Annotated in this window: 95 protein-coding genes (1 of these 95 cut by a window edge); 36 read left to right on the forward strand and 59 right to left on the reverse strand. The window is 66.6% G+C overall.

The features are described from left to right. The 4 genes from AC1Q6V_RS16590 to AC1Q6V_RS16605 all read left to right on the forward strand — a co-directional run. On the forward strand, nt 1–203 hold a 203-nt coding region (locus AC1Q6V_RS16590; protein WP_492350768.1), incomplete at its 5' end, for a hypothetical protein. 121 nt (nt 204–324) lie between these two features. Continuing rightward, nucleotides 325–684 carry a hypothetical protein gene (locus AC1Q6V_RS16595; protein ID WP_143010648.1) on the forward strand — a complete coding sequence of 120 codons (360 nt, stop codon included), beginning with the start codon at nt 325–327 and terminating at the stop codon, nt 682–684. A gap of 49 nt (nt 685–733) precedes the next feature. Beyond that, a complete protein-coding gene (locus AC1Q6V_RS16600) occupies nt 734–10954 on the forward strand; it encodes a Tc toxin subunit A-related protein (RefSeq protein ID WP_454749260.1) in 10221 nt (3406 codons plus the stop codon). Nucleotides 10955–10992: 38 nt separating this feature from the next. Beyond that, the gene (locus AC1Q6V_RS16605; protein WP_011617180.1) at nt 10993–11310 is read left to right on the forward strand and encodes a hypothetical protein; all 318 of its coding nucleotides are present in this window, start codon (nt 10993–10995) and stop codon (nt 11308–11310) included. A 31-nt stretch (nt 11311–11341) separates the two neighbouring features. On the opposite strand, the gene AC1Q6V_RS16610 is transcribed toward AC1Q6V_RS16605, so the two are convergent. The 9 genes from AC1Q6V_RS16610 to paaA form a co-directional block, all read right to left on the reverse strand. Continuing rightward, on the reverse strand, nt 11342–13006 hold the full coding sequence (locus AC1Q6V_RS16610) for a cation acetate symporter (protein WP_010809328.1): 1665 nt from the start codon (nt 13004–13006) through the stop codon (nt 11342–11344). Continuing rightward, on the reverse strand, nt 13003–13311 hold the full coding sequence (locus tag AC1Q6V_RS16615) for a DUF485 domain-containing protein (RefSeq protein ID WP_010809327.1): 309 nt from the start codon (nt 13309–13311) through the stop codon (nt 13003–13005). The genes AC1Q6V_RS16610 and AC1Q6V_RS16615 overlap by 4 nt, the downstream gene beginning before the upstream one ends. Nucleotides 13312–13466: 155 nt before the next feature. Then, nucleotides 13467–14816, reverse strand: a complete 1350-nt coding sequence (paaK, locus tag AC1Q6V_RS16620) for a phenylacetate--CoA ligase PaaK (RefSeq protein WP_010809326.1) — start codon at nt 14814–14816, stop codon at nt 13467–13469. 70 nt (nt 14817–14886) lie between these two features. Beyond that, the gene (gene paaN, locus AC1Q6V_RS16625) at nt 14887–16551 is read right to left on the reverse strand and encodes a phenylacetic acid degradation protein PaaN (RefSeq protein ID WP_010809325.1); all 1665 of its coding nucleotides are present in this window, start codon (nt 16549–16551) and stop codon (nt 14887–14889) included. A gap of 71 nt (nt 16552–16622) precedes the next feature. Further along, complete coding sequence (gene paaE / locus AC1Q6V_RS16630) at nt 16623–17699, reverse strand: 1,2-phenylacetyl-CoA epoxidase subunit PaaE (RefSeq protein WP_010809324.1); 1077 nt, start codon at nt 17697–17699, stop codon at nt 16623–16625. 19 nt (nt 17700–17718) lie between these two features. After that, nucleotides 17719–18234, reverse strand: a complete 516-nt coding sequence (gene paaD, locus AC1Q6V_RS16635; RefSeq protein WP_439669084.1) for a 1,2-phenylacetyl-CoA epoxidase subunit PaaD — start codon at nt 18232–18234, stop codon at nt 17719–17721. Between the two features lie 5 nt (nt 18235–18239). Beyond that, nucleotides 18240–18995, reverse strand: a complete 756-nt coding sequence (gene paaC, locus AC1Q6V_RS16640) for a 1,2-phenylacetyl-CoA epoxidase subunit PaaC (protein WP_454749261.1) — start codon at nt 18993–18995, stop codon at nt 18240–18242. 10 nt (nt 18996–19005) lie between these two features. Further along, a complete protein-coding gene (gene paaB, locus AC1Q6V_RS16645) occupies nt 19006–19287 on the reverse strand; it encodes a 1,2-phenylacetyl-CoA epoxidase subunit PaaB (RefSeq protein WP_010809321.1) in 282 nt (93 codons plus the stop codon). A 54-nt stretch (nt 19288–19341) separates the two neighbouring features. Next, nucleotides 19342–20328 carry a 1,2-phenylacetyl-CoA epoxidase subunit PaaA gene (paaA, locus tag AC1Q6V_RS16650; RefSeq protein ID WP_010809320.1) on the reverse strand — a complete coding sequence of 329 codons (987 nt, stop codon included), beginning with the start codon at nt 20326–20328 and terminating at the stop codon, nt 19342–19344. 131 nt (nt 20329–20459) lie between these two features. Here paaA and paaX point away from each other — a divergent pair, with 131 nt between their 5' ends. Beyond that, nucleotides 20460–21398, forward strand: coding sequence for a phenylacetic acid degradation operon negative regulatory protein PaaX (gene paaX, locus AC1Q6V_RS16655; RefSeq protein ID WP_037025427.1), 939 nt, complete (start codon nt 20460–20462; stop codon nt 21396–21398). A gap of 42 nt (nt 21399–21440) precedes the next feature. Here paaX and AC1Q6V_RS16660 read toward each other — a convergent pair whose 3' ends face one another. Then, nucleotides 21441–22457: a 1-aminocyclopropane-1-carboxylate deaminase gene (locus tag AC1Q6V_RS16660; protein WP_454749262.1), complete on the reverse strand. Its 1017-nt coding sequence runs from the start codon at nt 22455–22457 to the stop codon at nt 21441–21443. 192 nt (nt 22458–22649) lie between these two features. On the opposite strand from AC1Q6V_RS16660, the gene AC1Q6V_RS16665 reads away from it, so the two are divergent. Continuing rightward, complete coding sequence (locus AC1Q6V_RS16665; RefSeq protein ID WP_081050152.1) at nt 22650–23165, forward strand: Lrp/AsnC family transcriptional regulator; 516 nt, start codon at nt 22650–22652, stop codon at nt 23163–23165. Between the two features lie 149 nt (nt 23166–23314). Here AC1Q6V_RS16665 and AC1Q6V_RS16670 read toward each other — a convergent pair whose 3' ends face one another. After that, nucleotides 23315–24481 carry an acyl-CoA dehydrogenase family protein gene (locus AC1Q6V_RS16670; RefSeq protein ID WP_010809316.1) on the reverse strand — a complete coding sequence of 389 codons (1167 nt, stop codon included), beginning with the start codon at nt 24479–24481 and terminating at the stop codon, nt 23315–23317. Nucleotides 24482–24736: 255 nt separating this feature from the next. Here AC1Q6V_RS16670 and AC1Q6V_RS16675 point away from each other — a divergent pair, with 255 nt between their 5' ends. From AC1Q6V_RS16675 to AC1Q6V_RS16700, 6 genes are all read left to right on the forward strand, one after another. After that, nucleotides 24737–26041 carry an acetyl-CoA hydrolase/transferase family protein gene (locus tag AC1Q6V_RS16675; RefSeq protein ID WP_454749263.1) on the forward strand — a complete coding sequence of 435 codons (1305 nt, stop codon included), beginning with the start codon at nt 24737–24739 and terminating at the stop codon, nt 26039–26041. A gap of 41 nt (nt 26042–26082) precedes the next feature. Continuing rightward, a complete protein-coding gene (locus AC1Q6V_RS16680; protein ID WP_010809314.1) occupies nt 26083–27291 on the forward strand; it encodes an acetyl-CoA C-acetyltransferase in 1209 nt (402 codons plus the stop codon). 119 nt (nt 27292–27410) lie between these two features. Continuing rightward, the gene (locus tag AC1Q6V_RS16685; protein WP_011617188.1) at nt 27411–28397 is read left to right on the forward strand and encodes a Bug family tripartite tricarboxylate transporter substrate binding protein; all 987 of its coding nucleotides are present in this window, start codon (nt 27411–27413) and stop codon (nt 28395–28397) included. Between the two features lie 51 nt (nt 28398–28448). Beyond that, a complete protein-coding gene (locus AC1Q6V_RS16690) occupies nt 28449–29606 on the forward strand; it encodes an acyl-CoA dehydrogenase family protein (protein WP_058696754.1) in 1158 nt (385 codons plus the stop codon). 96 nt (nt 29607–29702) lie between these two features. Beyond that, nucleotides 29703–31001: a CaiB/BaiF CoA transferase family protein gene (locus AC1Q6V_RS16695; RefSeq protein ID WP_011617190.1), complete on the forward strand. Its 1299-nt coding sequence runs from the start codon at nt 29703–29705 to the stop codon at nt 30999–31001. Nucleotides 31002–31143: 142 nt separating this feature from the next. Beyond that, the gene (locus AC1Q6V_RS16700; protein WP_454749264.1) at nt 31144–32676 is read left to right on the forward strand and encodes a class I adenylate-forming enzyme family protein; all 1533 of its coding nucleotides are present in this window, start codon (nt 31144–31146) and stop codon (nt 32674–32676) included. Nucleotides 32677–32690: 14 nt separating this feature from the next. On the opposite strand, the gene AC1Q6V_RS16705 is transcribed toward AC1Q6V_RS16700, so the two are convergent. From AC1Q6V_RS16705 to AC1Q6V_RS16725, 5 genes are all read right to left on the reverse strand, one after another. Then, nucleotides 32691–33593, reverse strand: coding sequence for a LysR family transcriptional regulator (locus tag AC1Q6V_RS16705; RefSeq protein ID WP_011617192.1), 903 nt, complete (start codon nt 33591–33593; stop codon nt 32691–32693). Between the two features lie 149 nt (nt 33594–33742). Beyond that, nucleotides 33743–34339 carry a helix-turn-helix transcriptional regulator gene (locus tag AC1Q6V_RS16710; RefSeq protein WP_011617193.1) on the reverse strand — a complete coding sequence of 199 codons (597 nt, stop codon included), beginning with the start codon at nt 34337–34339 and terminating at the stop codon, nt 33743–33745. 635 nt (nt 34340–34974) lie between these two features. Beyond that, on the reverse strand, nt 34975–37149 hold the full coding sequence (locus tag AC1Q6V_RS16715) for a xanthine dehydrogenase family protein molybdopterin-binding subunit (RefSeq protein WP_454749265.1): 2175 nt from the start codon (nt 37147–37149) through the stop codon (nt 34975–34977). Nucleotides 37150–37158: 9 nt separating this feature from the next. After that, complete coding sequence (locus AC1Q6V_RS16720) at nt 37159–37617, reverse strand: (2Fe-2S)-binding protein (RefSeq protein WP_011617196.1); 459 nt, start codon at nt 37615–37617, stop codon at nt 37159–37161. Then, nucleotides 37614–38384, reverse strand: coding sequence for a hypothetical protein (locus tag AC1Q6V_RS16725; protein WP_011617197.1), 771 nt, complete (start codon nt 38382–38384; stop codon nt 37614–37616). The genes AC1Q6V_RS16720 and AC1Q6V_RS16725 overlap by 4 nt, the downstream gene beginning before the upstream one ends. A 237-nt stretch (nt 38385–38621) precedes the next feature. Here AC1Q6V_RS16725 and AC1Q6V_RS16730 point away from each other — a divergent pair, with 237 nt between their 5' ends. Next, nucleotides 38622–39527 carry an adenylate/guanylate cyclase domain-containing protein gene (locus AC1Q6V_RS16730; protein WP_011617198.1) on the forward strand — a complete coding sequence of 302 codons (906 nt, stop codon included), beginning with the start codon at nt 38622–38624 and terminating at the stop codon, nt 39525–39527. Nucleotides 39528–39592: 65 nt separating this feature from the next. Here AC1Q6V_RS16730 and AC1Q6V_RS16735 read toward each other — a convergent pair whose 3' ends face one another. The 15 genes from AC1Q6V_RS16735 to AC1Q6V_RS16805 all read right to left on the reverse strand — a co-directional run bounded on the left by AC1Q6V_RS16735 (nt 39593) and on the right by AC1Q6V_RS16805 (nt 57891). After that, nucleotides 39593–39790 (reverse strand): hypothetical protein, encoded by a 198-nt coding sequence (locus tag AC1Q6V_RS16735; RefSeq protein WP_010809303.1) that lies wholly within the window; start codon nt 39788–39790, stop codon nt 39593–39595. A 44-nt stretch (nt 39791–39834) separates the two neighbouring features. Next, nucleotides 39835–42609, reverse strand: a complete 2775-nt coding sequence (locus tag AC1Q6V_RS16740) for an ATP-dependent Clp protease ATP-binding subunit (RefSeq protein WP_454749266.1) — start codon at nt 42607–42609, stop codon at nt 39835–39837. A 129-nt stretch (nt 42610–42738) separates the two neighbouring features. Continuing rightward, nucleotides 42739–45012, reverse strand: a complete 2274-nt coding sequence (locus AC1Q6V_RS16745) for an FdhF/YdeP family oxidoreductase (protein WP_010809301.1) — start codon at nt 45010–45012, stop codon at nt 42739–42741. 140 nt (nt 45013–45152) lie between these two features. Continuing rightward, nucleotides 45153–46190 carry a class II fructose-bisphosphate aldolase gene (gene fba, locus AC1Q6V_RS16750; protein WP_010809300.1) on the reverse strand — a complete coding sequence of 346 codons (1038 nt, stop codon included), beginning with the start codon at nt 46188–46190 and terminating at the stop codon, nt 45153–45155. 42 nt (nt 46191–46232) lie between these two features. Continuing rightward, nucleotides 46233–47474, reverse strand: coding sequence for a phosphoglycerate kinase (locus tag AC1Q6V_RS16755; protein WP_492316314.1), 1242 nt, complete (start codon nt 47472–47474; stop codon nt 46233–46235). A gap of 9 nt (nt 47475–47483) precedes the next feature. Continuing rightward, nucleotides 47484–48494, reverse strand: a complete 1011-nt coding sequence (gene gap, locus AC1Q6V_RS16760; protein ID WP_010809298.1) for a type I glyceraldehyde-3-phosphate dehydrogenase — start codon at nt 48492–48494, stop codon at nt 47484–47486. A 59-nt stretch (nt 48495–48553) separates the two neighbouring features. Next, nucleotides 48554–49249: a phosphoglycolate phosphatase gene (gene gph / locus AC1Q6V_RS16765; protein ID WP_454749085.1), complete on the reverse strand. Its 696-nt coding sequence runs from the start codon at nt 49247–49249 to the stop codon at nt 48554–48556. Next, nucleotides 49249–51261 (reverse strand): transketolase, encoded by a 2013-nt coding sequence (gene tkt, locus AC1Q6V_RS16770; RefSeq protein WP_010809296.1) that lies wholly within the window; start codon nt 51259–51261, stop codon nt 49249–49251. The genes gph and tkt overlap by 1 nt, the downstream gene beginning before the upstream one ends. Before the next feature lie 40 nt (nt 51262–51301). Continuing rightward, nucleotides 51302–52180, reverse strand: coding sequence for a phosphoribulokinase (locus AC1Q6V_RS16775; RefSeq protein ID WP_010809295.1), 879 nt, complete (start codon nt 52178–52180; stop codon nt 51302–51304). 11 nt (nt 52181–52191) lie between these two features. Continuing rightward, nucleotides 52192–53286, reverse strand: coding sequence for a class 1 fructose-bisphosphatase (locus AC1Q6V_RS16780; protein ID WP_011617202.1), 1095 nt, complete (start codon nt 53284–53286; stop codon nt 52192–52194). Nucleotides 53287–53342: 56 nt separating this feature from the next. Beyond that, complete coding sequence (gene rpe, locus AC1Q6V_RS16785) at nt 53343–54068, reverse strand: ribulose-phosphate 3-epimerase (RefSeq protein WP_010809293.1); 726 nt, start codon at nt 54066–54068, stop codon at nt 53343–53345. A gap of 1 nt (nt 54069) precedes the next feature. Further along, nucleotides 54070–54834, reverse strand: coding sequence for an HAD family hydrolase (locus AC1Q6V_RS16790; RefSeq protein ID WP_058696761.1), 765 nt, complete (start codon nt 54832–54834; stop codon nt 54070–54072). A 3-nt stretch (nt 54835–54837) separates the two neighbouring features. Beyond that, nucleotides 54838–55791 carry a CbbX protein gene (gene cbbX / locus AC1Q6V_RS16795; protein WP_454749084.1) on the reverse strand — a complete coding sequence of 318 codons (954 nt, stop codon included), beginning with the start codon at nt 55789–55791 and terminating at the stop codon, nt 54838–54840. A 162-nt stretch (nt 55792–55953) separates the two neighbouring features. After that, complete coding sequence (locus AC1Q6V_RS16800; RefSeq protein ID WP_010809290.1) at nt 55954–56373, reverse strand: ribulose bisphosphate carboxylase small subunit; 420 nt, start codon at nt 56371–56373, stop codon at nt 55954–55956. Nucleotides 56374–56430: 57 nt separating this feature from the next. Continuing rightward, nucleotides 56431–57891, reverse strand: a complete 1461-nt coding sequence (locus AC1Q6V_RS16805; RefSeq protein ID WP_010809289.1) for a form I ribulose bisphosphate carboxylase large subunit — start codon at nt 57889–57891, stop codon at nt 56431–56433. Nucleotides 57892–58058: 167 nt separating this feature from the next. Between AC1Q6V_RS16805 and AC1Q6V_RS16810 the strand changes: the two genes are divergently transcribed. Then, the gene (locus AC1Q6V_RS16810) at nt 58059–59012 is read left to right on the forward strand and encodes a LysR family transcriptional regulator (RefSeq protein WP_010809288.1); all 954 of its coding nucleotides are present in this window, start codon (nt 58059–58061) and stop codon (nt 59010–59012) included. Between the two features lie 447 nt (nt 59013–59459). Here AC1Q6V_RS16810 and AC1Q6V_RS16815 read toward each other — a convergent pair whose 3' ends face one another. Together AC1Q6V_RS16815 and AC1Q6V_RS16820 are read right to left on the reverse strand one after the other, a co-directional pair. After that, nucleotides 59460–60077: an NADPH-dependent F420 reductase gene (locus AC1Q6V_RS16815; RefSeq protein WP_058696763.1), complete on the reverse strand. Its 618-nt coding sequence runs from the start codon at nt 60075–60077 to the stop codon at nt 59460–59462. 14 nt (nt 60078–60091) lie between these two features. Continuing rightward, nucleotides 60092–60823: an SDR family oxidoreductase gene (locus AC1Q6V_RS16820; protein WP_439669092.1), complete on the reverse strand. Its 732-nt coding sequence runs from the start codon at nt 60821–60823 to the stop codon at nt 60092–60094. A gap of 138 nt (nt 60824–60961) precedes the next feature. Here AC1Q6V_RS16820 and AC1Q6V_RS16825 point away from each other — a divergent pair, with 138 nt between their 5' ends. Beyond that, a complete protein-coding gene (locus tag AC1Q6V_RS16825; protein ID WP_058696765.1) occupies nt 60962–61894 on the forward strand; it encodes a LysR family transcriptional regulator in 933 nt (310 codons plus the stop codon). Nucleotides 61895–61941: 47 nt separating this feature from the next. Further along, entirely contained in the window at nt 61942–62277 is a 336-nt protein-coding gene (locus AC1Q6V_RS16830) for a LysR substrate-binding domain-containing protein (RefSeq protein WP_492316317.1), read from the forward strand. Between the two features lie 19 nt (nt 62278–62296). On the opposite strand, the gene AC1Q6V_RS16835 is transcribed toward AC1Q6V_RS16830, so the two are convergent. Together AC1Q6V_RS16835 and AC1Q6V_RS16840 are read right to left on the reverse strand one after the other, a co-directional pair. Then, on the reverse strand, nt 62297–63139 hold the full coding sequence (locus AC1Q6V_RS16835; RefSeq protein ID WP_454749082.1) for a universal stress protein: 843 nt from the start codon (nt 63137–63139) through the stop codon (nt 62297–62299). Nucleotides 63140–63171: 32 nt separating this feature from the next. Then, nucleotides 63172–64008 carry a universal stress protein gene (locus AC1Q6V_RS16840; RefSeq protein ID WP_439669093.1) on the reverse strand — a complete coding sequence of 279 codons (837 nt, stop codon included), beginning with the start codon at nt 64006–64008 and terminating at the stop codon, nt 63172–63174. A 304-nt stretch (nt 64009–64312) separates the two neighbouring features. On the opposite strand from AC1Q6V_RS16840, the gene AC1Q6V_RS16845 reads away from it, so the two are divergent. The 3 genes from AC1Q6V_RS16845 to AC1Q6V_RS16855 are packed head-to-tail and all read left to right on the forward strand — an operon-like array spanning nt 64313 to nt 67131. Then, on the forward strand, nt 64313–64768 hold the full coding sequence (locus AC1Q6V_RS16845; RefSeq protein ID WP_439671848.1) for a universal stress protein: 456 nt from the start codon (nt 64313–64315) through the stop codon (nt 64766–64768). A gap of 7 nt (nt 64769–64775) precedes the next feature. Beyond that, nucleotides 64776–65789 (forward strand): zinc-dependent alcohol dehydrogenase family protein, encoded by a 1014-nt coding sequence (locus AC1Q6V_RS16850; protein ID WP_011617238.1) that lies wholly within the window; start codon nt 64776–64778, stop codon nt 65787–65789. Nucleotides 65790–65808: 19 nt separating this feature from the next. After that, the gene (locus AC1Q6V_RS16855; RefSeq protein WP_010809282.1) at nt 65809–67131 is read left to right on the forward strand and encodes a phosphoribosyltransferase; all 1323 of its coding nucleotides are present in this window, start codon (nt 65809–65811) and stop codon (nt 67129–67131) included. 143 nt (nt 67132–67274) lie between these two features. Here AC1Q6V_RS16855 and AC1Q6V_RS16860 read toward each other — a convergent pair whose 3' ends face one another. The 11 genes from AC1Q6V_RS16860 to AC1Q6V_RS16910 form a co-directional block, all read right to left on the reverse strand. After that, nucleotides 67275–68078 (reverse strand): IclR family transcriptional regulator, encoded by an 804-nt coding sequence (locus AC1Q6V_RS16860; protein ID WP_010809281.1) that lies wholly within the window; start codon nt 68076–68078, stop codon nt 67275–67277. 168 nt (nt 68079–68246) lie between these two features. After that, nucleotides 68247–69581: an MmgE/PrpD family protein gene (locus AC1Q6V_RS16865; protein WP_454749081.1), complete on the reverse strand. Its 1335-nt coding sequence runs from the start codon at nt 69579–69581 to the stop codon at nt 68247–68249. A 12-nt stretch (nt 69582–69593) separates the two neighbouring features. After that, a complete protein-coding gene (locus tag AC1Q6V_RS16870) occupies nt 69594–70442 on the reverse strand; it encodes an alpha/beta fold hydrolase (RefSeq protein WP_454749080.1) in 849 nt (282 codons plus the stop codon). A gap of 12 nt (nt 70443–70454) precedes the next feature. After that, nucleotides 70455–72557 (reverse strand): acetate--CoA ligase family protein, encoded by a 2103-nt coding sequence (locus tag AC1Q6V_RS16875; RefSeq protein ID WP_454749079.1) that lies wholly within the window; start codon nt 72555–72557, stop codon nt 70455–70457. A gap of 4 nt (nt 72558–72561) precedes the next feature. Continuing rightward, nucleotides 72562–73356 carry an enoyl-CoA hydratase/isomerase family protein gene (locus AC1Q6V_RS16880; RefSeq protein WP_010809277.1) on the reverse strand — a complete coding sequence of 265 codons (795 nt, stop codon included), beginning with the start codon at nt 73354–73356 and terminating at the stop codon, nt 72562–72564. A gap of 50 nt (nt 73357–73406) precedes the next feature. Continuing rightward, a complete protein-coding gene (locus tag AC1Q6V_RS16885; RefSeq protein ID WP_011617244.1) occupies nt 73407–74402 on the reverse strand; it encodes a tripartite tricarboxylate transporter substrate binding protein in 996 nt (331 codons plus the stop codon). Nucleotides 74403–74719: 317 nt separating this feature from the next. Then, the gene (locus AC1Q6V_RS16890; protein WP_010809275.1) at nt 74720–75679 is read right to left on the reverse strand and encodes an SMP-30/gluconolactonase/LRE family protein; all 960 of its coding nucleotides are present in this window, start codon (nt 75677–75679) and stop codon (nt 74720–74722) included. 144 nt (nt 75680–75823) lie between these two features. Further along, nucleotides 75824–76624 carry an SDR family NAD(P)-dependent oxidoreductase gene (locus AC1Q6V_RS16895; RefSeq protein ID WP_454749078.1) on the reverse strand — a complete coding sequence of 267 codons (801 nt, stop codon included), beginning with the start codon at nt 76622–76624 and terminating at the stop codon, nt 75824–75826. Between the two features lie 42 nt (nt 76625–76666). Next, a complete protein-coding gene (locus tag AC1Q6V_RS16900; RefSeq protein WP_010809273.1) occupies nt 76667–77221 on the reverse strand; it encodes a carboxymuconolactone decarboxylase family protein in 555 nt (184 codons plus the stop codon). Between the two features lie 140 nt (nt 77222–77361). Next, a complete protein-coding gene (locus AC1Q6V_RS16905; RefSeq protein WP_454749077.1) occupies nt 77362–78747 on the reverse strand; it encodes an MmgE/PrpD family protein in 1386 nt (461 codons plus the stop codon). Nucleotides 78748–78776: 29 nt separating this feature from the next. Beyond that, complete coding sequence (locus tag AC1Q6V_RS16910; protein ID WP_011617246.1) at nt 78777–79781, reverse strand: Bug family tripartite tricarboxylate transporter substrate binding protein; 1005 nt, start codon at nt 79779–79781, stop codon at nt 78777–78779. Between the two features lie 215 nt (nt 79782–79996). On the opposite strand from AC1Q6V_RS16910, the gene AC1Q6V_RS16915 reads away from it, so the two are divergent. After that, nucleotides 79997–80884: a LysR family transcriptional regulator gene (locus AC1Q6V_RS16915; RefSeq protein WP_010809270.1), complete on the forward strand. Its 888-nt coding sequence runs from the start codon at nt 79997–79999 to the stop codon at nt 80882–80884. Between the two features lie 28 nt (nt 80885–80912). Here the strand turns inward: AC1Q6V_RS16915 and AC1Q6V_RS16920 are convergent, their stop codons facing one another. The 3 genes from AC1Q6V_RS16920 to AC1Q6V_RS16930 form a co-directional block, all read right to left on the reverse strand. Beyond that, nucleotides 80913–81797, reverse strand: a complete 885-nt coding sequence (locus AC1Q6V_RS16920) for an alpha/beta fold hydrolase (protein ID WP_010809269.1) — start codon at nt 81795–81797, stop codon at nt 80913–80915. Between the two features lie 296 nt (nt 81798–82093). Further along, nucleotides 82094–83071, reverse strand: a complete 978-nt coding sequence (locus AC1Q6V_RS16925) for a Bug family tripartite tricarboxylate transporter substrate binding protein (protein ID WP_041688106.1) — start codon at nt 83069–83071, stop codon at nt 82094–82096. 121 nt (nt 83072–83192) lie between these two features. Continuing rightward, nucleotides 83193–84440, reverse strand: a complete 1248-nt coding sequence (locus AC1Q6V_RS16930; protein ID WP_010809267.1) for a CaiB/BaiF CoA transferase family protein — start codon at nt 84438–84440, stop codon at nt 83193–83195. A 453-nt stretch (nt 84441–84893) separates the two neighbouring features. Between AC1Q6V_RS16930 and AC1Q6V_RS16935 the strand changes: the two genes are divergently transcribed. Further along, entirely contained in the window at nt 84894–85853 is a 960-nt protein-coding gene (locus AC1Q6V_RS16935; RefSeq protein WP_454749076.1) for a Bug family tripartite tricarboxylate transporter substrate binding protein, read from the forward strand. 69 nt (nt 85854–85922) lie between these two features. Here the strand turns inward: AC1Q6V_RS16935 and AC1Q6V_RS16940 are convergent, their stop codons facing one another. Further along, nucleotides 85923–86249 carry a hypothetical protein gene (locus AC1Q6V_RS16940; protein ID WP_010809265.1) on the reverse strand — a complete coding sequence of 109 codons (327 nt, stop codon included), beginning with the start codon at nt 86247–86249 and terminating at the stop codon, nt 85923–85925. Between the two features lie 610 nt (nt 86250–86859). Between AC1Q6V_RS16940 and fdnG the strand changes: the two genes are divergently transcribed. Genes fdnG through fdhE form a run of 4 tightly spaced genes read left to right on the forward strand, consistent with a single transcriptional unit; the run spans nt 86860 to nt 92375 of the window. After that, nucleotides 86860–89949: a formate dehydrogenase-N subunit alpha gene (fdnG, locus tag AC1Q6V_RS16945; RefSeq protein ID WP_454749075.1), complete on the forward strand. Its 3090-nt coding sequence runs from the start codon at nt 86860–86862 to the stop codon at nt 89947–89949. After that, nucleotides 89946–90836: a formate dehydrogenase subunit beta gene (gene fdxH / locus AC1Q6V_RS16950; RefSeq protein WP_010809263.1), complete on the forward strand. Its 891-nt coding sequence runs from the start codon at nt 89946–89948 to the stop codon at nt 90834–90836. The genes fdnG and fdxH overlap by 4 nt, the downstream gene beginning before the upstream one ends. A 13-nt stretch (nt 90837–90849) precedes the next feature. Beyond that, nucleotides 90850–91515, forward strand: a complete 666-nt coding sequence (locus AC1Q6V_RS16955) for a formate dehydrogenase subunit gamma (RefSeq protein ID WP_010809262.1) — start codon at nt 90850–90852, stop codon at nt 91513–91515. Then, nucleotides 91512–92375: a formate dehydrogenase accessory protein FdhE gene (gene fdhE, locus AC1Q6V_RS16960; protein ID WP_010809261.1), complete on the forward strand. Its 864-nt coding sequence runs from the start codon at nt 91512–91514 to the stop codon at nt 92373–92375. The genes AC1Q6V_RS16955 and fdhE overlap by 4 nt, the downstream gene beginning before the upstream one ends. 41 nt (nt 92376–92416) lie before the next feature. Here fdhE and AC1Q6V_RS16965 read toward each other — a convergent pair whose 3' ends face one another. Further along, entirely contained in the window at nt 92417–92995 is a 579-nt protein-coding gene (locus AC1Q6V_RS16965) for an NnrU family protein (protein WP_454749074.1), read from the reverse strand. Between the two features lie 76 nt (nt 92996–93071). On the opposite strand from AC1Q6V_RS16965, the gene AC1Q6V_RS16970 reads away from it, so the two are divergent. After that, nucleotides 93072–93476, forward strand: a complete 405-nt coding sequence (locus AC1Q6V_RS16970) for a VOC family protein (RefSeq protein WP_439671855.1) — start codon at nt 93072–93074, stop codon at nt 93474–93476. A 102-nt stretch (nt 93477–93578) separates the two neighbouring features. On the opposite strand, the gene AC1Q6V_RS16975 is transcribed toward AC1Q6V_RS16970, so the two are convergent. Next, the gene (locus tag AC1Q6V_RS16975) at nt 93579–95645 is read right to left on the reverse strand and encodes a sensor histidine kinase (protein ID WP_454749073.1); all 2067 of its coding nucleotides are present in this window, start codon (nt 95643–95645) and stop codon (nt 93579–93581) included. Continuing rightward, nucleotides 95618–97021 (reverse strand): sigma-54-dependent transcriptional regulator, encoded by a 1404-nt coding sequence (locus tag AC1Q6V_RS16980; protein ID WP_010809257.1) that lies wholly within the window; start codon nt 97019–97021, stop codon nt 95618–95620. The genes AC1Q6V_RS16975 and AC1Q6V_RS16980 overlap by 28 nt, the downstream gene beginning before the upstream one ends. Nucleotides 97022–97309: 288 nt before the next feature. Between AC1Q6V_RS16980 and AC1Q6V_RS16985 the strand changes: the two genes are divergently transcribed. The 9 genes from AC1Q6V_RS16985 (at nt 97310) to moaA (ending at nt 106235) form a co-directional block, all read left to right on the forward strand. Further along, nucleotides 97310–98740: an L-lactate MFS transporter gene (locus AC1Q6V_RS16985; RefSeq protein ID WP_010809256.1), complete on the forward strand. Its 1431-nt coding sequence runs from the start codon at nt 97310–97312 to the stop codon at nt 98738–98740. Between the two features lie 43 nt (nt 98741–98783). Beyond that, nucleotides 98784–98906, forward strand: coding sequence for an MFS transporter small subunit (locus AC1Q6V_RS16990; protein WP_010809255.1), 123 nt, complete (start codon nt 98784–98786; stop codon nt 98904–98906). A gap of 364 nt (nt 98907–99270) precedes the next feature. Further along, the gene (locus AC1Q6V_RS16995; protein ID WP_492316315.1) at nt 99271–100710 is read left to right on the forward strand and encodes a cytochrome ubiquinol oxidase subunit I; all 1440 of its coding nucleotides are present in this window, start codon (nt 99271–99273) and stop codon (nt 100708–100710) included. 13 nt (nt 100711–100723) lie between these two features. Then, nucleotides 100724–101731: a cytochrome d ubiquinol oxidase subunit II gene (gene cydB, locus AC1Q6V_RS17000; RefSeq protein WP_010809253.1), complete on the forward strand. Its 1008-nt coding sequence runs from the start codon at nt 100724–100726 to the stop codon at nt 101729–101731. Beyond that, nucleotides 101731–101868 carry a DUF2474 family protein gene (locus tag AC1Q6V_RS17005; protein ID WP_010809252.1) on the forward strand — a complete coding sequence of 46 codons (138 nt, stop codon included), beginning with the start codon at nt 101731–101733 and terminating at the stop codon, nt 101866–101868. Before cydB ends, AC1Q6V_RS17005 begins: the two co-directional genes overlap by 1 nt. Before the next feature lie 4 nt (nt 101869–101872). Continuing rightward, a complete protein-coding gene (locus AC1Q6V_RS17010; protein ID WP_439672738.1) occupies nt 101873–103966 on the forward strand; it encodes an FUSC family protein in 2094 nt (697 codons plus the stop codon). Beyond that, nucleotides 103953–104165: a DUF1656 domain-containing protein gene (locus AC1Q6V_RS17015; protein WP_010814449.1), complete on the forward strand. Its 213-nt coding sequence runs from the start codon at nt 103953–103955 to the stop codon at nt 104163–104165. Before AC1Q6V_RS17010 ends, AC1Q6V_RS17015 begins: the two co-directional genes overlap by 14 nt. Then, nucleotides 104162–104986, forward strand: a complete 825-nt coding sequence (locus tag AC1Q6V_RS17020) for an HlyD family secretion protein (RefSeq protein WP_058696775.1) — start codon at nt 104162–104164, stop codon at nt 104984–104986. The genes AC1Q6V_RS17015 and AC1Q6V_RS17020 overlap by 4 nt, the downstream gene beginning before the upstream one ends. 148 nt (nt 104987–105134) lie before the next feature. Continuing rightward, nucleotides 105135–106235, forward strand: a complete 1101-nt coding sequence (gene moaA, locus AC1Q6V_RS17025; RefSeq protein WP_041688108.1) for a GTP 3',8-cyclase MoaA — start codon at nt 105135–105137, stop codon at nt 106233–106235. A 24-nt stretch (nt 106236–106259) separates the two neighbouring features. On the opposite strand, the gene AC1Q6V_RS17030 is transcribed toward moaA, so the two are convergent. From AC1Q6V_RS17030 to AC1Q6V_RS17055, 6 genes are all read right to left on the reverse strand, one after another. Next, the gene (locus AC1Q6V_RS17030) at nt 106260–106526 is read right to left on the reverse strand and encodes a helix-turn-helix domain-containing protein (RefSeq protein ID WP_010814452.1); all 267 of its coding nucleotides are present in this window, start codon (nt 106524–106526) and stop codon (nt 106260–106262) included. Continuing rightward, nucleotides 106513–107967 carry an aminotransferase-like domain-containing protein gene (locus AC1Q6V_RS17035; protein ID WP_011617257.1) on the reverse strand — a complete coding sequence of 485 codons (1455 nt, stop codon included), beginning with the start codon at nt 107965–107967 and terminating at the stop codon, nt 106513–106515. Before AC1Q6V_RS17035 ends, AC1Q6V_RS17030 begins: the two co-directional genes overlap by 14 nt. A gap of 69 nt (nt 107968–108036) precedes the next feature. Beyond that, complete coding sequence (locus tag AC1Q6V_RS17040; protein WP_454750046.1) at nt 108037–109248, reverse strand: molybdopterin molybdotransferase MoeA; 1212 nt, start codon at nt 109246–109248, stop codon at nt 108037–108039. Beyond that, on the reverse strand, nt 109242–110087 hold the full coding sequence (fdhD, locus tag AC1Q6V_RS17045) for a formate dehydrogenase accessory sulfurtransferase FdhD (protein ID WP_010814455.1): 846 nt from the start codon (nt 110085–110087) through the stop codon (nt 109242–109244). The genes AC1Q6V_RS17040 and fdhD overlap by 7 nt, the downstream gene beginning before the upstream one ends. A gap of 134 nt (nt 110088–110221) precedes the next feature. Further along, nucleotides 110222–112549, reverse strand: a complete 2328-nt coding sequence (locus tag AC1Q6V_RS17050; RefSeq protein ID WP_010814456.1) for an FdhF/YdeP family oxidoreductase — start codon at nt 112547–112549, stop codon at nt 110222–110224. A gap of 149 nt (nt 112550–112698) precedes the next feature. Then, a complete protein-coding gene (locus tag AC1Q6V_RS17055; protein ID WP_010814457.1) occupies nt 112699–113607 on the reverse strand; it encodes a LysR family transcriptional regulator in 909 nt (302 codons plus the stop codon). Between the two features lie 152 nt (nt 113608–113759). On the opposite strand from AC1Q6V_RS17055, the gene AC1Q6V_RS17060 reads away from it, so the two are divergent. Continuing rightward, nucleotides 113760–114436 carry the 5' portion of a M20 aminoacylase family protein gene (locus tag AC1Q6V_RS17060; RefSeq protein ID WP_439671860.1) on the forward strand. It continues 505 nt past the right edge of the window, so only the first 677 of its 1182 coding nucleotides appear in the window; it begins with the start codon at nt 113760–113762; its stop codon lies off the right edge, out of view.

A 114436-nucleotide genomic window follows, 5' to 3' on the forward strand; every position in this document is an offset into this window, starting at 1 on the left:
ACTCCAAGATAACAGTGGTGGGCTTGTTGGCCCTTTTTGTTTCTAAACGGTCACGCAGATCGGCGATGAACCAAAAATTACTGGCCTTGAAGTCTTCGGCAGCGAAGGTGTTTCCTCATACGGCGACGACAAGCGAACGTCGACGCCATTGCGCCGTAGCGACATTGGCTGGCATCGATTCACGCAACAGAACAACACCATAAAAACGGAGAGCTTGAAAGGAAAATATTTGAATGTCGTGACTCGCAAAACGAGCGAGAAGCCGTAATGAAATTCCGACTATTGCTCGCATCCTAATCTATACAGATTTGTGAACGGAAATGTATGAAACCAGTTCCTCGCGAGTTCTTTATCGGCCCGATGGACTTTTTCTCCATCCTGCTGCCGGGCGCGCTGCTCACCTGGCTGCCCGAGGGGACAGGCATCGGCATAGGACCGGGCAAGACTTTCATTGGTTCTGAACCGGGCAACATCCCCAAGGCAGGCCTCGTTGATCCGTTTGCTGGACCATCAAACGAACTGCCGGACTTTAGTCTGGGTCCGGCGATAGCGGTCTGGCCTCCCCCTCCAAGCCCACTACATCAACTCAGGGCCCTTGCTGAGCGCCTTGCTGTGCCTCTGGTCGACCGCGCTTGGCAAATGCTGTGGGGCTCCGGGCCCCAAACGAATACGGCTTCGCCGTGACGTTCTGCGGAACACGCGGATCGGTGAAGTGTTATAGGGGGAATGCGTCATGCCACAAGTCATCCTCGTCCGCCTCGTGCCAATGAAGCCGACCAGCGGCGCCAGTTTCACGAGCTATCTCAACAACCTGACGATCCGTGCGTTCGACCTGTCGTTCGGCAACTCCGCCGATGGCACGCTGGTCGGGCAGGCACAGGGCGCCTGGATCCCGAATACGGGCATCAATGCGGTTGGCCCGGCATTCAATCCCGCCAACCAGCGGATCGTGCAGCACTTCTCCGTATATCCGGTGCAGGTGAACCCATTGCCCGCCCCGCCATTCCCGGACGTACGCCTTGAAGCAGTGGCGACGGCGATCATCGAGCTGAACCCGCCCGCGGCGGAGTTCAACACGACCGATCTGCGCCTCGAGATCAAGCAGGGCACGCAACTCGTTGCCTACGAGCGGCTCGACTTCAACGTGAAGGTCGAGCCCAACGCACCGATCTCCAGCAATCCGCTGACCTACATCGGTGTCGCCCCCCCCGCAGTCGTGCTGACGCTGCCGGACCCCGCGGTCGCGCTCGATCCGAATGCCGCCTTCGTTGAGCTGCCGCCCGACGGCACGCCGCCCAAGTTCGTGCCGCTGCGCAATGCGATCAACAAGGTGCTGGCGCAGGACCCGGGCGGCGGCGCCACGCTCGCCAACCGGAGCCCGCTGACCGCGGCGCAGTCGCGCCAGGTCTCGCGCGAGATCATCTGGAACCGCCAGATCGCGCCTCCGCCTGAGCGGCCGAACAACCGCCGGCTCGAGGACATGTATACGCGCCCGCCGACCGACACGTCGTGGAGCGCCGACGAGCGCGACAAGGCGGACATGGACCGGAAGCAGTATGAAGCCAGCCTGCTCGGGTATTACGCACTACAGAACGCCAACGCGGATCGCCTGGCGCAGTACGTCTTCGCCGCGTCAGCCGCGGTGTGGTCCGGACAGCAGAGCGCGAACCCCGGACGCGTTGGCCTGCGCTTCCCGGTGGAACCCGGCCCTCCGCCGGCCCCGGGCGCAACGTTCCGTCGGGCAGACGTCGTGATCGTGAACGATGGCGGGCTGGTCCTGGATTTCCAGGTTCCTGCCGAATACTTCTATGCGCTCTCGGCGGTCCTGGCGACGAACGTCACCGCCCAGGAGCGCTACCGGATGGCCACCGACGATGACGAATCGCGCATCGTTGCGTCCATCAAGGCCGCGCTTGACGCCAATATCATCGCCGCCCCGGCCACGACGCCCGAAAACGCGGCGCGCCGGCTCGCCGCAATCGGCCGGGGCCGCGTGCAGCGCGCCCCGCTCTGTCCGCTCAACGCCAACGTGAACGCGCTGGTCACGGCATGGCTGGCCCAGATGGTGCCGTCGATCGACCCGTTCTGGCAACCGAGCCCGTTCCCGGCCGCGCTGGTACCCGGGCACCTCGACCTGGTGCTCGCCGTCATCACGCAGCAGACTGCGGTCACGCCGGCATCGGCCGCGCTGATCGCCGCGATCAAGGGCATCCCGGTCGCCAACGTGGCCCAGCTCAAGGCACGCACGGTCCAGCAGTGGCACGCCTTCTTCCTCCCCGCCAACGTTGGCCTGCTTCCGGACTTCACCAACCCTGGCACGCCCGCGGAGCGGGTCGAGGCGTTCATCCGCCAGTTGCGGAAGTATTTTGAAGTGCTGTCGATCGCGCCGGCGCCGCCTGTGGGCGCGATCGCAAACGCGCTGTCGATTCCGATCGCCGCCGGCGATCCCTTCGCTGCGTTCCTCGCGGCCGCCCCCGGCTTTGCATTTCCGGTGACGAACTGGGGCGCGCCCGCCATCGTGAACGCGCTGCAGGCCGTGTTCCCCAGCGATGCGGCCGCGCAGGCGTGGCTGCTTGACGCGCTCAAGACCATCGACGAGCTGCTGCGCGCGACCACCGGTGTCGGGCCGGCGGCGCTGCAGTTCTCCTTGCTCGAAGCGCTCTACGCGCGCGGATTCACCTCGCGGGCACAAATCCAGGCGCTGTCGGCCGCCGAGTTCGAGTACGCGCTGACAGGAACGGTGGCCTATCCGTTTGCCGCGGCAATCCAGGCCGCGGCCGGCGGCGCGACGGGCGCTGCACCGCCGGCGGTTCCCGGTCCGTTCACGCCAGTCAATCCGGACGGATCGCTCATCAACTGCATCCCGCCATGGCACCTGTCGCCGCTCGGGCCGGTGACGTATCTGCAGGATCTGCTCGCGACCGGCATCGGCGCCACATGCGAGCATCCGGCGGCAACCGGCGCCACGCTCGCCGACCTGGTCGCGCCGCGCCGTGGTGCGCTCGGCAGCCTTCACGCCACCGCCGCAAACGTCCACACCACGCTGCCGCTGATCGATATCGTCAATGAGAACCTCGAGGACCTCGCCGACAACGGCGCTCCTGGCGTCGTCTATGACACCAGCGCCACGACGCTGGGCGGGCACGCGCTAAGACCCGCCGACGCGGACGACGGCACCGGGCACGCGCCGAATACCCTGTTCGCCGCGCTGCCGGAGCATTCGACGCCGGCAACGCCAGTGAAGAAGCCCGGCGCCTATGTGAAGCTCGCCGGCGATTTTTCCTCGCCGCTGCTGCCCTACTCGCAGCCGCTCGACATTTCGCGCACGTACCTGTGCGGCATGGGAACGTCGCGGTTCGCGACCATGCGCGCGTTCCGCGAAGAGATCACCGAGTTCGCGATCGACGCGAAGCAGGAGGCGGCGGACTTCCAGAAGCATCTGTGGCGGTATCCGGTGCGGATCGAGCTGGCAATCGAGTACCTGCGCCTGTCCCCGGACGAGTACCAGACGCTGTACGTCGATCCAATCGGCCCGGCCGACCTGCTCAAGATGTACGGCTTCCCGTCGGCCACGATCAACGGGGTCGACTGGAAGTCGATCGTCGTGCATGTGCCGGAGTTCCTCAGGCGCACAGGGCTGGATTACTGCGAGTTCCTCGAGCTTTGGAAAGCCAGGTTTGTCGAGTTTGAACGGCAACCGGCCGCGTCAGGGACCGCTGCCGGGCGGACCACGGGCGCCACGGGGACGACGCCGAATGCGGGATTCCCGGATTGCGAACCGTGCTGCCCGGAAGATCTCGTCATCCAGTTCGTCAATCCGCAGGCGCCTGAAGATGCGCTGCGGCGGCTGATCGTCTTCATCCGCCTGTGGCGATCGCTCAGGTGCCTGCCCGGCGCGGGCTACAGCTTTGCGGATCTGCGCGACATCAGTCTGGTGCTCGGCCTGTTCCAGGGTGCGAACGTCAACCCGGTGTTCATCCGCCAGCTGGCCGCCTTCCAGATCCTGCGAGACGACTGGCGGCTCGCGCTGGGCACCGACCCGGACGCGGCACCGGACGCAACCGGATCGGCTCGCACACGCCTGCTTGGCCTGTGGGCCGCCGCGCCCGCCGCGTCGTTCGACTGGGCCGTGGACCATCTGCTCGGGCGTATCGAGGACCGCGCCGAGCGCGAGCACGCGCCCGGCCGGCGTCCGGGCAGCCACCGCCGCCATCGTCCGCCCGAGTTCATCAAGATCCTGCGCGACAACCTCGACACGCTGTCGCTGCTGAGCGGCTTCGATCCGGTCGCGAGGCCGTGGAATGCACAACCGTCGGGCACCCTGCGCTTCACGGAAATCCTGGCCAAGGTCTATGGCTCGTGGTTCACCACCGGCGAGCTGCTGTACCTGTTCTCGGTCGACCAGCATCTCGACGGCGACGATCCCTTCTGCCAGCAGGACAAGAACGAAGCGCTCGATCAGCCGTTCGACTTCCCGGAGGAAGGGCATCCGCACGACCTGTGGTGCCTGCGGCGCAAGCTGCTGGACGTCCACGCAACGGAAGAGGAAATCGCCGCGCTGACCTGGACCGCTCTCGTCACCGCGATGCGGACCGACTTCGGGTACGAGCCTGCGCCGGGCACCGATCCGCTGCGCGAGCTTGGGGAGCATTTCTTCCCAGGAATGCTTGCTGACGCGGGATTTCCGGTCAGTCCGCAGGCGCGCCAGTATCGCTCAGCCCTCGGGGCCACCGTCGCGAGCATGTGGAACCACCCGCATCCCGGACCGTTCCAGTACGATGCCGTCGCCAAGGAATTGGCGACGTCCCTGCCGCTCCTCGACCAGGACGTGCTGTTCAAGCTCAATGCGATCGAACAGTTGACGGACGCCGAGCGCAAGGCGGTGCAACAATTGTACTTCGCCCCGCGTGCCGAGCTCGCGCGGTTCTCGTTCCTGTTCCCCAGCCTCGCCGCCGCTGAACAAGCGCTGGTCCAGGAAGCGGATGAGACCCGGCGCTGGGAATACTTCCGCTGCGCGTTCGTGGAGTTCTCACGCCGCGCGCACATCGTCGCGGAGCACCTTGCCGCACATGTGGGCTACGCCTCCGACGGCACCGACGCGGAAGCCGATCTGGCGTGGCTGATCCTCCGCCGCCTGCTCGGCGACGAGAACAAGGTAGCGTCGGCGTGGGAGCAGGATAACGGCAAGCCGCCCGCCAGCTTCTCATGGCCGTTGCCAGCGGGCGGTGCCTTTGCCGCCCTGACCGGCCTTACCGGCACCGGACTGCTCGGTGAGGTGAAAGGCGCGAGCGGGAGTTCATGGCCCGAACTGCGCGGACCGATGACGGCGTTCTCGCGGGCGGGCAACGCCTGGAATGCGCCGCTTCCCGGGGTCGTGCCGGACCTGGATTTCACGCTGCCGCCGGCGGCACTGAAGTTCGCCGTATTGCGCAACGGCCTGGCGATCCGCGAGTCAGACGGGCAGCCGCTGGCGGGCGCCGAAGGCTACACCGCACGCTGGACCGGCGTGCTCATCGTCGAGACATCGGGCACGTACACATTCTTCGCCGGCGCACCGGCACCGGACTGCGATGCGCCCGATTTCGAGGCGTGCAGCCACAACAAATGGCGCGTCAATCTGCGGCGCGGCCAGAAGACGTTCCGACTGCTGAACTACGGTTGGGCGGACGAGCCGGCGGCGGACCGTGCGTCCGGCCCGCTGCATCTGAAGCGCGGCGCCTACTTCATCGATATCGACTTCGAGGAATCGCCACCCGAGTTCGACGAGAAGCAGGAGCTGGCGTGCGCCCGCACCGGCTTCACGGTGAAGTACCAGGGCCCGGACACCGATGACTGCATTGCGGAGCTGCCGGCCGAGCGCCTGTATCGCGACGTCTCACCGGGTGAGCTGACCAGCGCGCAGGCGGCGGTGCCGTCGGCAAAGGCGTATCTGGCCCTGCAGTACACCAGCAGCCTGCGCGACATCCGCCGCACCTACCAGCGCGCATTCAAGGCGCTGCTGTTCTGCCACCGGCTGCGACTGTCGGCACGCCTGGTGGCGCGGGCAAACGTTTCCGAGGCCGAGTACATGCTGTCGTCGCCAGGCCTGTTTGCCGGCTTCACCTACGTTCCCGGCACCCCGTATACATCGCACCGCGCGTATCTGGACTTCAATTTCCTGCCAGTTGGCGACACCTACAATGGCGATCCGGAGCGCAAGCCACCGGCGCCGCTCGACCAGCGCGCGACGCCGTCGGTCAAGCGCCGGCAGGCGCTCTTCGACTGGTTCGAGCGCGTCCATGACTACACGGTGATGCGGCGGGCGGTCCAGCAACGGGCTGAGCGCCTCGCGTGGCTCTGCTTCGTCGAGGCGTCGAACCAGCAGCCCGCCGATCCCGTGCCGCTGCTGATGGACCTTGGCGTCGACATGGATCATGCCGCGCTTGTCCTCGAATTCCACGACGGCGTATCCGTCGATTGGGCCAGGCTGTCGGACGATCGCTGGGCAATCCGCGTCTGGCACGCCGCGTCGTGGGTGAGGCGGCTGCTGAAGGCGTTCGTTCCGCGCGACCTCGCCCAGGCACAGCCCGATGCCTGGGCAGCGAGCGCGCCGGCGGCAATGGCCAGCGGCAACGCGAACCTGACAAGGTTCTACCGCGACGGCATGATCGAGCGCGGCAACCCGCTGCGTTACGCCGACATCGAGCACCTCAACAACCTGCTGCGCGAGCGGGGACGCACCGCGCTGGTCGCGTATCTCACCGGAATGAACCGGGTCCCGCTTCCGTTTGTGCCAGGCGGGTTCGCGACGTCGGCGAAGGATCTCAGCGCGTTGTTGCTGGTCGACGTCGATGCTGGCATTTGCCAGAAGATCAGCCGCATTGAAGAGGCGGTTACGGCGGTGCAGTCGTTCGTGGAACGCGCACGCCTGGCGCAGGAGCCGACCTTCGTGGTGACCCCGGCGTTTGCCTCGGCATGGGACAAGCTTTTTGTGACCTTCCACATCTGGCAGGCCTGCCGCCGCCGCACGCTGTACCAGGAGAACTACGTCGAGTGGACCGAGCACGAACGCGCGCTCCAGGCCGAAGCGTTCCGCTTCCTCGAATCCGAATTGCGGCGCGCCACCTTGACTGCGCCGCAACCCGGCGGCATGGAGTACTGGCCCGGACCCTACTGGCCGGCCCATCCGTCACTGACCGCGCTGCAACATCGCGACCCGTCGCATCTGAAGCAGGTGCCGCAGCCCGAGAACCTCGGGCTGATGGGGCGGCCCGAGCGCCACGCGAGACCCAGCTGGCTGGCGCCGTCGCAGCTCCAGCTGTCTGCCGGCCCGACCCCGGGCACGACGAACAATGTCCCGGGGGCCGCTCGCGGCATGCTCGCCGCTCCGGTGCCTGCCAACGCGTCCACAGGAACACCGCCCGGCGCCGAGTCTCCGCAGCTTCCGCTCTGGCTGCAGGCGGCGGTCCGCCTCGGCACGCGGTTCCTGCGCATTGCCGCTGCCGGGGAGCCGCCCGCCACGTCGGCGTTCATGCTGCCGGAGACGTCGGGCTCGGTGTGCTGTGCCGAGTGCGGACGCGTGCATGCGCCGGTCATGGACGAGTACTACTTCTGGCTGGTGAACTCCGAGTACTACGATCCGGGTGTTCTGAATCCCGCCGATCCATCCTTGTTCCAGGACCCGGACTGGGGTGTCGTGCCGCCCGACATGACCTCGGACTGGCATCGCCGTGACCGCCTGCCGCAGCTGCTGGCCTGGCCGCCGCGGCCGATGGTGAAGCTCGCATGGTGCCGCGTGCATAACGGAGAATTCCAGACCCCGCGCATCACCGACGACGGCGCGCATGTCAATCCTGCCGGCGGCGAGCCACAGCTCGAATTCCTGGGCCGCGAGGTTGACTCCCTTCGGTTCCGGATCACGAACGCGGCAGCGCTCCCGCCGGGCCATACGGACCCGTCGCCGTGGGGCTTCCGCTACGACATTACGCCGGATACCGCCGTCGTAACGCCCGAGGTGATCGCGACGCCCCTGGCGCCGGCACCGCTCGCTCCATTGCTGCAGGCATATCCGTTCTTCGTCTATTTCACCTCCGGCGCCCCGCTTGAGCCTTCGCTCTACTCGACCGCGATGACGGTCGCCGGAACGCTGCGCGCCCACTGCCGCTTCGAGGCAGCCCTGAAATGGTACGAGCTCTACTTCGCGCCTGGCGACAAGGACCTGCGCTGGGCGACCTGCCGCACGCCGCAGCCGCCGTCGACCGGGACGATCCCCGGGACCAACGTTCCCGGTGGCTCGAACGAGCCAAATCCGAATACCCCGGCCAATCCCCCACAGCCCGCTGGCCGCGGCATTGCCGCAGCATCGACCCCGCGCGCGGCGGCGTCGACGCGCGGTCGCATGCGCACCGGCCAGGATCCGTGCTGCGACACACTGGTGAGGACGGAGCTTGCGTCCCGGCAGCGAAGCGTCGTCCTGGCGTATCTCGAGACGCTGCTTCAGCATGCGCAGGCGGCAATGTGCCGGCATTCCCCCGAGGGCTACGCCATGGCGCGGCTGCGCCTCGACACGCTCTCGAGATTCCTCGGCGAGCGGCCGCGCACGATCTTCGGCCAGGATGATGGCGCCAAAGCGCAGACGGTAACCGCGTTTATCCCGCGGTTCGCCCCGCTCAACCCGCGCCTGATGGAGATCTACGACCGCGTCGCCGACCAGCTGGACGCCCTGCACCGCTGCCTGACGAAGGCGCGGCTGGCGGGCGGCGTCCCCAATCTGGATACCTCATATTGGGGCGACAATCCGGTGCGGCGCGGATGGAAGACCGCGGCCGCGAACTGCCTTGACGACGACGGCTGCTGCTGTCCGCCCAGCCCGTACCGCTTCCCCTTCCTCATCCAGCGCGCGGTGGAGACGGCGAACGAGGTCCGCACGTTTGGCGCCGAGCTGCAGGCCGCATTCGAGAAAGGGGATGCCGAGTTCCTCGCGGCCATGCGTGCCGCGCACGAACGCCAGCTCCTCAACCTGACCGAGGAGATCCGCCGCATGGAATTCCGCGAAGCGGACTGGCAGGTGCAGGCACTGCAGAAGACCAAGCAGGGGGCGCAGGCGCGGCGGCAATATTACAGCGACCTGATCGCGAATGGGTTGATCCCGAAGGAGCAGGCCTACCAGAACCTGACCGGCGTTTCCATGACCACGCGCGCCGCCGGCAACATCGTGGAAGGTGTCGGCCAGGTCATGAACCTGATTCCGGACAATACGACCGGCGTTGCCGGGATCGCGTCCACCCCGGTGTCGGTGTTCCAGATGCCGATCGGCACCAAGCTGGCCCACGCGTTCGCCGCGGCCGCCAGGATTCTCTACACGGTTGCCGATATCAACGGCACGCAGGCCGGCCTGGCACTGACCGAGGGTGGATGGGACCGTCGCGAGGCGGACTGGATCCTCCAGGTCACGGTGCTCGATATCGAGATCCAGCAGATCGAGCGGCAGATCCTTGGCGCCGAGCGGCGCCGCGGCGTGGCGCTGCGCCAGTTGAACAACCTGGTGCAGCAGAAGCAGCAGGCGGCGGAGCTGCAGGACTTCCTGCGCGACAAGTTCACCAATCACGCGCTCTACCTGTTCCTGCAGCAGGAGACAGCGGCGCTGCACCACCAGATGTTCGAGATCGCCTGGTGCTGGGCACGCCAGGCACAACGCGCGTTCCAGCTGGAACGCGAGCTGACCACGCAGACGCAACTGCCACCGGATATCTGGGACGGTCTGCACGAAGGCCTGCTGGCCGGCGAGCGGCTGTCGACGTCGCTGCGCGCAATGGAAAAGGCGTACTACGACCAGAACCGGCGCGAGCAGGAGCTGGTGACGCGGCTGTCGCTGCGGATTGATTTTCCGCTCGCGTTCCTGCAGCTGAAGGCGACAGGCATGTGCGAGATCGAGATTCCCGAATGGCGCCTCGACCGCGAATACCCCGGACACTACCTGCGCCGCGTCAAGAGCGTCAGCCTGACCATCCCCTCTGTCGTGGGCCCTTACACGGGCGTGCACTGCAAGCTGACGCTGCTGAGCAGCGCGACCCGCATCGAGCCCACGCTGCTCGACGTCGAAGACTGCTGCCCTGGCGAATGCACCTGCGGCTGCTGCGAGCGCCGGCGCTACGAGGCGACCAGGGATGATCCGCGCATCGTGAAGCGCTATGGCGCAACCGAAGCGATCGCAACTTCCACCGGGCAGAACGACTCGGGGCTGTTCGAGCTCAATTTCCGCGACGAGCGCTACCTGCCGTTCGAATACGCCGGGGCGGTCAGCCGCTGGCGCATCGAGCTGCCCATCGAGACCAACGCGTTCGACATTGACACGGTAAGCGACCTGATCGTCCAGTTGAGCTACACCGCTCGCGAAGGCGGAGCGCTGCTGCGCAAGGCAAGCTGGGCCGCCGCGTCCTGCCTGCTGCCCGGCGCGGGGCTGCGCTTCTTTGACTGGAAGCAGGACTTCGCCGATGCGTGGCAGCGGTTCAAGGCAGCCGTGCCGGCGGCAGGAATGCCCGGCTGCACGCGTGCGCTCACGCTGCGCATGAGCCGCGGCATGTTCCCGTACCTGCCGGGCCAGCGGCCGGTGCGCATGCGCCGCGTCGAACTGTGGTTCGAGGCCCAAGGCTGCAGCGGCGCGCGCAACCATGAGATCGAGTTCGTGCCAGATCGCGACTGCGCATGCGAGGACGACGGCGAAGCGTGCTGCGACCGCTTCTTCCTGACCTGCGTGGCCAGCGAGGATTGGCCGTGCCTCTTCCATGGTGTGATCGAGTACCCGTTCCCGTACCTGAGCGACGAGCGACCGGTCGTGATCGGCGACTTCCTGTTCCCGGAAGACGCCGGTGTGGTACACCGTGCCTATCTGGTGTGCTCGTACGAGGCCGGTCCGCCGGAACGCTGCTTGCCGAAGCTGCCGGCTTGCGACGGCGACTGCATGACGGTCTGTTGAAGTAATGCCCGTGCCCGGGCCATAGCAGGAGTTGGCAAATGGAGAAGAAGCCCCCACCTGATGAAAACACGGACCTCCCACGCCGAGGGCACGGCTCCGCTGCGCGAGCGGCGAAGACTCCGCCGCCTCAGCAGAGCATGCCCGGGCATCTTATCGAGCTGAGGCCGGGCTTCTTTCTCAACCCCGACCACATTATCAGCGTGCGGGTGTTGCCGGAGGAGGAAGGCGACGTCTATGCAGTCCTGCACCTGTCGAATGGCGACAAGCAGAACCTTACCCGCGGCGAGTTCACCGCCATTACCGGGGAAGAGCCGCGCCCGCCGGCGCGGCTGCCGCAGAAACCACTGACCGAATAGCGTTGCTGCTACGCGGCCCTGCCCCCCCGGATCAATGCTGGCTCGCCCCGGCAGCCCCGATCCCGGTCATCGCACGCACGAACTGCGCACCATAGCGCTGGCGCTCGGTGCTGGCCTGGGTGGAGCGGTCCAGCACCGACGCCAGCCAGGCGCTGGCGAAGGCCAGCGTCATCGAGAACAGCGCCGGGTTGGCATACGGGAAGATCGCCTTGTCATGATGCAGGATGCCCACCCAGACCGTCGGGCCCAGCACCAGCAGCGCCACCGCTGACACCAGCCCGGCCAGGCTGCCGGCCACGGCGCCGCGCGTGGTCAGGCCTTTCCAGAACATCGACAGGAACAGCACCGGGAAGTTGACCGAGGCCGCGATCGCCAGCACCAGGCCGGACAGGAAGGCGATGTTCTGCTTCTCGAACATCACGCCCAGCACCATGGCCAGCACGCCGATCACCAGGGTGGCCGCCTTGGACACCCGGATCTCGTCCTTCTCGTTGGCCTGCCCGCGGCGGAACACGTTGGCGTACAGGTCATGCGAGACTGCGGAAGCGCCCGACAGGGCCAGGCCCGCCACCACCGCGAGGATGGTCGCGAACGCCACCGCCGAGATAAAGCCCAGGAAGAGATCGCCGCCGATCGCGTGCGACAGGTGCACCGCCACCATATTGCTGCCGCCGATGATCTTGCCGGCCGCGTCGCGGTAGGCCGGATCCGCGCCCACCATCACGATCGCACCGAAGCCCACCACCAGGATCAGCACGTAGAAGTAGCCGATGAAGCCGGTGGCGTAGAGCACGGACTTGCGCGCCTCGCGGGCGTCTGCCACCGTGAAGAAGCGCATCAGGATGTGCGGCAGGCCCGCGGTGCCGAACATCATGCCCACCCCCAGCGAGATCGCATCGATGGGATTGGACACCAGCCCGCCCGGAGACAGGATCGCCAGCCCCTTGTCATGCACCTTCGCCGCGCCGGCGAACATGGCTTCCGGGCTGAAGCCGAAGTACGCCAGCACCATCACCGCCATGAAGGTCACGCCGCCCAGCAGCAGCGCGGCCTTGATGATCTGCACCCAGGTGGTGGCCAGCATGCCGCCGAACATCACATACAGCACCATCAACAGGCCGACGATCACCACGGCGGACTCATAGCTGGTGCCGAACAGCAGCTCGATCAGCTTGCCGGCGCCGACCATCTGCGCCACCAGGTACATGATCACCACCGTCAGCGTGCCGCAGGCGGCGGTGATCCGCACCGGCTTCTGCGCCAGCCGGTATGACACCACGTCGGCAAAGGTATAGCGGCCAAGGTTGCGCAGCCGTTCGGCGACGATGAACAGGATGATCGGCCAGCCCGCCACCACGCCCAGCGCGTAGATCAGTCCGTCATAGCCCTTGTCGAACATCATCGCGGAGATGCCGAGGAAGGAGGCAGCCGAGACCATGTCGCCGGCGATGGCCAGGCCGTTCTGGAAGCCGCTCAGCCCGCCTCCGGCGGCATAGAAGTCGGATGCCGAGCGCGTGCGGCGCGCGGCCCATCGGGTAATGCCGAGCGTGAACAGCACGAACAGCAGGAACATCACGATGGCGCTCCAGTTCAGCGGCCGCGGCGCGGCATCGCCCTGGATGGCGGGGGCCGCCGCGGCGGCCATGCTGGCAAGCCCGAGCAGGGCCGCGCACAGGTAACGGTTGGCGGGTTTCATGCCCGGCACTCCTTGCGCACGCGTTCGTTGAGCGGATCCAGGTCGCGGTTGGCCCGGTACACGTAGATCCCGGTCAGCAGCACGGCCGAGACGATCACCGCCACGCCGACGGGAATGCCCACCGTCATCACACCCGCGCCGAGCGGTGTGCCGAGCGTGGCCGGCGAGAACGCCAGCAGCAGGATAAAGCCGAAGTAGATCGCCAGCATGACCAGCGTCAGCGACCAGCCCAGGCGGGTCCGCCCGTTGGTCAGCCGGATGAAATCGGGGTGGTTCTGGATGGTTTCCAGTTGTCGCGCGTCCATGGTGGTCTCCTTTGGCGCAGGGGGCACGGCGCCTCTGGGTGGGCGCCATCGTTGAGTGGTTCGTTGAGACTTGAACTCTTGCGGCGGTGTGCTCCCTCTCCCCGCATGGGGAGAGGGAGCACACATGCAATGGCTTGTCAGTTCATGCGATACGTTCAGATCGCCCCGACCGGCTGCTCGTGCGTGAACTTCGGCCGCATATCGAGCACCCGCCGTGCCTTGCCGACCGTGGTGCGCTCGATGCCGTCCGCATCCACCACCTGCACGCGCGTGGTCACGCCCACGTAGGTCTTGATCTGGTCCTTCAGCTCGCGCTCCAGCATCGCGCGGTCGTCCGCGCAGAGGGGTGCCGAACCTCCGGGCCGCGCTTCGACGCGCACTTCCAGCTTGTCCAGGTGGCCGTCGCGGGTCACCACCAGCTGGTACTGCGGCGCCAGCGCCGGCGTCTTCAGGATCAGCTCCTCGATCTGCGACGGGAACACATTGACGCCGCGGATGATCAGCATGTCGTCCGAGCGGCCGGTGATCTTGCCGATGCGGCGCATCGAACGCGAGGTGGGCGGCAGCAGGCGCGTCAGGTCGCGCGTGCGGTATCGGATCACCGGCAGCGCTTCCTTGGTGAGCGACGTGAACACCAGTTCGCCCTCTTCTCCATCCGGCAGCACCTCGCCGGTGACCGGATCGATGATCTCGGCGTAGAAGTGGTCTTCCCAGATCACCGGACCGTCCTTGCTCTCGATGCATTCGCAAGCGACACCCGGCCCCATGACTTCAGACAGGCCGTAGATGTCCACCGCGTCGATACCGGCACGTGCCTCGATTTCGGCGCGCATCGCATCCGTCCACGGCTCGGCGCCAAAGATGCCCACCTTGAGCGAGCTTTCCGACGGATCCATGCCCTGGCGCTCCATCTCCTCGATCAGGTTCAGCATGTATGACGGCGTCACCATGATGATGTTGGGCTCGAACTCGCGGATCAGCTGCACCTGTTTCTCGGTCTGTCCGCCGGACATGGGGATCACCGTGCAGCCGGCCTTCTCGGCGCCATAGTGGGCACCCAGGCCGCCCGTGAACAGGCCGTAGCCATAGCTGACATGGACCAGGTCGCCGGCGCGGCCGCCGGCGGCGCGGATCGAGCGCGCCACCACGCTGGCCCAGGTATCGATATCCTTCGCGGTATAGCCGACCACGGTCGGCTTGCCCGTGGTGCCGCTCGACGCATGCACGCGCGCCACCTTCTCGCGCGGCACCGCGAACATGCCGAAGGGATAGTTGTCGCGCAGGTCCTGCTTGGTCAGGAACGGGAACTTCGACAGGTCCGACAGCGACTGCAGGTCGTCCGGATGCACCCCGGCCGCATGGAAGGCCTTGCGGTAATGCGGCACGTTGTCGTAGGCATGGCGCACGCTCCATTTCAGCCGTTCCAGCTGCAGCGCCTGCAGTTCGTCGCGGCTGGCGCGCTCGATCGGCTCCAGCTCGTTGGGGTTGGGGATGCGTTGAACCATTGTCTACTCCATCATCGTTATGATTGCGCCGCATTTCTATTGGGGGCCGGCGCCGGGTACTGCGACTGCATCAGATATGGGAACGGCTCTGTACCACGCGGAAGCGGTTGGCGACGAAAGCCGCATCCGACAGCGAGGCATTGGCTGCCGGGTTGGCGCCGGTAGCGTGGAAGTCGCTGAACGCGGCCGACTGGTTGACGAACACGCCCCCGGTCAGGTTCAGCGACAGGGCCACGCCCGCGTCCTCGGCGGCTTCGCGGATGCCCTCGGCCATGCCGGCATCGGTGGTGTAGGCCGACAACGTCAGTGCGCCATGTTCCTTCGCGCCGCGGTGCGCCAGCGCGATGCTGTGCGCGGTGTTGTCGGTGGCGACGATGAACGAGATCGGGCCGAACAATTCCTGCATGATCTTGTCCTCGTCGCTGGCGTCCACCTTGAGCACCAGCGGCGTGCGGATGCGCGCGCCGGGGAACTCCGGGTGCTCCAGCACGCGGCTGTCGGCGACGATCTCGCCCAGTGCGCGCGACGATTCGATGCGCTGAACCACCCCGTCGTTCTGGATCGCGCCGAGCAGCTCCACCGCCTTGGCCGCATCGCTGGTGAGCCTGACCACGCCCTCCCCGATCGCCGCGGCCACCTGGTCGAAGCTGAGGTGCCCTTCCGGCGTGTCGATGCCGCCCTTCGGCACATAGATGTTCTGCGGTGCCGTGCACATCTGGCCCGAGTACAGCGCCAGCGAGAACGCGATATTGCGCACCATGCCCTTGAAGTCGCTGGTGGAGTGGATCACGATCTGGTTGACGCCGGCCTTCTCGGTATAGACCTGGGCCTGGTGCGCGTTGCGCTCCAGCCAGTTGCCATTGGCGCTGCTGCCGGTGAAGTCGATCAGGCGCACTTCCGGGCGCAGCGCCAGCGTGGACGCCATGCGCTCGGTCGGGTCGTTGGCCACCAGCGTGACCAGGTTGGGGTCGAAGCCGGCTTCCTGCAGCACCTCGCGCGCCACCTCGACGGTGATCGCCAGCGGCAGGATCGCGCCCGGGTGCGGCTTGACCACCACCGCGTTGCCGGTCGCCAGGCTGGCGAACAGGCCGGGATAGCCGTTCCAGGTCGGGAAGGTGCAGCAGCCAATCACCAGGCCCACGCCGCGCGGCACCACGCTGTAGCGCTTCTCCATGCGCAGCGGCTCGTTCTTGCCCTGCGGCTTCTCCCAGATGGCCTGCTTCGGAATGCGGCGCATCTCGTCCCAGGCGTAGGCCACCGCTTCCAGCCCGCGGTCCTGCGCGTGCGGGCCGCCGGCCTGGAAGGCCATCATGAAGGCCTGGCCGGTGGTGTGCATTACCGCGTAGGCAATCTCGAAGCTGCGGCGGTTCAGGCGCTGCAGGATTTCCAGCGACACGCCGACCCAGGCTTCCGGCCCGGCCTTGCGCCAGGCCGGCATGCCTTCGGCCATGCCGGCAAAGAGCTGGTCGAGGTCGGGCTTCGGATAGGTGATGCCCAGTTCCGCGCCGTAGGGCGAGACTTCCTTGCCGGCCTGGCCGACGGTGCCCGGCTGCGACAGCGCGAACGGGCGGTTCAGGCGGGCCTCGAAGGCAGCCTTGCCGTCGGCGTTGGCGGTTTCGCCGTAGACCCTGGGGCTCGGCATTTCGCTGAACGGGCTCCAGTAGCCGCGCTCGGCAATGGCTTGGGTGGCTTGTTCCAGCAGCGCCTGGTGGCGTTCAAAAAACGGATGGGACACGGCTTGCTCCGGGGGCAGAATGGTTTGCGTATGGTTCGGGATGGCGGCAAGGGATTGCCGCGGGAAGCGCTTCAGGTTTCCTGGTCGAAGTCGATCACCAGCCTGTCGCTGACGGCGTAGCTCTGGCAGCTGAGGATGAAGCCGCGCGCGACTTCGTAGTCCTCCAGCGCAAAGTTGACGTCCATGTCGACCTCGCCTTCGATGCGCTTGCAGCGGCAGGTCGAGCAGACCCCGCCCTTGCATGAGTAAGGCAGCTCGATGCCTTGCGCCAGCGCGGCATCCAGCACCGTCTCCTTGTTCTTCTCCAGCGTGAAGGAGCGCGTGCGGCCGTCCTGGATCACCGTGACCTCGCACTGCTGCTGCCCCACCTGCTTGTGCGCATGCGCCGCCGGGCGGGCCGCGGGAATGCTGGTGGCAAACAGCTCGCGCTTGATGCGGGCCTTGTCCACGCCGTTGTCGAGCAGGGCCTGCGACACCTCTTCCATCATCGAGTGCGGGCCGCAGATAAAGGCGATGTCGATGTCCTGCGGCTTGACCCAGTGCTTGAGCAAGGCATTGACCTTCTCGCCGTCGATGCGGCCGTTGAACAGGTCGATATCCAGCTGCTCGCGGCTGAGCACGAACACCAGGTTGAAGCGCTGCAGGTAGGTGTCCTTCAGGTCTTCCAGCTCTTCCTTGAACAGCACCGAAGACGAGGCGCGGTTGCCGTAGAACAGCGTGAAGCGGCTCTGGGGCTCGGCCTCCAGCGTAGTCTTGATGATCGACAGCATCGGCGTGATGCCGCTGCCGGCGGCGAAGGCCACGTAGTGCCTCGCCTGCGTGGCAGACAGCGGCACGTGGAAGTGGCCGGATGGCGGCATCACTTCCAGCTTCATGCCGGGCTGCAGTTGTTCGTTGGCCCAGTTGGAGAACAGGCCGCCGTCGACGCGCTTGATCGCGACGCGCAGCTGCGCGTCCTGCACCGCCGAGCAGATCGAGTACGAGCGGCGCACGTCCTCGCCGCCGATGCCGGTGCGCAGCGTCAGGTGCTGGCCCTGGATGTAGCGGTAGGTGTCGGCCAGTTCATCCGGCACGGCAAAGGTCACGGCCACGGCATCGCGGGTTTCGCGGGTGACCGAGGCCACGGTCAGTTCATGGAATTTGCTCATCTCACTACCCCGGTCAGGCTCAGTGCGCCTTGAAGTAATCGAACGGTTCCTTGCAGTCGCCGCAGCGGTACAGGGCCTTGCAGGCGGTCGAGCCGAACTGGCTCACCAGCCGCGTGTGCCGCGAGCCGCAGTGCGGGCACGCCACCACCAGCGCCGGCGCCGCCTTGCGGCTGATGCCGCTGATGTCGATCACCTGCTGGGCCGGCGGCGCAATGCCGTAGCCGCCCAGGCTGGCCTTGCCGCGCGGCGTCATCCAGTCGGTGGTCCAGGCCGGCGCCAGCTGCGTGCGCACGCGCACGCTGGCAATGCCCTGCGCAGCCAGCGTGCGCTCGATCTCCTCCCGGATCACGGTCATGGCCGGGCAGCCGGAGTACGTCGGGGTGATGGTGACGACGCAGGCGTCGTCCTCCCATGCCACGTCGCGCACAATGCCGAGATCCACCACCGAGATCACCGGGATCTCGGGATCGGGCACCGTATCGAGCCAGGTCCAGACCTGCCCGAGCGCCGGGCGTGCGATCGCTTGCGCAGTCATGGCGTTCACCAGCTGGCGCCCGGATAGGCGCGCTGCAGGAACTGCATTTCGGCCAGCAGGTAGCCGAGGTGTTCGGTATGGCGGCCGTGGCGGCCGCCGCTCTGCGACCACGTGCCCGCAGGCAGCTGCAGCGTGGCTTCTTCCAGCACCGCGGCCACGTGGCGCTGCCACGGTTCGGCCAGTGATGCGGGATCCGGCACCAGGCCGGCCTGCACCAGCGCGGCGTCGCCCGCGTCGGACTCGAACAGCTCATCGCTGAACATCCACAGGTCGTTGAAGGCATCCTGCATGCGGCGGTGGCTCTCTTCGCTGCCGTCGCCCAGGCGCACCACCAGGTCGGCGCTGCGGCGCACGTGGTAGGTCACTTCCTTGAGCGACTTGGCGGCGATCTCGGCGATGCGGGCATCGGTCGAGCGCTGCAGCCCGTCGAGCAGGAAGTAGTGCCAGGTGTCGAACAGGAACTGCCGCGCCAGCGTATCGGCATAGCTGCCGTTGGGCTGCTCCACCAGCAGCGGGTTGCGGAACTGGTGCGCGTCGCGCAGGTAGGCCAGCTGGTCGGCGCTGCGGCCGGCGCCCTCCACTTCCGCGGCGTAGCCCAGCCACAGCCGGGTCTGGCCGATCAGGTCGAGCGCGACATTGGTCAGCGCGATGTCCTCTTCCAGCGCCGGGCCGCGGCCGCACCATTCCGACAAGCGCTGGCCAAGGACCAGCGTGGCGTCGCCGAGGCGCAGCAGGTATTCGAGCTTGTGGTTGTCCATCATGCGGGCCGTATCAGATGTGCTTGACGGCTTCCGGCATCGGGAAGAACGTCGGGTGGCGGTAGACCTTGCTGTTGGCCGGCTCGAACAGCGGGCCCTTGTCGCCGGGGCTGCTGGCGACCACGTCGCCGGCCTTCACCACCCAGACGCTGACGCCCTCGTTGCGGCGCGTATAGACGTCACGCGCGTTGTTGATCGCCATTTCGCCGTCGGGCGCGTGCAGGCTGCCCACGTGCTTGTGGGCCAGGCCGTGCTGGCTGCGGATAAAGATCTCCCAAAGCGGCCACTCTTTCATGGCAACCTCCTGTGTCATTGCGTTGGATGGATGGCGGCGCCGGGCGCCGCGGGGTCACGCGGCGGCGCGCTGGGCCTGCTTGTCGGCGTGGGTCACCAGGGCATCGCGGAACCACGCGCCCTCTTCCCAGGCCTTGACGCGGGTGCGCAGGCGCTCGCGGTTGCAGGGGCCGTTGCCCTGGATGACGTTGTAGAACTCGGACCAGTCGATCTCGCCGAAGTCATAGTGGCCGCGCTCCTCGTTCCACTTCAGTTCGGGATCCGGAATGGCCAGGCCCAGGTACTCTGCCTGCGGCACGGTCTGGTCGACCATCTTCTGGCGCAGCTCGTCATTGGAGAACAGCTTGATGCGCCATTGCATGGATTGCGCGCTGTTGGGCGAATCGCCGTCGGACGGGCCGAACATCATCAGCGCCGGCCACCACCAGCGATTGAGCGCGTCCTGCGCCATCTGCTTCTGCTCGGGGGTGCCGTTGCACAGCGACAGCAGGATGTCGTAGCCCTGGCGCTGGTGGAACGACTCTTCCTTGCACACGCGCACCATGGCGCGCGCATAGGGCCCGAACGAGCAGCGGCACAGCGGCACCTGGTTGATGATGGCCGAGCCGTCGACCAGCCAGCCGATCATGCCGATGTCGGCCCAACTCAGCGTCGGGTAGTTGAAGATGCTGGAATACTTGGCCTTGCCGGTGTGCAGGTCGCCCAGCATCTGGTCGCGCGACACGCCCAGGGTCTCGGCCGCGCTGTAGAGATACAGGCCATGGCCGGCCTCATCCTGGATCTTGGCCAGCAAGACTGCCTTGCGCTCCAGCGTCGGCGCGCGGGTGACCCAGTTGCCTTCCGGCAGCTGGCCCACGATCTCGGAATGCGCATGCTGCGAGATCTGGCGGACCAGGGTCTTGCGATAGGCCTCCGGCATCCAGTCCTTGGCCTCGATCTTGATCCCGGCATCGACGCGCGCCTGGAACTCGCGCTCCTGCGGCTCCATTTCTTCCATGGCGCGAAGCCTCGTCGCTCCTGTCTCCACCAGCTGTGCGTACATCCTTTGCTCCGCTCTTGGTTGCTCTGAATCGGGGTCTTGACCTGCATCAACATCGTCAGTTGCAACGGATGGTAGTGATACAATTTGATTCAATCAATCTGCATTTGTGTATCACTTCAGGGAGCGGGCCGATGGCGACGCCAGGCACAGATCCGGTTTCTCCCCGCGTGGCGCGGCTGGCACGCGGGCTGAAGCTGGGCGCCAATTCCATGCTGGTGACCTTGTTCGGCGATGTGGTGGCGCCGCGGCCGCAGGCCATCTGGCTGGGCAGCCTGATCCGGCTGGCGGCGCCGTTCGGCATCAATGACCGGCTGGTGCGCACCGCCACCTTCCGCCTTACCGCCGACGACTGGCTGGCCGCGACCAGGATGGGGCGGCGCAGCTACTACGGGCTGTCAGACGCCGGTTTGCAGCGTGTACTGCACGCCGGCAAGCGCATCTATGCGGGCGAGGCATCCGAATGGGACGGCCGCTGGACCCTGGTGATGGTGCGCGGTGACGTACGCGCCACGGTCCGGCAGAAGCTGAAGCGGGAATTGCTGTGGGAGGGCTTCGGCGCCATCGCGCCGGGGGTGATGGCCCACCCCCATGCGGACCTCGCCTCGCTGCGCGAAATCCTCCAGGCCGCACGCGCGCAGGACGATGTGGCGGTGATGGAGGCAAGCAGCCTCGAGGCGTTTTCCATCCGGCCGCTGCAGGCGCTGATGCACCAGACCTTCAAGCTCGGCGACGTGGCCGCTGCCTGGCAGGCGCTGCTGCGCCGCTTTACGCCGCTGGCCGAAGAGGCCGCCGGGCTTGCTCCGGCCGATGCCTTCTTTGTGCGGACGCTGCTGGTGCACGAATACCGGCGCGTGCTGCTGCGCGACCCCAACCTGCCCGAAGCGATGCTGCCGCAAGACTGGCCCGGCCGCACCGCGCGCGGCTTGTGCCACACCCTGTACGGGGCGCTGCTAGACGCCAGCGAAGACTACCTGCACCGCGTGGTGGAAGCGGCGGACGGTTCGCTGCACGATGCTGACCGGAGCCTGCGCCTGCGCTTTGGGGCCGGCGCGCAGGCGGGCAACGATTAACCGGGCATCCGGGGAATCCCGGCTGCGCACCTGCGCATGGAATCAGCCGTCCTTGAACAGGAAGCTGTAGGCGTTCAGTGCCGGCACCCCGCCGAGGTGCGCAAAGAGGACTTTCGATCCTTGCGGAAACTCGCCGCGACGGACCATGTCGATCATGCCCTGCATGGACTTGCCCTCATAGACCGGGTCCGTCATCATGCCCTCCAGCCTGGCGCTGAGGCGGATGGCTTCCAGGGTGCCGGCCGAAGGCAGGCCGTATTCGGGTCCGCCATAGCGGGTGTCCAGCACCACGTCCGCTTCAGTGATGTCGCGGCCGAGGCCGACCAGCTCCGCGGTATGGCGGGCGATGCGCAGGATCTGCGCGCGCGTCGGTTCCGGCTTGGCCGATGCATCGATGCCGATGACCCGGTCCGCGCGGCCGTCGGCAGCGAATCCGACCACCATGCCCGCCTGCGTGCTGCCGGTGACCGAGCAGACCACGATGTAGTCGAACCTGCAGCCGAGTCCGGCTTCCTGCTCCCGCACTTCCTCGGCGAAGCCTACGTAGCCGAGACCGCCGAGCGGATGCTCCGAGCAGCCTGCCGGAATCGGGTAGGGCTTGCCGCCCGCCTTGCGCACGCTCTCCATGGCTTCTTCCCAGCTGGGGCGAATACCGATGTCGAAGCCTTCGCTGACCAGGCGCACGTCGGCCCCCATGATGCGCGACATCTGGATGTTGCCCACGCGGTCATAAACCGCGTCGGAGTAGTTGACCCAGTTCTCCTGCACCAGCACGCACTTCAGCCCCAGGTGGGCCGCGATGGCGGCAACCTGGCGCGTGTGGTTCGACTGGATCCCGCCGATCGAGACCAGCGTATCGGCGCCCTGCGCCAGCACGTCTGGAATGACGTATTCGAGCTTGCGCGTCTTGTTGCCGCCAAAGGCGAGCCCGCTGTTGCAGTCGTCGCGCTTGGCATAGAGCTCGACCTTGCCACCCAGGCTTTCGCTCAGCCGCGATAGCGGATGGATCGGCGTCGGGCCGAAGGTCAGGGAATGACGCGGAAATTGCTTCAGGTTCATGACTGGCTCCAGATTGCGGTTGGCATGCGGGCGCCTTGCAGCCGCAAAGCCCGGCATTCGCACGGACGCTGCGCGACGCCGCATCTGGAATCATCATAAGAAGGCTGGGGCGAAAGGTGCTTGCAAAGATCTGCGACTTCTTGCACGATAAATAGACAGCAAGCACCCAGAAATTCTCTTTATTTCGTAGAAATGGCAACAAGCAGAATAAAATTTCGTTCGAAATCCGAGACCTCCGCGCAGCCCGCGCCGGTGCTGGATCGCACGGACAAGGCTATCCTGCGCGCCTTGCAGCGCGATGCGTCCATCTCCAACCTGGCCCTGGCGGGCAAGGTCAGCCTCAGCCCGCCCGCATGCCTGCGCCGCGTGGAACGCCTGAAAGCGGATGGCCTGATCCGCGGCGTCGTGGCGCTGCTGAACCCGGCTCCCCTGGACGCGGGGATGCTGGTCATCATCGGGGTCGTGCTGGACCGGTCCACGCCCGAGTCCTTCGCCGCCTTTGAGAAAGCGGCGCAGAAGGTATCAGGCTGTATGGAATGCCATGAAGTCACCGGCGAGTTCGACTACATCATGATGCTCAGGACCAAGGACAGCGAGAGCTTCAACCGCCTCCACGCGGAGCAGTTGCTCTACCTGCCGGGCGTGCGGCAGATTCGCTCGTTCATGGTGCTCAAGCAGGTGCTGTCGACGACGCAGTTTCCGATTTGAGGATCGGGCTGGATCCGGCTGCGCGGGCGCAGAGAGGAGACAGGGAGGGGAATTCGGGGCCTGGGCGAAGCAGGAACCCCGGCGCCGTTGCTGCCGGGGTTCCATCTGGCCAGCCCCTTGAATGTTGGGGCTGGCGCGCCGTCCATCGCTCAGAATGAGCGCGGCAGGCCCAGGACGTGTTCGGCGACGAAAGAGTAGATCAGGTTGGTGGAGATCGGTGCCACCTGGTACAGCCGCGTTTCCCGGAACTTGCGCTCCACGTCGTATTCGCAGGCAAAGCCGAAACCACCGTGGAACTGCAGGCAGGCGTTGCCGGCTTCCCAGCTCGCCTTGGCCGCCAGGTACTTGGCCATGTTGGCCTGGGCCCCCATGGGCTCGTGCTTGTCAAACAGCTCACAGGCTTTCCAGCGCATCAGGTTCGCCGCTTCCAGTTCGATAAAGGACTCGGCGATCGGGAACTGCACGCCCTGGTTCTGGCCGATGGGGCGGCCGAAGACCTCGCGTTCCCTGACGTACTTGGTCACGCGGTCGATGAACCAATAGCCGTCGCCGATGCACTCGGCCGCGATCAGCGTGCGCTCGGCGTTCAGGCCATCGAGGATGTACTTGAAGCCCTTGCCCTCTTCACCGATCAGGTTTTCCTCGGGGATTTCCAGATCCTCGAAAAACAGTTCATTGGTCTCGTGGTTGACCATGTTGGGGATGGGGCGCACGGTCAGGCCCTTCTTCTGCGCCTCGTGCAGGTCCACCATGAAGATGGACATCCCCTCGCTCTTCTTCTTCACGTCGGCCAGCGGCGTGGTGCGCGCCAGCAGGATCATGAAGTCGCTGTGCTGGACGCGGCTGATCCAGACCTTCTGGCCGTTGACGACGTAGCGTCCGTCCTTCTTGACCGCCGAGGTCTTGATCTTGGTGGTGTCAGTGCCGGTGGTGGGCTCGGTCACGCCCATGGACTGCAGGCGCCATTCCCCCGAGGCAATCTTCGGCAGGTACTTGTCCTTCTGTGCCCTGGAGCCGTGCCGCAGCAGCGTGCCCATGTTGTACATCTGGCCGTGGCAGGCGCCGGAGTTGCCGCCGCAGCGGTTGATCTCTTCCATGATGACCGAGGCTTCGGTCAGACCCAGGCCGGAACCACCGTACTCCTGCGGAATCAGCGCCGCCAGCCAGCCCGCCGCGGTCAGCGCATTGACAAAGGCCTCGGGGTAGGCGCGCTGCTCGTCCACCTTGCGGAAGTACTCATCGGGAAACTCCGCGCAAAGCGCGCGGATGGCGTCGCGGATTTCTTGGAAGTTGTTCGATTGGGTCTGTTCGATCATGGCGCTTGGCTTGCGTTCGGTCTCTGGCGGACGGCCGCCTCCTTGTGATAACCGCAATAGTCGCGGCGTTCGGCCGGTTGGACAATCAGCCTTTCCGAAAGCGCGCCTTCCACCGGGGTTAAGTCCTGGCGACGGTTAAGGCCTTTCGCTTTCGCCAAAGTCCGCCATTGGCATTGTCAAATAGCGCAAACCACGCTTTGGGAACATGCTCCGGGCTATCCGGCGCATGCGCCGACTGACCGCTGCCCCGTGGACATGCACACCCTCGCCTCCCGCCTGCAAGCCCTGATCCGCCCCGGAGACCATATCTGGTGGGGGCAAGCGACCGCCGAGCCGCTGACGCTGACGCGCACACTGGTGGAGCACCGCCACGCCATCGCCCAGGGCGGACGGCTCAGTGTCTTTGTCGGCATCGGGCAGTCAGACACGCTGCAGCCGGCCCAGGCGGATGTGCTCGACTTCTTCGGCTACGCCGCCAGCGGCCCGCACCGGCAACTGGCCAGGGCCGGGGTGCTGGACATCGTGCCCAGCCACTATTCGCACCTGCCCGGGCTGATCCGCCACGGCACGCTGCGGGCGGACGTGGCGCTGGTGCAGGTCTCGCCCGCCGACGAGCAGGGGCGCCACAGCCTGGGGCTGGTGCATGAATACCTCCCCGCGGCGCTCGACCGCGCCCGCGTCATCATCGCCGAGGTGAACCCTGAGGTGCCGTGGACCCACGGCAGCCGCTACCTGAGCGCGGACGATATCGACCTGCAGGTCGAAGCGCTGCACCCGCCGATCAGCCTTGACCGCAGCGCGCCCGGCCCGGCCGAACAGGCCATCGCCCGTCACATCGCCGGCTGGGTGGAGGATGGCGCCACCCTGCAGATGGGCATCGGCAACCTGCCAGAGGCCGTGGTCGTTGCGCTGAATGGCCACCGCGACCTGGGGCTGCACAGCGGCGCGATCGGCGACGGCATTGCGGCGCTGGCCGAAGCCGGGGTGCTGACCAACGCACGCAAGAGCATCGATACGGGCGTGGGCATCGCCGGCATCCTGATGGGCAGCGAACGGCTGCGGCGCTGGGCCCACCGCAATCCGCAGCTGCAGCTGCGCGAGACCGCCTATACCCATCACCCCGAGGTGCTGGCCAGCGTCGACAAGCTGACCGCCATCAACTCCGCCATCGAGGTCGACCTCACCGGCCAGGTGAACGCCGAAGTTGCCGCCGGCGTCTATGTCGGCGCCGTCGGCGGTGCCGTGGACTTCCTGCGCGGCGCCGCGCGCAGCCGCGGTGGCCTGCCCATCGTCGCGCTGCCGGCAACCGCCAAGGGCGCGAGCCGCATCGTGGCCCAGTTGTCCGGCCCGGTCAGCACGCCCCGCTCGGACGCGGGCCTGATCGTCACCGAACACGGCGTTGCCGACCTGCGCGGCCAGACGCTGTCGCAGCGCGTGCGCCGCATGCTGGACATTGCCGCCCCCGAACACCGCGCGGACCTGGAACGCCAGGCCCACGCCCTGCTGCGCCAGTGCGGCGCGGCCTTCGTGGCTCTTCCCGGGCACACGCTGGCCAACTGACTTACTTGCTCATCCCAACACAGAGTTCCAAGGAGACTTCCATGCGCAGAGCTGCAATCGTCACTCCCCTCCGCACGCCCGTCGGCACCTTCGGCGGCAGCTTGCGCCCGGTGCCTGTGGAGGAACTGGCCGCCACCGCCGTGCGCGCCGTGGTGGAACGCAGCGGCATCGATCCCGCGCGTATCGACGACGTGGTCTTTGCCCAGTCCTACGCCAACAGCGAAGTGCCCTGCGTCGGCCGCTGGGCCGCGCTGCAGGCCGGCCTGCCGGTCGAGGTGCCGGGCATGCAGCTGGACCGCCGCTGCGGCGGCGGCCTGCAGGCCATCGTCACGGCCTCGATGATGGTGCAAAGCGGCGCCGCCGACGTGGTGATCGCGGGCGGCGTCGAGAGCATGAGCAATATCGAGTACTACACCACCGACATGCGCTGGGGCGCGCGCTCGGGCAATGTGCGCTTCTTCGACCGCCTCGACCGTGGCCGTGAACGCTCCCAGCCGGTCGAGCGCTTCGGCAAGATCTCCGGGATGATCGAGACGGCCGAGAACCTGGCGCGCGACTACGGCATCAGCCGCGAGGCGGCCGATGTCTTCGCCGCCCGCAGCCACGCACGCGCCGCGGCAGCCTGGGAGGCCGGCCGCTTCGATGCCGAGGTCGTGCCCGTGCAGGTGCCCCAGCGCAAGGGCGATCCGGTGCGGTTCGCGCGCGACGAAGGTTTCCGCCCGGAAACCACGCGTGAAAGCCTTGGCAAGCTGCGCACGCTGATGCCGAACGGTACCGTCACCGCTGGCAACGCCAGCCAGCAGAATGACGCGTCGGCCGCCTGCCTGATCGTGGCCGAAGACAAGCTGGCCGAACTGGGCCTGACCCCCATGGCCTCGCTGGTGGGCTGGGCGGCGGCCGGCTGCGAGCCCTCGCACATGGGCATCGGCCCGGTGCCCGCGGTGAAGAAGCTGCTGGCGCGCCTGAACCTGACGCTGGACCAGATGGACCTGGTCGAGCTGAACGAAGCCTTCGCCTGCCAGGTGCTGGCCGTGCTCAAGGGCTGGGAATGGCATGACCAGGATGCGATCGAGCAGAAGCTGAACGTGAACGGCTCGGGCATCTCGCTGGGCCATCCGATCGGCGCCACCGGCGTGCGCATCCTGGCCACGCTGCTGCATGAACTGCAGCGCCGTGGCGGCCGCTATGGCCTGGAAACCATGTGCATCGGCGGCGGCCAGGGTATTGCCGCGGTCTTCGAACGCTACTGAGAAAACCCACTCCATTCACCGTACAGCCCCCGTGCGCGACGGCGGGGGCTGAGCCTGCCTTTTGCCTTTTGCTTTTCGGCTTTTGCCATCGGCTCTTTGCTTTACGTAGGAGAAGTATCTTGATTTCCACCTCACGCCGCCACGCCATGCTGGCCGCCCTGGCTCTGTGCGGCGCAACCCTGGCTACTCCCCCTGCCTCGGCACAGCCCAACGGCCAGCCGGTGCGCCTCGTGGTCGGCTACGCGGCCGGCGGCCCCGCCGACCAGGCCGCGCGCCTGTTTGCGGTGGCGTTGGGCAAGGCGCTCAATGCCAACGTCATCGTCGACAACAAGCCCGGCGCCAATGCCACGCTGGCCGGCTATGAAGTGGTCCGCGCCAGGCCCGACGGCGCCACGCTGTGGTTCGCCGCCAGCGCGGCGCTGACGGTCGCGCCCAACATCATGAAGAGCCTGCCGTACGACCCGGCCAAGGACCTCGCCCCGGTGGCACCGGTGGCGCGCTACTACAACATGCTGGTGGCCAACGTCAAGGAGCCGTTCAAGGGCACCCAGGACCTGGTTGCCTACGCCAGGGCGCATCCCGGCAAGCTCAGCTACGGCTCCTCGGGCGTCGGCAGCTCCAACCACGTCGCCATGGCCCTGTTCGCCCGGCAGGCGCAGGTCCAGCTGAACCATATTCCCTACAAGGGCAATGCCCCGGCCATGACCGACACCATCGGCGGCCAGATCGACGTGATGTTCGATATCATCAGCACCGCCAGCGGCTATGTGCAGAGCGGCAAGGTCAAGCCCATCGCCGTGGGCTCGCCCAAGCGCAGCGCATCGCTGCCTGGCGTGCCCACCTTCCGCGAATCCGGGATTGCCGGCCTCAAGGACTACGAAGCCGGCGGCTGGTACGCCATCTACGCCCCCAAGGGCGTAACCCCCGAGCAGACCCAGAAGCTGGCCGCAGCAGTGCGGCAGGCCGTGGAAGACGTTGAGCTCAGGAAGCGCTATGCCGAACTGGGCTACGAACAGTGGAGCGGCACCACGCAGGATGTCGTGAACACCGCCGCGCGCGAGCGCACGCAGTGGGCCAGCGTGCTCAAGGGCGTGACGCTGGACTGATGGCCCCGCCCCCTCGAACCGACACCGACCCGACACCCAGGAAGAACCGACATGATCCGCGATAACGACATCCTCGAAGCCCTGCTCGACAGCGTGCGCCGCTTTGTGCGCGAGCGCCTGGTGCCCGCCGAGGCGCTGGTCGCCGAGACCGACGAAATCCCGCAGGATATCGTGCAGGACATGCGCGAGATGGGCCTGTTCGGCATGACCATCCCCGAGCGCTTTGGCGGCCTGGAGCTGACCATGGAGGAGGAAGTGCGCGTGGTCATGGAGCTGTGCCAGACCTCGCCGGCCTTCCGCTCGCTGCTGGGCACCACCGTGGGCATCGGCTCGCAGGGCATCCTGATGGATGGCACGCCGGAGCAGCAGGCCGCGTGGCTGCCCCGCCTGGCCACCGGCGAGATCCTGGCCTCCTTTGCCCTGACCGAACCGGAAGCCGGCTCGGACGCCGGTTCGCTGCGCACCACCGCGGTCAGGAATGGCGACCACTACGTGGTCAACGGCACCAAGCGCTTTATCACCAACGCGCCGCAGGCCGGCATGTTCACGCTGATGGCGCGTACCAACCCTGAAATCAAGGGCTCGGCCGGCGTCTCGGCATTTATCGTCGATGCCAGGACGCCCGGCATCAGCTTCGGCAAGCGCGACGTGAAGATGGGGCAGAAAGGCGCGCATACCTGCGACGTGATCTTCGACAACGTGCGCGTACCGGCCGAGAACCTGATCGGCCTGAAGGAAGGCCAGGGCTTCAAGACGGCGATGAGGGTGCTCGACAAGGGCCGGCTGCACATTGCGGCGGTCAGCGTCGGGGTGGCCAGGCGCGTGCTGCGCGACGCGCTGAACTACGCACTGGAGCGCCAGCAGTTCGGCCAGCCGATCTGCGAGTTCCAGCTGATCCAGGCCATGCTGGCCGACAGCCAGGCCGAGCTTTATGCCGCCGAATGCATGGTGATCGACGCCGCGCGCCGCCGCGACGAAGGCAGGAACGTCTCCACCGAAGCCTCGTGCTGCAAGATGTTCGCCACCGAGATGGTGGGCCGCGTGGCGGACCGCGCGGTACAGATTCTCGGCGGTTCCGGCTATATTTCCGAGTTCGGCATCGAGCGCTTCTACCGCGATGTGCGCCTGTTCCGCCTGTATGAGGGCACCACGCAGATCCAGCAGGTCATCATCGCGCGCAACATGATCCGTGAGGCCCGCGGCGCGTAAGCACCGCGCCCCGCGCCAATACACCTGAACCATGCCCGCGTGCAACGCTGCCCGTCCCCAGGACGGGCAGCCTGCCTTGAGACCGCCTGACCTGACATGACAGATTCCACCGCTACGCCGGCCGCTGGCCTTCCTCCCCCCTCCGCCCGCACCGGCGCCCTGAGTCACCTGCGCGTGCTCGATCTCTCGCGCGTGCTGGCCGGACCGTGGTCAACCCAGAACCTGGCGGACATGGGCGCCGACGTGATCAAGATCGAAAAACCCGGCGAAGGCGACGATACGCGCCACTGGGGGCCCCCTTTCCTCGCCGACGAGGCCGGCGCGCCGACCCGGCAGGCTTGCTATTTCACCGCCGCCAACCGCAACAAGCGCTCGGTCACCGTGGACATGGCCACGCCCGAGGGACAGGAGCTGATCCGCGAGCTGGCCCGGCAGAGCGATGTGGTGGTGGAGAATTTCAAGACCGGCGGCCTCAAGCGCTACGGGCTGGACTATGACAGCCTGAGCGCGCTCAACCCGCGCCTGATCTATTGCTCGGTCACGGGGTTTGGCCACACCGGACCCTACGCCGCGCGGCCCGGCTACGACCTGCTGATCCAGGCCATGAGCGGCCTGATGAGCATCACCGGCCACGCCGACGGCGAGCCCGGCGGCGGCCCGATGAAGGTAGGCGTGGCCGTGATCGACCTGTTCACCGGCATGTACGCCACCACCGCGATCCTGAGCGCGCTGGAAGCGCGCCACTTCACCGGCCGCGGCCAGCATATCGACATCGCCCTGCTGGATGTGGCGATGGCGGTGCTGGCCAACCAGGGCGCGGGCTTCCTGAACGCCGGCGACGTGCCGCGGCGCCAAGGCAATATCCACCCTAGCGTGGTGCCCTACCAGGACTTCCCGACCGCCGACGGCAATATGCTGCTGGCCATCGGCAACGACGGGCAGTTCGCACGCTTCTGCGACGCCGCGGGCGTGGACTGGGCGCGCGACGAGCGCTATGCCACCAATACCGGCCGCGTCAACAACCGCAAGACGCTGATCGCGATGATGATGGAGCTCACGCGCACCCGGTCCACGGCGCAATGGGTCGCGCTGCTGGAAGCCAATTCCGTGCCTTGCGGCCCCATCAACAATATCGCCCAGGCCCACGCCGACCCCCATGTGCAACACCGTGGCCTGCGCGTCGAGCAAGAGCGCTATCCGGGAGCCCAGCCGCCCGCCGGCGAGCCCGTGAACCACGTGGTCACCACGGCCAGCCCGCTGCGCCTGTCAGAGACGCCCCCGACGCTGCGCTACGCCCCGCCCGCGCTGGGCCAGCACACCGACGAGGTGCTGCGCGACTACCTGAAGCTGAGCCCGCAGCAACTGGAAGCACTGCGCGCCAGGCGCGTGGTGTAAGCGGCCAGGCGGCTTTCGGCAGACAAGAAATCCGCCTTTGCCGATTACCGATTGCACCGTGCAACGGGCGCACATACACTGGCGCCGTTCGGCTGGCCCCCGCCTCGCCGAACGGCTTTTCCAGCACAAGGATTCCCGCGAGATGCCACCGGACCGAGACACCCCACCACGGATCAGCGACATCCCTCGCCGCTGGGCCGCCGAGACCCCCGGCCATGTGGCCGTCTTCGAGGAAGGCCGGACCACCACCTATGCGCAGCTGTGGGCGGGCATCGAGGATGCGCAGCGCTACCTGCAAGCGCAGGGCGTGGGCACCGGCGATCGGGTGCTGATCACGGCCGAGAACTGCCTGGCGGTGATCACGCTGGTGTTCGCCTTGTCGGAACTGGGCGCGTGGCCGGTCGTCGTCAACGCCCGCCTGTCGGAGCGGGAAATCGAGGTGATCCGCGCCCACTGCCAGCCGCGCCTGATGCTGTTCACCCACGCGGTGTCGCCCGATGCCCTGCGGCACGGCGTGCGCTACCGGGCCAGGGAGATTGCCCCGGCCGGCCTCGGCCCGCTGATGGCGGGCGCTGTCGACGAGGCCGGCGAGCGCGAGCCTGAAGCGCTCGCGCGTGATGTCGCCGCGTTGATCTATACCTCCGGCACCACCGGACAGCCCAAGGGCGTGATGGTCACCCACCGGGGCCTGCTGCACTTTGCGCGCGTCACGGTCGAGTCGCGCCGCATGCAGGCAGACGACTGCGCCTATGCGGTCATGCCGATGTCGCATGTGTTCGGGCTGGGGACGCTGCTGGTCTCGACCCTGCAGGCCGGCGCCAGCCTGTACCTGAGCGCGCGTTTCAATGCCGCTGACGTCACCGCCGCGATCCGGCAGGGTGCGATCACGCTGCTGCAGGGCGTGCCGACAATGTTCAACCGCATCGTCGCCCATGTGCGGGCAATGGGCACGCCCCTGCAGGCTTCGCCGCGGCTGCGCTATCTCTACACCGGCGGCGGGCCGCTTGATCCGACGCTCAAGCACGACGTCGAGGCGATGTTCGGCCAGCCGCTGCACCATGGCTATGGCATGACCGAATATGCGGGGTCGCTGTTCGTGACCCGCATGGACCGGCCGCGCACCGACTGCTCGGCCGGCGAGATCGTCGAAGGCGCGGAACTGCGGGTAGTCGGGCCGGAAGGCAAGCCGGTGCCGCCGGGGCAACCCGGCGAGCTATGGATCAGGGGGCCCGGCGTGATGCGCGGCTACTACCGCGCACCGGACCTGAGCGCCGAGGCCCTGCGGCCCGACGGCTGGCTCAATACCGGCGACATCGGCCGGCTGGACCCCGGCGGCGCGCTGTTCATCGTCGGCCGCACCAAGGACCTGATCATCCGCTCGGGCTTCAATGTCTACCCGATCGAAGTCGAATCGGTCATCAACACGCATCCGTCCGTGCGCGTATCAGCCGTCATCGGGCAGCCCACCGCGGACGGCAACGAGGAAGTGATCGCCTTCGTCGAGATCAGGGATGGCGAGAAATTTGACGCGCAGGCGCTGCACGACTACCTGGTCGACCGCCTGTCGCCGTACAAGCGCCCCGAGCGGATCCTGCGCGTTGCCTCGATCCCCACCACGGCCAGCGGCAAGCTGCTGAAGCACCAGCTACGGCAGATGCTGGCGGACAAGGCCTAGTCCGCCGGGCGCCCTCAGTCCTGGCGCCCGAGGCCATCCTCGACCAGCAGGTCCACCAGCTTGCGCGCAAACAGCGGCAAGGCGCCGAGGTCGGCCACGCATATCTGCAGCTTGCGCTCGGCCCATTCATCGTTGAGCTGGACGATGCGCAGCGCCATCGTCTTCGCATGGCGGCTGGCGGTAGTCTCCGGCAACACGCCGACGCCGACATTGGCCTCGATCATCCGGCACGCGGTCTCGAAGTTGCTGACCTGCACGCGCCAGCGCAGCGTGCGCTGCAGGTCGGTCGCGGCCCGCAGCAGGAAATTGTGGATCGCGCTGGCCTCGGGCAGGCCGATGAAGTCGTAGTCCAGCGTATCGATAAAATCCACGCTGCCGCGCTCGGCCAGCGGATGGCTCAGCGCGGTGGCCAGCACCAGGCGGTCGCGCCGGTACGGCATCACCTCCAGCCCTTCCGTGCGCACGTTGCCGGCAATGATGCCGATATCCACCATGCCCTCCTGCACCGCGCGCACGATATCCGGGCTCAGGCGCTCGTGCATGTCGATGGTCACGTCCGGATGGCTGACGAGATAACTGCGCAGCACCGCCGGCAGGAATTCGCTCATCGCGGTGGTGTTGGCGAACACGCGCACATGGCCTTTCACGCCCGCCGCATATTCCTGCAGATCGCCGCTCAGTTGCTCCAGCTGGCGCAGCACGCGGCGCGCGTGGGCGAGCAGGGTCTCCCCCGCCCCGGTCACCTTCACGCCCTGGCTGCTGCGGCTCAGCAGCTTGACGCCGACGTGTTCCTCGAGGTTCTTGATGCGCGTGCTGGCCGCGGCCAGCGACAGGTGCGAGCGTTGCGCACCGCCGGTCAGGCTCTGGGCCTCCGCAATATGCGTGAACAGTTTCAGGTCGACCAGATCAAAGCGCATGACATCATTCCGCAGCGTAAGGGCGGATTATCTCGCAAAGCGCGGCGTTCAGTACACTCTGGCGGGTGCAATTCGCAGTGGCCGGCACCCTCGCATCCGGGACCTGATCCCGGATCCTTGCGAACGTCCGGTAGATTTTTGGGAACGAGTCAGGCGACGGAGCGCCGCCGCTGCGCTGCGCGCGCGACCGCCAACCGGCTGGCAGCTTCCATCGATAAGCCGAAGCGGTCGTAGAAAGCGCAGTCCAGATCACTGCTGGCTGGCCAGCCGACGCGCCGCCGGGCATCGCCAATGCCGGCATCACCGGCCATGACCTCGAACAGCAACCGCATCAGCCGTTGCGTGCGGCACAGCTCGGTCAGCGCCGTGCCCTGCGAAAACAGCATGCGGCGCAGCTGTGCCGTGGACATGCCCAGCCGTTCCGCGATAAACGCGGCATTCCAGGCGTAATGGGGTTGCAGGAAGACCCGCTTGCAGATGCGGTGGTGCAGGCATTCCTGCTGCGCCGCGGGGATCATGCGCTGAATTTCGAGGGTGCACGCGGCCGGCTGAGTGCTGCTGCCATCCAGGTGCAGCGCAAAGGTTTCAAACGGTTCGATGGTGAGCTGCTGGCCCGGCAGCAGCACACGCTCATAGCCGCGGCGCCTGAGCACCAGCCTGCCGTGGGCCGCAGAGACCGCCAGCGGGAAAGCCAGCAACAGCCGCTGCAGGCTGACGTGCATGTGGGACTGCAGATGGACGTGCATGGTGGCTCGGGATGCGGACAGGATCAGACTGCATGATCGCCGCTAATCGGATTGCCCGCCTCTGCCATTTCCGAATGCACCGTTCACCGCCGCCCCATGGCCGTTCGTGTACGATGGACTCCCGCACTGCCGAATCAGAAGCCCGTTGCGTCAACCCGCGCCAGTGCTGACTTCTCGTGCATGCCAGAGGAAACGCCGGTTCCGGCATACCCCCGTCAACGTGTACGGGTTCTCGTCGCCTCGGGCAAGGGACAGTGAGCACCTGCGCGAAGCAGTCCAACGAATTCGCGCTCAAGTCAGTGCAGTCTCGCTATTTCCGCTTCTAATACGGGAAAGCGCTGGCCGAATTCACTGATAAGTGGTTGATTTTCCGGAAAACGCAGCCTCACGAATTCTGGATCCTCGCACTTCAACGGGCGTTGTGATGGATAAAACCGAAGGCGCCGCTTGATGTGGATCCTGGCTAGACCACCCCTCACCCCGGCCCTCTCCCCATGAGGGGAAAGGAAGAACATCTTGCTTAGGCTGGTTCCGGCGGCTTTGGCGCACCCAAGACTGTTGGCATTTTGTCTGGGTGCTCGCTCTCCCGCTTGGGGAGAGATCACCGCACGCAGGCCATGCCGACTGCTCGAAGATCACGAGGTGAACGGCAGGCTGCGATGCCGCTTGCCGGTGAGCGCCGCGACGGCGTTGGCCAGTGCCGGTGCGATCGGCGGCACCGCGGTCTCGCCAATGCCGGTCGGCGGGTCGGCCGATGGCACGATGTGCACCGCGATCTGCGGCGGCGTGTCCGCATGCGTCGCCACCCGGTAGTCGTTCCAGTTGCCTTGCTGGACCACGCCATCCTTCAGCGTGATCTGGGCTCCGGGCAGCGTGGTGCCCAGCCCCATCATCATGCCGCCCTGGACCTGCGCCTCGACCGTGCGCGGATTGATCGGCATATTGCAGTGGACGGCCGCGGTGACCCGGTGCACCACCGGCTGGTTGCCGCGCATCGAGGCCTCGACGATGTAGGCCACCACGGTGTCGAACGATTCATGCACCGCCACGCCCCAGGCACGCCCGGCCGAGAGACGCCGCTTGCCGTAGCCCGAGCGCTCGACCGCCAGGTCCAGCGCCGCCAGGTGACGCTTGTGCTCACGCAGCAGCGTGCGGCGGTAGGCCACCGGATCGATCCCGCCGGCGCGCGCCAGTTCATCGACCAGAGTCTCCATCACGTAGGCCGTGTGCGTGTGCCCCACCGAGCGCCACCACAGCACCGGCACATTGACCTTGGGATGATGGATCTCGAGCGCGATCGGGAACGGATAAGGACTGTCGCTCACGCCCTCGACCATGGTCGAGTCGACCCCGTTCTTCACGGTGAAGGACTCGAACGGCGTGCCGCTGGTGATGGACTGGCCGACGATCACGTGCTTCCAGGCCAGCACCTTGCCCTTGCCATCGTGGCCGATGTCAACGCGGTGCAGGTGCATCGGGCGGTAGTAGCCGCCGCGCACGTCGTCTTCGCGCGTCCAGATCATCTTGATCGGCTCGCGCCGGCCAGCCGCGTAGCGCGCCTTGGCCACCTGCGCGGCCTCGAACAGGTAGTCGGACGTGGGCACGGCACGCCGGCCGAAGCCGCCGCCGGCCATCATGGTGTTGAATGTCACCTGTTCCGGCTTCAGGCCGAGCACGGCTGCGACGTTGGCCTGGTCGACGGTCTGGAACTGCGAGCCGGCCCACACCGTGCATTGGTTGCCGCGGAAGTCGATGGTGCAGTTGAGCGGCTCCATCGGCGTGTGCGCCAGGTAGGGGAAGACATACTCGGCGGAGAGCTTGTGTGGCGCGGTGGCAAGCGCCGAAGTGTCCGCCTCCTTGGCCTGCACGCCGGGCCTGGCCGCCAGCGCGCGATAGCGCGCCAGCAGCGCATCGCTATCCGGCTTCTCGACGCCGCTGCTGTCCCATTCCACCTGCAGCACCTCGCGCGCCGTGCGCGCGGGCCAGAAGCCATTGGCCACGATCGCCAACCCGGTCGCGCCGCCGGCCAGCGGCACCTGGTAGACCTCTTCCACGCCGGCGATGGCCCTGGCACGCGCCGGGTCGAAGCGCGCGACCCTGGCGCCGAACACCGGCGGATGCACCATGACCACGGTACGCGTGCCGGGCAGCGCCGTGTCGATGCCGAACTGCTGCCTGCCGGTGGACTTGTCGCGCGCATCGAGCCGGCCGGTGGGCTTGCCGATCAGCCTGAACTGCTGCGGCGACTTCAGCTGCACGCTTGCTGGCACCGGCTCGGCCAAGGCCGCGGCGGCCAGCTCGCCGTACGTGGCCCGGCGGCCGTCGGGCGCGGTCACCACGCCGGCCTCGGCCTTCAGCTGCCCGGCCGGGACCCCGAAGCGCCTGGCGGCCGCCCCGAGCAGCATGGCGCGCATGCGCGCGCCGACCTCGCGATACTGGGTCCACGAGTTCTTAATGCTGGTCGAGCCGCCGACCATCTGGATATGGAACACCGGATCCTTATAGGCCTCGCCGGCCGGGGCCAGCTGGCAGCGCACCTTGCTCCAGTCCGCGTCCAGTTCCTCGGCCACCAGCATCGGCAGTGCCGTCTGCACGCCCTGCCCGAACTCAAGCTTGCCGATCGTGACCATCACGGTGCCGTCGGCATCGATACTGACGAAGGCCGATGGCTGCACTGGCGCCTTGGGCTGCGCGGCCGCCTCCGTCTGCGCGCCAAGCGGAACGGCACAGAGCGCGAAGCCCGAGCCGAAGCTCAGTTTCAGGAAGGTCCGCCGGTCGATGCCGCCGCTTGCCTGCTGCATGAGTCTCATGGCATCTCCTCAGCCGATAGCCTTGGCTGCATCCTTGACCGCGGCATGGATGCGCGCGTAGGTGCCACAGCGGCACAGGTTGGCGCTCATGGCCTGTTCGATGTCGGCATCGGTCGGGCGCCGGTTGACCCTGAGCAGCGCCACCGCCGACATGACCTGGCCGCTCTGGCAATAGCCGCACTGCGTGACGTCGTTGCGCACCCAGGCCTCTTCGACCGCGCGCCCCACCGGGTCCTCGCCGATGCCCTCGATCGTGGTGAGCTGCCGGCCGGCGATGGAAGACACCGGTGTCACGCACGCGCGGCGCTGCTGGCCATCGACATGTACCGTGCACGCGCCGCACACGGCGATGCCGCAGCCGAACTTGGTGCCGGTCAGGCCCAGCGTGTCGCGCAGCACCCACAGCACCGGCGTGTCGCCGGGCACGTCAACCTGCTGGGTCTTGCCGTTCAGTTGAAAGGAAATCATGGCTGGCTCCCGTTGCTGGTGCCTTTCGTCTGGGTCAAGGCGCCTGATCCGGCGATAGCGCGCAGGTTCTTCAGCAAGGCTTCGTCGGCGGCGGCGCGTGTAGGGCCGGCAGAGGTGCGCAACGGCTCGCGCGTATCGCACGGCGCGCCGTTGCGTATCCACTGGCGCACCTGCTCGTCGAACGCGGGCTTGTCCAGCGGCGGCAATTCACGCCCCGGCCCCGGTTGCCAGCCCCAAGCCACCAGGTGGTCGGTCACCATGTGTTCTTCGAGCATCGCCAGCGAACGGCCGCCATTGGTCCTGGTGTCCCGGAAGACCTTGCATAGCGCCGGCCCGGACAGGCCCAGCCATGACATCTTCATCTTCGCCGGCGGCATGTGCCAGCCCGGCTGGCCATTGGTATCCAGCCCGGGCGGCGCATGCGCGAGCGGGCTGTTCTGGGTGCCATGGCACGTGGCGCATTGCAGCGGCGGCACGCCCTTGCCGTCGGTGCCTCGCTGCACCGGTGGAAAATGCACCCGTTTCGCATCGCCCTGCAGCGGGCCGTCCGGCACGTGGCAATTCAGGCAGCGGGCATGCAGCAGCACACGCTCGATCTGCGCGAAGGCCTGCAGCCCCGCATTGCGGTCCGGCGTGGCCGACACCTGCGTGGGCTGGAAGGATCCGCCGGGCCCGGCAGCGAAGGCAAGCACCGGAAGCGTCAGGACCGACCCCGCCAAGAGCTGGCGAATGGCGGCGACGAGGGGGTTGCGGGCGTCATGCTTCATGGAGCCTCCTCCTTCACCGTCGTCGGCGTGCTAGATCGTTGTAGTGCCTGATGCGATCCCTGGCAAGACGAAACGGCAGCAGAGGCTCCAGGCGCCCGGATCGGCAAGCAGCACTTTTGCGGGATGGTCACCAGCGCTGCAATGTCGCGATGAAGTTCTATGATGCAGAATCATGCAGACGAAGCGCACTGCCGATCGAAGGCATGGCGCGCTCCGATCAAACGGCCTGTGATGCATATGGACCAAGATTCGCGACAAGACGCCTCTGATGGATCGGTGATGTTCGCGGACGTCTGCGACAGCACCAGGCTCTACGAGCAGGCCGGCGATGCGGCGGCGCTTGGCGCAATCCGCCAGTGCCTGGCGCTGATGAAGTCCCACTCCGCGGCCGCGCAAGGCCGGGTGGTCAAGACCATCGGTGACGAAATCATGGTGCTGTTTCCCACCGCGGAGAATGCGATGCGGGCGGCACTGGACATGCAGGAGGCCGTCGCCGGGCTGCCGCCGATCATCGGCGCTCCGCTGGCGATCCATATCGGCTTTCACCATGGCCCGATCCTGTCGGATGAATCCGGCGACCTGTTCGGCGACACCGTCAACCTTGCCGCCCGACTGGCCAGCCTGGCGTCGCGGGGCCAGATCATCACCAGCAAGAACGCGGTGGAGCAGCTCTCAGCAGGGCTGCGCCAGATGACACGCTACCTGTATCCGATACAGGTGCGCGGCAAGCACCAGGTGATCGAGCTGTACGAAGCGATCTGGCAGCAGAGCATCGACCTGACCCTGGTGGCCCCGGTGGATCTTGCATTGGCCCGCTCGGCACTGCTTTCGCTGCGGTATCGGGAAACCGTCTTCGAAATGAACACCGCCTCGCCGCCTGTCACCATCGGCCGGGACACGACCATGAGCATTGTCGTCACGGACCGGCAGGTTTCGAGATTCCAGGCCACGGTGGAGCCGCGCGGCGGCCGCTTTGTCCTGATCGACAGAAGCTCGAACGGCACCCATGTGAAGATCGATGGCGAAAGCGCGCTCATCCTGCGCCGTGACGAAATCACGCTCAGGGGTCATGGCTGGATTACCTTTGCCCAGCCGAAAGAATGCATCGACGAAGGTATCGAGTTCTTTGTCGACGAGAAGTAATGCTGGCAGGAAGGAAGCCGCGCGGCCGCAACCCATAGGAGCAGGCCGCGGCCGCGCGTGGCTGCTTACCCTCCCAGTTCCTGGAAGGCGTGCCCGTTGGCTTCCAGACCCTTCAACATGCCGGGTGGCAGTGCGCTCTCCGGAACCGTCCCTTCAAGTTGCCACTCCTTTGCGTCGGCGAGGTCCTGAAGTCCTTCCCCCTTGCGCACATAGAGACCCAGCGTCGGCTTCAGCAGATTGATGTAAAAGTCGTACTCCTGCATTTGCGAACCTCCCACGAAAGTCGTGATTGCCCTGGCTCTTGCGCTCAAGCGCTGGAGTCTCCTGCTGCGACGGTGCTGTCCGCCTTCCTGGGTGCAGCGCCCTTGGCGGCAGCTTTGCCTGCCTTCGGCTTCTTGACGGCTTCCATCTTCCTGAAGACCACGGCTTCGCTTGCCTTGTCGTAGCCAAGCTCGACGCTGTCGCCTGATTTCAGCTTGTCGCCGAGGATCTCCTTGGCCAGGCCGGTCTCGACCGACTGGCGGATCTGGCGCCGCAGTTCCTGCGCACCAAACTCAGGCTGGTAGCCCACCTCGACCAGGTGATCGACCAGCTCATCGTCGAGCTTGACCGTGATGTCCTGCGCGGCGGCGGTGCGCACCACGCGCTCCAGCTGGATCTGCACGATCGCGCGGATGTTCTCGCGCGACAGCGCATGGAACACGATGATGTCGTCGATTCGGTTCAGGAACTCGGGCCGGAAGTGTCCCTTCAGCACCTTCATCAGCGCCTCGCGCAAGTCCTTCTCAGGCATGCGCCTGTCCTCGGGCTGCTCCAGGTTGTCCATGATGATCGGCGCGCCCAGGTTGCTGGTGGCGATGATGACGGTATTGCTGAAGTCCACCACGCGGCCCTTGCCGTCGGTCAAGCGGCCGTCGTCGAAGACCTGCAGCAGCACGTTGTTCACGTCCGGGTGGGCCTTCTCGATCTCATCCAGCAGGATCACGCTATAGGGCTTGCGCCGCACGCGCTCGGTCAGCTGCCCGCCTTCGTCATAGCCGACATAGCCCGGCGGCGCACCGATCAGCCGGGCCACCGCATGGCGCTCCATGTACTCGGACATGTCGATGCGGATGATGGCCTGCTCGTCGCCGAACACGGTTTCCGCCAGGGCCTTGGCCAGCTCGGTCTTGCCAACGCCGGTCGGCCCGAGGAAGAGGAAGGTCGCGATCGGGCGGTTAGCCTGCCCCAGGCCTGCGCGCGACAGGCGCACCGCATCGCTGACCGCGACCACCGCGTCGTCCTGCCCCACCACCCGCTCGCGCAGCCGCGCTTCCATTTTCAGCAGCTTCTGGCGCTCTTCCTGGGTAAGGTCGGTCACCGGGATGCCGGTCAGGCGCGACACCACTTCGGCAATGGCCGCAACCGTCACCTCCAGGGTCTCCGACCCCGTCTTGCGCTGCCACGCCTCGGTCAACTCGTCAAGCCGCTTCTGCTTGTCGTTGATGCGGTCCTCGAAGCCCTTGGCCTCGTCAAAGCGCTTGCGCGACGACGCATAGTCCTGCTCGCGCTTGAGCTGGGCGATCTCGGCCTCCAGTTCCTGGATATCCGCGGGGCGTGAGGTGGCGCCGATGCGCACGCGCGCCGCGGCCTGGTCGATCAGGTCGATGGCCTTGTCCGGCAGGAAGCGCGCGGTGATGTAGCGGTCCGACAGTTCCGCCGCGGCCACAAAGGCGTCGTCGGCGAAGGTGACCTGGTGGTGCGCCTCAAGCTTGTCGCGCAGGCCGCGCAGGATGACGATGGTCTGCTCGACGGTCGGCTCCGGCACCAGCACCGGCTGGAAGCGCCGTTCCAGCGCCGCGTCTTTCTCAATGTACTTCTGGTATTCGTTCAGCGTGGTGGCGCCGATCAGGCTCAGTTCGCCGCGCGCCAGCGCCGGCTTGAGCACGTTGGCGATATCGAGCCCGCCCTCGCCGCCGCCCTGCCCCGCGCCGACGATGGTGTGCAGTTCGTCGATAAACAGGATCAGTTCGTCGTTCTTGGCGGTGACCTCGTCAATCAGCTGCTTGGCACGCTCCTCGAACTCGCCGCGGTACTTGGCGCCCGCCACCATCGAATTGATGTTCACCTCAACCAGGCGCTTGCCGCGCAGCACCTCCGGCACATCGCCATTGACGATGCGCTGCGCCAGCCCTTCCACGATCGCGGTCTTGCCCACGCCCGGCTCGCCAATCAGCACCGGGTTGTTCTTCTTGCGCCGCGCCAGCACTTCGATCGCGCTCTCGATCTCCTGCGCACGGCCCAGCACCGGATCGAGCTTGCCCTGCCGCGCGATCGCGGTCAGGTCGCGCCCGAACTTGTCCAGCGTGGGCGTGCCGGTGGGCGTATCGACGCGGCCATCCTCGGCGCCCTTGCCGACCACCTTCACCACCTTCTGGCGCAGTGCCTCGGGGGTGACGCCATACTTCTTGAGCAGCGTCCCGGCGATGCTTTCCGGGACCGAGGCCAGGCCGATCAGCAGGTGCTCGGGGCCAACGTAGGAATGCCCGAGGTCGCGCGAGGCCTGGAAGGCATACTGGAAGGCCTTCTTCAGCCGCGGCGAGATCGTCATCCGGTCGATGGCCGCGTCGGGCCCGGCGGTTCCGGTCTGCGCGTGCTCGTCGATATAGCCCCTGATATCCTGCGGCGAGAGCTTTAGCTCCTTGAGCAGCGCCGTGCAGACATCGGTATCGGCGAGCACGTAGAGCAGGTGCTCGGTGTCCAGCTCATTGCGCCGCAGCTCGTGGGCCTTCTCCGCGGCGCGCTGCAGCAGTTCCATGGTCTGCTCGCTGAAGGCATCGGTGGGGTCGACGGATTCGCGCGGGACTTCGGTGGAGAATCCGGGATGCTCGTCGTCATCCATCCCGCCTCCCATTCCTCGGAAGAAGCGGGACAGCCCGCCGCCACCCAGCAGGGAGTCGAACGGGTTGAGCATGTCCTGGTGGCGCAGCAGCTGCCGGTAGTCGTAGTCGCAGATCGACATCGTCTTGCGCTCGCCGTCCTGAACCACCGTCACCCGCGCCACGGCGGGACGTGCGTTGCAGATTTCGCATAGGGTCGGCATGATGGACTTTCCTCCACAGGTAGGTCGCATTGCTTCAACAGAGGGCCGTTGCGCGCGCTCAGGGCCGCGCACAACGGCGCTGGAAAGCGGGCATGAGCCGTGCTTACGTGATGGTGGGCTCGCCTGCCATTACGTCACCTCCGAACGCACCACGCGCACGGGCACTGACTTGTAGGACGGGGTGCCGCTGTCCTCGTCGATGTAGTCGAGCGGCACCAGCCTGTTTGCTTCCGGATAGTAGGCAGCGACGGAGCCGGGCGCAATTTCATATTCGATCGCAGTGATCTTCTCGAAACGCAGCTGCCGGCCCGCGGCGATAGTCTCGATGTCGACCAGGTCGCCATGCTCCAGGCCGCGCGCGGCCAGGTCGGCCGGGTTCATGAACAGCACGTCGCGCCGCCCGAACACGCCCCGGTAGCGGTCGTCCATGGCATAGATGGTGGTGTTGTACTGGTCATGGCTGCGGATGGTCACCAGCCGCAGCACATCGTCGGCATGGACTTGCTTGTCTTCATGCAGCCCCTTGAACACGTAGAACTCGGCCTTGCCCGACGACGTTTCCCATTTGCGCTCGGTTGGTGGCAAGGGCATGCGGAATCCGCCAGGGACCCGCACGCGCGCGTTGAAATCCTCAAAGCCGGGCACCGTCTTCTCGATCAGGTCGCGGATCCTGTCGTAGTCGGCGACGAGCTCCAGCCATGGCACCTTGCTGTCAGGCAGGGTCGCGGTGGCAATGCCCGCCACGATGGCCGGCTCGGAGCGCAGGAATTCCGACGCCGGCGCGAGCTTGCCGGCCGAGGCATGCACCATCGACATCGAATCCTCCACCGTCACCGATTGCGGCCCGGTCTCCTGCACATCCAGTTCGGTGCGGCCCAGGCAAGGCAGCACATAGGTCTCCCTGGCCACCAGCAGGTGCGTGCGGTTGAGCTTGGTCCCGACATGCACGCTCAGGTCGAGCTTGCCCATGGCCGGGAAGCACTGCTCGGGATCGGGCAAGGCGACCGCGAAATTGCCGCCCAGGCAGAACAGCGCCCTGGACTTGCCATCGATCATCGCCTGCATCGCGTTGACGGCATCGTGCCCGTGTCCGGCGGGCGGGCTGAAGCCGAAGGTGTCCTCGATCCGCTGCAGGAAGCCGGCCGACGGCTTCTCGGTAATGCCGACAGTCCGGTTCCCCTGGACATTGGAGTGGCCGCGCAAGGGGCAGATGCCGGCGCCGGGCTTGCCGAAGTTGCCGCGCAGCATCAGCAGGTCGCACAGCAGGCGCACATTGGCCGTGCCTTCGTTGTGCTGGGTCACGCCCATGCCATAGGTAACGATGGTGGCATTCGACTTGGCATAGGCCGCCGCCACCAGTTCCAGGTCCGCACGGGTCAGCCCACTGGTCTTTTCAATATCCGCCCATTCGGTCGACCGCAGATCGTCGGCCAGCGCCTCGAAGCCCTCGGTGTGGACCGCGATGAAGTCGTGGTCCAGCACATTGCCCTGGCTGGCTTCCAGGTCCAGCAGCGCCTTCATCACCCCCTTGATGGCGGCGGCGTCGCCACCGGCGCGGACCAGGAAGTAGGACGACGCAATCCGGGTGGAACCATAGGTGGCCATCTCCACCATGTTCTGCGGGTCGGCAAAGCGCTCGAGCGCCCGTTCGCGCAGCGGGTTGAACACCAGGATCGGCACCTTGCGGCGCGACGCCTCATGCAGCGTCCCCATCATGCGCGGGTGGTTGGTGCCCGGGTTGTGGCCGATCGAAATGATCAGCTCGCAGGTGTCAAAGTCCTCCAGCGACACCGTGCCCTTGCCGATGCCGATCGAGCGCGGCAAGCCCACGCTGGTGGGCTCGTGGCACATGTTCGAGCAGTCGGGGAAGTTGTTCGTGCCATATTCGCGCGCGAACAGCTGGTACAGGTAGGCGGCTTCGTTGGAAGCCCGGCCCGAGGTATAGAACTCGACCTGGTCGGGCGATAGCCCGCGCAGGATTTCGCCGATGCGGGCGAACGCGGCCTCCCATTCCACCGCGCGGAAGGTGTCGGTGGCGCGGTCATAGACCAGGGGATGCGTCAGCCTGCCAAAGTCTTCGAGCTCATAGTCGGTCCGGTTCAACAGCGACGACACCGTATTGGTTGCAAAGAACTCGGGAGGCACCCGTTTGGTGGTTGCCTCCCACGTCACGGCCTTGGCGCCGTTCTCGCAGAACTGGAAGGTCGACCGGTGCTCCTTGTCGGGCCATGCGCAGCCGGGGCAATCGAAGCCGTCGGGCTGGTTGGTCCGCATCAGCGTGATCGGCGCCTTGACGGTATCCATCTGCGTGCGGATCGCCGTGGCAGTTGCCTTCAGCGCCCCCCAGCCGCCGGCGGGACCGTCGTACTTCCTGATACCGGGCACTTCGCGTCGATTGGCCATGTTTGCTCCTTGTGCCGCGCCAGGTTGCTGGTGACGGCGTTGGGGTTAGTCACGCGAACAACTCCTGCTGCCGGTTTGCTCCCCTCGCCCGCTCGCGGGAGAGGGGTGCGTGTGCCTGGGCTCGTGGTGCGGATGCTCCTTCAGGAATAGAGCTTCGCCACCCGCTCCAGCGGCACCGGCTTGATCCGCGAGGCCTGCCCGGCGCAGCCGAAGGCCTCGAAGCGCAGCTTGACCACGCTTCTCGCCCCCTTCTTGGCCGCCAGCAGCGCCTTGCGCGGATCGAATTCGCTGCGGTCGTCGGACAAGGACTTGCGGATGGCCCCGGTCATGGCCAGGCGGATATCCGTATCGATATTCACCTTGCGCACCCCCATCTTGATGCCGCGCAGGATCTCCTCGACCGGCACGCCGTAGGTCTCCTTGATGTCGCCGCCGTACTGGCGGATGATCTCCAGCCATTCCTGCGGCACCGAGCTGGAGCCGTGCATCACCAGGTGGGTGTCAGGGATCTGCTCGTGGATCTCGCGGATGCGGTCCATCGCCAGGATGTCGCCGGTGGGCTTGCGTGAGAACTTGTAGGCGCCGTGGCTGGTGCCGATGGCGATCGCCAGTGCATCCACGCCGGTGCGGGCAACGAAGTCGCGCGCCTGGGCCGGGTCGGTCAGCATCATGTCGTGCGACAGCGTGCCCGCCGCGCCCACGCCGTCCTCTTCGCCGGCCTGGCCGGTTTCGAGCGAGCCCAGGCAGCCCAGTTCGCCTTCCACCGACACGCCGATCGCATGCGCCATCTCGCACACGCGCCGCGTGACCTCGACGTTGTAGTCGTAGTCGGAGGGGGTCTTCATGTCTTCGCGCAGCGAGCCGTCCATCATCACGCTGGTGAAGCCGGAGCGGATCGAGGCCTGGCAGATCGCCGGGCTGGAGCCGTGGTCCTGGTGCAGCACGATGGGGATGTCCGGATGGGTCTCGGCCGCGGCCAGCACCATATGGCGCAGGTAAGCCTCGCCAGCATACTTGCGGGCGCCGGCCGAGGCCTGCAGGATGACCGGGCTGTCGGTTTCCTGGGCCGCCTCCATGATGGCGTGGATCTGTTCCAGGTTGTTGACGTTGAAGGCCGGCACGCCGTAGCCGAACTCTCCCGCGTGGTCCAGCAGCTGGCGCAAGGAAATGAGTGCCATGATGAAGCTCCTTTACTGATTGCAGAATCGGTGAGGTCGGGTTCAGGCAGCGGCGCGCTGTGCCAGCACGGCCAGCGCGGGCAGCGTCTTGCCCTCCAGGAATTCCAGGAACGCGCCGCCGCCGGTCGAGATATAGCCCACGCGGTCGGCAATGCCGTGCTTGGCGATCGCGGCCAGCGTGTCGCCGCCGCCGGCGATCGAGAACGCCTTCGATTCGGCGATGGCCTGGGCCAGCACCCTGGTGCCGTTGCCGAACTGGTCGAACTCGAACACGCCCACCGGGCCGTTCCAGACGATGGTGCCGGCGGCCTTCAGTTGCTCGGCCAGCATCGTTGCGGTCCTGGGGCCGATGTCCAGGATCATGTCGTCGTCGGCCACGTCCTTGACGTCCTTGACGGTAGCCTCGGCGGTGGCGCTGAATTCCTTGGCGCACACCACGTCGACCGGAATCGGCACCGAGGCGCCACGCCTGGCCATGATGTCGATGATGGCCCTGGCATCGGCCAGCAGGTCAGGCTCGGCCAGCGACTTGCCGATCTTCAGGCCGGCGGCCAGCATGAAGGTATTGGCAATGCCGCCGCCGACGATCAGGTTGTCGACCTTGTCGGCCAGCGACTTCAGGATGGTCAGCTTGGTCGAGACCTTGGAGCCGGCCACGATTGCCACCAGCGGACGCGCCGGCTGGCCCAACGCCTTGCCCAGCGCGTCGATCTCGGCGGCCAGCAGCGGGCCGGCGCAGGCAATGGGGGCGTACCTGGCGATGCCATGCGTGGTCGCCTCGGCGCGGTGGGCGGTGCCGAACGCGTCGTTGACGTAGACATCGCACAGCGCCGCCATCTTCTGCGCCAGTTCGTCGCTGTTCTTCTTCTCGCCCGTGTTCATGCGGCAGTTTTCCAGCAGCACCACCTGCCCGGGCGGCACCTGGAAGCCGCCCTCGGTCCAGCCGGACAAGAGCGGCACCTGGCGGCCCAGCAGTTCAGACAGGCGGCGGCCCACCGGCGCCAGGCTGTGGCGCGGGTCGGGCGCCCCCTCCTGCGGCCGGCCCAGGTGCGAGGTGACCATCACCGCGGCGCCCGCCTGCAGGCAGGCCGCGATGGCGGGCACGGAAGCCCGGATGCGGGTATCGTCGGTGATAGCGCCCGCTGCATCCTGCGGGACGTTGAGGTCGGCGCGGATGAAGACCCGCTTGCCAGCCAGTCCACCGGCTGCAAGCAGTGCGGCCAGCGTGTGCGGCGCCGCCGCGGGTTTCGGTTGCGGGTTCGTAGCATGGGATAGGCTCATCATGGCGATCTGCTAGCGTGCGTGGGCCAACGCCACCGCGGTATCCAGCATGCGGTTGGAGAAGCCCCATTCGTTGTCATACCAGGCCGACACCTTGACCAGGGTGCCGTTGACCTTGGTCAGGGTGGCGTCGAAGGTGGACGACGCCGGGTTGTGGTTGAAGTCCACCGAGACCAGCGGCGCGGTGTTGTAGTCCAGGATGCCCTTGAGCTCGCCTTCTGCGGCGGCCTTCAGGATGCCGTTCACCTCCTCCACCGTGGTCGGCCGCGCCGCCACGAAGGACAGGTCGACCAGCGACACATTGATGGTCGGCACGCGCACGGCAAAACCGTCCAGCCGGCCGTCCAGCTCAGGCATCACCAGCCCGACCGCGGCGGCTGCGCCGGTCTTGGTCGGGATCATCGACATGGTGGCCGAGCGCGCCCGGCGCAGGTCTTCGTGGTAGACGTCGGTCAGCACCTGGTCGTTGGTATAGGAGTGCACGGTGGTCATCAGGCCGTTCACCAGCCCCAGCTTCTCGTGCAGCGGCTTGACCAGCGGCGCCAGGCAGTTGGTGGTGCAGGAGGCGTTGGAGATCACCGTGTCGGTGGCCTTCAGCACGCCGTGGTTGACGCCGTAGACGATGGTGGCGTCCACGTCCTTGCCGCCGGGGGCGGAGATGATCACCTTCTTCGCGCCGCCCCTCAGGTGGGCCGAGGCCTTTTCCTTGCTGGTGAAGAGCCCGGTGCATTCCATCACCACGTCCACGCCCAGCTCGCCCCACGGCAGCTCGGCCGGGTTGCGCTGCGCCAGCACGCGGATCCGGTCGCCGTTGACGCGGAAGGCATCGCCGTCGACCGAGACCTCGCCCGGGAAGCGGCCGTGGACGGTGTCGTACTGGGTCAGGTGCGCATTGGTGGCCGCGTTGCCGAGGTCGTTGATGGCGACGATCTCGATATCGTGCCGCTTGCCGCCTTCATAGTGGGCGCGCAGCACATTGCGGCCGATGCGTCCGTAGCCGTTGATGGCAACCTTGATAGTCATGCTGTCTCCTTTACTTGTCTTGGTATCCTTGCCGGTCGCGCTGGCGCGCCGGCGCAACATCAGGCGGCTGGCGCCAGCCGCGCCGGCGTCAGCAGCGCCGGCAACGCCTCCAGCGAATCGAGCAGCGCATCCGCGCCCAGCGCCGCGGGCCCGCCGGGGCCGGCGTAGCCATAGCGAACCAGGCAGACCGGGATGCCGGCCGCGCGCGCCGCCGCCACGTCCACCGCCGAATCCCCCACCAGCACGCCCTGCGCCGTATCGACGTCGAGCAGGTTGCAGGCGTGGCGCAGCGGTTCGGGATCCGGTTTCATCTGCGCGATCGAGTCGCCCGCCACCAGCACTTCGAGGTACTGCGACAACCCGGTCAGCGCCAGCAGCGGCACCGCCAGCGCGCGCGGCTTGTTGGTGACGCAGGCAAGCCGGTAGCCCTGGCGCCTGAGCGCCTCCAGGCCTGCCTCCACGCCCGGGAACACCGACCCGAGGCGGCCGTTGGTCTCGGCATAGTGGCGGTGGAACATCGCCACGGCTTCGGCGGCCTCAACCCGCGGCGTAAGCCCGGCGGTCTCGAGCACGCGCCGCACCAGGTTGGGCACGCCGCGGCCGATGAAGCCGGCCACGGTGTCGAACGGCAATGCCGGGCTGCCGAAGTCGGCCAGCATGCAGTTGGCGGCCTCGACAATATCGGGCGCGCTGTCGACCAGCGTGCCGTCCAGGTCGATCAGCACCGCGGTGCAGGGCATGGATACGGTAGCCATCACGCCTCCTCCAGCAGCACGCGCGCGGCCGCGGCGACATGCGCCGGGGTCAGGCCGAAGTGCTGGTACAGCGCCTCGGCCGGCGCGGATTCGCCGAAGGTGTCGATGCCCAGCGCCAGGCCCTGCTCGCCCACCACGCCGCGCCAGAACCAGGTGCCGCCCGCCTCCACGCTGACGCGCGGCAGGCCAGGTGGCAGCACGGTGTCGCGGTACGCCACGTCCTGCGCGTAGAACAGCTCCACGCAGGGCATGGACACCACGCGCGCGGCGATGCCGGCATCGGCCAGGTCCAGCGCCGCGCGCATGGCGATTTCCACCTCGGAGCCAGTGGCAATCAGCACCACGCGCGGCGCCGGCACATCGCGCAGCACATAGCCGCCGCGCGCAATCTCCGCGCGCTGGGCCGGATTGCGCTCGAACGGCATCAGCGCCTGCCGCGACAGCACCAGGCAGCTCGGGCCATCCTCGCGCCGCAGCGCGGCCAGCCACGCGTACGCGGTCTCGGCGCCGTCGCAGGGACGCCAGACCTGGTTGTTGGGGATCAGGCGCAGGCTGGCGGCGTGTTCCACCGGCTGGTGGGTGGGACCGTCCTCGCCGAGCCCGATCGAGTCATGGGTCAGCACGTGGACCACGCGCAGGCGCATCAGCGCCGCCATGCGGATGGCATTGCGCGAGTAGTCCGAGAAGGTCATGAAGGTGCCGCCGTAGGGGATCAGCCCGCCATGCAGCGCAATGCCGTTCATCGCGGCGGCCATGCCGAACTCGCGCACGCCGTAGCTCACGTAGTTGCCATGCCCGGCATGGTTGACCCAGACCGACGCCTTGACATTGGTCAGGTTGGACCCGGTCAGGTCGGCCGAGCCGCCCAGCAGCTCGGGCAAGGCGGGCGTGAGCGCCTCCAGGCACAGCTGCGATGCCTTGCGCGTGGCGATCTTGCCTTGCAGCGGCGACGGCGCGTCCAGCAACGCCATCAATTCGGCATCGAAGCCCTCGGGCAGGCGGCCATTGGCACGGCGCACGAATTCTTCGGCCAGTTCGGGGTGCGCGGCGCAATAGCTGACGAAGCGCGCCTCCCATTCGGCCTCGCGCGCGGCGCCTTGCGCGCGTGCATCCCAGGCGTCGGCGACATCCGCCGGCACCGTGAAGGGCTCGGCTTCCCAGCCCAGCGCGGTGCGCATGGCGGCGATCTCCGGCGCGCCCAGCGGGGCGCCGTGCACATCGTGCCCGCCGGCCTTGGCGGGCGCGCCCTTGCCGATCACGGTGCGGCAGCAGATCAGCGTGGGCCGGTCGCGCTCGGCCTTGGCCTCGTGCAGCGCGGCATCGAGGGCGTGCGCATCGTGTCCGTCGACGTCCGCAATCACATGCCAGCCATAGGCGGCAAAGCGCTTCGGGGTGTCGTCGGCAAACCAGCCGGCGACCTCGCCGTCGATGGAGATACCGTTGTCGTCGTACAGGCAGATCAGCTTGCCCAGCCTGAGCGTGCCCGCCAGCGAGCAGGCCTCGTGGCTGAGTCCTTCCATCAGGCAGCCATCGCCAAGGAAGACGTAGGTGTGGTGGTCGACGATGTCGAAGCCGGGCCGGTTGAAGGTGGCGGCCAGCAGCTTCTCCGCCAGCGCCATGCCGACGGCATTGGCCAGGCCCTGTCCCAGCGGCCCGGTGGTGGTTTCCACGCCCGGCGTCACGCCAAGCTCCGGATGGCCGGGCGTGGCCGCGTGCAGCTGGCGGAACTGGCGCAGCTGCGACATCGGCAGGTCGTAGCCGGTCAGGTGCAGCAGCGCATACTGCAGCATGGACGCATGGCCGTTGGACAGCACGAAGCGGTCACGGTCGGGCCAGGCCGGGTTGGCCGGGTTGTGTCGCAGGTGGCGCCGCCACAGCACTTCGGCCATCTCGGCCATGCCCATGGGTGCGCCGGGGTGGCCCGATTTGGCCTGCTCCACCGCGTCGGCGGCCAGGAAGCGCAGCGCGTTGGCACAGCGCGCTGCGGAATCGATGCGTTCTGGTGCGTTCATTCAGGAGATCCTCGCGAGTCGGCGTTTCACGGTCGAGTCCTTACTGCGCGGCGCGCTTGCGGCGCTCCATCATGCGCAGCACGAAGGGCGTGAAGATCAGCTGCATGGCCAGCTCCATCTTGCCGCCGGGCACCACGATGGTGTTGGCGCGCGACATGAAGGAGTCGTGGATCATGCTCAGCAGGTACTGGAAGTCGATCCCCTTCGGGTTGGCAAAGCGGATCACCACCATGCTTTCATCGGGCGCGGGGATTTCGCGCGAGATAAAGGGGTTGGACGTATCCACGCACGGCACGCGCTGGAAGTTCACATGCGTGCGCGAGAACTGCGGGCAGATGTAATTCACGTAGTCCGGCATGCGGCGCAGGATGGTGTCGGTCACGGCCTCGGTCGAATAGCCGCGCTGCTTCTTGTCGCGCCAGAGCTTCTGGATCCATTCCAGGTTGATGACAGGGACCACGCCGATCAGCAGGTTGGGATACTGGGCGACATTGACCGAATCGGTGACCACGCCGCCGTGCAGGCCCTCGTAGAACAGCAGGTCGGTATCGGCCGGCAGCGGCTCCCACTGGGTGAAGGTGCCGGGTTCCTGCCCGAACGGCGCGGCTTCCTCCGGGCTATGCAGGTAGTGCCGGTGCATGCCCGTGCCGGTTTCGGCATAGGAGCGGAACAAGTTCTCCAGCTCGCCGAACAGGTTGTTCTCCTCGCCGAAGTGGCTGAAGTTCATATTGCCGGTGCGCTCGGCCTCGGCCATCTTGACCTTCATCTCGGCGCGGTCATAGCGGTGGAAGCTGTCGCCTTCGATCACCACTGACTTCACGCCCTCGCGGCGGAAGATGTTCTCGAAGGTACGGGTCACCGACGTGGTACCGGCGCCCGAGGAGCCGGTGATGGCGATAATGGGATAACGTTCTGACATGGCCAGGCACCTCAGGCAGACGCGCGGAACAGGCTGCGCTCGTTGAACAGGGGACTCGGAAGGTCGGGATCGGTCTGGTCGGTGTGGTAGCCCTCGATCCGTTCCACTTCATTGCGCGAGCCGAAGATCACGCCAATGCGCTGGTGCAGCGCACCCGGCGCCACCGACATCAGCGTCTGCCGGCCCGTGCTGGCGCGCCCGCCGGCCTGCTCCATCAGGAAGGCGATCGGATTGGCCTCGTACAGCAGGCGCAGGCGGCCCGGCTTGGCGGGATCCTTGGAGTCGCGCGGGTACATGAAGACGCCGCCACGCATCAGGATGCGGTGCGCCTCGGCCACCATCGACGCGATCCAGCGCATATTGAAATCCTTGCCGCGCGGCCCGCTCTTGCCGGCCATGCACTCGGCGATGTAGCGCTGCACCGGCGCTTCCCAGAAGCGGCTGTTCGACGCATTGATGGCAAATTCCTGGGTATCGGCCGGCACCTGCAGGTTGGGGTGCGTGAGGAAGAACTCGCCCAGGTTGGGATCGAGCGTGAAGCCGTTGACGCCATTGCCCACGGTCAGCACCAGCATGGTGGTGGGACCGTAGAGCGCGTAGCCGGCCGCCACCTGGGCGCTGCCGGGCTGCAGGAAATCCTGCTCGGTGACGGCGCTTGCGCCCTCAGGCGCGCGCAGCACCGAGAAGATGCTGCCCACCGAGACATTGACGTCGATGTTGGATGAGCCGTCGAGCGGATCGAACACCAGCAGGTACTTGCCGCGCGGGTAGTGATCCGGGATCTGGTAAGGCGCCTCCATCTCCTCCGACGCCATGCCGGCCAGGTACCCGCCCCACTCGTTGACGCGCAGGAAGGTGGTATTGCTCAGCACGTCCAGCTTCTGCTGGATTTCGCCCTGCACGTTGACGGCCCCTGCTTCTCCGGCTTGATTGCTGGCCTTGCCGTGCAAGCCCCCCAGCGCGCCGAAGGCAACCGCGCGCGCGATTTCCTTGCAGGCCATGGCGACGTTGAGAATCAGGCCGTTGAAGCCGCCGCTGGCATCCGGATAGCGGCGGCGTTCCTCGATCAGGAACTGCGTCAGGGTCATCCTTTGGACTTCAGGCATGACAGGTCTCCTATAGATTGGCTATGCATTCTTGTGTGGTGCCGGTGCGGGGCGGGCTACGTGACCGTGGCGGCCTCGCGCAAGCGGTACAGGATGCTCGAGTAGCCGCCGTCGGCATCGGGCGCGCCGAACACGGCGCTGCCGGCAACGAAGGTGTCGGCGCCCGCTCGCGCGATCGCGGCAATGTTGTCGGCCTTGACGCCGCCGTCGATCTCCAGCCAGACCGGCCGCCCGCCGGCGTCCACCTGCCGGTCGATGCGCGCGCGTGCCTGGCGCACCTTGTCCAGCACGCCCGGAATGAAGGCCTGGCCGCCAAAGCCCGGGTTCACGCTCATCAGCAGCACCAGGTCGAGCTGGTCCAGCGTATGGTCCAGCCAGCCCAGCGGCGTGGCCGGGTTGAGCACCAGGCCTGCCTTGCAGCCGTGGTCGCGGATCAGGCCGATGGTGCGGTCGACATGGCGGCTCGCCTCCGGATGGAAGCTGATGATGTTGGCGCCGGCCTTGGCGAACAGCGGGATCAGCGCATCGACCGGTTCCACCATCAGATGCACGTCGATGGGGATGGAGACCAGCGGCCGGATTGCCTCGCACACCAGCGGGCCGATGGTCAGGTTGGGCACATAGTGGTTGTCCATCACATCGAAGTGCACCAGGTCTGCGCCGCCGGCCTCGATCGCGCACACCTCTTCGCCCAGGCGCGCGAAATCGGCCGACAGGATGGATGGCGCCAGGCGGATGGCACGCTGGCTGCCATGGCCGGTGTTGGGTTCAGTGGCATGCATGTCAGGTTGCCTCGATCAGGGTGCCGTGGTGCCAGGCGCGCAACGCGGCAAGGTCGGCCCAGCGGTTTGCCGCGCCGGGCACGTGCTGGGGCATGGGCTCGCCGGGATCGCCAAGATGCGGCAGCACCAGCAGCGCGCCCTCGAAGGAGTCCTGCGCGCTGAACGCGGTGGGCGTGACCACGGTGGGAATGCCGGCCGCCCGGGCGGCGCGCAGGCCGTTCGCCGAGTCCTCGATCGCCAGGCAGTCACCGCCTTCCAGGCCCAGCCGCTCCAGCACCGCAAGGTAGACATCGGGCGCCGGCTTCTTGATGGCCGTGGTGCCGGCGTCGCCGATGGCGGCAAAGCGACGGCGCCAGTCGGCGCCAAGCGGCGCCTGCAGCAGCGCGTCGAGGTTGGCCGGCGTGGTGGTGGTGGCAATCGCCAGCGGGAGCCCGGCCTCGCCGGCCTCGTCGATCAGGCGGGCAATGCCCGGGCGCAGCGGCAGGCCGCCCGCCCCGACGCGCTCGGCATAGTGGCGGGTCTTGATGGCGTGCACGGCGTCGATGGTTTCCTTCACCTTGCAGCCGCGGGCCTCTTCCGGGTCGACCATGCGCCAGTAATGCATCAGGCGCTCCTTGCCGCCGGCCACCTTGAGCAGGCGCGTGTAGAGCGGCGCGTCCCAGTGCCAGTCCAGGCCGACCTCGGCGAAGGCGGCATTGAAGGCTTGCAGGTGCGCGCTTTCGGTATCGGCCAGGGTGCCGTCGACATCGAAAATCAGGGCTTGCATGGCTTACTCCTTGGCCGGCGTCCGTGCGTCCGGCGCGGCCTTCGAAAACACGCGGCTGGCAAGCAGGTCAGACGCGGTGATGGTGGTCAGGGTACGGTCGTCGACGACCGCGCCGGCATCGTCCAGCAGGCGCGAGGCATGGCGCAGGCGCGCGCGGTCCAGCGCATTGCGCACGCTGCGGGCATTGGCAAAGTGCGGCTGCGCCATGCGCCGGGCCAGGTAGTCGGCAAACACGGCCCGGCTTTCGTCGTCGAAGCGGTATTGCATCTCGGACAGCATCAGGTCGGCGATCTGGCGCAGCTCGTCGAGCTGGTAGTCGGGGAAATCGACATGGTGGGCAACGCGCGAGGACATGCCCGGGTTGGACTCGAAGAAACGGTCCATGCGGTCCTTGTAGCCGGCCAGGATCACCACCAGGTCGTCGCGGTTGTTCTCCATCACCTGCAGCAGGATCTCGATGGCCTCCTGGCCGTAGTCGCGCTCGTTCTCCGGGCGGTAGAGGTAGTAGGCCTCGTCGATGAAGAGCACCCCGCCCATGGCCTTCTTCAGGATCTCCTTGGTCTTGGGCGCGGTATGGCCGATGTACTGGCCGACCAGGTCGTCGCGGGTCACCGCCACCAGGTGGCCGCGGCGCACGTAGCCCAGCTGGTGCAGGATCTGCGCCATGCGCATGGCCACGGTAGTCTTGCCGGTGCCGGGATTGCCGGTGAAGCACATATGCAGGCTGGGCGCACCGGCGCTGAAGCCGCGCGCGGCGCGCAGCTTGTCCACCAGCAGCAAGGCGGCGATATCGCGGATGCGCGCTTTCACCGGCTTCAGCCCGATCAGCTCGCGGTCAAGCTGGGCCAGCAGCTCGGTGATGCCCGAGCTGGCCAGCGACTCGGCCAGGGACCCGGGCAACGATGCGGCCGGAGCGGCTGGCGGCTGCAGCGGTGCGGTCGTTTCAGGTGCGGACATGGCAGGCTCCGTGAGGATCAATCGAGCATCCGGCTCGAAAGATTCGAGGCGCAACTCCCCCCCGGTGCGCGGCCTTGCGGCGGCGCAACCGTGGGATTGCACAGTCAGGAAATCGCCGGCGGCAGCGCCATGACGGCGCTGCGCCGGTTCAGCCGGCGCCGCTCAGTAGCGGCTGCCCTCGGGGCGTGCCTGCACAGCGTAGCTCTCGATCGAGTAGCGCATGGTGCGGCCGGGCTCTTCCTGTCGCACCAGGCGGAAGCCGGGCTCGTCCGCAGGACGGTTGACGATGAACGACATCACCACCGACTCCACCGTATGCGTCGAATCGAAGGCCGTGACGCGGATGTAGTGGTTGGGGAAGGTGCTGCGCGCGTTGTTGATCTCCAGCAGGATGCCGGCGGCATCGCGCAGGTCGAACATCGGCAGGCCGAACATCTCCCAGTAGGTATTGCGCGGATGCGGGTCGTCGGTGTACTCGATGCCGACCGCCCAGCCCTGGTTCAGGCAGTATTCAAGCTGGCTGGTGATCTGCGCGTCGGTGAGGTCGGGCAGGAAGGAGAAAGTGCCTTGAGTAATACGCATGATGTCCTCTCGTTCTTTGGGTTCGCTCGTCGTGCTTTGGTGGCGTCGCGCCAGGGCTCAGGCCACCGACGCGGTGGGCGCGAAGTCCGAGGTGTCGGTCGGCGTGTAGTTGAAGCTGATGTCGCCCCAGGTATCGAGCGCAGCCCGCAGCGGTCCACACCAGCGCGCGGCATCGCGCAGGATCTCCGGCCCTTCGTTGAGGATGTCGCGGCCTTCGTTGCGCGCCAGCACCATCGCTTCCAGCGCAACGCGGTTGGCGGTGGCGCCGGCCTGGATGCCCTGCGGGTGGCCGATGGTGCCGCCACCGAACTGCAGCACCACGTCGTCGCCGAAGAGGCTGATCAGCTGGTGCATCTGGCCGGCGTGGATGCCGCCCGAGGCCACCGGCATCACCTTGCGCAGCGAAGCCCAGTCCTGGTCGAAGAACAGCCCGCGCGACAGGTCGGCATGGGTGTAGGCATCGCGGCAGACGTTGTAGTAGCCCTGCACGGTCAGCGGATCGCCTTCCAGCTTGCCCACCGCGGTGCCGGTGTGCATGTGGTCGACACCGGCCAGGCGCAGCCATTTGGCAATCACGCGGAACGACACGCCGTGGTTCTTCTGCCGGGTGTAGGTGCCATGGCCCGCGCGGTGCAGGTGCAGGATCATGTCGTTCTGGCGGCACCAGTTGCTCATGGACTGGATACAGGTCCAGCCGACGATCAGGTCGATCATGATGATGACCGAGCCCAGCGACTTGGCGAACTCGGCACGCCGGTACATCTCTTCCATGGTGCCGGCGGTCACGTTGAGGTAGCTGCCCTTGACCTCGCCGGTGGCGGCCGAGGCCTTGTTGACCGCGTCCATCACGAACAGGAAGCGGTCGCGCCAGTGCATGAAGGGCTGCGAGTTGATGTTCTCGTCATCCTTCATGAAGTCCAGCCCGCCCTTCAGGCCCTCATACACCACGCGGCCGTAGTTGCGGCCCGACAGGCCCAGCTTGGGCTTAGTGGTGGCGCCCAGCAGCGGACGGCCGAACTTGTCTAGGCGCTCGCGCTCGACGATGATGCCGGTGGACGGGCCGGCGAAGGTCTTCACGTAGGCGACCGGGAAGCGCATGTCTTCCAGGCGCGCCGCCTTGATCGGCTTGAAGCTGAAGACGTTGCCGATGATCGACGCGGTCAGGTTGGCGATCGAGCCTTCCTCGAACAGCGACAGGTCATAGGCCACGTAGCAGAAGAACTGCTCGGGGTTGTTGGGCACCGGGTCGACCCGGTAGGCCTTGGCACGGTACATGTCGCAGGCGGTCAGGCGGTCGGTCCACACCACCGTCCAGGTGGCGGTGGAGGACTCGCCGGCAACCGCGGCGGCGGCCTCGACCGGATCCACGCCGTCCTGCGGCGTGATGCGGAACAGCGCCAGCAGGTCGGTATCCTTGGGCTCGTAGTCGCCGTCCCAGTACCCCATTTCCTTGTACTTCATGACGCCGGCGTCGTAGCGCTTGCGCGGCTTGGCTTGGACCGATTCAGGTGCGTTCATGCTTGTCTCCTTGCGTGGTTGAGCGTCTTGGCTGCTGCGTTGATGCAAAGATATAAGCCCACCCACATAAGGTAAATTCAGATATTCTTAGCCCCTGTATAAGCAATCCCTTAAGTGCGGACCAAGCTGCACATCACGGGACCATCCAAAGCCGCCCCCAACCGCCCATGTCGTCCTTCCTGCGCGCCCTTACCCTTCGCCAGTTGCAGATCTTCGTCACCGTGGCCAGGCACGCCAGCTTCGTGCGCGCGGCCGAAGAACTGCACCTGACCCAGCCTGCGGTCTCGATGCAGGTCAAGCAGCTTGAATCCGTGGTCGGCATGGCGCTGTTCGAGCGGGTCAAGGGGCAGCTCACGCTGACCGAGCCCGGCGACCGCCTGCTGCACCATGCGTCCCGGATCCTCGGCGAGGTCAAGGACGCCGAGGAAGGCTTGCAGGCGGTCAAGGACGTCGAGCAGGGCTCGATCACGATCGGGCTGATCAGCACGTCGAAGTACTTCGCCCCCAAGCTGCTGGCCGGCTTTACCGCGCTGCACCCGGGCGTGGATCTGCGCATCGCCGAAGGCAACCGGGAAACGCTGCTGCGGCTGCTGCAGGACAACGCCATCGACCTCGCGCTGATGGGCCGCCCGCCGCGCGAACTGGATGCGGTGTCGGAACCCATCGCCGCGCATCCGCACGTGCTGGTGGCCTCGCCGCGGCACCCGTTACACGATGCAAAGGGGTTCGACCTGCAGGAACTGCGTCACGAGACCTTCCTGCTGCGCGAACCGGGTTCAGGCACCCGCACCGTGGCGGAGTACATGTTCCGGGACCACCTGTTCACGCCGGCCAAGGTGATCACCCTGGGCAGCAACGAGACCATCAAGCAGGCCGTGATGGCCGGCATGGGCATCAGCCTGTTGTCGCTGCACACGCTGGGACTGGAGCTGCGCACCGGCGAGATCGGGCTGCTGGACGTGGCCGGCACGCCGATCGAGCGCATCTGGCATGTTGCGCATATGTCCAGCAAGCGTTTGTCGCCGGCCAGCGAGAGCTGCCGCGCCTATTTGCTGGAGCACACTGCGGAGTTTTTGGGGAGGGAGTACGGGGGGCTGATGCCCGGGCGGCGGGTGGCCTGAGGTTCCAGGAGGGTTGGCTGGGATTAGAGAGCCATCCGTCCCGTCCCGGTCGGAACCCACTGGGCAGCGGCGGCTGGTGAAGGCCTTCGGATGACAAAGGCTAGAGAGAATTGCGAATCCTCTTGATCAAGCTGCAGCTTGTTCGGACTGCTGCAGAGCATTTCCCCTCGGACTGAGGCGAATGTCTGGCGCGGCCGCTACGAGGGCAGTCTTGATGGCGGTTGGTCATACTGGGGAATGAAGGATAACCGCAGCTTCGGCTGCGGTTATTTACTTTGGACGCCTGCTACAACGTTGGGCTGGCTGGACCGTCCCTTGTCGGCCAGAAAGCGACGGCCGGGCCCTCAGGCTGAATGGCCGAAGCTCTGACACAGCGGACGGTATGGAGCTTGCCGGACCGTCGATAGCGAGTTCCTCTTTCGATTGCTTCCAGGCCCGCCTTTCAAATCAACCCAACCTCACCAGATTCAGCGCCGCCAGCGGTCCTCCAGGAAACTGATGCTGCCTTCCGCCCACATCAAGCGAACCCAGATCGATGCCAAAGAAGCCAAGACGATCGATCAACCTAGCCACCTCGACCTTGGCATTTGCATCGTCACCGGACAAGAACATCACGCGCCGGCCACCTTCTGCTTGCGGATCGCCAGCAACCAGCGCGGGTTGCAGGTGATTGAACGCCTTGACAACTCGCGCGCCGGGTACGAGGTCTGCAAACAACTCGCTCGAGGAGCGGCCATGCAGGTCCGCGGGGCGAAACAGCGGGGCCTCGATCGGGTTGTTGGCATCGATGACAATGCGTCCGCCGAAATTGGGCAACCCGCCCAGCGCCTGCGGCAGCTTCGACCAGTTCACCGCCACCAGCACGATCTCCTGCGCTGCGGCTTCCTCGCGCGTGCCAGGGCGAATTGAAGGCCCGATTACGTTCGCGGCATCGCGCAGCGTTTCAGGCCCACGGCTATTAGCAACCACCGCCTGGATGCCGTGCCGTGCCAGTGCCGTGGCGAACGCCATGCCTATCGCGCCCGCGCCGATGATGCCAATGGTCTTTCCGTAGCTTGCTTGCATGACGTACTCCCGGTTTAGGCGGTGAAACCGCCATCGGCAACGATCTCGGCACCGGTGACGAAGGCTGCGTCCGGACCAGCGAGGAACGCCACCACGCCGGCAATCTCATGGGGCTGCCCGTATCGGCCCAAGGCAATGCCGGGCCCTACGATTTCGCTGACCGGGCCGCCGGCGGGATTCATATCGGTGTCGGTCGGGCCGGGGTGGACGGTGTTGACCGTGATGCCTTTCGGCCCCAAATCGCGCACCAGGCTGCGATTGAAGCCTGCGATCGCACCCTTGGTCAGCGTGTAGAGCGATGCCGTGGGAAACGCCGCATAGCGCGCCATCGACGAACCGATGTGGATCACCCTCCCGCCCGTCTTCATATGGCGCACGGCTTCCTGCGTGGCCACGAATACGCCGGTCACGTTCACCGCAATCATGCGCTCATAGGTGTCGAACGAGATGTCCTCGATGGCACCGCCCAGGCCAAGGCCGGCGTTGTTGACGAGGATGTCGAGACCACCGAAGGCGTCGACCGTCGCTGCCACGGCCCGGCGCACCGCGGCGGGATCGCCGGAGTCTGCGGCGAGCGCTACAGCGCGGCCGCCGGCCGCTTCAATCTCGCGTACCACCATGGCGGCCTTTTCCGGTGAGGCACTGTAGGTCAGCGCCACGGCAGCGCCATCGGCGGCCAGGCGGCGTGCAATGGCGGCGCCGATAGAGCGCGAACCGCCGGTAACAAGGGCGATCTTGCCCGTCATGGGAAGTGTCTTTTGAGTCATTTCTTTCTCCGTTTGAGATGAATCACAAGGTGTGAACGGAGTATGGGCGCTCGATTCCATGGTGATTAGCTATGAATGACTGGAATCATCTTCAAGCAATCATGTAAGCTGAGCCAGATGGAAACCCTCGCCAACCTCGAATCCTTCGTGCGCAGCGCCGAAACCGGCAGCTTTTCGGCGGCGGGTCGCCGACTTGCCCTGACGCCCGCGGCCGTCAGCCGCAACGTGGCGATGCTCGAGCGCAACCTAGGCGTGCGACTGTTTCAGCGCTCCACACGCAAGCTGACACTCACCGAGGCTGGCGAGCGCTTCCTGGCCTCCATCGGCGGCAACCTCGATGCGCTGCAAGCCGCCATCGCCGCGATGTCGAATGATCACGGCGAACCGGCTGGCGTACTGAAAGTCAGCCTGGCCCCTTCTTTCGGCGTGGCTTACGTGATGCCGTTACTGCCCGATTTCCTGAAGCGTTACCCCGCGATCCGCCCGGAATGGCATTTCGAGAATCGTGCGATCGACTTGATCGCCGAAGGTTTCGACGCAGCCATAGGCGGGGGCTTCGATCTGGCGCCGGGTCTTGTGTCGCGCCCACTGGCACCGGCGCATATCGTCGCGGTGGCGTCGCCTGCGTATCTGCGGGAACGCACGCTGCCTGCCGATCCGTCCATGCTGAGAGCCATGGATGGCATCGTCATGCGCTCCGGACGCACAGGACGCACGCGCCACTGGACCATGCGCGATGCCGCGGGCAACGAGGTTGCCGCGACCATGCCAGAACGCATCGTCGTCAGCGACCCGGCCGCCATGCGGGAAGCCGCGCTACTGGGTCTAGGCGTGGCGCTGCTGGCGGTACCCGATGTGCTGCCATGGATTGAACGTGGCGAACTGGTACGCGTACTGCCGCGCTGGTACGCCGACGCCGGCGCCATTTCGTTGTACTACCCTACGCGCACCCTGATGCCCAGCAAGACACGCGCATTTATCGACCACGTTGTGGAAGCCTTTCGCCGCGACGGACTAGCGCAGCGGCTGGCTGGCAGCCTCGGCATTTAGAGTTGTCTACCAAGGCACACCGTTTCGGCGTCCGCTCTGGCCCAAACTTGAGTCACCCGCCAAACTTTAATGAAGGGCAGGAGTGGGTCGGTCAGAGACGGCCACGCTTTGGCGGCGGGCATCCGATCAAGCAGGCGGTGATGGCCGGCATGGGCATCAGCCTGTTGTCGCTGCACACGCTGTCGCTGGAACTGCACACCGGCGAGATCGCGCTGCTGGACGTGACCGGCACGCCGATCGAGCGCATCTGGCATGTCGCGCATATGTCCAGCAAGCGTTTGTCACCGGCCAGCGAGAGCTGCCGCGCCTATCTGCTGGAGCACACGGCGGAGTTTTTGGGGAAGGAATATGGCGGGCTGATGCCTGGGCGGCGCGTGGCTTGAGGTACCGGGAGGGTTCGCCTCAGTGCGACATGAAGACAGGCAAGCCTGACTGCCGCAGCAGGGCGCGGGTGGTGCCGCCCAGCACCAGCTCCCTCAACCGGGAGCGGCCATAGCCGCCGGCGACCAGCAGGCCGGCCTGAACCTTGGCCGCAAGCTGTGGCAGAACGTGGTCGGGATCGCCCTCTCCGACCAGCAGACTGGCGCGGATGCCATGGCTGAGCAGCCATGCTGTCAGCCGATCGGCGCTGTCACGATAGGCCTCTTTCTCACCAGCAGCGCTGTACTTGCCAGCGCTGACCACCAGGACGGTAACGGCGCTGGCATGCACAAGCCACGGCAGTGCGTCCGCGACCGCGCGCGCGGCCTCCCGGCCGCCGTTCCATGCGATGGCGACATGGCCGCCAAGTCGCGGGCCGGACCCGCCCGGCACCAGCAGGATGGGCCGGCCTGCATTGAGCATTGCGTACTCCGCGACCCCGGCCAGCAAAGCCGGCACATCGGCCTGTGCCGAGGGCGCTGCGGGCAGGATGAGATCGGCGAAGCGGCCCTCGTCGGCAAGCGCCCAGCCAGACTCGGCTTCGACAACGATGTGCCGGGTGGGAATGGCCGGCGACACTTGCCCGGTCAGCGTTTCGAGTGCGTTCCTGTGAGCCGCAGCCAGCTTGTGCAAATGGTTCGCGGCAAGCACGCCGTATTGCCCGGCTTCTTCGCCCGCCCCGCGAAACGGCTCCAGGTGCGTTCCTGTTGCCGTCAGTCCGACCACGCTGCCGCCGGACTTTTCGGCAAGCCGTGCTGCCGTTTCAATGCGCGCGGACCGTGCAGCATCTTCGCTCAGGTCGACAAGGAAGGTTCTGAAGTCCATGACGTGATTCCACTCTTTGGTTTGACCTTGCATCATCGTGAAAACAGCACCGGTGCCGTCATCGAGTCAAGCAGCGTACGCGTGACACCGCCGAGCACCAGTTCCCGCATGCGACCGTGTCCGTAGGCACCCATCACGATCAGGTCGGCATCGAAATCCGCCGCGCGCGAAAGGATGAGTTCGCCGATGGTCAGGTCAGCCCCACCGGGACCGTGTTCGATTTCCACGGCGACGCCGTGGCGCTCCAGCACGCGTGCGGCGTGGCCGACCGGGGTGGCGTCGGCTCTGGCCTCCTTGGCCGCGGTCTGTGCGCAAAAAATGCGCGCCTGCGCGCCGGCCATCAGCGGCACGGCGTCGTGAAGCGCCCGCGCCGCCTCGCGGCTGCCATTCCACGCCACGATCACGCGCGTACCCAGCGATGGAAACGTGCCCGCGCACGGCACCACGAGCGTCGGTCGGCCGGTCTCCAGCAGCAGCGATTCCAGCAGTTGCCGGGCCACCGGACCTTCCGTATTGCCGGGGTCGTACTGGCCGGCAACGACCAGGCCGGCCTCGCGGGCCTCGCGCAGCACTGATGCCACCGCCCCCTGCTCCGCGGCGCGCCACTCCGCGCGCACCGGCATGGCCTGGGTTGCAGCCAGAAACTGCGCGCGGACGTCTTCCCTGACCTGCTTGCGCCGGGCCAGATCGTCCGCGACATATTGCTGCGCGCCGTCCATGAGGTAGAACCAGGCAGGATCGGGAATGAAACCTGCGTACATGCCGATCAGCCGGCACTGGCCGGCCGCCGCAAGTCGCCCCGCCACTTCGAGCCGCTGCCGTGCCTGCGGACTGCTGTCCAGATGCACCAGGATGCTCTCGTAAGCCATGATCGCCCTCCCCCTCAACTACAGACCAGTCTAGGCAGCAAGGCCGACCGGCGCTTGACCCGGATCAACGGGCCAGCCATGCGGCGACATGGCTCAAGTTCGTCCTGATGTGCGGTGGAGGCTACTGCGATCAAGGTATGTAAAACCGTCAAGCCATGCGGCCATCACTTCTGTCTGCGGTCAGTTTCTCGCGGCGCCTGCCCCTTCGGGTTGACCTATCTCAAGCGCATATCGAGGCCGGCGCCTACGCTGAATGCAGCGAATCGCAACATCGAGCACACCCTTGCCCTTCAGGAGATCCATCATGTACCAGCGCATCCTGCTCGCCGTCGATGGCAGCCGTTCTTCCGACCTGGCACTGAGCCAGGCCATCATCATCGCCAAGGCAACCGGGGCCGAGGTCAAGGCGTTGTTCGTGGTAGACGACAGCGATGTGTTCTTCGAGGCCAGTTACTTCAATCCAAAAGAACTGGTCGACAACATCACCGCGCACGGCCGCAAGGCGCTGGATGCCGCCTCAACCAGGCTCAGCGAAGCAGGCGTGCGCAATTCGGTGAAACTGGATGAGAAGCCGGTGGCGCCGGGCCGGATCTCGTTGACCATTGTCACCGAAGCCGATGCGTGGAATGCCGACCTGATCGTGCTTGGCACCCACGGCCGCCGCGGCGTCCGGCGCCTGCTGATGGGCAGCGTGTCGGAAGGCGTGCTTGCCAAGACCAGCAAGCCCGTGCTCCTGGTCCGCAGCGAAGTCGAAGGTTAGGCGCGCCATGCCCCACCAAACCATGCGTGCGATGGTCTTCGAGGGCGCAGGCCTGCCGCTGCGCCTCCACCACTTGCCGGTTGCCGAACCGGGGCCCGGCGAACTTCGCATTGCCGTGGGAGCTTGCGGGGTGTGCCGGACCGACCTGCATATCGCCGACGGCGACCTGCGCCATCCCAAGCCGGTGCTCATCCCGGGACATGAAATCGTCGGACAGGTGGATTCGTGCGGCGCCGGTGTCACCGTCTTCAAGCCGGGGGACCGCGTCGGTGTGCCCTGGCTCGGACATAGCTGTGGCCATTGTCGCTACTGCCTGCGTCATCACGAGAATCTTTGCGACGCACCGCTGTTCACTGGCTATACCCGCGATGGCGGCTATGCGGAGTACGTTGTTGCCGACAGCGGCTATTGCTTCCGGATTCCGCCCGGCTACGATGACGAACACGCCGCGCCACTACTCTGCGCGGGCCTGATCGGCTACCGGACGCTGCGCATGGCGGGCGCAGCCAGCCATGCGCAGCGCGTCGGCATCTACGGCTTCGGCGCCGCCGCCCACCTGGTGACGCAGATCGCGGTGGCGCAAGGCCGCGAAGTCTACGCCTTCACCCGCACGGGCGACGCAGGCGCCCAGCAACTCGCCTACCAATCCGGTGCGTGCTGGGCCGGCTCGAGCGAGCTCGAGTCGCCCGTGCCGCTGGACGCCGCGCTGATTTTCGCCCCGGTGGGCGCGCTGGTGCCCAAGGCGCTGCGCGCCGTGGACAAGGGTGGCATCGTGGTCTGTGGCGGAATTCATATGAGCGATATCCCAAGCATGCCTTACCAGCTGCTTTGGGAAGAAAGGCGCCTGTGTTCCGTAGCCAACCTCACGCGTGCCGACGGCATCGCGCTGATGGATATCGCCGCCCGGACGCCGCTGCATACGCACACCACCGCGTATCCGCTGGAGCAGGCCAACGAAGCACTGGCCGACCTGCGCGAGGGCCGGCTTACCGGCGCCGCCGTCCTGAAAGTCCGTCAATAGATCCCTGGCAGATAGATCGATGAGCCGTTACCAGACACGTTTTCAGGCGCGTGAGCATGCGGGCTCGGAGCTCGCCTGGGCGTTGCGCGCGTATCGGGGAACCGATGCCCTGGTGCTGGCGATTCCGCGCGGCGGCGTGCCGGTCGGGCGTGTTGTGGCCGACGCACTGGGCGCTGACTTCGACCTGGTGATGGCGCGCAGGATCGTTCCTGGCGTAGCACTGGACGACTCTGGCGCGACATGGTGCACGGACGCAATGGACGCAAATGGCGGCGCCGACAGCCAGCGTGATGCCCAGTTCGACCAGCTTCGCAGGCAGCGCGCCGTGTATACGCCGGTCCGCAAGCTGGCGGATCCGGGCGGTCGCGTGGTGATCGTCGTGGATGACGGCCTGGTGAGCGGCGCAACGATGTATGCGGCCCTCGCCAGCCTGCGCAAGCGGCAACCTGCCCGGCTCATATGCGCGCTCCCGATCGCCACCCCAGCCGGGCTGGACCGGGTCCGCGCCCTGGCCGACGAAGTCATCTGCCTGGATACTCCGGACCGCATCGAAAACCTCGCGCACTTCTATCATGAGTTCCAGCTGGTCAGCGACGACCGCGTGCGACAGTTGACAGGGATACCGCCAACGCAGCCCCGGACCCGTGCCCGGCCAGGTGCGGTGGCGGGCGTGCCGTCGTTGAGCAAGGCGATGCTGATTCCGTATCAGACCACTCGGCTGCGGGCCATGCTCGAAACGGCCCCGAACCCGGTCGGCGTCGCGGTGATGGTGTATGCCGGTGGCGCGCAACGCCGTGCAGCCCGCAGCAATTACCTGGCACGCAAGCTGCGCGCGAAAGGATTCGCCACCATGCTCGTAGACCTGCAGCCTGACAGCCGCGTCGACGACGCACCGGAATCGGAGGTCGATGAGCTGGTGGCAAGACTGGACCAGACCTTGAGCTTCCTGCGTACTGGGACCCCTTGCGCAAGCTTGCCTGTGGGCCTGCTAAGTACCGGCACCGCAGCGGCGGCAGCCTTGCGCTCAGCCGCGTGCGGCGCGACGCAACTCAGCGCCGTGGCCTGTGTTGCGGGGCGGCTGGATCTCGCGGGCAGCGCAACCCTGCGGCAGCTTGAAATCCCTGCCTTGCTGATATGTGCCAGCGGCAATCCGAAAGACATCCAGATCAACAATCTTGCATTCGAGCAGATGCATTGTCCGCGGCAACTGAGGCTCATCCCGACCAGCGGCCGCGGATTTGAAGACCGCAGGGCCCTGGAAGACATCGCGGCACTCACGATAGGCTGGTTCGAGCGACACCTTGCGAGCCCATCTTGTCCCCGCCTGGGTTACGGCGGATGACCATGCCTGGCGGCTACGCCGGGCTGCGCCTGATGCGTGAGGCTCAACCCCAAAGACCGGACAACAATCTTGGGACCAATAACGGGGAGCCCGTCCTTTGACATGGGGCGAAAGCCGGCGCGGATCTCGATACCGCAGCGCCCCTACTCCACGCGCGGCATCCGCTCCTGTATCGCCGCTGCAAGTTCCATCAGTGGCTTGGCCAGCGCCGCCTCGACAGCACCGGCATCCTGGTGCGTGGATACGCTGACGTTCAATACATGGACGGCATACTCGTCAAATCGCAATGGTGTTGCCATGGCCACAACCTGAGGCTGCCATGACGCGACGCAGTAGCCTTTCTCATGCACGGAAGACACCGCAGCATCGATTTCGCGTCGCAGCTCCCCCCAGCCGCGGCCGCGGTTCTTGTCGGCCATGGCCCTCATCATCGCGTTGAACGCCTCAGGTGCCAGCGTTGCGAGGTGCGCGCGGCCGAGAGAGGTCAGCGCCATCGGGATGCGCTGCCCGCTCACCACCGTGCGCAGTGACTGGCGCCGGTTGTAGCGGAACGACTCCAGGTAAATCATCTCATCTCCCTCCGCCACCGCCAGTCCGACATTGATCTTGTGCCGCATGGCAACCTCGGCCATCATCGGCGCTGCGACCCTGAGAACCTGCGAGCCGTCGCGCATGGCATGCGCCATGCTGAGGACCGGCACACCCAGCCGGTAGGCCCGGCACTGCGGGACATACTCGAGCATGCCGGTCTCAATCAGCGACTGCGTCAGGCGGCTGACGGTCGAGCGGGACAAGCCGGTGCGCTCGGCAATCTCGCTGTTGCCGAGCATGGACGCGCCGGCGCGGAAGGCGCGCAGTACGGCAATGCCACGTTCGAGCGAGCGGTTGGGCGTCGCCTTGCCTTGGCCTGGTTTGATCCGTTCGATGTTGACGGTGCTGTTTGGCATGACAGGGGATCACTGCGCACCAGTGACCGTTCTGGAAAGCGGCGTCCGGTGCATGCATTTGCTGAGGTTGCACCCGCCGCAGGCAATGCTACTCGATGCCGATCTCCTTGTCCTACACCGCTTGTGTTCGTCATGCCGGTGACCGCGTTGGCGCCGGGGCGCCGCTGCTCAGCCAAACAGGCTGACCACCGGCTCCGTCTCGACGTGCCAGATCTTCTGCGCCAGCCGGCGCGCGCCATCGGCGCCTATCACCGGCGCTGCCAGTTCGATCAGCTTGCCGCCGAGGTCAGCGTCGGACAGCGGGTCCTCCGGATCGCCCTTGCGATTTGGCTGCAAGTAGTCAGCCGTGGCCCCGTCCAGGGTTTCGATCTCAATCCTTGCCGCGCGCTTGCCAGGAAACCAGCCGTCGATTTCAGGGTCGACCTCGACAGTCATGCAGTCCATCAGCCGGCGCGTCTCGCTGTCCCACAACCGTTCCGGCGTGTAGGCCGACAAGCGCACGCTGCCATGCACCAGGGCGGCGGCGACGATGAACTTGAGGCTGAACTTGGCTTCGTTCTCGCTCCTGGGGTCGAGATAGCAGGCGATATCCAGCGCCGGGCGATACGTGGCGACGCGAATGCGACGGATCTGGGCGGTGTCGATGCCCAGCTTCGCTTTCAGCGCCAGCGCGCCGTCGATTGCCGCAAAGGTATGGCCGCAGCCAATGTGGTTCTTGAAGGTCAGCCGGCAAATATGGAAGTCTTTCCCAAGCGTCGATGCCAGCCCGTTCCAGTCAGGGCCGTCCGACATCGCTCGCCCCATGCCGGTCTCACCGTCGAGCACATCGAGCGAACCGGTGATGCCGGCAATGGCGGCGCGGGCGGCCAGCAATCCGCCCTCCGCTGCGCGGCCTGCGTGCAGCGGCTTGGACATCGAGTCCATGCGGAACGCCTGCTGCAGTCCGGCGGCGAAGGTCGCCGCGGTCGCCAGCGCGTGGGCAAGCTGCTCCTCGCTCGCCCCATGGATAAACGCCGCGGCGGCCGCCGCGCCAAACGTGCCGACAGTCGCGGTGCTGTGCCAGAAGCGATAGTGCGCCCGGCCCAGCACGACGCCGATGCGCGTTGAAACCTCATAGCCGACGACGATGCCCTTGAGCAGCGTCTCGCCGCTGGCGCCCGCGTCCTGTGCCGCAGCAATGGCGGCGGCAATGGTGGCGGCGCCGGGGTGATACATGGCATCACGGAAACTGTCGTCGATCTCGGCAGCGTGGGCGGCAGCGCCATTGAGCAGCGCCGCGGCGCGCGCCGTGGCGCGTTGCCCCATTGGCAGGGTGGCGTTGCCGCGGCCAAGCTCCTCTTCCAGCACGCGCTGCAGGCGCTGGACCGCATCGGTGCCGATGCCCGGGAACAGCGCCGCATGCCAGTCGACCAGCGCGCGCTTCGCATGATGCATCACCTCGGCTGGCAGCGGTCCTGCCTTGATGGTGCTGAAGAAAGGCCCAAAGGCCTCGGTTGCGTTCAAGATAGGTTCTCCTCAGCCGGCCTGCGCCGGCGTGTCGGGGAGCTGCTGCAGCCATGCCTGCAGCAGCCGGTTGACTTGTTGGTGGGCCTCATACTGGACCCAATGGCCGGCGCCCGGCACCACGCTGACACTGACTTCGGGCGCGTCGGCTGATGCATGCCGCGAGTCGCGGGCGATCCCGGCAATCGATTCGGGCGACATGGTCACGTCCGCTTCGCCCCAGATCATCAATACCGGGCCGGGAAAGCGCGCCAGCGCCTGCTGCAATCCGCCTGCGCGCGAGATCGATTTGCTATGGAAGCGGGTCGCGCGACAGGCACGCGTGTGGATGGCCACGGTTTCGCTGTCGATGGCGGCCGGATCGGCGATCATGAATGCCGCCAGATTGTCGCGCATCGCCGCGGCAAGCGCGTGCGGATCGTGGCAGCGGCGCCAGTCGACCAGCGCCCGCGTCATGCGGCGCGGACCGCCATGGCCGGCCGGCCCGAGCAACGCCAGGCGACCGACATCGATATCGCCAAGGCGCGCATGGGTCGCAAGGTGCGCCGCCACCAGCGCGCCGAAGGAAAAGCCCACCAGGTCGACACGGCCAGGTGATAGCTGGGCCAGCGAGCGGGCCAGGACCTCGACGACTCCAGGCAGATCGGCGCGCGGCGCCGCACCGGAATCGCCAAAGCCCGGCATGTCTGGCACCAGCAGCCGGCGGTTCCGGGACAACGGCCCGATATTGCGCGTCCAGTGCTGCCAGCTGCCATGGCCGCCATGCAACAGCACGCTCGCCGGGCCGTCGCCAAAGCTTCGCCAGATGATCTCGCACCCATCGACCGAAGTCACCAACACACCGTCGCGCACGTTGCACATGCCAGGGTCTCGTCAGGGCTTGTCGTTGCCGGCCAGCACCGCCACGCCATCGGCGGCCATCACACCCTGCCCTTCGGGCAGCACGAACACGGGATTCATCTCCGCCTCGACCAGCCGGTCGCCAAGCGTGGCGACCATGCGCGAGAAGGCGACGATCGCGTCGGCCAGGGCTTCCACATCCGCCTTCGGCCGGCCCCGGAAGCCCTGCAGCAGCGGGGCCGTCTTCAGGCGCCCGATCATCGCCAGCGCGGCGTCGCGGCTCAATCCGCGCTCGCCAGGCAGCAGCCGCAGCGTGGTATCGCCGAACAGCTCCGCGGTCACGCCGCCCATGCCGAGCAGGATCGCGGTGCCCAGCGCGTCGCGGTGCATACCGAGGATCACTTCGACGCCGGCCTTGACCATTTCCTGCACCAGGAAGCGTTGGGGCGCGATACCCGTGGCCGACTGCACGTCGCTTGCCATTCTTGCCAGCCGGCTTCCCGCCTCCGCAGGCGGGACATTGACGGCCACGCCGCCGACATCGCTCTTGTGGGTGATCTCGGCCGACAGGATCTTCAGCACGACATTGCCGCTGAAGGCTTGCGCCGCCGCCATCGCCTCGGCGCCATCGGCAACCACAACCTCCTTCGCAACCGGTACGCCGAAACCGGCGAACAAGGTCTTGGCCGCGGCTTCGTCGAGCGAGCCGGTGCCATAGGAGGTGAGATCGGGCAACGGCAGCGTGGGAGTGCCCGCTTCGTCGACCGCGCCGAGCTTGCCGGCACGCAGCATCGCGTCGATCGCCACCGTGCAAGCCTCCGGCGCGGAAAACGCCGGCACGCCACGGCGATTGAGCAGCGATGCGACTTCCGGCGCATGCGGGCTCACGTACGCAATCACCGGTTTGTCGCTATGGGGCAGGCAGTCGCGAATGGCATTGGCCATCAGGTCTGGCATGGCCAGGCTGGACGAGCCCACGATGACTGCGACCGCGTCGTAGCTCGGGCTGTCGAGCAGGATGCGGATCGCTGCGCGGAGCAGGTCGGGCTGCAGCCCGGCCAGGGTTACGTCGATCGGGTTGCGGTCGAGCGCCGCGTGGTCGCCCTTCTGCAGCGCGCGCAGCTTCGCCGCGGTCGCTTCGTCAGGGGCCGGGGTCTCGAAGCCGGCCACGCCCAGGCTGTCGGAGACCAGCGTGCCGGCGCCGCCGGTCGAGGTCAGGATCGCAACGCGATTGCCAGTCAGTTTGCGCCCGGTAGCCAGGGCGGCGGGCATGTCGAGCAGGTCCGAGAAGGTCTGCGCGCGAATCACGCCGACCTGCTCAAAGAGCGCGTCATACATGCGATCCGTACCGGCCAACGCGCCGGTATGTGACACCGCGGCGCGCGCACCACTCTCGGAGCGGCCGATCTTGAACGCCACCACCGACTTGCCGGCGCGCGCCGCCTTCAGCGCTGCGCGGCGGAACGTCTCCGGGTTGCGCACGCTCTCGACATACAGCGCGATCACGCGGGTGGCCTCGTCATCGGCCAGATAATCGATAAAGTCGGCCAGATCCAGGTCGACTTCATTGCTGGTCGAAACCAGCTTGGACAGGCCGATGCCGCGTGCGGCGGCGCGCGACAGCAAGGCACCGAGGATGCCGCCGCTTTGCGACACCACGCCAATGCTGCCGGTCGGGAACTGGTCCATCTCCAGCGCGCCGCTGGCCGACAGCGGGATGTTGTCGGTCAGGTTGACCAGGCCGATGGTATTGGGCCCCAGCAGGCGCATGCTGCCGGCCGCCTCGATCAGCTCAGCCTGGCGCCGCGCGCCCTCGGCGCCGGTCTCGGTATAGCCGCTCGCCAGCACGATGGCCGCGCCGGCGCCGCGCGCCGCCAGGTCGCGCACGGCCAGGTGCGCACGCTCGGCGCCCAGCAGCACGATGCCGACGTCCGGCACTTCGGGCAGCGAGGCAATGTCCGGAAAGCAAGGCAGCCCGTCGATCGACTCGACCTTGGGGTTGACCGGGTAGATCGCCCCGCTGAACCCATGCTTGCGCAGGTAGGAAACCGGGCGGCCTGCAGTCTTTGCGGGGTCGGCGGATGCGCCAATCACGGCAACGCTGCGCGGCGTGACAAGTCTTTGGATGGCATTCATGTGGTCAGGCGTTGCTGGCGGTCTTGTTCAGGAAAGCCAGCACGGAGTCGCGATGCTCGGTGCTGGTGTAGCAGATGCCCTGCGCCTGGCTGCCCTGGGCGAAGACCTGGTCGGCGGGCAGTTCGAAGGACTGGTTCATGATGCTCTTGCCCAGCGCGATCGCGGTAGCCGAGCCCTGGCTCAGTTGCGCCGCCCAGCTCAGCGCATCGTCGATCAGCGCTTCGGGCTTGCTCAGGCGGTCCGCGATGCCGAGGGCCGCGGCCTCCTGCGCCTCGACCTTGCGGCCCGTGAAGACCAGTTCCTTCGCTGCCGACAGCCCTACGCGGCGCGGCAGGAAATACATGCCGCCACCGTCCGGGATCAGGCCCCGGTTGATATAGGACCAGGAGAACGACGCCGCTTCGGACGCCAGCACGAAATCGCAGCACAGCGCGGTATCGGCACCCAGCCCGGCCGCGGCACCGTTGACCGCGGCGATGGTGGGCTTGGGCATGGTGTGGAGCAGCTTCACGGTGTAGTGGACCCGCTGCTGGCGGCTCCAGCCATTGAAGCCCACCTCGCCGATGGGCGCCTCCATGCGGCGCTGCATGCCGGCCACGTCGCCGCCGGCGCAGAAGCCCTTGCCGTTCCCGGTGAGCACCAGGGCACGAATGGCCTTGTCCGCCGCCACGCGCTCCAGCGCGTCGATGAATTCCGAGCGCATGTCGTCGCTCATGGCATTGCGCTTGTCGGGGCGGTTAAAGGTGAGCAGCGCGATGCCCGATTCGATCTTCAGTTCAATCAGGGAATAGTTGTCCATGGTCCTGTCCGGTGCTATGTGTGCGATCTGTTTTTTTACGAGTGCCGCGCTCAGTCGGCCGTGATATTGGCGTCCTTGATGACCTTGCTCCAGCGCTGGCTCTCGGCCTTGACGTAGCGGCCGAACTCATCTGGTGTGCCGCCACTGATGGCAAGCCCCTCCTGTTCGGCGCGCTTGCGGAACGCGTCGGTGTGCACGGCCTTCTTCGCCGCGGCGTTCAGCCGCGTGATCACCGCCGGCGGCGTGCCGGCCGGTACGAACAGGCCATACCAGCTATCCGCCACATAATTGGGCACGCCGCTTTCCGCGATCGTTGGCACCTTGCTCAGCGCCGGCGCCTGCGAGCGCTGTGCGGTCGTGACCGCCACCGCCCGAAGCTTGCCGCTCTCCAGGTGCGGCGCGACTGCGGCTGCCGTGGCGAACATCACATCGACCTGCCCGCCGAGCAGGTCCGTGATCGCCGGGCCGGCGCCGCGATAAGGAATGTGGTTCAAGTCGACCCTGGCCATGTTCTTGAACAGCTCGCCGGCCAGGTGCGCCGAAGTGCCCGCGCCCTGCGAGGCGTAGTTGAGCTTGCCCGGCTTGGCCTTGGCGGCCGCGATCAGGTCCTGCACGGTCTTGATGGGGCTGTCCGGCTTCACCACCAGCACGTTGGGCGAGCGGCCCACCAGCATGACCGGCGCGAACGCCTTCTCCGTATCGAACGGCAGTTTCTTGTGCAGGCTCGGGTTGACCGCGTGGGCCAGCGTCGCCATCACCAGCGTGTAGCCGTCTGGTGCGCTCTTGGCCACCGCATCGGTGCCGATAATGGTGCTGCCGCCCGGCTTGTTATCGACGATGACGGGCTGGCCAAGATCCTCGCCCATGGTAATGCCCATGGCACGCGCCACCAGGTCCGTGCCGCCGCCGGGGGCGAACGGCACCACCATGCGGATCGGCTTGTCGGGAAAGGCTGCGAGCGCCGGCAAAGGCGCTGTCGCGGCCATGAGGAACGGAATGGCTGCCTTGGCAAGCCGGCGGAACAATCCGGTGCAGAACGGATGCATGCTTTGTCTCCTGGAACGAGTCGGAACGCCGCGGCATCACACTGCGTGCACCGGGCGCGTTTCTTTGTTGGAGACAGCTTAGGCCCAGGCGGGCGATTCCACACCCCCACAATTCCACTGTATGGAATTCATAGGGCGCCATCCCGCGCGGCAAAAAAGGAGGCCCTGCAGAGCCCACAAACTCTGCAGGGCCAACCGTATCCCCAAACCAGTCCCAGACCGCCAGCCCCCGGGAAATCAGGACTGCAAACCGACGACGGACCTGGGTCCGGCGAGCAGATTACTCAGGCCTGAGGCGCTTCAATGGGTGCTTGCCGTCAGCCGCCGGCCGCGCCTTGCGTATTGACATAAAGCGTATAGATCGACGTACAGGACGCCATGAACAGCCGATTGCGATGGCGCCCCCCGAAACACAGGTTGGCACAGCGCTCTGGCAGGCTGATATGGCCGATGGGTTCGCCGTCCGGGGCAAAGATGCGCACGCCGTCGAGTTCGGGCGTGCCCATGCCCCAGCCGCACCACAGGTTGCCATCAATATCGACACGGAAGCCATCCGGGGTACCGGGCCCGGCGTCAACCAGTACTCGGCTGTTGCCCAGCGCCTCGCCGCCTTCACTGACCTGAAAAGCGCGGATGCGGCGAGGCCGGGTGCGCGACTCGATCACATACAGCAATTCCTCGTCAGGCGAGAATGCCAGGCCATTGGGCCCGCTGACGTCATCGGCGACGATGTCAAGGCGGCCGCTGGCCGGATCGATGCGGTAAATGCGCTCCGGCAGTTCCGAAGTTGCCTTCTCGCCCTGGTAGTAGCCGGCGATACCGAACGGCGGATCGGTGAACCAGATCGAGTCGTCCGATTTCACCACCACGTCATTGGGCGAATTCAGCGGCTTGCCGTCATAGCGGTCCGCCAGCACGGTGATGCTGCCGTCATACTCGGTGCGCGTGACACGCCGGCCGACATGTTCACAGGTCACCAGCCTTCCCTGGCGGTCGCGGGTATTGCCATTGGCATGGTTTGACGGGCTACGGAACATGCTGGTGTTACCGGTCTCCTCATCCCAGCGCAGGATCCGGTCGTTCGGGACGTCGCTCCACAGCAGGTAGCGGCCATCACCGAACCAGACCGGGCCTTCGCTCCAGCGGCAGCCGGTGGCAATGCGGTCGATCGCGGCAAGGGGCAGGTGGTATTTCTCGAAGCGCGGGCTCAGTGCCTGGACGCGCGCATCCGGATAGCGCACCGGCTCGGCCGGCGCAAGGAAAGTGTGCATGGTCATGGTTCAGCCCAGAGGATCCGAAAAGAGGGTTAACCGTGGCGACGGGACGGGGTAACCGACAACACGGCACGCAGCAATGAGTCATTGCCAGCCGCAGCTTGCAGCCAGCCCAGCGGCGAACGGTCGTCCGACACCGGATGCTGATCAGTCGCAGCGTACGCTCATGCCACCGTCGACCACGATCTCCGTGCCGGTGACGAAGCGCGCCTCGTCGGATGCCAGGAACAGCGCCGCATTGGCGGTATCGCGGCCATCGCCCATGAACCCGAGCGGAATACGTGCCTGGCGCTGGGCCAGCAGTGAGTCGACATCACCGCCCGCACGTTGCCCGGCAAGGCGCGCCTCCACCATGGGCGTATGCATCTGGCCGGGGATCACCGTGTTGACGCGAATGTTCTTCCTGGCGTACTCGACCGCGACCACGCGCGAGAGTTGAATGATTGCCGCCTTGGCCGAGGCGTAGCCGACCTGGGCCGAACCGGTCCAGCGCATGCCCGAAGTCGACGCGGTATTGACGATGGCGCCGCCGCCCTGCCGCTCCATGTGCGGCAGCACGTGCTTGCAGGTCAGGAAGACACTCTTCAGGTTGAAGTTGAGCTGGCGGTCCCAGTCTTCTTCGCTAAGCTGCACCGGGCCCCCCCTGGCCGAGCCGCCGACGTTGTTGACCAGCACATCCACGCGCCCGAAGCGCGCCACGCAGGCATCGACCATGGCCTTGACCGCGGCGGTGTCGGTCACGTCGCACAGGTGCGAGTCAAACTCTGCACCCGCGGCGTCCAGCCGCTCCAGCGTTTCACACATCGCGTCAGCGCTTTTGTCGACGGCAAAGATCTTTGCGCCTTCCTGTGCAAAGCGCACCGCAACGGCGCGGCCATTGCCCCAACCGGGGCCGACGCAACCCGCGCCGGTAACGATGACAACCTTTCCTTCGAGACGGCCAGACATACGGAATCCTTTTGTGTTTCGGGGTAACGGTTTGAACGGAATTCAGGCGCGCACCAGCTCCGGCGCGCTGCCGGCCGGGGGCATGACACCAAAAGCGTTGATCGTCATCGAGATCAGCGTGTAGTAGCCCGCCAGGCCAACGAGGTCCACCACCTGGTCCTTGCCCAGCACCGCCATCGCGCGCTGGTACAGTTGGTCCGGCACATTGCGCGTGGCGTGCAGCACAGTCAGGAACTCATGGATCACGCGCTCATCCTCCTTGACGAAGGCCGGCTCACGGCCGGTGCGGATCGCCTCGACCACGTCTTCGGCCACGCCTGCCTTCAGCGCGATGGGCTTGTGTGCCCACCATTCGAATTCGGACATCCAGATGCGGGCCATCACCAGGATGGCCAGCTCCGACAGCCGCGGCGGCAACGACGAGTCATAGCGGCAGTACTGGCCCAGCGCCTGCGCGCGGTTGGCCAGGCCCGGGCGGTGCAGCCACATCGCAAGCGGCCCGCGAACCTGCCCGCGCGGACCGGCGGCAATGGCCGCGTGGACTTCCTGCTGCTCGGGGGTCAGTTCTTCGGGTTTCAGTGGCTTGAGGCGTTCCATTCGCTTGCGCTCCGTGTCGATGGTCGGAAGCGGAACGCAGGCCAGGGCACCGATGGGGCGCGATGCGACTGGGTCGGCCGGGCTGTCTCCGCTTCATTGTTGGTTTGATGAAAGCTATTCTGGTCGCCGGCATTCCGGCTTCAGGCGACGGATTCGGCGGCGGCGAGGATGTGGCGCACCGGCGTCGTCGCCAGCTTGCCAAATGCGTCGATCAGCACCTCAACCTGCGCGGGCGCAAGCACGTCCGCCGTCAAGGCGCGGAACTTGTCCCGGATGGCTGCCATGCGCGCCGGATTCTCCGCGGAACCCGACGGGTTGGCCTGGTACGCACGCAGCGGCTCACCGTTCTTCGACATCAGCTCCACCCAGCCACAGAAGCTGGCCGGATACAGCGCGTCGAGTTCGGGGTCGCGTACGATCTCGATCGCGTTGGCCAGCGCGATGATCTTCGGATCCGCCAGGCGGGCCTGCCCGAACTGCGCCGGCAGCACCTCGCCATCCAGCAGCGCCACCGCCAGCGCGTAGCGGGCGCTCATCTGCGCGTTCAGCACACTGCCCGGCGCATAGCGGTAGCCGCATTGCACATCGACAACGGCCGGCATGCCGACGCGAATCGGCCCCTGCCCCGCCCAGTCGGCACGCAGCCGCAGCGCACCATCGACATGCGCATGGACACTGCCGCAGCAAGCATAGGGCTTGAAGTTGGTCCGGGGCATGTGCCAGTCGCTGCCCAGCCCTGCCAGCAGCCTTTCCGGTTTGGGCGACTCCGAGAACGCCTTGAGCCAGCCGCCGTCCCCGGTCTCGAACAACTGCGTCGGGCCGGTCAGGCCGCGCGCCGCCAGTTCGGCAGCCATCACGCCGGCCTGAGCGCCGCGCCCCGGATGGAAGCGCTTCGAATCCGCGCCGTCGCAAGCGAACGCAAACAGTCCGCCCGACTGGGTGCCGGCAAGACCCAGCGCCCACGCCGTGCGCTCGGCGTCGAGCCCCAGCATCACCGCCGATGCCGCGGCTCCGCCCAGTGGCGCGCACACGGCGGTCATATGCCATCCCTTCATCCTGGCCAGCGCCGGCTGCAGCGCCAGTGAGCAGCGGATCATGGTTTCGTAGCCGACGGCAATAGCGGTTTCGACCCGCTCGGGCGGCACCTCGAGCGTCTCCGCCAACGCGAACACCGCCGGCAATACGACCGCGCCCAAGTGGACCTTTGCATTATGGAAGTCGTCCAGCTCGTACGCGTGTGCAGCGGCGCCATTGACCAGCGCGGCATCGGCGGCGCGGTACATCCTGCCCCGCCGGCCCCATGCGCGTGCCCCGCCATCGCACGGAGCGAGGTAACCATCGTCGGCCCAGCCACGGATAGCCTGCGACCAGGGCTCGTCATGCCCGGTCAGGCCGGCGCCGAACGTATCCAGCGAGAGTCCGGCGACCGCCTGCCGCACCGCGTCCGACAGGTCGGCGTTGCGGATGCCGGCGATCCATCCGGCGAGCTCCCGGGTGATGGCCATCGATTGCGTTTGTTGATGCATGCTTGCTTGTCCTTGTCCCTGCCCTTCGCTCAATCGATACGGATGCTGGCTGCCTTGACGATGCCCGCGACCTTGTCGATCTCATCCTTGATCACCACCTTGAACTGTTCAGGCGTGGACTGCACGGTTTCAAAGGCCAGTTCGTCGAAGCGCGTCTTAAGACTGGCTTCGCGCACGGCCTTGTTGACCTCCTGCGACAGCTTGCGGGTGATGTCCGCAGGCAGGTTGGCGGGACCCCAGAGCCCGTACCACGACAGCAGCTCGAACCCGGGCAGGCCACTCTCGGCAACGGTCGGCACGCCGGGAAGCTGCGGAATACGCTTGCTGCTGGTGACCGCCAGCACCTTCAGCCGCCCCGCCTTGACGAACGGATATGCGCCTGGCATCGGCGACACCGCCGCCGACACGTGACCGCCCATCACGTCGTTCAACTGCGGCACGGCGCCCTTGTAGGACACGATATCCATCTCCAGCTTGAAGGCGTGGCGGATCATCTCCTCGGCCAGGTGGCTGGTGGTGCCTAGCCCGGAGGTGGCCCAGGTGTAGGTCCGCGGCTTGGCTTTCGCCAGCTTGACCAGGTCGCGCAGCGAGCTGGTGGGGAGGCTGGTGTTGGCGACGACGATCAGCGGCACATGCCCCACCTGTGCGATCGGGGTGAAATCCCTGATGGCGTCGTAAGGGGCGTTCTTCGCGACCAGCGGCAGGTAGACCTGGCTGGAGGCATTGAAGAGCAGCGTATAGCCGTCAGCGGATGCCTTCGCCACCGCTTCGGACCCGATCATGCCCGACGCGCCCGGTCGGTTCTCGATAACGATCGCTTGCCCAAGCTGACGCTGCAGCTGTGCAGCCACCAGGCGCCCGACTGTATCGATCGAGCCGCCCGGGGTGTAAGGGATGATCATCTTGATCGGGCGATTGGGATACGCCTCGCTCGCGAACGCCGCCGGCTGCGATCCGACCATCATGGCCATCATCGCGATCGCGCCGATCCCACCCAGCGCCGCACGCCGCCCTGTTCTGCCTGTCCTGTTCATGGCTGTCTCCTTGGTTTTTGCGCGGTCTCCAAAGGCTTCCGGATCCTTTCGTCCGTATGCCGCCGCGCTATGCAGGCCACTGTAGGGACGGGCCGGCAGACCGTCCAATACTGTTTCGCACCATGAGTTATAGGGCTGGCATATGACACGGCAGCGCGCTACCCCGGGTTGGTTGCGGCTATCCTAGTACCTTGTCCCGCAAGGAAATCAGCACCATGGAACTCCGGCAACTGCTCTATTTCGTGACCGTCGCGGATGAGTTGAACTTCAGCAAGGCGGCGGTGCGGCTGCACATGTCGCAGCCACCGCTCTCCCAGCAAATCAAGGCACTGGAAGACGAGATGGGCGTGGAGCTGTTGGTGCGCAATCGCCGGGAAGTGCGCCTGACCGACGCGGGCCGTGCCTTCCAGGCAGACTGCCGCGCCGTGCTCGAACAGGTGCGCGTAGCCGTGACCACCGCGCGGCGCACGGCGGCCGGCGACATCGGCACACTGCAGATCGGCATGGTGACGTCAGGCATCTTCCATGTGCTGCCTACCATCCTGACGCGCATGGCAGAGCGTTTTCCCGGACTGCATATCGCCGTGACCGACATGGGCTCGGCCGACCAGGCGCATGCCGTGATGCAGGGCAAGCTCGATATCGGCATCGTGCATTCGATCCCGACGCGCAGCGGCCTCGGCAAGACGCCGATCTTCACCGAGTATTTCACTATCGTCGTGCCCGAGGGCCACGAACTCGCCGCAAGGCCGGCGCTGGCGCTCCGCGACCTCGAGGGCGTGCCGCTGGTGGCATTCTCACGTGAGCACGCGCCGGCGCTGTTCGACGGCATGATCGCCTCATGCCTGCATGCCGGCTTCAGTCCCGTCATTGCGCATACGGCGCGCAATCCGCTGACCACTTTCCAGATGGTCAAGCTCGGCCTGGGCGTGGCGCTGGTGCCGCGCTCCTACGCCCGCGCCGGGCTGCCAGGCGTGGTGTTCCGCGAGATCGGCCAGACCGCTGGCCACATCCAGCTCTATGCAATCTGGCGTGAGCAGGCGCCCAGCGATCTGGTCATGCGGGTCGTGAGCGAAGTGATGAGCGAACCGATCGGCTACTAAGCCGCATCACGGCACCGTCATGCCGCCTTCAAGCCACCGTGCTTCGCGCCGGAGACAGCGCAGCCACATAGTCGATGATCGCCGCCACAACCTCGTCCAGCCGCTCCGGCAGCAAGGCATGCGCGGCATCGCGGATGGTGAGGTTGGTCACGCGCTCACCCAGGTAGTCACGCAGCACATTGGCATAGCGCTGCGGTGCAATCACATCGTACTCAGCCTGCACATTCAGGATCGGCACGTTGCCGCCAGCGAAGAAGTCATCGACCGGTGTGCGCTTCTGAGCCAGCGTCTGCATCGTCATCAGCTCCGTGTTCCAGCCTTGCAGCCACGGTGCAGGATCATTGCACGGCGCGAAGAATACGGCGCGCAGGCTTTCCAGGCGCACCGCGTCCGGCAGGCTGGTATCGCCGCAGCGCTCGATCTGGGCGCGTACCTCCGGCGGAATCGGCACGGCATCGACGTCCTTCGGCACCTTGCCCGCCGAGCCGGCCAGCAGGACCAGCGCGCGCACCAGGTCGGGCCGGTCGCTGGCCACGGTGCGGGCGATCCAGTTGCCATGGGCATGCCCGACGATCACGACCGGCGCCTGGCCGGCATGCTCGATCACGGCCGCGATATCGCCTGCCCAGTCGTGCAACGTCTTGTCGGCAAGCGGGCCGACGCTGCGGCCATTGCCGCGCGGCTCCGGGCAGAGCACGCGATAACCGGCAGCCGCAAGCGGCTCGGCCAGTTCCAGCATGTCAGTTGCGCCGCGGCCGAGCGACGGCAGCAAGACGATGGCCGGGCCGGCACCCAGCTCGTAGACCTCGATGGAGATCGCCGCCGAGCGCGTTACTTCATAGCGCCGGACTGCGCTCTGCTTGTCGCCGGCGTGCGATGTTGCCTGCGCTTGCTGCTCGGTGTTGCCTGGCATGGCCTGGTCTCCTCAGTGTGCTGGTCAGGACAACGGCGTCCTGCACCTTGTGCGCACCACTGTACCGAGGCCATTATTTAAATTCCAATATGGAATCTGACTGAGAGTTATAGGGCTGGCGTGCAACAAGCAAGCCCTGGAGAACGCGCAGAAGGCAAACGGATTGAAGAGCAAATGAGAAGTGTCGGGGGAAGACTCCTGGTAGCCCGTGGCACCCACTTCCCGCGGCGAAGGCCACTCCAACCTCGCCAACTGGCACCGGGCACGCCATTGCAGCGTGCCCGGCTTGCAGACGCTTACTCGACCGCGATGCCTTTCTCGCGGATCACCTTGCCCCACTTGGAATAGTCCTGCTGGATGCGCTGGCCCATCTGCGCCGGCGCCTGGTAGTTGGCAATGGCGCCGGCCTTCAGCAACTTGTCCTGTACATCCTTGTCGGCCAGGATCTTGCCGACCTCGCCCGACACGCGGTCCACCACCTCCTTGGGCGTTCCCGGCGGCGCCAGCAGGCCGCCCCAGGAAACGGCGTCGTAGCCCTTGAAGCCTTGCTCGGCAATGGTCTTGACGTCCGGCAGCATGCTCACGCGCTGCGGCGAGCCGACCGCGATGGCGCGCAGCTTGCCCGCCTGGATGTGCGGCAGCGCGGCGACGAGGTCGGCGTACATGATCGGGACCTGGCCACCGAGGGTGTCGCTGATGGCGGGCACACCGCCCTTGTAGGGCACGTGCTGCATCTCGAAGCCGCCCATCTGCTTGAGCAGCTCCATACTCAGGTGGCCGAAGCTGCCCGCGCCGGAGCTGGTGTAGTTGAGCTTGCCCGGCTGTGCCTTGGCCTGTGCGATCAGCTTGGGCAGGTCGGTCACGTTGGGCAGCAGCGTCGGGTTGACCACCACCACGATCGGCAGGTCATAGACGGTGGCCACGGGCGTGAAGTCCTTGGTCGTGTCGTAGCCCGCTTTCTTGTACAGGTGCGGCGCCAGCAGCGTGGGCGTGGCCAGCATCATCAGCGTGTAGCCGTCAGGCGCGCTCTTGGCTACCTGCGCGGCAGCGATGGAACCCGATGCACCGGCGCGGTTCTCGACCACGACGGGCTGCTTCAGGCGCTCGGCCAGCTTCTGGCCGACGATGCGCGACGCCGTATCCGTGGGCCCGCCCGGCGGGAACGGCACGACAAGCTTGATCGGCTTGCTGGGCCAGGATTGCGCGAAAGCGCTGCCGGCGAGCAGCGGCACTGCGGCCAGGGCCAGAATGGCACGACGCCGGGAGTGGACCATACGGGTGAAATTTCGAGTGCGCACGATGTTGTTCCAGTTTGAATCAGTGCAAGGGAACCCAAGCCCCCCTTGCCGGGCAGGGCTGCGCGGACGCCCATGAGCGTCCGCGCGGCGCGAATACTCAGGCTTGCTGAGGTGCCTCGGGCAGCGTCAGCACGCCGCGGGCCTGCAGGTCCTGCAACTGCTCATCGCTCATCTGCAGCAGGTTCTGCAGTACCGCCCGCGTGCCCTCGCCCAGCGTGGGCGGCGCGTTGCGGATCGGCAGGCGCTGGCCATCCAGACGATATGGGGGCGCGAACACGTGCGTGCTGCCTGCCACGGGATGGGGCATCTCGCGCAGCAGACCGCCCTCGCGGGTCCGTTCGCTGGTCAAAGCCTCGTGCAGTCCCGCCACCTTGCCGCAGGGAATGCCGCAGGCGGTCATGCGCTCGAGCAGCAGGTCGCGCGCAAAGCTGCGGATCAGGCCCGTGATCAGCGGGGTCAGCGTCTCGCGGTTTCTGGCGCGCTCCACATTGGTGGCATAGCGCGGGTCCTCGACGATGTCCGGACGCTCGATGACCTGGCGGCAGAACTTGTCGAACTGGCTGTTGTTGCCCACCGCGATGATCAGCGGGCCATCGGCGGACTCGAACATGCCATAGGGCACGATGGACGGATGGGCATTGCCATAGCGGGCGGGGTCGCGCCCGAGCAGCATGGCGTCCAGGCCGTAGTAGCCGGTGACCATCAGCCCGCAGTCGTACAGCGCCATCTCGATCAGCTGGCCCTTGCCCTTGCGCTCGCGGCGGAACAAGGCAGCCAGCACCGCCTGCGCGGCATACATGCCGGTCATCAGGTCCACCACGGCTACGCCGAACTTCAGCGGCGGCGTGTCGGCTTCGCCGTTGAGCGCCATGAGGCCGGCCTCACCCTGGATCACCAGATCGTAGCCGGGACGCTTGGCCTCGGGGCCGCTGGTGTTGTAGCCGGAAACCGCGCAGTAGATCAGCTCGGGCTTGATCGCCTTGAGCTGTTCGTAGCCAAGGCCCAGCTTCTCGGCCCCGCCGGTCTTGAAATTGTGGATGACCACGTCGAACTGCGGCAGCAGGTCGTAGACAATCTGCACGCCTTCCTTGCTCTGCAGATCCAGCGTGATGGACCGCTTGTTGCGGTTCATGCTGTTGTAGTAGGTGGTCTCGGTCTTGCCGATGCGCATGCCCCAGTCGCGCGTGTCGTCGCCGCGGCCGGGGTGTTCCACCTTGACCACCTCTGCGCCGAAATCGGCCAGTACCTGGCCACACAGCGGCCCCGCAAACACGCGCGACAAGTCGAGTACGCGCACGCCCTCAAGCGGGAAATCGATGCCTTGGGATTGATCAGGCGTCTGCATTGTTGGTCTCCATGGGCTGTTTCGAGGCACGAGCCGTCTGTGAATAATCGTAGCTTATGTCGGGCTGGCGTCACGCGATGCCGGCAGGGCTGCCACATAGCGCAGCACGCTGGATGGCGCGTGCCGGAATCCCGAACGTCGGTACCGGCGATGAAGACTCAGCGCATCGCCGACGACGGCGCGACAGAAGGAAGCAGAAGCTCTTCCTCGGGCGTGAAAGGTCCCCATCGCGGTCAGCCTAGCATTCTTGCTTGGATAAATGCGCTATACAATCCCTCTTCACATTGACAAAATGTTCAATAAAATTTGACAGTTGATCCTGGGGGCGGGCGAAGCGCGGTGCGCGCCCAGGCATTTGACCCATAACATCGATATTAGACGCGCGCGTCACCTTGCCCTCTTCCGGGATCCGGGCGCCTCGTCACACACCGACAATCATTCGAGGAGATTCCGTTGAAGCCGTCGAGCAAACACATTGTTGCGCTGCTGCTGGCCGTCGCCAGCACCGCCCACGCCGCCTATCCGGACCGCCCTATCAAGCTGATCGTGCCGTTCCCGCCCGGACAGGCCACTGACATCTTCGCGCGCGCCCTGGCCGAGAGGCTGGGCAAGCAGCTAGGCCAGTCAATCGTGGTGGAAAACCGCGCCGGCGCCGGCGGCAACATCGGCATGGAAGTGGCCGCGAAAGCCCCGGCAGACGGCTACACGCTCGTCATGGGCGGCAGCGCGATGGCCATCAACCAGACGCTGTACAAGAAGACCAATTACGATCCGCGTCAGGACTTCGCGCCGATCTCGGGTGTGTTCTCGGTGCCGCTGGTGTTCCTGGCTACGCCACAATCGGGCTTCACGTCATTGCGCGACCTGATCGCCAAGGCCAAGGCCGCACCGGGCAAGTACAGCTATGCCAGCGCTGGCATCGGCGGCACGCAGCACCTGTCTGCCGAGATGCTCAAAGCGCAGACCGGCGTGTTTATCGTGCATATTCCCTACAAGGGCAGCGGCCCCGCGCAGGCGGATTTCCTGGGCAACCAGATTCCGCTGATGGTCGATTCCGTGACCGCCGCCCTGCCGCTGATCCAGACCAGCAAGGCCGTGCCGCTTGCTGTAACAACGTCAAAGCGCGTGCCGCAGTTGCGGTCGGTGCCAACCGTGCGTGAGGAAGGCGTACCGGGTTTCGAAGCGCTTGGATGGGCGGTGATGATGGCGCCCGCGGGCACGCCGCCGGCAATCGTCAATCAGCTCAATGCGGAGACGGTGAAGGCACTGCAATCGCCCGAACTGCACAAGTTCATTGCGGATCGCGGGTCGGAGCCGATGCCGATGACTCCGGTTGAGACGGGGAAGTTTGTGGATAGCGAGATTCGGAAGTGGGCGACAGTCGTGAAGCGGTCGGGCGCAACGGCGGATTGAGGGGGCGAAGTGGTCGCCCATGCGCCATTCCTGGCGTCGCAGCCGGATGCCAGCCCAGCCGGTCGCCGCTTACAGCGGCCCGGGCAGCGTCTTCAGGCCGACCCAGAGCACCACGATGACAACATTGACCGGCACGCAGAGCGCTCCGGGCACGTAGAAGAGTGCTGACAGCGCAGGCGCGGACAGCACCAACTCCACCACGCTACCGAGCCCATAGCAGCAGACACCGCACCAGAGCCAGCGCCGCATGTAGGTTAGCAGCCAATGCGCGCGCGCCTTGTTGAAATGCCAGGCGAGGGCTCGTTCAGCGCGGTTGCCCTTGCTGGCGTCCCGGTACAGCCAGCCGAAGAAGAAGTAGCGGTACAGCAGGGCGCGAAATGTCAGCTCTTGCGTCATCACTCATCTGGCCTCTGCCAGCCCATGGAGTGCAAAGATCTTCAAGCCCTCGCCGCATGCAGGAATGCCAGCGGCACAGGCCAATTGCCGTTCTGTTCAATATCATTGGTAGAAACGGCCAGCATGGAAGTCAAGCGTGACGCTTCCTTGGGGCATGAGCCGCCCGCGCCGAACCGGACTTTCCCCTATTTGGAGTAATCGGCCGGTCGTGCTACGCTCCTCAGCGAGCGATACCCGTCCCGACGTCGTGCCCCGGTGGGGCCGCGCATCTGCAGGGCAATCCGCAGGGCGTTTCGGGCTCATTCTCATCGCTTATCCAAATTAGTCTGCATTCGAACCTGAGCGGCATTTCTCCGCTCGTGGAGCCGTGCGCGCGGAAAACCGGCACGGATGACGTCGCGTCGTGACCGGCGCCGCGACGTCATTTGTGGTTGGTCATCCTCTTGCGCATGCACCTCAGGGACGTGCCGGACGGGGCATCTCCGTGATCGATCGCGATCCGGACGCCCCGAGGATACGTGCGCCCAAATGAAGCTGCGGGTCTCGGATGCGATCGCCCCCACCCCTGGCAGCAGGGATGGGCGGAAGAAGAAATGACGATGAGACCACGATGACCTACACCACCAATATCGGACGTCGGCAGTTCCTCAAGATCCTTGGCTTTGGATCTGTTGCCGTCTCGGCCTCGGCGCTGGGCCTGGGTACTGCCTGGGCGCAGGCGCCTGCCGGCGTGCGCCCCTACAAGCTGCTGCGTGCGAAAGAGACGCGCAACAACTGCACCTATTGCTCGGTCGGGTGCGGCCTGCTGATGTATTCGCTGGGTGACGGCGCCAGGAACGCGAAGCCCCGCATCTTCCACATCGAGGGGGATCCCGATCACCCGGTCAGCCGTGGTTCGCTCTGTCCCAAGGGCGCCGGGCTGCTGGACATCGTCCATTCGAAGAACCGGTTGCAGTATCCGGAATATCGCGCGCCGGGATCAAAGGAGTGGGTGCGCATCAGTTGGGACGATGCGACCAGGCGCATCGCCCGCCTGCTGAAGGACGACCGTGACAAGAACTTCATCGCGAGCAACGACAAGGGCCAGCTGGTCAACCGCTGGCTCAGTTCGGGCATGCTCGCCTCGTCGGCGGCATCTAACGAAACCGGGGTTCTCGACTTCAAGTTTGCCCGATCGTTGGGCATGCTGGCGCTGGACTGCCAGGCGCGCCTGTGCCACGGGCCAACGGTTTCGGCGCTGGGGCCGTCCTTCGGGCGCGGCGCGATGACGAATCACTGGGTGGACATCAAGAACGCCAATGTCGTCATCGTCATGGGCGGCAACCCGGCCGAGGCCCATCCGGTCGGCTTCAAGTGGGTGATCGAGGCCAAGATCAGGAACAAGGCCAAGGTCATCGTCATTGATCCGCGCTTCAACCGCACCGCCTCGGTTGCCGATATCTTCTCGCCGATCCGGGCGGGGTCGGACACGGCATTCCTGATGGGCATGGTCAACTGGCTGCTGCAGCACGACAAGATCCAGCACGACTATGTACGCGCGTACACCAACGCGTCGCTGATCGTACGCGAGGATTTCGGCTTCGACGAAGGGTTGTTCTCGGGCTTCGATCCGCAGAAGCTCGTCTACGACAAATCCTCCTGGAACTATGAGCTGGACGCGGCGGGGAACGCGAAACGCGATCCCTCGATGCGCCATCCGCGCTGCGTGCTGAGCCTGCTGAAGCAGCACGTGTCACGCTACACGCCCGAGAAGGTCGAGGAGATCACCGGCGTCCGCAAGGCCGACTTCCTGCAGATCGCCGAGATCGTCGGCTCGTGCTCGGCGAAGGACAAGACCCTGACCTGGCTTTACGCACTCGGCTGGACGCACCACACCGGTGGCGCGCAGATCATCCGCGGCGCCGCGATGATCCAGCTGCTGCTGGGCAATGTCGGTATGTCCGGCGGCGGCGTCAATGCGCTGCGCGGGCATTCCAATATCCAGGGCTATACCGACCTTGGCCTGCTGTCAGTGCGACTGCCGGGCTACATGGACCTGCCCACCGACAGGCAGCAGACCCTGAAGCAATACCTGGCCGATGCCACGCCCAAGGCCGTGCTGCCCGATCAGGTGAACTACTGGAAGAACCTGCCCAAGTTCTTCGTCTCACTGCAGAAGAACCTGTTCGGCAAGCATGCCACTGCGGAAAACAACTGGGCCTTCGACCTGCTGCCGAAATGGGACCGCAGCTACGACATGCTGGCCTATTTCGACCTGATGTACGAGGGCAAGGTCAACGGCTATGTCGTCCAGGGGTTCAACCCGCTGGCGGCGATGCCTGACAAGAACAAGACCTCGGCCGCGCTGTCGAAACTGAAGTTCCTCGTGGTCATCGACCCGCTGGTGACCGAGACCTCCAACTTCTGGCGCAACGAAGGCAAGTTCAACGACGTCAAGACCGAAGAGATCATGACCGAGGTCTTCCGGCTGCCGTCGAGCTGCTTTGCCGAGGAAGACGGGACGGTCGTGAACTCCGGCCGCTGGCTGCAATGGCACTACGCGGGCCAGCAGCCGCCGGGCGAGGCGCGTCATGACCCGGCCATCCTCGGCGGCATCATGATGGAGCTGCGGCGGCTCTACGAGAAGGAAGGCGGCGCCTGCCCGGAACAGGTGCTGCACATGACCTGGGACGAGGCGACCTATCACGATCCGCACAGCCCGCATCCCGAGGAAATGGCCAAGGAAGCCAATGGCTACGCGCTGGCAGACGTGTTCGACGAGACCGGCAAGAAGATCCTGCGCAAGGGCCAGCTGCTGGATTCGTTCGCCCAACTGCGCGACGACGGCACCACCTCAAGCTACTGCTGGATCTTCGCCGGTTCCTGGACCGAGGCGGGCAACCAGATGGCCAGGCGCGACAACACCGACACCGGCCTGGGCAACACGCCGGGCTGGGCCTGGTCGTGGCCCGCGAACCGCCGCATCCTCTACAACCGCGCCTCGATGGACGAGATGGGGAACCCCTGGGACCCCAAGCGCCAGATCCTGCATTGGAACGGCGAGAAATGGGTGGGCGCTGACGTGCCCGACTTTCCGCTCACTGCGGCGCCCGGCACGCCCGTCGGCCCCTTCATCATGCTGCCCGAAGGCGTCGGGCGCCTGTTCTCCGTCGGCGGCATGACCGACGGCCCCTTCCCCGAGCATTACGAGCCGGTTGAAAGCCCGATCGCCAAGAACCCCCTGCACGACAAGGTCACGCACAACCCGACCGCCCGCATCTTCCAGAACGATGCGCAGCGGATGGGCAACCGCACCGAGTTCCCCTATGTCGCCACGACCTATTCCATCACGGAACTGTTCCGCCACTGGACCAAGCACTCGCACCTGAACGCCATGCTCCAGCCCGAGCAATTCGTCGAGATCGGCGAAAAGCTGGCCGCGGACAAGGGCATCGCGCATGGCGACACAGTGAAGATCACAACCAAGCGCGGCCATATCACTGCCAAGGCCGTGGTGACCAAGCGCATGCGCACGCTCCGGGTGGCCGGGCAGGCGGTCGATCAGATCGGCATCCCCTGCCATTGGGGCTTCGAGGGGGCGACCCGCAAGGGCTATCTCGCCAACACGCTTGCGCCCGGTGTCGGCGACGCCAATTCGCAAACGCCGGAATTCAAGGCATTCCTTGTAAACATTGAAAAAGTGGCGGGAGCGCAAGCATGAACTCGCAGAACATCATCCGTAGCTCGGCCTCGTCGGAGCTGACACCCGCCCCTCGTATCCGCGACCATCAGATGGAAGTGGCCAAGCTGATCGACGTGTCGATCTGCATCGGCTGCAAGGCGTGCCAGGTCGCCTGCAACGAATGGAACGACCTGCGCGGCGACGTGCAGGAGAATGTCGGCGTCTACGACAATCCGCGCGACCTGTCGCCCAACACCTGGACCCTGATGCGCTTCACCGAGCATGAGGACCAGGCGGGCAAGCTGGAATGGCTGATCCGCAAGGACGGCTGCATGCATTGCGAGGATCCCGGCTGCCTGAAAGCCTGCCCGGCGCCGGGCGCCATCGTCCAGTACGCCAACGGCATCGTCGACTTCCAGTCCGACCTGTGCATCGGCTGCGGCTATTGCGTCGCGGGCTGCCCCTTCGACGTGCCGCGTATTTCCAAGCTGGACAACAAGGCCTACAAGTGCACGCTGTGCTCGGACCGCGTCTCGGTCGGGCAGGAGCCTGCCTGCGTCAAGACCTGCCCGACCGGCGCCATCGCCTTTGGCTCGAAGGCAGAGATGCAATCCCTTGCCGGCGAGCGCGTGGCCGAGTTGAATGAGCGCGGCTATGCCAGGGCCGGCCTGTATGACCCGGCGGGGGTCGGCGGCACCCACGTGATGTATGTGCTGCAACATGCCGACGACCCGAAGCGTTACGCGGGCTTGCCGAAGGACCCGGAGATCAGCTCGGTGGTCTCCGGCTGGAAGGATGGCCTGAAACCCGTAGCCGGCTTCGTCGGCGCGGCGGCGGTCGTGGGCATGGCCGCGCATTTCATGGCGGTCGGCCCCAACATCACCGAATCAGACGAACACGACGCCCCGACTGACGGCGCAGCATAAGCGGAGACCGGAAATGGCGACCAACAACGACAGGATTCTGCGCACGAAATTCGCCGAGCGGCTGTGTCACTGGGCGATCGTGCTCTGCTTCTTCCTTGCGGCGGTTTCGGGAATCTCGTGGTTCTTCCCGACGGTGAGCTGGCTGAGCGGCTTCCTTGGCACGCCGCAGATGGCACGGCTGCTCCACCCGTTCCTGGGCATCGCGGTGTTCGCGGGGCTGTGCTACATGTTCTGGCGCTTTGTCGGCCACAACATGCCCGCGCGCACCGACGCGATCTGGTTCCGCCGCGCCAGGGAAGTGCTGCTGAACCAGCATGGTGGCGAACCGCTGCAGATCGGCAAGTACAACGCCGGCCAGAAGGTGCTGTTCTGGCTCATTATGGCTTCGATCCTGGCCCTGCTGGTCTCCGGCCTGATCATGTGGCGCGCCTATTTCGCCGAGTATTTCCCGATTCCCGTGCTCCGCCTGGCGATCCTGGCCCATTCCGTCGCGGGGATCGGCCTGATCCTGCTGATCGTGGGCCACATCTATCTGGCGATCTGGGTCCGCGGCTCGATCACCGGCATGGTGACGGGCTACGTCTCGCGCGCCTGGGCCAGGCAGCACCATGACCGCTGGTATGGCGAGTTGCAGGCAAAGGAGTCGAAAGCGGCGCAAGCGAAGGGGAACGAGGCATGAACCAGCATCAGGCCACGCCGGGAACACTGCCATCGGACGAGGCCTCCCGGCATTTCACGCCGCTGATCCAGCCAGACCTTGCCGGTCTTTACAGCCGCCGCGCCGCACGCCTGCGCGCGCTGGCCGAAGGGCACGACCTTGCCGATTACCTGCGCCTGGCCGCCCGCGTGGCCGAGGTGCAGGCATCGCTTGTGGCCGAGGCCGATGTGTCCGCCCCGGCAGACGCCAGGGCCATCCCGCAGGAGGGGCATTGGGGCGCCCTGCTTGATCGGTTGATCGAGCGGCTCGCGCACGATGTTCCCGCCCCGGTCGCCCCGCATCTTGCGGCGCTGCGCGCCCTCCCTGCGGATGCGCGCCTTGGCGCCGCCCAGGCGCTGACCGAGGGCCGCTTTGATGCGGTGCCGGCGGCAATCGCGCCCTTCCTCTGGGCTGCGCTCTCGCTGCAATGTGCCAGCGCCGCGCGGGCGGCGCCCGTGCCCGACAGCGGCCCGGCCGAGCACGCATCCTGCCCGGTCTGCGGCACTGCCCCCGTGGCAAGCCTGATCCTGATCGGCGACCGCCAGGGCATGCGCTATCTGCATTGCGCGCTCTGCGAGAGCCAGTGGCACATGGTGCGGGCGAAATGCACCAACTGCGGCGAAGCCTCGGAGCTTGACTACCTCAGCTTCGACACCGCCGAAGCTACGGTGCGCGCCGAAAGCTGCGGGGTGTGCCACGGTTACCTGAAGGTGATCTCACTGGAACGCGACCCGCAGGCCGAGGCCGTGGCCGATGACCTTGCCTCCCTGGCGCTGGACGATGCTGTGACGGCGGAGGGCTATCAACGGACCGGGTTTAATCCCTTTGCGCTGCCGGGATGAGGCGCTGCCCGACCTGTCCTGCTGACGACCAGATTCTTCGCCTATCCGAACGCCCGCACGCCAGTCATCCATTCGTGAAGCACGAATCCGAACAGCACCCAGCCTGCCAGCCCGACGACCGCCACCATCGCATCGCGCGCAGGTGTCCCGGCCGGGTAGCTGGTTCCTGCTTCCCGGTCCCGCCGGCGCGCTGACACGAAGTCCGCCACCGCCCACGCCAGGAACGCGCCAAACAGCACCACTGCCGCGAGTGTTCGGTTGGCAAGAAGGTGCCCCAGGGCCCAGGCCTGCACGCCTGCCAGCATCGGATGGCCAAGCGCAGCCTTGATGCGGTTGCGAGGCACATAGGCCGCCGCAATCAGCACAAAGGCCGGGATCGTGAGCAATGCAGCAACGTGCCGCCCCCACACCGGCGCCGTCCAGGCCATCACAGGATCCGCGCTGGCCAGGCCGTAGCCCCAGACAACCAGCGCCAGGCCGGCAATCGAAACCAGGGTGTACAAGCCTTTCCAGCGACGGGGGCCGAGCCTGGCAATCTGCGCGGTGCGCCATGGGTCGGCAACCATGCGTACCGAGTGCGAACCCAGAAAAATGAGCAATCCCAAAACCAGTACCGTCATGCTGCTACCCCTTTCTCTAGCGCCCGTCCCACGCCTAAGCTAGTCACAGGTCCAGCCTTGACCAGGAGGGTTTCCCATGCTTCAGAACAGTGACGTCGCGGCCAGGATTCCTGCGCAAGACCTCGCGCGAGCGAGATCCTTCTACTCGAGCAAGCTCGGTCTTGAGCCAGTTGAGGAACGGCCCGGCGGCCTGCGCTACAAGTGCGGCAACAGCTACTTCGTACTTTTCGAGTCGGCTGGCTCGGCCTCTGGCAATCACACACAAATGGCCTGGGAGGTCGATGACATCCAGGCAACCGTTAGCGAGCTGCTGCAGCTGGGAGTCGTGTTCGAAGAATACGATCTTCCCGGCCTCAAGACCATCAATGGGATCGCCGAGGTCCAGGGGAACTACCCGTCCAAGGGTGGCCTGGGCGAGAAAGGTGCCTGGTTCAGAGACAGCGAGGGCAACCTCCTTGCCATCGGGCAACCGATCAGTTGAGTCGATCGGCCTGATTGAACTGCTCCTTCGGACCGTGCACCGCGCTGCATCACCCTGGCTTGGAAGGCTTGGTGCTCTCACGTGGGCCGCCAACATGCCATGTCATGGCACGCCGCCGCCCGCCCCTGCCTGCGCCGGGGCCGCCCCGTCCTCGCGCAGCCAGACAATAAACTCCGCCCCCTGCCCCACCGCGCTCTCCACGGTAATGCGGCCGCCGTAGCGCTCCACCAGCGCATAGCTGATGGAAAGCCCGAGGCCCGTCCCCATCTGCTTCTTGGTCGTGAAGAACGGATTGAACAGGTTGGGCACGTCTTCTTCCCGGATGCCGTGCCCGGTGTCGCGCACATGCAGCGTCACGCCCTGCCCGTCCCAGTCGCGCGTGCCGAGCGTGAGCGTGCCGCCCTCGGGCATGGCGTGGATGGCATTGGTCAGCAGGTTGACCACCACCTGCTGCAGCTCGCTGCGGCTGATGCGCACCTGCCGCGTGGCCCGGCAGTCCAGCTCGACCCGGATCGACGCGCCCTTCAGCATGTGCTGGACCAGGTCGACGCAGCCAGTCGCCACCTCGCCCGCATCCAGGCGCTCCATATTGCCCGCGTAGGCCTCTGGCCGGACAAACTGCAGCAGCCGGTTGGTCAGCAGGTGGATACGCCGCACCTGCTCGTCGATCAGCCTCAGCTCGTGCCGGACTGGCTCGGCAGCCGGGCCAAGAATCTCGCGCGCCACGTCCAGGTTGCCCTGGATGACGGCGATCGGATTGTTGATCTCATGTGCCACGCCCGCCGTAAGGTGCCCTGCGACGACGAGCTTCTCCGACGTGATCAGCTGCTGCCGGGTGGCACGCAGCTCGGCGTTTGCGTCCTCCAGCTCGCGCGTGCGCTCGGCCACCTTGCGATCGAGCGAGTCCGCCCAGTCCCTGAGCTGGTCATTGCGCTGCCGCAGGGCCGACAGCAGCTGGTCGAACTGGCTGGCGAGCTGGCCGAGCTCGTCTTCGCTGCGCACCGGGCCCACGCGCGCATCGGCGTCGCCCGCCTTCAGCGCCTGCATGGTGCCGACCATCCGCGCCATCGGCGCGAACACGCGCCTGGCCCAGAACAAGGCCAATAACGACCCCGCCACGCCCAGCAGCAGGAACAGGCCCACCAGGACCCCAAAAGCCAGGTTCTTCACCTGGCCGATGGGCCTGGCAAGATAGCCAACATAGAGCATGCCGATCCGCTCGCCGCGGCTGTCCACGATCGGCTCATAGGCGCTCATGTACCAGTCGCTGACCACGAACGCCAGGTCCAGCCATTTCTCGCCGCGCAGCAGCACCTTGTCGCGCACCTCGCGGGAGACCCGCGTTCCCAGGGCGCGCTCGCCATGGAACAGCCGAACGTTGGTGGCAATGCGCGTGTCGTCCAGGAACAGGGTCGCCGTGCCCTCGCTGCCACGAGGCAGCGATTCCGGCTGGTAGACCAGCGCGTTGATCGTGTCGATGAAGCCGAGGTTGTGGTTCAGCAGCGTGCCGCCATGCAGGATCGCCACCAGCGTTCCCGCCTGGTCAAATACCGGTGCGGCTGCGTGCATCACCATGCCGCGGCTTTCCTGGGTCCTGTCGGTCGGCGCTGCGTTGGCGGTGGGGCGTAGCGCCACCTGTGCGCGTCGGGCAAGCTCGCCGGAAACCGCGGCCAGTTGCGTGGCAGACCATACGTCGGTGGCGGCGTCCGTGCGGCCGGCGGCGGCGCTGGCCACCACGCGCCAGGCTGCGTAATCCGCCCCTGCCGCACCGGCAGGCGCAGCGGCAAGCAGCCGCCCTTGCGGATCGAGCAACTGCAGGAAATCGAGCCCATGCGTGCGCCGCGCGTCAGCCAGGATCCCGGGCATGGCGCCGCCGCGGCGAAGTCCGTCCACCAGCGCATATGACCTCGCCTCCTGCAGGACACGGTCGCCCACGCCGCCCACCATATGCTCGAAATACTCGTGGGCGACCAGCAGGTCGCTGTTGACCTTGTAGGCAAGCAAGGCCTGGAACGCGCGATTGCCCCACAACCCCATGATCAGCAGCAGCGCCAGCAGCGCCACCAGCAGGGGCGCGACCACGATGGATACAAGCTTGGCCCGCAGCGAGGCGCGATAGTGGCGCAGCAGCGCAGCCGGGCTCAAGGACGCAGGCCCCACTGCAGGCATTTGCGGTCCAGCGTGCGGCGCGAGATGCCAAGCCGGCGCGCCGCTTCCACCCGGTTGCCGCCCTCGGCCGCCAGCACCTGCAGGATGTGCCGCCGCTCCACCGACTCCAGCAGGGTGCCGTCGTCGGCCGGCATGGCTGCATCCTCGCGCTCTTCCTCCGGAAGGTTGGCTTGAGCCGGATCGGCCTGGTGCGCGAGCAGCTCGACCGGGTATTCGCCAAGGATCAGCGCCCGCTCCACCAGGTTGCGCAGTTCGCGCGCATTGCCTGGCCAGTCGTAGCCCTTGAGCACCCGGATCAATGAGGGCGACAGCGGCACCGCCGGCAGCCCGAGCTGGGCCGACAGCTGCTCCGAGAAATGCTCGGCCAGCGGCACGATGTCTTCCGGCCGCGTGCGCAACGGCGGGATGGCTACGGACACGACATCGAGTCGGTAGAACAGGTCCTGGCGGAAGCGCCCGGCGGCGACCTCGTTGGCCAGGTTGCGGTTGCAGGCCGCGACGATGCGCACATCCACGGCAATCTCGCGCTCGGTGCCGAGCGGCCGGATGCGCCGGTCCTCGATCACCCGCAACAGCTTGGCCTGCATCGGCAGCGGCAGCTCCGAGATCTCGTCCAGGAACAGCGTGCCGCCGTCGGCATAGAGAAACAGGCCATGGCGCCCGCCGGCCGCGCCGGTGAAGGCCCCCTTGGCGTGGCCGAACAATTCGCTTTCGATGATCTCGGGCGCCATCGCGCCGCAGTTGAGCGGCACGAACTGGCCCTGCCGTCCGCTCAGGCGATGCAGCTCGCGCGCCACCACTTCCTTGCCGGTGCCGGACTCGCCCGTCACCAGTACCGTCGATGGCATCGGTGCCACCCGTGCCACCAGCGCCATGACCTTCTTCATCGCTTCGGACTCGCCGATGAAGTGCTTGTGGATGGTGTACTTGTCCAGCTCGCGGCGCAGCAGGTAGTTCTCGCGCGTGAGCCGGGTCCGGTCGAAGCAGCGCCGGATCGCATTGAGCATCTGGTCGACCCGGAACGGCTTGACGATGAAGTCCGCGGCGCCCGAGCGCAGCGCGGCAATCGCCGTGTCCATGTCGGCGAAGGCCGTCATCAGGATCACGTCGGCGGGGTTGCCGGCCGCGCGCAGTGCCTTGAGCCACTCCATCCCGCTGGCACCGGGCAGCGCCACATCGAGCAGGATCAGGTCGAAATGCCGTTGCTCCAGCAGCGCGGCACCCGCTTCGGCGCTGTCGGCCGTCACCACGCTGCCCACCTTGCCTTCGAGCGCGCGCGACAGGAACGAACGCATGCCGGCCTCGTCGTCCACCACCAGGATCGTGCGACGCTGCCAGTTGTCGGCATCGGGCGGGTTGCTTTGTCTTTCGCTCATCACTTTAGTTGTTGCGGGGCAAGGGAAGAGTCTAGCGACAGTCGGCCACCCGGCTGTATTGGGAATTAAACCGAGCCGGCCGCCGCACATGGACATTTTGGCGCGGGCAAGGGGCCTCCGTCCGGACATTTTGTCCAAGGCTGCACCCCGGCGCGCGGGGCCGCGCGACGCAATCCATTGACGACAAAGGGATTGCGCCTTGGGCATGGCTTTTGCTGAACCACGCACTCCAGCCCGTCGCATCACGCGCAAAAAAGAGGCTGCCACTTCCAGGTAGGAGACACCTTCATGTCATACCCCGCGCAAGCGCAAACGCCCTCGCAGAAGTCCCAGCACGCGTCGCCGTCCCGGCCAGCATCACGCCCGTCGGCCTTCTCCAAGGAGGCCATCATCGCCCGCCCCGGCTTCAACCGCTGGATGGTGCCGCCGGCCGCGCTGGCGGTGCACCTGTGCATCGGCCAGGCCTATGCCTTCTCGGTCTTCAACGAGCCGCTGACGCGGATCCTCGGCGTCACGCAGTCCGCGCCGGGCGACTGGCAACTGACCACGCTGGGCTGGGTGTTCTCGCTGGCGATCTTCTTCCTCGGCATCTCTGCCGCCTTTGCCGGCAAGTGGCTGGAGAAGGTCGGGCCGCGGCGCACCATGTTCACGGCCGCGTGCTGCTTCGGCGGCGGCTTCCTGGTTTCGGCGCTGGGCATCTGGCTGCACCAGATCTGGCTGCTATACCTGGGCTACGGCGTGCTGGGCGGGATCGGGCTGGGGCTGGGCTACGTGTCGCCGGTGTCCACGCTGATCCGCTGGTTCCCCGACCGCCGCGGCATGGCCACCGGCATGGCGATCATGGGCTTCGGCGGCGGCGCGATGATCGGCGCGCCGCTGTCGGTCGCGCTGATGAACTACTTCAAGAGCGCGACCAGCGCGGGCGTGGCTCAGACCTTCCTGGTGATGGGCGTGATCTACTTCATCTCGATGTCGATCGGGGCGCTGGCCATCCGCATCCCGGCCCCGGGCTGGGCGCCCCCGGGCTACGTACCCACCACCAAGGCCCGCAAGATGGTCACGCACGCCAACGTGCACATCGACCAGGCGCTGAAGACGCCGCAATTCTACCTGCTGTGGGTGATCCTGTTCCTGAACATCACCGCCGGCATTGGCGTGCTGGGCCAGGCTGCGGTGATGATCCAGGAAACCTTCAAGGGCAGCATCACTGCGGCAGCCGCCGCCGGCTTCGTCGGCCTGCTCAGCATCGGCAACATGACGGGGCGCTTCCTGTGGAGCTCCGCCAGCGACTACTTCGGCCGCAAGATCACCTATGCCATCTTCTTCGCCTTCGGCGCCGCGTTGTACATGGCGGTGCCGGCCGTCGGCTCGTCCGGCAACGTGGCCCTGTTCGTGGTCTGCTACTTCCTGATCCTGACCATGTATGGCGGCGGCTTCAGCACCATTCCCGCCTACCTGGCGGACATGTTCGGCACGGCCTACGTCGGCGGCATCCATGGCCGCCTGCTGACCGCCTGGGCCGCCGCCGGCATTGCCGGCCCGGCGCTGGTCAACTACATCCGCGAGCACAAGCTGGCCATGGGTGTACCCAGGTCAGAGGTCTATGTCGACACCCTGCACATCATGGCCGGCCTGCTGGTGGCGGGGTTCGTCTGCAACCTGCTGATCCGGCCGGTGCATGAGCGCCACCACCTGCGCGAAGCCACCAGCGCAGCCTGAGCGCCACCCCGGCTTCCGATACCAATACACAGGAGACACCACCGTGCAAGACGACCGTACTTTCGGCAAGACGCTGCTGCTGCTCGCGTTCTGGGCATACGTGCTGATCCCGCTGGGCGCGGGGATCTGGTCGACCCTCGGCAAGGCCATGAAGCTGTTCAGCTGAGCGCTCGCGCCGGCCGTCCGCTGCGTCCTGATCCATCTTCGCAGCGCACACCCGAGAGCCTCCTGACTGGTGCCGCGGGATCCTGTCGCATGACTGTGATCCCGCGCAATCGCGTCATCTGTACCGGTGGCGCGAAGTGCCTGGCAAGCGCTGCTTCCGGCCTGAAGAACTGAGCTTGAACGGTTCCGCAAGAACTGTATCCCTAGCGGGCAGGCTGTAGTCCTTACGCTTGTCCATGGTGTCCTGTCCCGCAATTGACCCGATATGAAATCGCCCAGTTGCCCGCCATGCGTCGTTGCGGGACCGGACACAGTCTCGCGCGACACGCCGTCGTGCCGGCGGCCACCCCACGGAGAGCACATCGATGTACGGACTCACAGCCCTGGAACTCGCTCGAATCCAGTTCGGATTCACGGTTTCCTTCCACATATTATTTCCCGCCATCACGATCGGGCTGGCATGTTTCCTGGCGTTCCTGGAAGCACGCTGGCTCTACACCAAGGACACGGTGTACAGGACCCTGTACCAGTTCTGGATCAAGGTCTTCGCGTTGAACTTCGGCATGGGGGTCGTTTCCGGCCTGGTCATGGCCTATGAGTTCGGCACCAACTGGTCCGGCTTCTCGCAGTTTGCGGGGAGCGTCACCGGACCGCTGCTGACCTACGAGGTGCTGACCGCCTTCTTCCTGGAAGCGGGCTTCCTGGGCGTGATGCTGTTCGGCTGGAATCGGGTCGGGCCGGGGCTGCACTTCTTCTCGACGGTGATGGTGGCGCTCGGCACCATGATTTCCTCCACCTGGATCCTGGCATCGAACAGCTGGATGCATACGCCGGCCGGCTACGTCATCGTTGCCGGCAAGGTGGTGCCGACCGACTGGCTCGAGGTGATCTTCAACCCGTCGTTCCCCTACCGCCTGGCGCACATGGTGATCGCCGCGCTGCTGTCGACGGCACTGTTCGTGGCGGCATCCTCGGCCTGGCAGCTGCTGCATGACCGCGCCGTGCCCGCCGCCCGCAAGATGCTGTCGATGGCGCTGTGGATGGTGCTGATCGCGGCGCCGATCCAGGCGGTGGTGGGCGACGCCCACGGCCTGAACACGCTGGAGCACCAGCCCGCCAAGATCGCTGCGATGGAGGGGCACTGGAACACCGCGGCCAAGGATGACAAGGGCGGCTTCCCGCTGATCGTCTTCGGCATCCCCGACATGGAACGCGAGGAAACCCGCTACGCCATCGAGATTCCGCGCCTGGGCAGCCTGATCCTCACGCACAGCCTTGACGGCCAGATCCGTGGCCTGAAGGACTTCCCCAGGGAAGACCGCCCCAATGCCACAGTGCTGTTCTTCACCTTCCGCATCATGGTTGGCCTGGGGGTGGCGATGATCCTGTTCGGCCTGCTGGGCTGGGTGCTGCGCCGCAACGGCGCGCTGTACCGGTCCAAGGCCTTCCTGCGCCTCGCGGTGGTGATGGGCCCCGCCGGGCTGGTCGCGCTGCTGGCCGGCTGGATGACCACCGAGATCGGCCGCCAGCCGTGGGTGGTCTATGGACTGCTGCGTACCCATGATGCCGTTTCCGCGCATGCGGCCGGCCCGGTGGCGCTGTCGCTGGCACTGTTCGTGGTGATCTACTTCGTCTGCTTCGGCGTGGGCATCCGCTACATGCTCAAGCTGGCCAGCGCCGGCCCCGCCCCCGACGCGCACCCGCACGAAGAGCCGTCCTACGGCCCCGGCAGCGTCGTCCCCGCCGCCATCGCCGCGGCTTCCACACCCAACCCGATGGCCCCGCACGGCCAGCGCGAATCCTGAACAGGTGATCAACATGGGTATCAACCTTCCCGTTATCTGGGCCGCCCTGATCTTCTTCGGTGTGATGATGTACGTCATCATGGACGGATTCGATCTTGGCATCGGCATTCTCTTTCCCTTCGTCGGCGACCGTCATGACCGCGACGTCATGATGAACACGGTGGCCCCGGTCTGGGACGGCAACGAAACCTGGCTGGTGCTGGGCGGCGCGGCGCTGCTGGGCGCCTTCCCGCTGGCCTACTCGGTGCTGCTCAGCGCCTTCTACCTGCCGCTGATGTTCATGCTGATGGGGCTGATCTTCCGCGGCGTGGCCTTTGAATTCCGCTTCAAGGCCAGCGACCGCAGCCGCCCGTACTGGGATGCCGCGTTCACGTGGGGATCGGTGCTCGCCGCCTTCTTCCAGGGCGTGACACTGGGCGCCTATATCGACGGCATCGCCATGGAAGGCGCCACCTTCACCGGCGGCGCGCTCGACTGGCTGGCGCCGTTCCCGGTCTTCTGCGGCGTGGGCGTGGTGATCACCTATGCCTTCCTCGGGGTCACCTGGCTCATCATGAAGACCGAGGGCCGCCTGCAATGGACCATGCTGCGCGTGACCAACGTGCTGACCGGCGTGATGCTGGCAATGGTCGCCGCGGTGAGCGTGTGGACGCCGCTGACCCATCCGGAGATCGCGCAACGCTGGTTCGCGCTGCCCAACCTGTTCTTCTTCCTGCCGGTGCCGCTGCTGGTGCTGTTCTCGGCCTTCGGCATCTACCGGTCCCTGCGCAAGCACCCGAACGTGTCGCCGTTCCTGTACGCGCTGCTGATGATCTTCATGGGCTATACCGGGCTTGCCATCAGCATCTGGCCCAATATCATCCCGCCGTCGATCTCGATCTTCGATGCGTCGTCGCCCCCGCAAAGCCAGGGCTTCGCGCTGGTCGGCACCCTGTTCATCGTGCCGATCATCCTGGCCTACACCTCCTGGTCCTATTACGTGTTTCGCGGCAAGGTCAAGCGCGGGGAGGGGTACCACTGATGGCCAGGATCCCGCAATCGCGGCTGGCGGCCCGCCTGGGCTGGCTGCTGGCGCTGTGGCTGGCGGGGGTCGGCACCGTCTTCGTCTGCGCCAGCCTGATGAAGCTGCTGATGCGGGCAGCCGGGCTTGCCAACTGAAGCCATGCCGTCCTCTGGCCCGCTCTCCCGTCCCGCGCTGCCCGCGCGCACCGCCGGCGTGTTCGACACGCTCGCGGCAGCCTGGGCGGGACGCCCCGACCTTGCACCCTGGCTGCATTCGCTGAAGGTGTTCGGCGCGGCAATGCTGGCGCTCTACGTGGCGCTGGCGCTCGGGCTGCCGCGGCCCTACTGGGCCATGGCCACCGTCTACCTGGTGTCCAGCCCGCTGGCCGGCGCCACCTATGCCAAGGGCACCTACCGCGTCTTCGGCACGCTGCTGGGCGCGGTGTGCGCGGTGGCGCTGGTGCCCTGGCTGGTCGACGAGCCGGTGCTGCTGATGGCCGCGATCGCGTGCTGGACCGGCACCCTGCTCTACCTGTCCTTGCTGGAGCCGGCGCCGCGCAACTACATCTGCCTGCTGGCCGCCTATACGCTGCCGATCGTGGCGCTGCCGACGGTCACCAACCCGGCCACGGTCTTCGACGTGGCCCTCACCCGCATCGAGGAAATCGTCATCGGCATCGTCTGCGCCAGCGTGGTCAGCGCGGTGGTGTTTCCCTCGCGCACCACGCCGGCGCTGGCCGCGCGCGCGTCGGCGTGGCTGGACCACGCCTCGCGCTGGATCACCGACGTGCTGGCCGCCGGCGCCAGCGCGGGCCAGCGCCATGACAGCTTCAGCCTGCTGGCCGCCGATATCCTGGCAATGGAAACCCAGCTGGCGCAGCTGACCTATGAAGCCGACGGCGCCCTGACCCTGCGGCGCGCACGTGCCCTGCACCAGCGCATGACGGCCCTGCTGCCGCTGGTGCTGGCGCTGGCCGATGCCGCCGGCGCCTTGCACCGGCATCCGGCGGGCATGCCTGACACCGTCGCGCAGCGCATGCGCGCCACGCTGGCCTGGATCGCCGGCGACGCCGGCGCGTCCCGGCCGCCGCCTTCCTGGTACCCGGCAGGCACCACGCCCGCCGCACCCGCGGACTGGCATGCACGGCTGGTCGCGGCGACCTGCACCTACCTGGACGAACTGGGCGACCTCTGGCAAGACTGCCGCCTGCTGCAGGCCAGCCTGCGCCAGGGCGGGAGCGAGCCCACCGCGCTGCGCTACCGCGTGGAACCCGCCGGGCAGGCCCGGCACCATGACCACGCGCAACTGTTGTTCCGCGGCGCCACCGCCGGCTCGGCCACCTTCGTCGCGGGCCTGCTGTGGATGGTGTCAGGGTGGGTCGATGGCGCCGTCCCGGTCGGCCTGGCCGCGCTTGCCAGCTGCTTTATCGCCACCACCGCGGAGCCGCGGCTGATGGCCGGCCGGGTGATCGCGTGGAGCATCGGCTGTGCGTTGCTGTCCTGGTACTACCAGTTCGTGGTGCTGCAGCTGGCCCATGACTTTGGCTCGCTGGCCGCCCTGCTGTGCGGCCCCTACCTGGTCATCGGCGCCATGACCACGCAGCCGCGCAATGCGCTGTTCGGCGTGTTGCTGGCGGTCACGGCGGCATCGTTCCCGGGCCCGCAGCACCTGACCGCGGCAAGTTTCGCCGGCATTTTCAACAGCAGCCTGGCAAGCCTGGCGGCGCTGGTGTTCGCGGCCTTGTGGGCGGTCCTGATGCAGCCCTTCGGCCAGCAGCTGGTGGCCTACCGGCTGGCCCGGGCCAACTGGAACGAGATCGCGCTGGCGGCGCACCCGCGCGCGCCGGTCAACAGCGCGCGGCTGCGCGGCCGCATGCTGGACCGGCTGCTGCGCCAGTGGCCGCCATTGACCCGCCGCAACAATGCCAGCGGCAGGCACGCCGGCAGCGCCGTTGCCGACTTCCTGGTCGAATCCGCCGCGCTCGCGCTGCGGCGCGCCCCCGCTGGCGTGCCTGCGCCGCACCGCCGTGCCGTGGAGCGCGTGCTGGCCGGCGTGGCACGCCACTACCGCCAGTGCGCGCGCGCCGGCCATGCCAGCCCGCCCGCTCCGGCACTGGCGGCGCAGATCGACGCGGCCTTCGCGGCGCTGGCCTCGTCGGCGCACGGCAGCCCCCGCACGGCGCTGGCGGCACTGGCCACCCTGCGGCTGGCCCTGTATCCGCCTACCGAAGGAGAGCCCCATGCACGCCACTGAGTTCGACCTGTACGGCGTCTTCGTGCCGGCCACCGTGGTGTGGATGCTGGCCGCGTTCGCGGTGACCGCCGGCGTGCGCGCCGTGCTCGCCCGGATCGGCTTCTACCGCATCGTCTGGCACCGGTCCTTGTTCAATTTCTCGCTCTATATCCTTGTACTGGGCGCGCTCGTCGCGCTCCTCTGGCAGGCCCCATCATGATTCGCAAGCTTTCGCTGCTCGGCCCCGTTGCGGTGACCCTGGCGGCCGTGGTCGCCGCGGCGCTGACCGCCTGGCATTTGTGGCAGTACTACACCGAGGCGCCCTGGACCCGCGACGGCCATGTGCGCGCAGAAGTGATCCAGGTCGCGCCGGACGTGTCCGGCCTGGTCACTGCCGTGCTCGTCGGCGACAACGCCCGGGTGCAACGCGGCCAGGTCCTGTTCGTGGTGGACCAGGAGCGCTTCAGCCTGGCCCTGAAACAGGCCCAGGCCGAGGCCGCGTCGGCGCGCGCCGCGCTGGCACTGGGCCGGCGCCAGGCGGCGAACGCGGCCGCCGTGGCCGCCGCGCAGGCGCGCATCGACGAAGCCGATGCCGCGGTGGACGTGGCCAGGCTCAACCTGGCCCGCTGCCGCGTGACCAGCCCGGTCGACGGCCATGCCAGCGACCGCCTGCCGCGCGTCGGCGACTTTGCCACCCGCGGCAGGCCGGCCCTGTCGGTGGTGGCCAGCGGCTCGCAGTACGTGGAAGGCTATTTCGAGGAAACCAAGCTGCCCGCGATCCGCGTCGGCAGCGCCGCCGAAGTGCATATCATGGGCCAGCGCACTCCCTTGCGCGGACATGTGCAGAGCATTGCGCCCGGCATCGAGGACCAGGACCGCGCCATCGGGCCCAACATGCTGCCCAGCGTCAACCCGACCTTCAACTGGGTGCGCCTGGCCCAGCGCATACCGGTGCGAATCGCACTGGACCAGGTGCCCGCCGGGGTCCACCTGATCGCCGGCCAGACCGCGACGGTGCGCATCCGGGCGCCGCGCGAATGAGGCGCCCCGACGCAGCCATACCGGCCCCGCCGGAACTGTTCTGCTTCCGCTCCTGCCGATTTGTACGCCTGCCGGGCGGCGATCGGTCCCTACCATGGAGGGCATGGCATGCGCCATGCCCTACCCCATTGCCCCCGGGAGATTCGCCATGCAAGCAGCGCTTGTGCAAGAAATGCCCGCCGCCCGCAGTCTTGAGGCGCCCGAGCCGGACCACGCATCACCCGCCTGCCGGGACCAGCTGGGCCGTCCGCTGCGCGACCTGCGGCTCTCGGTGATCGACCAGTGCAACTTCCGCTGCACCTACTGCATGCCCAAGGAGCGCTTCGGGCGCGACTATCCGTTCCTGTCGCCTGAGCAGCGCCTGTCCGATGCGGAACTGCTGCGCATCGTGCGCGCCTTTGTCGGCCTGGGCGTTGAGAAAGTGCGCCTGACCGGCGGCGAGCCGCTGCTGCGCAAGGGCATCGAGTCGCTGGTCGAACGCATTGCGGCCATGCGTACCCTGGACGGCCGGCAGGTGGAAGTGGCCATGACCACCAACGGCAGCCTGCTGGCCCGCAAGGCGCGTTCGCTGCGCGACGCAGGCCTGGGCCGGGTCACGGTCAGCCTGGACAGCCTGGACGACCAGATCTTCCGCGCCATGAACGATGTCGATTTCCCGGTCGGGCGCGTGCTGGAGGGCATCGACGCGGCCATCGCGGCGGGCCTGGCACCAGTCAAGGTCAACTGCGTGGTCGAGCGCGGCACCAACGACGCGCAGGTGCTGCCGCTGGTGGAGCACTTCCGTGGCAGCGACGTCACGCTGCGCTTTATCGAATATATGGATGTGGAAGGCCCGAGCGGCTGGTCACAGTCACGCGTCGTCCCGTCCGACGAGATCCGCGGCATGGTCGAACGCGCGCATGCGCTGCTGCCGGTCACCCGGCGCGACGGCGAAACCGCCAGCAACTACCTGCTGGCGGATGGCAGCCTGAAGCTGGGTTTTATCTCCAGCGTTTCGCACCCGTTCTGCGGCGATTGCACCCGCGCACGCGTTTCGGTCGACGGTCGGCTTTACCTGTGCCTGTTCGCCACCAGCTCTGTCGACCTGCGCCAGCACCTGGGTGCCGCGCGCCCCGATGAAGCCGTTGCGGACGCGGTCCGGCAAGCCTGGCAGGCCCGCGGCGACCGCTACTCCGAGCTGCGCGCGGACCGGCTGGCCAGCGGCAAGCGCCAGTACCCGACGGTGCGCATGTCGCTGGTCGGCGGCTGAGCCGCGGGCGCGGCTCTCGGCCACTCAGTCAGGATTCGGGAAAGCCTGCGCGGCAAGCTCCGCGCCGGCTGGTGTCAGGCTCGCGTGACCGCGGCCTTCCTCGTCGATCGCCACGTCCGCCAGTCCGGCGGCCTGCAGTTGCGTCAACACGCGCCGCAGCACGCTCATTGGCAGCTGGGCCCGCTTCGCGATCTTGGCGAGCGACCAGGGGCTGCCGCCGCCCTCGCGCCCAGCCTGCCACAGGACCTGGAGCGCCGCGACCATGGCGGGATCGATATCAGCGTCTTGCATGCTCTTCCTCGCCGGGTTCCCGGCTGCGCGCCAGCAGGTGCTGCGCGATCCTGCCCAGCGTCTGCACGGCGGACTCGATTCCGGGCGACCATTCCCCGCTGTAGTTCAGCCGGATGCAATGGCGGTAAGTGGCCCCGGGCGCAAACATATGCCCGGGCGCGATGGTGATGCGGTGCTCCAGCGCGGCGTGGTACATCTCCATCGCATCGATGCCCTCCGGCAGCTGCACCCACAGCACATAGCCTCCCGCAGGGCGCGACGGGGTGGTGCCGTCCGGGAAGAACCTGCGCACCGCGGCGGCCATGATGTTGGCCTGCTGCGCATAGGCCTTGCGCACCCGCCGCAGGTGGAAGTCGTAGCCGTCGTTCTTCAGGAACTCGGCAATCGCCAGCTGCGGAATGGCGGGCGTGGTCAGCGTGTTGAGGAACTTGAGCCGTTCCACCGCCTCGCGGTAGCGGCCCGGCAGCGCCCAGCCGATCCGGTAGGCATTGGTCAGCGTCTTGGAGAACGAGGAGCAATGCAGCACGATGCCGGCCTTGTCAAACGCCTTCAATGAACTGGGATGGGCCTCGCCGTAATAGAGCTCGCCGTAGACGTCGTTCTCGATGACGGGGATGTCCTTCTCGGTCAGCATGGCCACCAGCGCGCGCTTCTTCTCATCGGGCATCTGGAAGCCGAGCGGGTTCTGGAAATTGGGCATCACCATGCAGGCGGCCACGCCCTTTTCATCGATCAGCCGCGCCAGCTCGCCGATGTCGATGCCTTCCACCGGATCGGTCGCCACCTCGATGGCGCGCATGCCCAGCCGCTCGATAGCATGGAGCATGGCGTAGAAGGTTGGCGACTCCACTGCGATGGTATCGCCCGGCCTGGCCACTGCCTGCAGGCAGAGGTTGATGGCCTCGGTCGCGCCAATGGTGACGATCACCTCGTTCGGATCGATGGCGTAGCCGTTCTCCAGGTAGCGGCGCGAGATCTGCCGGATCAGCTCGGGGCTGCCGGGCGGCAGGTCGTCGAGCATGGTCCACTTGGCATAGCGGCGCGCGATATTGTTGGCGTACTGGTTGATGCGCTGCCACGGAAACAGCGAAGGGTCCGGATAGGGCGAACCGAGCGGCACGGCATCATCGGAACGGATCGAACGCAGCGTGGAAAGCACCAGCGCGCTGACATCCACCGCCGAGGGCTTGGCACTGGGCCTGGACGGGCGCAGCTCGACCACCGGCTCGCCCGGCCGCGCGCGCACGAAATAGCCGGACTGCGGCCGGCTTTCGATGATGCCGCGGCTCTCCAGCAAGACGTAGGCCCGGATCACCGTGGTGATGCTCATGCGGTGGTGCTGGCTGGTCTGCCGCACCGAGGGAATCCGCTCGCCGGGCAACAGCACCCCCTGCTGCACCAATGCTTCTATGTCCGCAGCCAGCTTTTCATATAGTTTCACGCTGCGCTCCCCTTCCCATGTCCCTCGCGCCCGGCCGGTGCCTGGTCCGGCCCTTGCGCCGGGCTGCTGTCAGCTGAGCCAACGATGAAGATCATAGTACGGCAGGGGCACATTTTGGAGTTGTCCGGCGCATTGGGGTTCGACCCGCACAAAGCCGCTGGCCTGGCCGAGCGCCGACACCGAGGCGGCACCCTGCTGTGCATTGACCTGCACGAAGCTCTCGCGGCCGCCGAGGTTGCCGATTTCGCCCACGCGCCAGAAGGCATCGCCGCGGTGCGGGCGGGTGCCCGCCAGCGCCGCCCTGACCCGGCCTACCGGCGGGAACAGCTCCGCGCGCCCCTGCAGGCGGCGCAGCAGCGGCGTCACCAGCAGCGCGAAGGTGGCATAGGCCGCCGCCGGATTGCCGGGCAGGCATACTACGGGCTTGCCGCGCAGGCGCCCCACCGTGACCGGCTTGCCGGGCTTCATGTTGACGCCACGGCAAAGCAGCTCGCCGCCTGCCGAAGCCAGCGCCGCCGCGACCAGGTCGCGCTGGCCGACCGAGGCACCGCCGGTGACCAGCACCAGGTCGGCGTCGGCGGCAAGTTCCCGCAGCATGTCGTGCAAGGCGCGCTCGTCGTCCTGCACGTGGCGGTGGCAACTGACCACGGCGCCCATCGACTGCACCAGCGACTCGAGCATCGGGCCATTGACGTCATGCACCTGGTACACGTCGCGCGGCTCGTCGTGCGCCGCCACCTCGTCGCCCGAAGTCAGGATGGCAACCTCCACCAGCCGGCAGACCGTGGCCTCCGTCAGTCCCTGCGACGCCAGCGCGGCAATATGCCCCGCATGCAGCAGGGTTCCCGCCGACAGCAGCAGGTCGCCCCGGCGGGCGTCCTCGCCCTTGCGCCGGATATGCTGGCCCGCCACGGGTGCGCGCGCGCAGACCACGCCGCGATAGGTTTCCTCGGCATCCTCCAGCGCGACCACGGCATCGGCGCCGGGTGGAATCACGCCGCCGGTGTAGATGCGGATGGCCTGGCCGGGCAACAGCGGCTGCGGCTGCGTGCCGGCGTAGACGACCTGCTGCAGCGGCAGGCAGGCGTCAGCGCGGCAGTCTTCACAGCGCACCGCATAGCCGTCCATGGCACTGCGGTCCGCCGCGGGCGTATCCATGACCGCGGCCACGTCGCCGGCCAGCACGCGGCCGGTCAGCAGGCCCAGCCACACGGTTTCGGTCTGCCGCACGGGCTCCGCGCACATCGCGAAGACCGCCTGCGCCTCGTCAAAGTTCAGCATGCTGCGCCTCCGCGCGCGGCATCCAGTGCGGCGCCGGTATAGTCGACATAACCATCCTGGCGGCAGAAGCTGAGCAGGCGCAGACCGGCCTGCTCGGCGATGCGTATCGCCAGCGAGGTCGGCGCCGAGATCGTCGCCAGCATCTGGATATTCATGCGCGCCACCTTGCGCACCAGTTCATAGCTGGCGCGGCTGGACAGCAGCACGAAGCCGTCGTCCATCGCCACGCGCTGCATCGCCAGGTGGCCGATCAGCTTGTCCAGGCCGTTGTGGCGGCCCACATCCTCGAACACATGCAGGATCTCGCCGCCCGCATCGCACCAGGCCGCGGCGTGGACACCCCCGGTGGCCTGCATCAGCCGCTGGTGCGACGGCAGCGCCGCGACCGCGCGCTCGATCATCTCGCGCGACGGCGTGAGCCGGGTGGCCGGCTCGGGCATGCGCGCCGGCTCCAGGTCGAGCAGCTCGATGCTCTCGATGCCGCAGACGCCGCAGCCGGTGCGCCCCGCCAGCGCGCGCCGGCGGGCCCGCATGGTGGCAAAGGCGTGCTCGCTGATCTCCATCTGCACCTCGGCGCCGTGCGGGTGCACGCGCACTTCCAGGTCGTGGATCTCGGCATTGCGCCCGACGATGCCCTCGGTCAGCGAGAAGCCGACCGCGAACGCCTCCAGGTCCAGCGGCGTGGCCATCATCACGGCGTGCGAGATGCCGTTGTACACCAGCGCCACCGGGAGTTCTTCTGCCACGTTGTCCGTGGCCGGCTGCACCAAGCAGTTTTTGTGCCGCACGATGCTGCGCGCTTCATAGCCTGTGTGTTCGACCAGTTCGGTGCATTCCATGGGATCTCTCGTAAAATCATGTGCAGCGCCCGCTTGCATGCTGACGGTTTGTTCCCCTCTCCCGCTTGCGGGAGAGGGGAAGGTTCACCAGGGGTGTCAGTCGCTTGACGAGCGGTATTGCGCGCAGCGCGGGATCAGCTCGCCGCCGCGTTCTGGCGACGGGACGGCGTCAGCAACACCGGCACCGACTTCGACGTGGGCGTGCCGCAGCCATCGCCCGTGCTTTCCAGCGGCACCAGCGGATTGGTCTCGGGGTAGTACGCCCCCAGGCAGCCTTGCGGGATGTCGTATTCGACCAGCACGAAGTCCTCGACCTGGCGCTGCACGCCGTCGTCCCAGACACTGGTGATGTCCACGTGCTGGCCCGCCTTCAGGCCAAGCCGCGCCAGGTCAGCGGGGCTGATGAAGACCACCCGGCGCAGGCCGAACACGCCGCGGTAGCGGTCGTCCAGGCCATAGATCGTGGTGTTGTACTGGTCATGCGAGCGCGTCGTCATCATCACCATCAGCTTGTCGCCATACTTCTGGCGGGCCCGGCTGATGGGGGTGTCCTTGTCGATGCGGTTGACCAGGAACTGCGCCTTGCCCGACGGCGTATGCCAGACCCGGTTGCATGCCGCCGGCGTCAGGTGGAACCCGCCCGGCACCGCCACGCGCTCGTTGTAGCTCTCGAAGCCGTCGATCACCTGCTCGATGGCGTCGCGGATGCGGGCGTAGTCCTGCGCATACCAGAGCCAGTCGATCTTCTCCGAGCCCAGCGTGGCGGCCGCCATGCGCGCGACGATGGCAATCTCCGACAACAGGTGCGGCGACGCCGGCGCGTTCATGCCAAAGGAGATATGGACCATGCAGACCGAGTCCTCGACCGTCACGCCCTGCGCCACGCCGTCCTGCTGGTCGATCTCGGTGCGGCCCAGCGTCGGCAGGATCAACGACTCCCTGCCGTGCACCAGGTGGCTGCGGTTGAGCTTGGTGGCGATGTTCACGGTCAGGTCGCACTGGCGCAGGGCCTCGAAGGTGCGTGGCGTATCCGGCGTGGCGGTGGAGAAATTGCCGCCCAGTCCGACAAAGACCTTGACCTTGCCCTCGAGCATCGCCGAGATGGTGTGGACCACATCATAGCCATGCTTGCGCGGCGGCTCGAAGCCGAAGGCGGCCTGCAGGCGGTCCAGGAATTCCGGCTCGGGCTTCTCTTCGATACCCACCGTGCGGTCGCCCTGCACGTTCGAATGCCCTCGCACCGGCAGCAGCCCGGCGCCGGGGCGCCCGATGTTCCCGCGCATCATCATCAGGTTGGACAGGATCTGCACCGTCGGCACAGAGTGCTTATGCTGCGTCAGGCCCATGCCCCAGCAGGCGATCACGCGCTTGCCCTTGGCGTAGACCTGGGTCAAAGCATCGATGTCTTCCTGCGACACGCCCGACTCGGCGACGATGTCGGCCCAGCTCTCCGCGCGCAGGTCTTCGATGAAGTCGCCGTAGCCGATGGTGTGCTCGCGCACGAAATCCACGTCGATCAGGCGCTCGCGGCCGTGCCGGATGGCCTCTTGGTCGAGTTCGTCCAGGCGCTTGGCCATGCCCTTGATCAAGGCAAAGTCGCCGCCCAGCTTGGGCTGCACGAACATCGAGGCGATCTTGGTGCTGGAGCCGGTCAGCATCTCCACCGGGTGCTGCGGGCTGGTGAAGCGCTCCACGCCGCGTTCGCGCAGCGGGTTGATCGAAACGATGGTGGCGCCGCGCCGCGCGCATTCGCGCAGCTCGCCCAGCATGCGCGGATGGTTGGTGGCCGCGTTGTGGCCGAACAGCAGGATGGTGTCGGCATGCTCGAAATCATCCAGCACCACGGTGGCCTTGCCCACGCCGATGGTCGGCGGCAGGCCCCGGCTGGTGGCCTCGTGGCACATGTTCGAGCAGTCGGGGAAGTTGTTGGTGCCATAGGCACGCACGAACAGCTGGTAGAGGAATGCGGCCTCGTTGCTGGCGCGCCCCGACGTATAGAATGCGGCCTGGTTCGGGTCCGGCAGCGCGCGCAGGTGGCGCCCGATCAGCGCAAAGGCCTCGTCCCAGGCGATCGCACGGTACTTGTCGGTCTGCGCGTCATAGACCATGGGGTGCGTCAGCCGCCCGTGCTGCTCAAGCTCATAGTCCGTCTGCGCCATCAGCGACGTCACCGTGTGCTGCGCAAAGAACTCGGGGGTCACGCGCATGCTGGTGGACTCGGCGGCCACGGCCTTGACGCCGTTCTCGCAGAACTCGAAGGTGGAGGCGTGCTGCCGGTCCGGCCAGGCACAGCCGGGGCAGTCGAAGCCATCGGCCTGGTTCTGCTTGAACAGCATCTTGTACTTGCCACCGGCAACCTTCTCCTTGATCAGGTTGATGGCAACGTACTTCAACGCACCCCAGCCGGCGGCGGGGTGGGTGTAGGGGGCGATGTGGCCTTTTTCAGGGGTCGGGGAGCTCATTGGCGTGGTGTCCTGTAACGACGGGGGCGCTGTCCGGCGGCCTGCCAGTGCTGCGGCGGGGACCGGATCGTTGCGGTGTCACCAGATTAGATTTCCCGGGTGCCCCCGGGTACATACAAAGGGGCGCTTGCCCGGGGAGCACAGTTGCTTCAGACCAGCGGGAACGCCTTCACCACATGCCGCAGCAGGCTGTCGGCCACCGGGGACAGGTGCCGGCCGGTCCGGGTGATGATGTGGATGCGGCTGTTGTTCAGGATGGGATTTGCCAGCGGCAGCGACACCAGTTGCCTGAACTGCGGCTCCTTCAGCGCCACCGAGCGTGCCGTCATGATGTAGCCCAGCCCCATCGCTGCATATTCCCACAGCACCTTGAACGAGTTGGTGACAAGCATCGGCTTCAGGGTGACGTGCTCGTCCAGCTCCGCCGCCTGGATATGCTTGCGCACACCAAACGATTCCGTCAGCGCCGCTCCCTGGTGCGGCGCCAGGTCCGCCAGCGTCAGTGCGCGGCGCTTGCGCGCCAGCGGGTGGTCTTTACGCACATGCACGCGGATCGGCGACAGCCGTGAATAGTGCGAGCGCAGGCGCACATCGTCGGGCGGCTGAAAGACGAAGCCGACATGCGCCAGGTCCTCCAGGATATGCCGGACCGTTTCATCGGTGCCGGCCACCTGGATGCTGCAGCTCACGTCGGGATGCTTGCGCAGGAAGCCCTGCAGCACGGGCTCCAGCACCAGGTCGACGAAGCCTTCGCCAAAGACCAGCTCCACGTGGCCGCGCCGCGCATTCTTCAGGTTGTTGACCTCGGCCAGGAAGGTATCGTTCAGGTCCTGCTGGCGCCGGGCAAACAGCGCCAGCAGGCGCCCGGCATCGGTGGCGACAACACCCCGGCCGCGCCGCTCAAGCAAAGTCAGCCCGGTTTCCTGCTCCAGTTTCGCCACGGCGCGGCTCACTACGGACGGGTCCAGCTCAAGCACCTCGGCCGCGCCGCGCACCGTGCCGGTCTCGATGATCTGCAGCAAGCACAGCGCCCGCTTGCGGTCCAGCACATCTTCCATGTCTTCCTCCTCTGGCTCGTGCCGCCCCCTCAGGACGGCAGCACGGACTTTTTAATGTTGCAAATTATGCAACGTTTCTGCCTCATCATTGTCATGGTTTCGGCAAGCGCCTGCGTAGAGAATGCTGTGGACGACCACGCTCCGATACCGCCATGAACCAGGCCCCGCTTGCCGAACTGCACCAATCCATCCAGACCCTGTCGCCGGAGTTCGTTGAGATCCGCCGAAAGATCCATGCGCACCCCGAACTGGCCTTTGAAGAGCGCCAGACCAGCGACCTGGTCGCCGGACGGCTGGCGGCATGGGGCTACGAGGTGCATCGCGGCATGGGCACCACCGGCGTCGTGGGCAGGCTAAGGAAGGGGCAAGGCAGCAAGGCGCTGGGCATCCGCGCCGACATGGACGCGCTGCCGATTCAGGAGAAGACCGGCCTTGACTACGCCAGCACCATCGCCGGCAAGATGCACGCCTGCGGCCATGACGGGCACACGGCGATCCTGCTGTGTGCCGCCAGGTACGTGTCCGAGTCCGTTGATTTCAATGGCACGCTCAACCTGATCTTCCAGCCGGCCGAGGAGAACGAAGGCGGTGCGCTGCGCATGCTGGACGATGGGCTGTTCGAGCAATTCCCCTGCGACGAAATCTATGCGCTGCACAATTCCCCGGGGCTGCCGGTCGGCCAGATCGGGGTCATCGCCGGCCCTGCCATGGCCTCGTTCGACCGCGCCACGGTCACGCTGCGCGGCCGCGGCGCCCATGGCGCCATGCCTCATCATGGCATCGACGCCATGCAGTGCGCCGCCAGCATCGTGCTTGGACTGCAATCGAT

This window comes from Cupriavidus sp. GW823-FHT07B10 (genome assembly GCF_058794355.1).

What these genes read in the sequence shown, in the direction of transcription:
- AC1Q6V_RS16595 (WP_143010648.1), top strand. Translation starts at nt 325, where the DNA reads ATGAAACCAGTTCCTCGCGAGTTCTTTATCGGCCCGATGGACTTTTTC.
- AC1Q6V_RS16600 (WP_454749260.1), top strand. Translation starts at nt 734, where the DNA reads ATGCCACAAGTCATCCTCGTCCGCCTCGTGCCAATGAAGCCGACCAGC.
- AC1Q6V_RS16605 (WP_011617180.1), top strand. Translation starts at nt 10,993, where the DNA reads ATGGAGAAGAAGCCCCCACCTGATGAAAACACGGACCTCCCACGCCGA.
- AC1Q6V_RS16610 (WP_010809328.1), bottom strand. Translation starts at nt 13,006, where the DNA reads ATGAAACCCGCCAACCGTTACCTGTGCGCGGCCCTGCTCGGGCTTGCC.
- AC1Q6V_RS16615 (WP_010809327.1), bottom strand. Translation starts at nt 13,311, where the DNA reads ATGGACGCGCGACAACTGGAAACCATCCAGAACCACCCCGATTTCATC.
- paaK (WP_010809326.1), bottom strand. Translation starts at nt 14,816, where the DNA reads ATGGTTCAACGCATCCCCAACCCCAACGAGCTGGAGCCGATCGAGCGC.
- paaE (WP_010809324.1), bottom strand. Translation starts at nt 17,699, where the DNA reads ATGAGCAAATTCCATGAACTGACCGTGGCCTCGGTCACCCGCGAAACC.
- paaD (WP_439669084.1), bottom strand. Translation starts at nt 18,234, where the DNA reads ATGACTGCGCAAGCGATCGCACGCCCGGCGCTCGGGCAGGTCTGGACC.
- paaC (WP_454749261.1), bottom strand. Translation starts at nt 18,995, where the DNA reads ATGATGGACAACCACAAGCTCGAATACCTGCTGCGCCTCGGCGACGCC.
- paaB (WP_010809321.1), bottom strand. Translation starts at nt 19,287, where the DNA reads ATGAAAGAGTGGCCGCTTTGGGAGATCTTTATCCGCAGCCAGCACGGC.
- paaA (WP_010809320.1), bottom strand. Translation starts at nt 20,328, where the DNA reads ATGTACGCACAGCTGGTGGAGACAGGAGCGACGAGGCTTCGCGCCATG.
- paaX (WP_037025427.1), top strand. Translation starts at nt 20,460, where the DNA reads ATGGCGACGCCAGGCACAGATCCGGTTTCTCCCCGCGTGGCGCGGCTG.
- AC1Q6V_RS16660 (WP_454749262.1), bottom strand. Translation starts at nt 22,457, where the DNA reads ATGAACCTGAAGCAATTTCCGCGTCATTCCCTGACCTTCGGCCCGACG.
- AC1Q6V_RS16665 (WP_081050152.1), top strand. Translation starts at nt 22,650, where the DNA reads ATGGCAACAAGCAGAATAAAATTTCGTTCGAAATCCGAGACCTCCGCG.
- AC1Q6V_RS16670 (WP_010809316.1), bottom strand. Translation starts at nt 24,481, where the DNA reads ATGATCGAACAGACCCAATCGAACAACTTCCAAGAAATCCGCGACGCC.
- AC1Q6V_RS16675 (WP_454749263.1), top strand. Translation starts at nt 24,737, where the DNA reads ATGCACACCCTCGCCTCCCGCCTGCAAGCCCTGATCCGCCCCGGAGAC.
- AC1Q6V_RS16680 (WP_010809314.1), top strand. Translation starts at nt 26,083, where the DNA reads ATGCGCAGAGCTGCAATCGTCACTCCCCTCCGCACGCCCGTCGGCACC.
- AC1Q6V_RS16690 (WP_058696754.1), top strand. Translation starts at nt 28,449, where the DNA reads ATGATCCGCGATAACGACATCCTCGAAGCCCTGCTCGACAGCGTGCGC.
- AC1Q6V_RS16695 (WP_011617190.1), top strand. Translation starts at nt 29,703, where the DNA reads ATGACAGATTCCACCGCTACGCCGGCCGCTGGCCTTCCTCCCCCCTCC.
- AC1Q6V_RS16700 (WP_454749264.1), top strand. Translation starts at nt 31,144, where the DNA reads ATGCCACCGGACCGAGACACCCCACCACGGATCAGCGACATCCCTCGC.
- AC1Q6V_RS16705 (WP_011617192.1), bottom strand. Translation starts at nt 33,593, where the DNA reads ATGCGCTTTGATCTGGTCGACCTGAAACTGTTCACGCATATTGCGGAG.
- AC1Q6V_RS16710 (WP_011617193.1), bottom strand. Translation starts at nt 34,339, where the DNA reads ATGCACGTCCATCTGCAGTCCCACATGCACGTCAGCCTGCAGCGGCTG.
- AC1Q6V_RS16715 (WP_454749265.1), bottom strand. Translation starts at nt 37,149, where the DNA reads ATGAGACTCATGCAGCAGGCAAGCGGCGGCATCGACCGGCGGACCTTC.
- AC1Q6V_RS16720 (WP_011617196.1), bottom strand. Translation starts at nt 37,617, where the DNA reads ATGATTTCCTTTCAACTGAACGGCAAGACCCAGCAGGTTGACGTGCCC.
- AC1Q6V_RS16725 (WP_011617197.1), bottom strand. Translation starts at nt 38,384, where the DNA reads ATGAAGCATGACGCCCGCAACCCCCTCGTCGCCGCCATTCGCCAGCTC.
- AC1Q6V_RS16730 (WP_011617198.1), top strand. Translation starts at nt 38,622, where the DNA reads ATGGACCAAGATTCGCGACAAGACGCCTCTGATGGATCGGTGATGTTC.
- AC1Q6V_RS16735 (WP_010809303.1), bottom strand. Translation starts at nt 39,790, where the DNA reads ATGCAGGAGTACGACTTTTACATCAATCTGCTGAAGCCGACGCTGGGT.
- AC1Q6V_RS16740 (WP_454749266.1), bottom strand. Translation starts at nt 42,609, where the DNA reads ATGCCGACCCTATGCGAAATCTGCAACGCACGTCCCGCCGTGGCGCGG.
- AC1Q6V_RS16745 (WP_010809301.1), bottom strand. Translation starts at nt 45,012, where the DNA reads ATGGCCAATCGACGCGAAGTGCCCGGTATCAGGAAGTACGACGGTCCC.
- fba (WP_010809300.1), bottom strand. Translation starts at nt 46,190, where the DNA reads ATGGCACTCATTTCCTTGCGCCAGCTGCTGGACCACGCGGGAGAGTTC.
- AC1Q6V_RS16755 (WP_492316314.1), bottom strand. Translation starts at nt 47,474, where the DNA reads ATGATGAGCCTATCCCATGCTACGAACCCGCAACCGAAACCCGCGGCG.
- gap (WP_010809298.1), bottom strand. Translation starts at nt 48,494, where the DNA reads ATGACTATCAAGGTTGCCATCAACGGCTACGGACGCATCGGCCGCAAT.
- gph (WP_454749085.1), bottom strand. Translation starts at nt 49,249, where the DNA reads ATGGCTACCGTATCCATGCCCTGCACCGCGGTGCTGATCGACCTGGAC.
- tkt (WP_010809296.1), bottom strand. Translation starts at nt 51,261, where the DNA reads ATGAACGCACCAGAACGCATCGATTCCGCAGCGCGCTGTGCCAACGCG.
- AC1Q6V_RS16775 (WP_010809295.1), bottom strand. Translation starts at nt 52,180, where the DNA reads ATGTCAGAACGTTATCCCATTATCGCCATCACCGGCTCCTCGGGCGCC.
- AC1Q6V_RS16780 (WP_011617202.1), bottom strand. Translation starts at nt 53,286, where the DNA reads ATGCCTGAAGTCCAAAGGATGACCCTGACGCAGTTCCTGATCGAGGAA.
- rpe (WP_010809293.1), bottom strand. Translation starts at nt 54,068, where the DNA reads ATGCATGCCACTGAACCCAACACCGGCCATGGCAGCCAGCGTGCCATC.
- AC1Q6V_RS16790 (WP_058696761.1), bottom strand. Translation starts at nt 54,834, where the DNA reads ATGCAAGCCCTGATTTTCGATGTCGACGGCACCCTGGCCGATACCGAA.
- cbbX (WP_454749084.1), bottom strand. Translation starts at nt 55,791, where the DNA reads ATGTCCGCACCTGAAACGACCGCACCGCTGCAGCCGCCAGCCGCTCCG.
- AC1Q6V_RS16800 (WP_010809290.1), bottom strand. Translation starts at nt 56,373, where the DNA reads ATGCGTATTACTCAAGGCACTTTCTCCTTCCTGCCCGACCTCACCGAC.
- AC1Q6V_RS16805 (WP_010809289.1), bottom strand. Translation starts at nt 57,891, where the DNA reads ATGAACGCACCTGAATCGGTCCAAGCCAAGCCGCGCAAGCGCTACGAC.
- AC1Q6V_RS16810 (WP_010809288.1), top strand. Translation starts at nt 58,059, where the DNA reads ATGTCGTCCTTCCTGCGCGCCCTTACCCTTCGCCAGTTGCAGATCTTC.
- AC1Q6V_RS16815 (WP_058696763.1), bottom strand. Translation starts at nt 60,077, where the DNA reads ATGCAAGCAAGCTACGGAAAGACCATTGGCATCATCGGCGCGGGCGCG.
- AC1Q6V_RS16820 (WP_439669092.1), bottom strand. Translation starts at nt 60,823, where the DNA reads ATGACGGGCAAGATCGCCCTTGTTACCGGCGGTTCGCGCTCTATCGGC.
- AC1Q6V_RS16825 (WP_058696765.1), top strand. Translation starts at nt 60,962, where the DNA reads ATGGAAACCCTCGCCAACCTCGAATCCTTCGTGCGCAGCGCCGAAACC.
- AC1Q6V_RS16835 (WP_454749082.1), bottom strand. Translation starts at nt 63,139, where the DNA reads ATGGACTTCAGAACCTTCCTTGTCGACCTGAGCGAAGATGCTGCACGG.
- AC1Q6V_RS16840 (WP_439669093.1), bottom strand. Translation starts at nt 64,008, where the DNA reads ATGGCTTACGAGAGCATCCTGGTGCATCTGGACAGCAGTCCGCAGGCA.
- AC1Q6V_RS16845 (WP_439671848.1), top strand. Translation starts at nt 64,313, where the DNA reads ATGTACCAGCGCATCCTGCTCGCCGTCGATGGCAGCCGTTCTTCCGAC.
- AC1Q6V_RS16850 (WP_011617238.1), top strand. Translation starts at nt 64,776, where the DNA reads ATGCCCCACCAAACCATGCGTGCGATGGTCTTCGAGGGCGCAGGCCTG.
- AC1Q6V_RS16855 (WP_010809282.1), top strand. Translation starts at nt 65,809, where the DNA reads ATGAGCCGTTACCAGACACGTTTTCAGGCGCGTGAGCATGCGGGCTCG.
- AC1Q6V_RS16860 (WP_010809281.1), bottom strand. Translation starts at nt 68,078, where the DNA reads ATGCCAAACAGCACCGTCAACATCGAACGGATCAAACCAGGCCAAGGC.
- AC1Q6V_RS16870 (WP_454749080.1), bottom strand. Translation starts at nt 70,442, where the DNA reads ATGTGCAACGTGCGCGACGGTGTGTTGGTGACTTCGGTCGATGGGTGC.
- AC1Q6V_RS16875 (WP_454749079.1), bottom strand. Translation starts at nt 72,557, where the DNA reads ATGAATGCCATCCAAAGACTTGTCACGCCGCGCAGCGTTGCCGTGATT.
- AC1Q6V_RS16880 (WP_010809277.1), bottom strand. Translation starts at nt 73,356, where the DNA reads ATGGACAACTATTCCCTGATTGAACTGAAGATCGAATCGGGCATCGCG.
- AC1Q6V_RS16885 (WP_011617244.1), bottom strand. Translation starts at nt 74,402, where the DNA reads ATGCATCCGTTCTGCACCGGATTGTTCCGCCGGCTTGCCAAGGCAGCC.
- AC1Q6V_RS16890 (WP_010809275.1), bottom strand. Translation starts at nt 75,679, where the DNA reads ATGACCATGCACACTTTCCTTGCGCCGGCCGAGCCGGTGCGCTATCCG.
- AC1Q6V_RS16895 (WP_454749078.1), bottom strand. Translation starts at nt 76,624, where the DNA reads ATGTCTGGCCGTCTCGAAGGAAAGGTTGTCATCGTTACCGGCGCGGGT.
- AC1Q6V_RS16900 (WP_010809273.1), bottom strand. Translation starts at nt 77,221, where the DNA reads ATGGAACGCCTCAAGCCACTGAAACCCGAAGAACTGACCCCCGAGCAG.
- AC1Q6V_RS16905 (WP_454749077.1), bottom strand. Translation starts at nt 78,747, where the DNA reads ATGCATCAACAAACGCAATCGATGGCCATCACCCGGGAGCTCGCCGGA.
- AC1Q6V_RS16910 (WP_011617246.1), bottom strand. Translation starts at nt 79,781, where the DNA reads ATGAACAGGACAGGCAGAACAGGGCGGCGTGCGGCGCTGGGTGGGATC.
- AC1Q6V_RS16915 (WP_010809270.1), top strand. Translation starts at nt 79,997, where the DNA reads ATGGAACTCCGGCAACTGCTCTATTTCGTGACCGTCGCGGATGAGTTG.
- AC1Q6V_RS16920 (WP_010809269.1), bottom strand. Translation starts at nt 81,797, where the DNA reads ATGCCAGGCAACACCGAGCAGCAAGCGCAGGCAACATCGCACGCCGGC.
- AC1Q6V_RS16925 (WP_041688106.1), bottom strand. Translation starts at nt 83,071, where the DNA reads ATGGTCCACTCCCGGCGTCGTGCCATTCTGGCCCTGGCCGCAGTGCCG.
- AC1Q6V_RS16930 (WP_010809267.1), bottom strand. Translation starts at nt 84,440, where the DNA reads ATGCAGACGCCTGATCAATCCCAAGGCATCGATTTCCCGCTTGAGGGC.
- AC1Q6V_RS16940 (WP_010809265.1), bottom strand. Translation starts at nt 86,249, where the DNA reads ATGACGCAAGAGCTGACATTTCGCGCCCTGCTGTACCGCTACTTCTTC.
- fdnG (WP_454749075.1), top strand. Translation starts at nt 86,860, where the DNA reads ATGACCTACACCACCAATATCGGACGTCGGCAGTTCCTCAAGATCCTT.
- fdxH (WP_010809263.1), top strand. Translation starts at nt 89,946, where the DNA reads ATGAACTCGCAGAACATCATCCGTAGCTCGGCCTCGTCGGAGCTGACA.
- AC1Q6V_RS16955 (WP_010809262.1), top strand. Translation starts at nt 90,850, where the DNA reads ATGGCGACCAACAACGACAGGATTCTGCGCACGAAATTCGCCGAGCGG.
- fdhE (WP_010809261.1), top strand. Translation starts at nt 91,512, where the DNA reads ATGAACCAGCATCAGGCCACGCCGGGAACACTGCCATCGGACGAGGCC.
- AC1Q6V_RS16965 (WP_454749074.1), bottom strand. Translation starts at nt 92,995, where the DNA reads ATGACGGTACTGGTTTTGGGATTGCTCATTTTTCTGGGTTCGCACTCG.
- AC1Q6V_RS16970 (WP_439671855.1), top strand. Translation starts at nt 93,072, where the DNA reads ATGCTTCAGAACAGTGACGTCGCGGCCAGGATTCCTGCGCAAGACCTC.
- AC1Q6V_RS16975 (WP_454749073.1), bottom strand. Translation starts at nt 95,645, where the DNA reads ATGCCTGCAGTGGGGCCTGCGTCCTTGAGCCCGGCTGCGCTGCTGCGC.
- AC1Q6V_RS16980 (WP_010809257.1), bottom strand. Translation starts at nt 97,021, where the DNA reads ATGAGCGAAAGACAAAGCAACCCGCCCGATGCCGACAACTGGCAGCGT.
- AC1Q6V_RS16985 (WP_010809256.1), top strand. Translation starts at nt 97,310, where the DNA reads ATGTCATACCCCGCGCAAGCGCAAACGCCCTCGCAGAAGTCCCAGCAC.
- AC1Q6V_RS16995 (WP_492316315.1), top strand. Translation starts at nt 99,271, where the DNA reads ATGTACGGACTCACAGCCCTGGAACTCGCTCGAATCCAGTTCGGATTC.
- cydB (WP_010809253.1), top strand. Translation starts at nt 100,724, where the DNA reads ATGGGTATCAACCTTCCCGTTATCTGGGCCGCCCTGATCTTCTTCGGT.
- AC1Q6V_RS17005 (WP_010809252.1), top strand. Translation starts at nt 101,731, where the DNA reads ATGGCCAGGATCCCGCAATCGCGGCTGGCGGCCCGCCTGGGCTGGCTG.
- AC1Q6V_RS17010 (WP_439672738.1), top strand. Translation starts at nt 101,873, where the DNA reads ATGCCGTCCTCTGGCCCGCTCTCCCGTCCCGCGCTGCCCGCGCGCACC.
- AC1Q6V_RS17015 (WP_010814449.1), top strand. Translation starts at nt 103,953, where the DNA reads ATGCACGCCACTGAGTTCGACCTGTACGGCGTCTTCGTGCCGGCCACC.
- AC1Q6V_RS17020 (WP_058696775.1), top strand. Translation starts at nt 104,162, where the DNA reads ATGATTCGCAAGCTTTCGCTGCTCGGCCCCGTTGCGGTGACCCTGGCG.
- moaA (WP_041688108.1), top strand. Translation starts at nt 105,135, where the DNA reads ATGCAAGCAGCGCTTGTGCAAGAAATGCCCGCCGCCCGCAGTCTTGAG.
- AC1Q6V_RS17030 (WP_010814452.1), bottom strand. Translation starts at nt 106,526, where the DNA reads ATGCAAGACGCTGATATCGATCCCGCCATGGTCGCGGCGCTCCAGGTC.
- AC1Q6V_RS17040 (WP_454750046.1), bottom strand. Translation starts at nt 109,248, where the DNA reads ATGCTGAACTTTGACGAGGCGCAGGCGGTCTTCGCGATGTGCGCGGAG.
- fdhD (WP_010814455.1), bottom strand. Translation starts at nt 110,087, where the DNA reads ATGGAATGCACCGAACTGGTCGAACACACAGGCTATGAAGCGCGCAGC.
- AC1Q6V_RS17050 (WP_010814456.1), bottom strand. Translation starts at nt 112,549, where the DNA reads ATGAGCTCCCCGACCCCTGAAAAAGGCCACATCGCCCCCTACACCCAC.
- AC1Q6V_RS17055 (WP_010814457.1), bottom strand. Translation starts at nt 113,607, where the DNA reads ATGGAAGATGTGCTGGACCGCAAGCGGGCGCTGTGCTTGCTGCAGATC.